The 115,343-nt window shown below is 55.7% G+C and carries 104 protein-coding genes, 1 rRNA gene and 2 pseudogenes (1 of these 107 running past the window's edge); 40 read left to right on the plus strand and 67 right to left on the minus strand.

Annotated features, from left to right (window positions below):
• A 5S ribosomal RNA gene (gene rrf, locus ABIE02_RS20950) occupies positions 1-84 on the plus strand; the annotation flags it as partial.
• 133 nt (positions 85-217) lie between these two features.
• Here rrf and mobB read toward each other — a convergent pair.
• Together mobB and mobA are read right to left on the minus strand one after the other, a co-directional pair.
• Positions 218-721: a molybdopterin-guanine dinucleotide biosynthesis protein MobB gene (gene mobB, locus ABIE02_RS20955; protein WP_117386821.1), complete on the minus strand. Its 504-nt coding sequence runs from the start codon at positions 719-721 to the stop codon at positions 218-220.
• Positions 718-1,302 carry a molybdenum cofactor guanylyltransferase MobA gene (gene mobA, locus ABIE02_RS20960; protein ID WP_230431085.1) on the minus strand — a complete coding sequence of 195 codons (585 nt, stop codon included), beginning with the start codon at positions 1,300-1,302 and terminating at the stop codon, positions 718-720. Before mobA ends, mobB begins: the two co-directional genes overlap by 4 nt.
• Before the next feature lie 68 nt (positions 1,303-1,370).
• Between mobA and ABIE02_RS20965 the strand changes: the two genes are divergently transcribed.
• The 3 genes from ABIE02_RS20965 to dsbA all read left to right on the plus strand — a co-directional run bounded on the left by ABIE02_RS20965 (position 1,371) and on the right by dsbA (position 3,353).
• Entirely contained in the window at positions 1,371-1,640 is a 270-nt protein-coding gene (locus tag ABIE02_RS20965) for a YihD family protein (RefSeq protein ID WP_032615442.1), read from the plus strand.
• Positions 1,641-1,715: 75 nt separating this feature from the next.
• The gene (locus tag ABIE02_RS20970) at positions 1,716-2,702 is read left to right on the plus strand and encodes a serine/threonine protein kinase (RefSeq protein WP_336995121.1); all 987 of its coding nucleotides are present in this window, start codon (positions 1,716-1,718) and stop codon (positions 2,700-2,702) included.
• 27 nt (positions 2,703-2,729) lie between these two features.
• The gene (gene dsbA, locus ABIE02_RS20975) at positions 2,730-3,353 is read left to right on the plus strand and encodes a thiol:disulfide interchange protein DsbA (RefSeq protein ID WP_032615438.1); all 624 of its coding nucleotides are present in this window, start codon (positions 2,730-2,732) and stop codon (positions 3,351-3,353) included.
• A 15-nt stretch (positions 3,354-3,368) separates the two neighbouring features.
• Here the strand turns inward: dsbA and ABIE02_RS20980 are convergent, their stop codons facing one another.
• Positions 3,369-4,277, minus strand: a complete 909-nt coding sequence (locus tag ABIE02_RS20980) for an acyltransferase (protein ID WP_336995122.1) — start codon at positions 4,275-4,277, stop codon at positions 3,369-3,371.
• A 435-nt stretch (positions 4,278-4,712) separates the two neighbouring features.
• Between ABIE02_RS20980 and polA the strand changes: the two genes are divergently transcribed.
• The gene (gene polA, locus ABIE02_RS20985; protein ID WP_165718480.1) at positions 4,713-7,505 is read left to right on the plus strand and encodes a DNA polymerase I; all 2,793 of its coding nucleotides are present in this window, start codon (positions 4,713-4,715) and stop codon (positions 7,503-7,505) included.
• Positions 7,506-7,819: 314 nt separating this feature from the next.
• Here polA and yihA read toward each other — a convergent pair whose 3' ends face one another.
• The gene (gene yihA / locus ABIE02_RS20990; RefSeq protein WP_032615431.1) at positions 7,820-8,446 is read right to left on the minus strand and encodes a ribosome biogenesis GTP-binding protein YihA/YsxC; all 627 of its coding nucleotides are present in this window, start codon (positions 8,444-8,446) and stop codon (positions 7,820-7,822) included.
• Between the two features lie 581 nt (positions 8,447-9,027).
• Between yihA and yihI the strand changes: the two genes are divergently transcribed.
• Together yihI and hemN are read left to right on the plus strand one after the other, a co-directional pair.
• The gene (yihI, locus tag ABIE02_RS20995) at positions 9,028-9,543 is read left to right on the plus strand and encodes a Der GTPase-activating protein YihI (RefSeq protein ID WP_032615429.1); all 516 of its coding nucleotides are present in this window, start codon (positions 9,028-9,030) and stop codon (positions 9,541-9,543) included.
• Positions 9,544-9,731: 188 nt separating this feature from the next.
• On the plus strand, positions 9,732-11,105 hold the full coding sequence (gene hemN, locus ABIE02_RS21000; RefSeq protein WP_032615427.1) for an oxygen-independent coproporphyrinogen III oxidase: 1,374 nt from the start codon (positions 9,732-9,734) through the stop codon (positions 11,103-11,105).
• A gap of 84 nt (positions 11,106-11,189) precedes the next feature.
• Here the strand turns inward: hemN and ABIE02_RS21005 are convergent, their stop codons facing one another.
• The 4 genes from ABIE02_RS21005 to glnA all read right to left on the minus strand — a co-directional run bounded on the left by ABIE02_RS21005 (position 11,190) and on the right by glnA (position 15,493).
• Entirely contained in the window at positions 11,190-11,312 is a 123-nt protein-coding gene (locus tag ABIE02_RS21005; RefSeq protein ID WP_141242341.1) for a YshB family small membrane protein, read from the minus strand.
• A gap of 110 nt (positions 11,313-11,422) precedes the next feature.
• Positions 11,423-12,835, minus strand: a complete 1,413-nt coding sequence (gene glnG, locus ABIE02_RS21010) for a nitrogen regulation protein NR(I) (protein WP_032615423.1) — start codon at positions 12,833-12,835, stop codon at positions 11,423-11,425.
• 11 nt (positions 12,836-12,846) lie between these two features.
• Positions 12,847-13,896, minus strand: coding sequence for a nitrogen regulation protein NR(II) (glnL, locus tag ABIE02_RS21015; protein WP_032615421.1), 1,050 nt, complete (start codon positions 13,894-13,896; stop codon positions 12,847-12,849).
• Between the two features lie 187 nt (positions 13,897-14,083).
• Positions 14,084-15,493, minus strand: coding sequence for a glutamate--ammonia ligase (gene glnA / locus ABIE02_RS21020; RefSeq protein WP_032615419.1), 1,410 nt, complete (start codon positions 15,491-15,493; stop codon positions 14,084-14,086).
• 389 nt (positions 15,494-15,882) lie between these two features.
• On the opposite strand from glnA, the gene typA reads away from it, so the two are divergent.
• The gene (gene typA, locus ABIE02_RS21025) at positions 15,883-17,706 is read left to right on the plus strand and encodes a ribosome-dependent GTPase TypA (protein ID WP_032615418.1); all 1,824 of its coding nucleotides are present in this window, start codon (positions 15,883-15,885) and stop codon (positions 17,704-17,706) included.
• 79 nt (positions 17,707-17,785) lie between these two features.
• On the opposite strand, the gene ompL is transcribed toward typA, so the two are convergent.
• The 7 genes from ompL to yihU all read right to left on the minus strand — a co-directional run bounded on the left by ompL (position 17,786) and on the right by yihU (position 26,522).
• Positions 17,786-18,472 carry a porin OmpL gene (ompL, locus tag ABIE02_RS21030; RefSeq protein WP_336995123.1) on the minus strand — a complete coding sequence of 229 codons (687 nt, stop codon included), beginning with the start codon at positions 18,470-18,472 and terminating at the stop codon, positions 17,786-17,788.
• 74 nt (positions 18,473-18,546) lie between these two features.
• A complete protein-coding gene (locus ABIE02_RS21035; protein WP_336995124.1) occupies positions 18,547-19,971 on the minus strand; it encodes an MFS transporter in 1,425 nt (474 codons plus the stop codon).
• A 43-nt stretch (positions 19,972-20,014) separates the two neighbouring features.
• Positions 20,015-21,397: an MFS transporter gene (locus tag ABIE02_RS21040; RefSeq protein ID WP_336995125.1), complete on the minus strand. Its 1,383-nt coding sequence runs from the start codon at positions 21,395-21,397 to the stop codon at positions 20,015-20,017.
• Positions 21,398-21,442: 45 nt separating this feature from the next.
• Complete coding sequence (locus ABIE02_RS21045; RefSeq protein ID WP_336995126.1) at positions 21,443-23,467, minus strand: alpha-glucosidase; 2,025 nt, start codon at positions 23,465-23,467, stop codon at positions 21,443-21,445.
• 16 nt (positions 23,468-23,483) lie between these two features.
• Complete coding sequence (gene yihS, locus ABIE02_RS21050) at positions 23,484-24,725, minus strand: sulfoquinovose isomerase (RefSeq protein ID WP_336995127.1); 1,242 nt, start codon at positions 24,723-24,725, stop codon at positions 23,484-23,486.
• Positions 24,726-24,739: 14 nt separating this feature from the next.
• Complete coding sequence (gene yihT / locus ABIE02_RS21055) at positions 24,740-25,615, minus strand: sulfofructosephosphate aldolase (RefSeq protein WP_032615405.1); 876 nt, start codon at positions 25,613-25,615, stop codon at positions 24,740-24,742.
• Between the two features lie 10 nt (positions 25,616-25,625).
• Complete coding sequence (gene yihU / locus ABIE02_RS21060; protein WP_144884466.1) at positions 25,626-26,522, minus strand: sulfolactaldehyde 3-reductase; 897 nt, start codon at positions 26,520-26,522, stop codon at positions 25,626-25,628.
• Positions 26,523-26,676: 154 nt separating this feature from the next.
• Here yihU and ABIE02_RS21065 point away from each other — a divergent pair, with 154 nt between their 5' ends.
• The 6 genes from ABIE02_RS21065 (at position 26,677) to fabY (ending at position 31,433) form a co-directional block, all read left to right on the plus strand.
• Complete coding sequence (locus ABIE02_RS21065) at positions 26,677-27,573, plus strand: sugar kinase (protein ID WP_077226887.1); 897 nt, start codon at positions 26,677-26,679, stop codon at positions 27,571-27,573.
• A 34-nt stretch (positions 27,574-27,607) separates the two neighbouring features.
• Complete coding sequence (locus ABIE02_RS21070; RefSeq protein WP_059306932.1) at positions 27,608-28,396, plus strand: DeoR/GlpR family DNA-binding transcription regulator; 789 nt, start codon at positions 27,608-27,610, stop codon at positions 28,394-28,396.
• A gap of 142 nt (positions 28,397-28,538) precedes the next feature.
• Positions 28,539-29,138: a glucose-1-phosphatase gene (gene yihX / locus ABIE02_RS21075; RefSeq protein WP_032615395.1), complete on the plus strand. Its 600-nt coding sequence runs from the start codon at positions 28,539-28,541 to the stop codon at positions 29,136-29,138.
• Positions 29,132-30,013: a virulence factor BrkB family protein gene (locus tag ABIE02_RS21080; protein WP_032615393.1), complete on the plus strand. Its 882-nt coding sequence runs from the start codon at positions 29,132-29,134 to the stop codon at positions 30,011-30,013. Before yihX ends, ABIE02_RS21080 begins: the two co-directional genes overlap by 7 nt.
• Positions 30,010-30,447 (plus strand): D-aminoacyl-tRNA deacylase, encoded by a 438-nt coding sequence (gene dtd / locus ABIE02_RS21085; protein WP_103793395.1) that lies wholly within the window; start codon positions 30,010-30,012, stop codon positions 30,445-30,447. Before ABIE02_RS21080 ends, dtd begins: the two co-directional genes overlap by 4 nt.
• A gap of 44 nt (positions 30,448-30,491) precedes the next feature.
• Positions 30,492-31,433 (plus strand): fatty acid biosynthesis protein FabY, encoded by a 942-nt coding sequence (gene fabY / locus ABIE02_RS21090; protein WP_032615389.1) that lies wholly within the window; start codon positions 30,492-30,494, stop codon positions 31,431-31,433.
• Between the two features lie 48 nt (positions 31,434-31,481).
• On the opposite strand, the gene ABIE02_RS21095 is transcribed toward fabY, so the two are convergent.
• The 22 genes and pseudogenes from ABIE02_RS21095 to fdnG form a co-directional block, all read right to left on the minus strand.
• Positions 31,482-32,042, minus strand: a complete 561-nt coding sequence (locus ABIE02_RS21095) for an Ail/Lom family outer membrane beta-barrel protein (RefSeq protein ID WP_336995128.1) — start codon at positions 32,040-32,042, stop codon at positions 31,482-31,484.
• A gap of 333 nt (positions 32,043-32,375) precedes the next feature.
• Positions 32,376-32,813: a hypothetical protein gene (locus ABIE02_RS21100; protein ID WP_336995129.1), complete on the minus strand. Its 438-nt coding sequence runs from the start codon at positions 32,811-32,813 to the stop codon at positions 32,376-32,378.
• A gap of 29 nt (positions 32,814-32,842) precedes the next feature.
• Entirely contained in the window at positions 32,843-33,067 is a 225-nt protein-coding gene (locus ABIE02_RS21105) for a hypothetical protein (protein ID WP_032615383.1), read from the minus strand.
• A gap of 44 nt (positions 33,068-33,111) precedes the next feature.
• Positions 33,112-33,357 carry a hypothetical protein gene (locus ABIE02_RS21110; protein ID WP_032615381.1) on the minus strand — a complete coding sequence of 82 codons (246 nt, stop codon included), beginning with the start codon at positions 33,355-33,357 and terminating at the stop codon, positions 33,112-33,114.
• Entirely contained in the window at positions 33,354-33,995 is a 642-nt protein-coding gene (locus ABIE02_RS21115; RefSeq protein WP_230431080.1) for a hypothetical protein, read from the minus strand. Before ABIE02_RS21115 ends, ABIE02_RS21110 begins: the two co-directional genes overlap by 4 nt.
• A 295-nt stretch (positions 33,996-34,290) precedes the next feature.
• Positions 34,291-35,223, minus strand: a pseudogene (locus ABIE02_RS21120) (VENN motif pre-toxin domain-containing protein); the annotation flags it as partial.
• A 6-nt stretch (positions 35,224-35,229) separates the two neighbouring features.
• Complete coding sequence (locus ABIE02_RS21125; RefSeq protein ID WP_336995131.1) at positions 35,230-35,472, minus strand: hypothetical protein; 243 nt, start codon at positions 35,470-35,472, stop codon at positions 35,230-35,232.
• On the minus strand, positions 35,469-35,624 hold the full coding sequence (locus ABIE02_RS21130) for a hypothetical protein (RefSeq protein ID WP_156107304.1): 156 nt from the start codon (positions 35,622-35,624) through the stop codon (positions 35,469-35,471). The genes ABIE02_RS21125 and ABIE02_RS21130 overlap by 4 nt, the downstream gene beginning before the upstream one ends.
• A gap of 171 nt (positions 35,625-35,795) precedes the next feature.
• Positions 35,796-36,041 (minus strand): glycohydrolase toxin TNT-related protein, encoded by a 246-nt coding sequence (locus ABIE02_RS21135; protein WP_071886405.1) that lies wholly within the window; start codon positions 36,039-36,041, stop codon positions 35,796-35,798.
• A gap of 127 nt (positions 36,042-36,168) precedes the next feature.
• Positions 36,169-36,429 (minus strand): hypothetical protein, encoded by a 261-nt coding sequence (locus ABIE02_RS21140; RefSeq protein WP_059306936.1) that lies wholly within the window; start codon positions 36,427-36,429, stop codon positions 36,169-36,171.
• Complete coding sequence (locus ABIE02_RS21145; RefSeq protein ID WP_336995132.1) at positions 36,426-37,403, minus strand: VENN motif pre-toxin domain-containing protein; 978 nt, start codon at positions 37,401-37,403, stop codon at positions 36,426-36,428. The genes ABIE02_RS21140 and ABIE02_RS21145 overlap by 4 nt, the downstream gene beginning before the upstream one ends.
• A gap of 106 nt (positions 37,404-37,509) precedes the next feature.
• On the minus strand, positions 37,510-37,851 hold the full coding sequence (locus tag ABIE02_RS21150) for a zinc ABC transporter substrate-binding protein (RefSeq protein ID WP_072250874.1): 342 nt from the start codon (positions 37,849-37,851) through the stop codon (positions 37,510-37,512).
• A gap of 10 nt (positions 37,852-37,861) precedes the next feature.
• A pseudogene (locus ABIE02_RS21155) lies at positions 37,862-38,965 on the minus strand (VENN motif pre-toxin domain-containing protein); the annotation flags it as partial.
• Between the two features lie 103 nt (positions 38,966-39,068).
• Entirely contained in the window at positions 39,069-39,512 is a 444-nt protein-coding gene (locus ABIE02_RS21160) for a hypothetical protein (RefSeq protein WP_336995133.1), read from the minus strand.
• Entirely contained in the window at positions 39,509-40,507 is a 999-nt protein-coding gene (locus ABIE02_RS21165; RefSeq protein WP_336995134.1) for a polymorphic toxin type 25 domain-containing protein, read from the minus strand. The genes ABIE02_RS21160 and ABIE02_RS21165 overlap by 4 nt, the downstream gene beginning before the upstream one ends.
• A 62-nt stretch (positions 40,508-40,569) precedes the next feature.
• Positions 40,570-48,162 carry a hemagglutinin repeat-containing protein gene (locus ABIE02_RS21170; RefSeq protein WP_336995135.1) on the minus strand — a complete coding sequence of 2,531 codons (7,593 nt, stop codon included), beginning with the start codon at positions 48,160-48,162 and terminating at the stop codon, positions 40,570-40,572.
• Positions 48,163-48,180: 18 nt separating this feature from the next.
• Positions 48,181-48,693: a toxin-activating lysine-acyltransferase gene (locus tag ABIE02_RS21175; RefSeq protein WP_117386831.1), complete on the minus strand. Its 513-nt coding sequence runs from the start codon at positions 48,691-48,693 to the stop codon at positions 48,181-48,183.
• Between the two features lie 2 nt (positions 48,694-48,695).
• Entirely contained in the window at positions 48,696-50,387 is a 1,692-nt protein-coding gene (locus tag ABIE02_RS21180) for a ShlB/FhaC/HecB family hemolysin secretion/activation protein (RefSeq protein WP_336995151.1), read from the minus strand.
• A 199-nt stretch (positions 50,388-50,586) separates the two neighbouring features.
• Positions 50,587-51,516: a formate dehydrogenase accessory protein FdhE gene (gene fdhE, locus ABIE02_RS21185; protein ID WP_059306941.1), complete on the minus strand. Its 930-nt coding sequence runs from the start codon at positions 51,514-51,516 to the stop codon at positions 50,587-50,589.
• Entirely contained in the window at positions 51,513-52,148 is a 636-nt protein-coding gene (fdoI, locus tag ABIE02_RS21190) for a formate dehydrogenase cytochrome b556 subunit (protein WP_032615363.1), read from the minus strand. The genes fdhE and fdoI overlap by 4 nt, the downstream gene beginning before the upstream one ends.
• Positions 52,145-53,047 carry a formate dehydrogenase subunit beta gene (fdxH, locus tag ABIE02_RS21195; protein ID WP_077226895.1) on the minus strand — a complete coding sequence of 301 codons (903 nt, stop codon included), beginning with the start codon at positions 53,045-53,047 and terminating at the stop codon, positions 52,145-52,147. Before fdxH ends, fdoI begins: the two co-directional genes overlap by 4 nt.
• Before the next feature lie 12 nt (positions 53,048-53,059).
• Complete coding sequence (gene fdnG, locus ABIE02_RS21200; protein ID WP_114144803.1) at positions 53,060-56,110, minus strand: formate dehydrogenase-N subunit alpha; 3,051 nt, start codon at positions 56,108-56,110, stop codon at positions 53,060-53,062.
• A 484-nt stretch (positions 56,111-56,594) separates the two neighbouring features.
• Here fdnG and fdhD point away from each other — a divergent pair, with 484 nt between their 5' ends.
• Both fdhD and ABIE02_RS21210 read left to right on the plus strand, forming a co-directional pair.
• Positions 56,595-57,380 carry a formate dehydrogenase accessory sulfurtransferase FdhD gene (gene fdhD, locus ABIE02_RS21205; protein WP_262658166.1) on the plus strand — a complete coding sequence of 262 codons (786 nt, stop codon included), beginning with the start codon at positions 56,595-56,597 and terminating at the stop codon, positions 57,378-57,380.
• Between the two features lie 114 nt (positions 57,381-57,494).
• The gene (locus ABIE02_RS21210) at positions 57,495-57,707 is read left to right on the plus strand and encodes a DUF1471 domain-containing protein (RefSeq protein WP_032615353.1); all 213 of its coding nucleotides are present in this window, start codon (positions 57,495-57,497) and stop codon (positions 57,705-57,707) included.
• Positions 57,708-57,748: 41 nt separating this feature from the next.
• Here the strand turns inward: ABIE02_RS21210 and ABIE02_RS21215 are convergent, their stop codons facing one another.
• The gene (locus ABIE02_RS21215) at positions 57,749-58,072 is read right to left on the minus strand and encodes an AzlD domain-containing protein (RefSeq protein WP_059306944.1); all 324 of its coding nucleotides are present in this window, start codon (positions 58,070-58,072) and stop codon (positions 57,749-57,751) included.
• Positions 58,072-58,731 (minus strand): AzlC family ABC transporter permease, encoded by a 660-nt coding sequence (locus ABIE02_RS21220; protein WP_223610555.1) that lies wholly within the window; start codon positions 58,729-58,731, stop codon positions 58,072-58,074. The genes ABIE02_RS21215 and ABIE02_RS21220 overlap by 1 nt, the downstream gene beginning before the upstream one ends.
• A 101-nt stretch (positions 58,732-58,832) precedes the next feature.
• On the opposite strand from ABIE02_RS21220, the gene ABIE02_RS21225 reads away from it, so the two are divergent.
• The 4 genes from ABIE02_RS21225 (at position 58,833) to ABIE02_RS21240 (ending at position 63,945) form a co-directional block, all read left to right on the plus strand.
• Complete coding sequence (locus ABIE02_RS21225) at positions 58,833-59,381, plus strand: helix-turn-helix domain-containing protein (RefSeq protein WP_032615348.1); 549 nt, start codon at positions 58,833-58,835, stop codon at positions 59,379-59,381.
• A 21-nt stretch (positions 59,382-59,402) separates the two neighbouring features.
• Complete coding sequence (locus ABIE02_RS21230; RefSeq protein ID WP_032615346.1) at positions 59,403-60,398, plus strand: substrate-binding domain-containing protein; 996 nt, start codon at positions 59,403-59,405, stop codon at positions 60,396-60,398.
• A gap of 104 nt (positions 60,399-60,502) precedes the next feature.
• Positions 60,503-62,626, plus strand: coding sequence for an alpha-galactosidase (locus ABIE02_RS21235; RefSeq protein WP_032615344.1), 2,124 nt, complete (start codon positions 60,503-60,505; stop codon positions 62,624-62,626).
• 44 nt (positions 62,627-62,670) lie between these two features.
• Positions 62,671-63,945 carry an MFS transporter gene (locus tag ABIE02_RS21240; protein ID WP_032615342.1) on the plus strand — a complete coding sequence of 425 codons (1,275 nt, stop codon included), beginning with the start codon at positions 62,671-62,673 and terminating at the stop codon, positions 63,943-63,945.
• Here the strand turns inward: ABIE02_RS21240 and rhaM are convergent.
• From rhaM to rhaB, 9 genes are all read right to left on the minus strand, one after another.
• Entirely contained in the window at positions 63,933-64,247 is a 315-nt protein-coding gene (gene rhaM / locus ABIE02_RS21245) for an L-rhamnose mutarotase (RefSeq protein ID WP_150872741.1), read from the minus strand. The genes ABIE02_RS21240 and rhaM overlap by 13 nt on opposite strands.
• The gene (gene fucO, locus ABIE02_RS21250; RefSeq protein WP_150872738.1) at positions 64,244-65,392 is read right to left on the minus strand and encodes a lactaldehyde reductase; all 1,149 of its coding nucleotides are present in this window, start codon (positions 65,390-65,392) and stop codon (positions 64,244-64,246) included. Before fucO ends, rhaM begins: the two co-directional genes overlap by 4 nt.
• An 849-nt stretch (positions 65,393-66,241) precedes the next feature.
• Positions 66,242-67,246 carry an ABC transporter permease gene (locus ABIE02_RS21255; RefSeq protein WP_150872880.1) on the minus strand — a complete coding sequence of 335 codons (1,005 nt, stop codon included), beginning with the start codon at positions 67,244-67,246 and terminating at the stop codon, positions 66,242-66,244.
• Entirely contained in the window at positions 67,246-68,247 is a 1,002-nt protein-coding gene (locus tag ABIE02_RS21260; protein WP_059306946.1) for an ABC transporter permease, read from the minus strand. Before ABIE02_RS21260 ends, ABIE02_RS21255 begins: the two co-directional genes overlap by 1 nt.
• Positions 68,247-69,749: a sugar ABC transporter ATP-binding protein gene (locus ABIE02_RS21265; RefSeq protein ID WP_059306947.1), complete on the minus strand. Its 1,503-nt coding sequence runs from the start codon at positions 69,747-69,749 to the stop codon at positions 68,247-68,249. The genes ABIE02_RS21260 and ABIE02_RS21265 overlap by 1 nt, the downstream gene beginning before the upstream one ends.
• A gap of 48 nt (positions 69,750-69,797) precedes the next feature.
• Positions 69,798-70,784, minus strand: a complete 987-nt coding sequence (rhaS, locus tag ABIE02_RS21270) for a rhamnose ABC transporter substrate-binding protein (protein WP_032615332.1) — start codon at positions 70,782-70,784, stop codon at positions 69,798-69,800.
• Between the two features lie 85 nt (positions 70,785-70,869).
• Positions 70,870-71,700, minus strand: a complete 831-nt coding sequence (gene rhaD / locus ABIE02_RS21275) for a rhamnulose-1-phosphate aldolase (RefSeq protein ID WP_059306948.1) — start codon at positions 71,698-71,700, stop codon at positions 70,870-70,872.
• 120 nt (positions 71,701-71,820) lie between these two features.
• Positions 71,821-73,080, minus strand: a complete 1,260-nt coding sequence (rhaA, locus tag ABIE02_RS21280; RefSeq protein ID WP_032615326.1) for an L-rhamnose isomerase — start codon at positions 73,078-73,080, stop codon at positions 71,821-71,823.
• A complete protein-coding gene (gene rhaB, locus ABIE02_RS21285) occupies positions 73,077-74,546 on the minus strand; it encodes a rhamnulokinase (RefSeq protein ID WP_150872736.1) in 1,470 nt (489 codons plus the stop codon). Before rhaB ends, rhaA begins: the two co-directional genes overlap by 4 nt.
• A 300-nt stretch (positions 74,547-74,846) precedes the next feature.
• On the opposite strand from rhaB, the gene rhaS (ABIE02_RS21290) reads away from it, so the two are divergent.
• From rhaS (ABIE02_RS21290) to yiiM, 4 genes are all read left to right on the plus strand, one after another.
• Positions 74,847-75,683, plus strand: a complete 837-nt coding sequence (gene rhaS, locus ABIE02_RS21290) for an HTH-type transcriptional activator RhaS (protein WP_032615322.1) — start codon at positions 74,847-74,849, stop codon at positions 75,681-75,683.
• 73 nt (positions 75,684-75,756) lie between these two features.
• Positions 75,757-76,605: an HTH-type transcriptional activator RhaR gene (gene rhaR / locus ABIE02_RS21295; RefSeq protein WP_032615321.1), complete on the plus strand. Its 849-nt coding sequence runs from the start codon at positions 75,757-75,759 to the stop codon at positions 76,603-76,605.
• Between the two features lie 185 nt (positions 76,606-76,790).
• Positions 76,791-77,411, plus strand: coding sequence for a superoxide dismutase [Mn] (gene sodA, locus ABIE02_RS21300; RefSeq protein WP_164541155.1), 621 nt, complete (start codon positions 76,791-76,793; stop codon positions 77,409-77,411).
• A gap of 76 nt (positions 77,412-77,487) precedes the next feature.
• Positions 77,488-78,162 carry a 6-hydroxyaminopurine reductase gene (gene yiiM, locus ABIE02_RS21305; protein ID WP_059306950.1) on the plus strand — a complete coding sequence of 225 codons (675 nt, stop codon included), beginning with the start codon at positions 77,488-77,490 and terminating at the stop codon, positions 78,160-78,162.
• A gap of 101 nt (positions 78,163-78,263) precedes the next feature.
• Here the strand turns inward: yiiM and cpxA are convergent, their stop codons facing one another.
• Together cpxA and cpxR are read right to left on the minus strand one after the other, a co-directional pair.
• The gene (gene cpxA / locus ABIE02_RS21310; RefSeq protein ID WP_032615315.1) at positions 78,264-79,637 is read right to left on the minus strand and encodes an envelope stress sensor histidine kinase CpxA; all 1,374 of its coding nucleotides are present in this window, start codon (positions 79,635-79,637) and stop codon (positions 78,264-78,266) included.
• Positions 79,634-80,332, minus strand: coding sequence for an envelope stress response regulator transcription factor CpxR (cpxR, locus tag ABIE02_RS21315; RefSeq protein ID WP_032615313.1), 699 nt, complete (start codon positions 80,330-80,332; stop codon positions 79,634-79,636). The genes cpxA and cpxR overlap by 4 nt, the downstream gene beginning before the upstream one ends.
• A 150-nt stretch (positions 80,333-80,482) precedes the next feature.
• On the opposite strand from cpxR, the gene cpxP reads away from it, so the two are divergent.
• The 6 genes from cpxP to ABIE02_RS21345 all read left to right on the plus strand — a co-directional run bounded on the left by cpxP (position 80,483) and on the right by ABIE02_RS21345 (position 86,602).
• Entirely contained in the window at positions 80,483-80,983 is a 501-nt protein-coding gene (gene cpxP, locus ABIE02_RS21320; protein WP_032615311.1) for a cell-envelope stress modulator CpxP, read from the plus strand.
• A 152-nt stretch (positions 80,984-81,135) separates the two neighbouring features.
• On the plus strand, positions 81,136-82,050 hold the full coding sequence (gene fieF, locus ABIE02_RS21325) for a CDF family cation-efflux transporter FieF (RefSeq protein ID WP_032615309.1): 915 nt from the start codon (positions 81,136-81,138) through the stop codon (positions 82,048-82,050).
• 164 nt (positions 82,051-82,214) lie between these two features.
• Complete coding sequence (pfkA, locus tag ABIE02_RS21330; RefSeq protein ID WP_032615307.1) at positions 82,215-83,177, plus strand: 6-phosphofructokinase; 963 nt, start codon at positions 82,215-82,217, stop codon at positions 83,175-83,177.
• Between the two features lie 202 nt (positions 83,178-83,379).
• On the plus strand, positions 83,380-84,369 hold the full coding sequence (locus ABIE02_RS21335) for a sulfate ABC transporter substrate-binding protein (RefSeq protein ID WP_032615306.1): 990 nt from the start codon (positions 83,380-83,382) through the stop codon (positions 84,367-84,369).
• Positions 84,370-84,474: 105 nt separating this feature from the next.
• Positions 84,475-85,239: a CDP-diacylglycerol diphosphatase gene (locus tag ABIE02_RS21340; protein WP_336995136.1), complete on the plus strand. Its 765-nt coding sequence runs from the start codon at positions 84,475-84,477 to the stop codon at positions 85,237-85,239.
• A 58-nt stretch (positions 85,240-85,297) separates the two neighbouring features.
• Entirely contained in the window at positions 85,298-86,602 is a 1,305-nt protein-coding gene (locus ABIE02_RS21345; RefSeq protein WP_336995137.1) for an SLC13 family permease, read from the plus strand.
• A gap of 34 nt (positions 86,603-86,636) precedes the next feature.
• On the opposite strand, the gene tpiA is transcribed toward ABIE02_RS21345, so the two are convergent.
• Both tpiA and ABIE02_RS21355 read right to left on the minus strand, forming a co-directional pair.
• A complete protein-coding gene (gene tpiA, locus ABIE02_RS21350; RefSeq protein ID WP_336995138.1) occupies positions 86,637-87,404 on the minus strand; it encodes a triose-phosphate isomerase in 768 nt (255 codons plus the stop codon).
• A 110-nt stretch (positions 87,405-87,514) separates the two neighbouring features.
• Positions 87,515-88,075, minus strand: a complete 561-nt coding sequence (locus ABIE02_RS21355) for a DUF1454 family protein (protein ID WP_103793415.1) — start codon at positions 88,073-88,075, stop codon at positions 87,515-87,517.
• A 149-nt stretch (positions 88,076-88,224) separates the two neighbouring features.
• Here ABIE02_RS21355 and ABIE02_RS21360 point away from each other — a divergent pair, with 149 nt between their 5' ends.
• Complete coding sequence (locus ABIE02_RS21360; protein ID WP_059306952.1) at positions 88,225-88,644, plus strand: DUF805 domain-containing protein; 420 nt, start codon at positions 88,225-88,227, stop codon at positions 88,642-88,644.
• Here ABIE02_RS21360 and fpr read toward each other — a convergent pair whose 3' ends face one another.
• The 4 genes from fpr to ABIE02_RS21380 form a co-directional block, all read right to left on the minus strand.
• Complete coding sequence (gene fpr / locus ABIE02_RS21365) at positions 88,645-89,391, minus strand: ferredoxin--NADP(+) reductase (protein ID WP_032615296.1); 747 nt, start codon at positions 89,389-89,391, stop codon at positions 88,645-88,647.
• 96 nt (positions 89,392-89,487) lie between these two features.
• A complete protein-coding gene (gene glpX / locus ABIE02_RS21370) occupies positions 89,488-90,498 on the minus strand; it encodes a class II fructose-bisphosphatase (protein ID WP_032615294.1) in 1,011 nt (336 codons plus the stop codon).
• A 170-nt stretch (positions 90,499-90,668) separates the two neighbouring features.
• Complete coding sequence (glpK, locus tag ABIE02_RS21375; protein ID WP_032615293.1) at positions 90,669-92,177, minus strand: glycerol kinase GlpK; 1,509 nt, start codon at positions 92,175-92,177, stop codon at positions 90,669-90,671.
• A 21-nt stretch (positions 92,178-92,198) separates the two neighbouring features.
• Positions 92,199-93,044 carry an MIP/aquaporin family protein gene (locus ABIE02_RS21380; protein ID WP_032615292.1) on the minus strand — a complete coding sequence of 282 codons (846 nt, stop codon included), beginning with the start codon at positions 93,042-93,044 and terminating at the stop codon, positions 92,199-92,201.
• A 403-nt stretch (positions 93,045-93,447) separates the two neighbouring features.
• Here ABIE02_RS21380 and zapB point away from each other — a divergent pair, with 403 nt between their 5' ends.
• The 3 genes from zapB to ABIE02_RS21395 all read left to right on the plus strand — a co-directional run bounded on the left by zapB (position 93,448) and on the right by ABIE02_RS21395 (position 94,498).
• Positions 93,448-93,687: a septal ring assembly protein ZapB gene (gene zapB / locus ABIE02_RS21385; protein ID WP_032615290.1), complete on the plus strand. Its 240-nt coding sequence runs from the start codon at positions 93,448-93,450 to the stop codon at positions 93,685-93,687.
• Positions 93,688-93,779: 92 nt separating this feature from the next.
• Complete coding sequence (locus ABIE02_RS21390) at positions 93,780-94,106, plus strand: hypothetical protein (protein ID WP_336995139.1); 327 nt, start codon at positions 93,780-93,782, stop codon at positions 94,104-94,106.
• Positions 94,103-94,498 carry a hypothetical protein gene (locus tag ABIE02_RS21395; protein WP_336995140.1) on the plus strand — a complete coding sequence of 132 codons (396 nt, stop codon included), beginning with the start codon at positions 94,103-94,105 and terminating at the stop codon, positions 94,496-94,498. The genes ABIE02_RS21390 and ABIE02_RS21395 overlap by 4 nt, the downstream gene beginning before the upstream one ends.
• 35 nt (positions 94,499-94,533) lie before the next feature.
• On the opposite strand, the gene rraA is transcribed toward ABIE02_RS21395, so the two are convergent.
• The 7 genes from rraA to priA form a co-directional block, all read right to left on the minus strand.
• Entirely contained in the window at positions 94,534-95,019 is a 486-nt protein-coding gene (gene rraA, locus ABIE02_RS21400; protein WP_032615286.1) for a ribonuclease E activity regulator RraA, read from the minus strand.
• 91 nt (positions 95,020-95,110) lie between these two features.
• Complete coding sequence (menA, locus tag ABIE02_RS21405; RefSeq protein ID WP_336995141.1) at positions 95,111-96,031, minus strand: 1,4-dihydroxy-2-naphthoate polyprenyltransferase; 921 nt, start codon at positions 96,029-96,031, stop codon at positions 95,111-95,113.
• Between the two features lie 69 nt (positions 96,032-96,100).
• Positions 96,101-97,432 carry an HslU--HslV peptidase ATPase subunit gene (gene hslU, locus ABIE02_RS21410; protein WP_032615283.1) on the minus strand — a complete coding sequence of 444 codons (1,332 nt, stop codon included), beginning with the start codon at positions 97,430-97,432 and terminating at the stop codon, positions 96,101-96,103.
• A 9-nt stretch (positions 97,433-97,441) separates the two neighbouring features.
• The gene (gene hslV / locus ABIE02_RS21415; protein ID WP_032615282.1) at positions 97,442-97,972 is read right to left on the minus strand and encodes an ATP-dependent protease subunit HslV; all 531 of its coding nucleotides are present in this window, start codon (positions 97,970-97,972) and stop codon (positions 97,442-97,444) included.
• A 92-nt stretch (positions 97,973-98,064) separates the two neighbouring features.
• Entirely contained in the window at positions 98,065-99,048 is a 984-nt protein-coding gene (gene ftsN, locus ABIE02_RS21420) for a cell division protein FtsN (RefSeq protein ID WP_336995142.1), read from the minus strand.
• A gap of 93 nt (positions 99,049-99,141) precedes the next feature.
• Positions 99,142-100,167, minus strand: a complete 1,026-nt coding sequence (cytR, locus tag ABIE02_RS21425) for a DNA-binding transcriptional regulator CytR (RefSeq protein ID WP_336995143.1) — start codon at positions 100,165-100,167, stop codon at positions 99,142-99,144.
• 134 nt (positions 100,168-100,301) lie between these two features.
• On the minus strand, positions 100,302-102,497 hold the full coding sequence (gene priA / locus ABIE02_RS21430) for a primosomal protein N' (protein WP_336995144.1): 2,196 nt from the start codon (positions 102,495-102,497) through the stop codon (positions 100,302-100,304).
• A gap of 202 nt (positions 102,498-102,699) precedes the next feature.
• Here priA and rpmE point away from each other — a divergent pair, with 202 nt between their 5' ends.
• Both rpmE and ABIE02_RS21440 read left to right on the plus strand, forming a co-directional pair.
• Positions 102,700-102,912: a 50S ribosomal protein L31 gene (gene rpmE / locus ABIE02_RS21435; protein ID WP_032615278.1), complete on the plus strand. Its 213-nt coding sequence runs from the start codon at positions 102,700-102,702 to the stop codon at positions 102,910-102,912.
• Positions 102,913-103,232: 320 nt separating this feature from the next.
• Positions 103,233-103,913: an oligogalacturonate-specific porin KdgM family protein gene (locus ABIE02_RS21440; RefSeq protein WP_336995145.1), complete on the plus strand. Its 681-nt coding sequence runs from the start codon at positions 103,233-103,235 to the stop codon at positions 103,911-103,913.
• A gap of 44 nt (positions 103,914-103,957) precedes the next feature.
• Here the strand turns inward: ABIE02_RS21440 and metJ are convergent, their stop codons facing one another.
• Positions 103,958-104,275 carry a met regulon transcriptional regulator MetJ gene (gene metJ / locus ABIE02_RS21445; RefSeq protein WP_003862042.1) on the minus strand — a complete coding sequence of 106 codons (318 nt, stop codon included), beginning with the start codon at positions 104,273-104,275 and terminating at the stop codon, positions 103,958-103,960.
• Positions 104,276-104,553: 278 nt separating this feature from the next.
• Here metJ and metB point away from each other — a divergent pair, with 278 nt between their 5' ends.
• The 4 genes from metB (at position 104,554) to katG (ending at position 111,815) form a co-directional block, all read left to right on the plus strand.
• Positions 104,554-105,714, plus strand: a complete 1,161-nt coding sequence (gene metB, locus ABIE02_RS21450) for a cystathionine gamma-synthase (RefSeq protein WP_032615276.1) — start codon at positions 104,554-104,556, stop codon at positions 105,712-105,714.
• 2 nt (positions 105,715-105,716) lie between these two features.
• Positions 105,717-108,149: a bifunctional aspartate kinase/homoserine dehydrogenase II gene (locus ABIE02_RS21455; protein WP_032615275.1), complete on the plus strand. Its 2,433-nt coding sequence runs from the start codon at positions 105,717-105,719 to the stop codon at positions 108,147-108,149.
• Positions 108,150-108,609: 460 nt separating this feature from the next.
• Positions 108,610-109,500, plus strand: coding sequence for a methylenetetrahydrofolate reductase (gene metF / locus ABIE02_RS21460; RefSeq protein ID WP_032615268.1), 891 nt, complete (start codon positions 108,610-108,612; stop codon positions 109,498-109,500).
• Between the two features lie 143 nt (positions 109,501-109,643).
• Positions 109,644-111,815: a catalase/peroxidase HPI gene (gene katG, locus ABIE02_RS21465; protein ID WP_032615266.1), complete on the plus strand. Its 2,172-nt coding sequence runs from the start codon at positions 109,644-109,646 to the stop codon at positions 111,813-111,815.
• 104 nt (positions 111,816-111,919) lie between these two features.
• Here katG and gldA read toward each other — a convergent pair whose 3' ends face one another.
• The 3 genes in view from gldA to ptsP are tightly spaced (at most 12 nt apart) and all read right to left on the minus strand, a layout consistent with a single transcriptional unit that may run on beyond the window.
• Positions 111,920-113,023: a bifunctional L-1,2-propanediol dehydrogenase/glycerol dehydrogenase gene (gene gldA / locus ABIE02_RS21470; protein ID WP_032615264.1), complete on the minus strand. Its 1,104-nt coding sequence runs from the start codon at positions 113,021-113,023 to the stop codon at positions 111,920-111,922.
• Between the two features lie 12 nt (positions 113,024-113,035).
• Entirely contained in the window at positions 113,036-113,698 is a 663-nt protein-coding gene (gene fsa / locus ABIE02_RS21475) for a fructose-6-phosphate aldolase (protein ID WP_032615262.1), read from the minus strand.
• A gap of 11 nt (positions 113,699-113,709) precedes the next feature.
• Positions 113,710-115,343: the 3' portion of a phosphoenolpyruvate--protein phosphotransferase gene (gene ptsP, locus ABIE02_RS21480; RefSeq protein ID WP_336995146.1), read on the minus strand. 868 nt of this gene lie beyond the right edge of the window; only the last 1,634 of its 2,502 coding nucleotides appear in the window; its start codon lies beyond the right edge, outside the window; it ends in the stop codon at positions 113,710-113,712.

Below are 115,343 nucleotides of genomic sequence, written 5' to 3' on the forward strand. Positions count from 1 at the left end.
CCCCATGCCGAACTCAGAAGTGAAACGCCGTAGCGCCGATGGTAGTGTGGGGTCTCCCCATGCGAGAGTAGGGAACTGCCAGGCATCAAATCAGGTAAAAAGCCCATCCTCACGGATGGGCTTTTTGCGTTGCGGCGCCGGACAGCCGGACGCCACCGCGTCTGCCCCGCCTGTAAAACCTTAAAGCCGGGTAAGGCGAAGCCGAAATCCCAATAGATCAGGCCGTGCTCCACCTCATAATAAACTCCGAAATCCCATCCACATCATTCAAATCCAGCACTGGTACCTGCAGCGGCAATGCAACATCACTGGCTACCGCAATCACATGCTCATCCAGCGTTAACTCGCAAACATCATGTCCTGCATCGCTTCGAAACAACAGGATCTTTGCAACAGCCTCATGCTTAAACCCCTCAACCAGCACCAGATCCAGCGTTGAGTGATCCATTCGACTGACCAGATAAGCAAGATCCAATGGCGTTTCATCCGGGGTTTCGGTCATCAGCGCCCAACGCTGATTGCTCGCCACCATCGTTTGTGCCGCACCCGCTTTACGCAGCTCATAACTGTCTTTGCCCGGCTTATCGACATCCATATTATGATGAGTGTGCTTAATCAATCCGGGACGAATACCTTTGGCGCAAAGCGCAGGTATCAGTCTCTTCAGCAGAGTGGTCTTCCCGGTACCGCTCCAGGCGGAAATCGCTAAAACGGGTATCATCTCTTCTCCTGCATGGTCTGCAAATCTTCAGTGGTATTCACGTTCACGAAAGAAGATTTCAGATCGCTAAAATCAACCGGATGACCGCCAGACTGGCGCATAAACAACATTACTCGCCGCTCTCCTGCGGCCAGGTAGTCCTGTAAATCAGGTACTAACGATCGGTTAATTAACGCGATAGTAGGGTGATCGCGCTCGCCGTCATGCGCCCAGATTACAGGGGCATCACCGCGCTGCTGCACCAAACGTTCAACCAGGCAAGAGGGGATAAAAGGTGTATCACACGAACAAAAGAGAAACCACTCTGCCGGGGATTGCTGCATCACGGAGAGCATACCGGCCAACGGGCCAGGATAATCAGCAAGGTTATCCTGATAAACGGGATATCCACTTTGCTGATAAATATCGATATGACGATTCGCGCTGATGGCGAGTGCAGATACCTGGCCGGCAAGCCTGTCAGCGACATGACGCCATAGGGGTCTATTGTTCAGTTGTTGAAGCCCCTTATCTTTGCCACCCATACGCGTCGCTCTGCCACCCGCCAGAACAACCCCAATAATCTCCCGGCACTGATTCACTAATATCGCCTCTTTTATTGTGGGATTGACCCTGCTAACGTGTCTCTCTTAATGAAAGGAGTATTCCCATGAAATGTAAACGTCTGAACGAAGTTATCGAACTCCTCCAGCCAGCCTGGCAGAAAGAGCCAGAACTTAACCTGATGCAATTCTTACAGAAACTGGCGCAGGAGTCAGGTTATGACGGTGAGCTGGCTGACCTTTCTGATGACATCCTGATCTATCACCTGAAAATGCGTGATTCCGGCAAAGATGCGGTGATCCCGGGCATCCAGAAAGATTATGAAGAAGATTTTAAAACCGCCTTGCTGCGCGCACGTGGCGTAATTAAAGAGTAAAAGCTTGTAAGAGGCGCCACCGTAAACGCTGTTAAATGATATCCTCAATCATTCGTATAATTTCCGGATGATCGGATGAACGACCAGGCTTTTACTTTCCAGACCTTACACCCGGATACCATTATGGATGCGCTGTTTGAACAGGGCATCCGGGTAGACTCAGGCCTGACACCCTTAAACAGCTATGAGAACCGCGTCTACCAGTTTCAGGATGAGGATCGCCAGCGCTTTGTGGTGAAATTTTATCGCCCGCAGCGCTGGTCAGCTGAACAAATTCAGGAAGAGCATCAGTTTGCACTCGACCTGATGGCCGATGATGTTCCTGTCGCCGCCCCCCTTAAATTCAATAATCAGACGCTGCTGTCGCACCAGGGCTTTTATTTTGCTGTGTTTCCAAGTCTTGGTGGCAGGCAATTTGAAGCCGACAACATTGATCAGATGGAGTGGGTTGCCCGTTATTTAGGGCGCATTCATCAGACAGGACAGAAAAGCGTGTTTACCGCGCGCCCGACTATCGGCATTCAGGAATACTTGCTTGAACCGCGTCAGGTATTTGAAACATCCACGCTCATTCCTTCAGGGCTGAAAGCGCAATTCCTTGCCGCAACGGATGGCTTAATTAACGCCGTCATTTCGCGCTGGGATAACAACGTCACCACGCTGCGTCTGCACGGCGATTGCCATGCCGGAAATATCCTCTGGCGTGATGGGCCGTTATTTGTCGATCTTGATGATGCGCGAATGGGACCTGCTATTCAGGATCTCTGGATGCTACTGAATGGCGATAAAGCTGAGCAGCGAATGCAGTTTGAGACGATTATTGAAGCCTATGAAGAGTTCTCGTCCTTTGATTCAGACGAAATTGCATTAATTGAACCTTTACGTGCCATGCGTTTTGTCTATTATCTTTCCTGGTTAATCAGGCGTTGGGATGACCCCGCTTTCCCCAGAAACTTCCCGTGGCTTACCGGGGAAGATTACTGGCGTAACCAGATATCGACATTTACTGAACAGGTAAAGGTTCTGCAGGAACCCCCTTTGCAATTAACGCCAATGTATTAATCGAACACACCCAGGAGAAATTTGATCATGAAAAAAATATGGCTGGCGCTGGCAGGTATGATTCTGGCTTTTAGCGCATCGGCTGCACAGTTCAGCGATGGCAAGCAGTATATTACCCTCGACAAACCGGTTGCCGGGGAGCCTCAGGTCCTTGAGTTCTTCTCCTTCTACTGCCCGCACTGCTATGAGTTCGAGCAGGTTCTGCACGTTTCCGATAACGTGAAGAAGAAGCTGCCAGAAGGCACCAAAATGACCAAGTATCATGTTGAGTTTCTTGGCCCGTTGGGCAAAGACCTGACTCAGGCATGGGCCGTTGCGATGGCGCTGGGTGTGGAAGACAAAATTACTGCGCCAATGTTTGAAGCAGTTCAGAAAACACAGGCCGTACAAACCACAGCTGATATCCGCAAAGTCTTTGTTGATGCCGGTATTAAAGGAGAAGAATACGATGCAGCCTGGAATAGCTTCGTTGTGAAATCTCTGGTAGCTCAGCAGGAAAAAGCTGCTGCTGACCTGCAGTTGCGCGGCGTGCCAGCCATGTATGTTAACGGCAAATATCAGCTGAATATGCAGGGTATGGATACCAGCAGCATGGACATCTTCGTCCAGCAATATGCTGATACCGTTAAGTATCTGGTTGAGAAGAAGTAATAAAGAAAACGCCGGTCAATGACCGGCGTTTTTGTATTCCGCTTTAATTGTGTTTATGAGCGCGTCTTTCTCACTCCACAACGTATTCAGCCAGAGCTGAAAACGTCGCTTAAAGTTCTTATCGCTGACGTAGTCCCCGTGTAATTCCTCCACCACAGGCACCAGATTAATACGCACCACGATCCGGGTTAACTTGCCGCTGAGCATATCCTGAAATGGCGTCTTATCGTTTTCTGGATAACAGAGCGTGACGTTCAGTAATTTGTCGAACTGTTTGCCTAGCACGTTAAGCGCCATGGCGATCCCGGCCGCTTTTGGTGGCAGCAGGTTGGCATACGGCGAGCGCGTTTGCTGCTGCTTCTCTTCGGTAAAGCGAGAGCCTTCGACGAAATTAACGATTGTGGTGGGGTGTGAGCGAAACTTCTCACAGGATCGGCGAGTGGTTTCAACATCTTTTCCGCGGCGCTCAGGATGACGAATCAGATAGCTACGCGAATAGCGTTTCATAAAGGGCATATCCAGCGCCCAGCAGGCCAGGCCAATAAAAGGCACCCAGGCGAGCTGCTGCTTAAGAAAGTATTTGTTCATGGGGATATGTTTGCGGAACAGCACGCATAGCACCACTATATCGGCCCAGCTATGGTGGTTACAGATGAGCAAATACCAGTTTTTCTTGTTAAGCCCTTCCAGACCCTGAACATCCCATTTCAGATGCGGATTAAGACGCAAAAGTACTGCCAGGCCTTCACACCAGCAGTACATCATGAAATTACAAAAACCTGATACGGCACGCCAGACGACGGGGATCGGTAGTAGCAGTTTAATTATTCCGGCGATGATAATCGGCACAGAACAGGCGATGGTGACCAGAATAGTTAATGCGATACTTATCAGAAGCGTGATCGCAGCCAGCAGTCTAGACATGATGAGTGTTTTCAGGTGGTTAGATATAATATGCGCCTGATAAACAGACACCGGGCGCTGATTTTACCAGAAAACGCTAAAAGGATGGGGCTTTAACCTGGTATGAACAGCGTTTTACCTGTCAGCGGAGAAAAATTCTATGGCACAGATCCGGCGTGGCTTATATCCACATGGAGTAAATTGTCATCAATCAGAGATATGAGATCGCGATCAAACAATAATATATTGATTATTAAGATTAATTATTAGCATAGCGATCAACAGATAGCACATTTAGTCCAGGTCGCAGAAACTATTCACAAACTTATCCACAGATTTAATTTGCGACCGATCCTCAGGATCGCAAAATCTTTGGCTGTATTGACCGCGAAAAACTGATGTTTTCATCCTTCTGTGGCATCCTTTAACCATAAATTACTTAAAGGCACGGACATTATGGTTCAGATCCCCGAAAATCCGCTTATTCTCGTCGACGGTTCGTCTTATCTTTATCGGGCGTATCATGCGTTTCCTCCGCTGACTAATAGCGCCGGAGAGCCTACTGGCGCAATGTATGGCGTGCTGAACATGCTGCGTAGTTTGATTTTGCAGTATCAGCCGAGCCATGCCGCCGTCGTATTCGATGCGAAAGGCAAAACTTTCCGGGATGAGCTGTTTGAACACTATAAATCCCATCGCCCGCCAATGCCGGACGATCTGCGCGCGCAGATTGAGCCTCTGCATAAGATGGTAAAAGCGATGGGTCTGCCTTTAATGGCCGTCTCTGGCGTGGAAGCAGACGATGTAATCGGTACGCTGGCACGAGAAGCCGAGAAAATGGGCCGCCCGGTATTGATCAGTACCGGCGATAAAGACATGGCGCAGCTGGTCACGCCAGGGATCACCCTGATTAACACCATGACCAATACCATCCTTGGCCCTGAAGAGGTGGTGACCAAATATGGCGTGCCGCCGGAGCTGATCATCGACTTCCTCGCGCTGATGGGCGACTCCTCCGATAACATTCCGGGCGTGCCGGGTGTGGGCGAGAAGACGGCCCAGGCGCTGCTGCAAGGTCTGGGTGGGCTGGATACGCTGTACAGCGAGCAGGATAAAATTGCTGGGTTAACCTTCCGCGGCGCCAAAACCATGGCCGCTAAGCTTGAGCAAAACAAAGAGGTCGCGTACCTCTCCTATCAGCTGGCGACCATTAAAACCGACGTTGAACTGGATCTGACCTGCGAACAACTGGAAGTGCAGCAACCTGCCGTAGAGGAGCTGTTGAGCCTGTTTAAACAGTATGAATTCAAACGCTGGATAACCGATCTCGACGCAGGAAAATGGCTGCAGGCGAAAGGGGCAAAACCGGCGGCTAAGCCAAAACAGACGCTGGTGATTGATGCTGAAGTAGAGCCGGAAGAAGAAGCCACGGTCCTCTCTTCTGAACATTACGAAACCATTCTTGATGAAGCCCAGCTGCAGGTCTGGATTGAAAAATTAAAGCAGGTACCGGTGTTCGCTTTTGATACCGAAACCGACAGCCTCGATAATGTCTCGGCCAATATGGTCGGCCTCTCCTTTGCCACTGAGCCTGGCGTTGCCGCCTATGTGCCGGTCGCCCACGACTACCTGGATGCGCCTGAACAGATCAGCCGTGAGCGGGTGCTCGAACTGCTCAAGCCGATCCTTGAAGACGAAAAAGCACTCAAGGTGGGGCAAAACCTGAAGTTTGACCGCGGTATCCTGCAAAACTACGGCATTGAACTGCGGGGTATCGCGTTCGATACCATGCTGGAATCCTATATCCTCGACAGCGTTGCCGGTCGTCACGATATGGATTCACTCTCCGATCGCTGGCTGAAGCACAAAACCGTCACCTTCGAAGAGATCGCGGGAAAGGGCAAAAATCAGCTGACGTTTAACCAGATTGCTCTGGAAGAGGCGGGACACTATGCGGCAGAAGATGCTGACGTCACGCTGCAACTGCATTTAAAGATGTGGCCAAAGCTGCAAAAACACGCCGGGCCGCTGAACGTGTTCCAGAATATCGAGATGCCGCTGGTGCCGGTTCTGTCCCGCATTGAGCGCAACGGCGTTAAGATCGATCCGGCAGTACTGCATAAGCACTCAGAAGAGATCACTTTGCGCCTGAACGAGCTTGAGCAAAAAGCGCATGAGATCGCCGGCGAGCCGTTTAACCTCTCGTCCACCAAACAGCTGCAGACCATCCTGTTTGAAAAGCAGGGCATTAAGCCGCTGAAGAAAACGCCTGGTGGTGCACCGTCAACCTCTGAAGAGGTGCTGGAAGAGCTGGCGCTGGACTATCCGCTGCCGAAAGTGATCCTGCAATACCGTGGGCTGGCAAAGCTGAAATCGACCTATACCGATAAGCTGCCGTTGATGATCAACCCGAAAACGGGTCGCGTGCATACCTCTTATCATCAGGCGGTGGCAGCCACCGGGCGTCTGTCCTCGACCGATCCGAACCTGCAAAACATTCCGGTGCGTAATGAAGAGGGGCGTCGTATCCGTCAGGCGTTTATTGCGCCGCAGGACTACGTGATTGTCTCCGCTGACTATTCGCAGATTGAGCTGCGTATTATGGCGCACCTGTCCCGGGATAAAGGCCTGTTGACCGCCTTTGCTGAAGGGCAGGATATCCACCGGGCGACGGCGGCCGAAGTCTTTGGGATGTCACTGGAGAGTGTAACCGGGGAACAGCGCCGCAGCGCAAAAGCGATCAACTTTGGTCTGATCTACGGTATGAGCGCCTTTGGCCTCTCCCGTCAGCTCAATATTCCACGTAAAGAGTCGCAGAAGTACATGGATCTCTATTTCGAGCGCTATCCGGGTGTGCTGCAATATATGGAGAGCACCCGTGCCAAGGCGAAAGAAAAAGGCTATGTCGAAACGCTGGACGGACGTCGTCTCTATCTGCCGGATATCAACTCAAGCAATGCAGCGCGCCGTGCCGGTGCCGAGCGTGCCGCGATCAACGCCCCGATGCAGGGGACAGCAGCAGATATCATTAAACGTGCGATGATCGCCGTTGATGCCTGGCTGGAGAAAGACCAGCCGCGGGTTCGTATGATCATGCAGGTACACGATGAACTGGTGTTCGAAGTGCACAAAGACGATCTGGAGTCCGTCTCGAAAAAGATCCATGAACTGATGGAAAACAGCATGAAACTGGATGTGCCGTTGCTGGTGGAAGTGGGTAGCGGAGAAAACTGGGATCAGGCTCACTAACTCTTTCTGGAATATGAATACTTTTTGTAAGTAAGCAACATATCCATGAACGTTTTGTGATGATCATTAGAATTACCTATGTAAAGAATGAAAAAAAACTACAAAAAGTGCTTTGTCTATAGTCTAAAAAAGGGTAGAGTTATTCGCGTAGGGTACAGAGGTAAGATGTTCTATCTTTCAGACCTTTTACTTCACGTAATCGGATTTGGCTGAATATTTTAGCCGCCCCAGTCAGTAATGACTGGGGCGTTTTTTATTGCGGCAAAGAAAAGTTTCAGCGCATAAAAAAAGCGCGGACATCGCCGCGCTTATTATCACTCTTCCGCTTCTGTCGCGGGTTCCAACTCACTGTACCAGCGATCCAGTTTTTCACGCAGTTTATCCACGCCAAGTTTCTTCAGTGAAGAAAAAGCCTCAACCTGGATGTCGCCGTTAAACGCCAGAACCGCTTCACGCACCATATTCACCTGCGCTTTACGCGCGCCGCTTGCCAGCTTGTCGGCTTTGGTCAACAGCACCAGCACCTCGATCCCGCTTTCGACGGCCCAGTGGATCATCTGCTGATCAAGATCTTTGAGCGGATGACGAATATCCATCAGCACGACCAGACCTTTCAGGCACAGGCGTTTTTCCAGGTATTCACCCAGGGCGCGCTGCCATTTGATTTTCATCTCTTCCGGGACTTCGGCGTAGCCATAGCCCGGTAAGTCGACCAGGCGTTTGCCCGGCGCAACTTCAAACAGGTTAATCAGCTGGGTACGGCCAGGCGTTTTAGAGATACGGGCGAGGCTTTTCTGATTGGTCAGGGTATTCAGAGCGCTGGATTTCCCCGCGTTGGACCGGCCAGCAAATGCCACTTCAAGACCCGCATCGGCGGGTAAATGGCGAATATCAGGCGCACTAAGAACAAAATGCGTCTGGTGATAATTCAGGTTGGTCACGTGGTTGTCTCCAGAAATTCGTAACGTTGGGGGGATTATACCTGAACAGAGAGAAAAGGCTTTTCCCATCGGCAGTCTGGCTGTAAGTAAAAACCATGAGCTTTGTAAGAGATCTGCCCTTTAAATTATGGGAGATTTAAGAAAAATCGCAGAGCCTTTAAAAATCATAATCATTAAAATCAAACTATTAACGCTTAGTCCTAATCTGAAAAGCGCGCGTAAATCGCCTTTGTGGGTTGTAGGTTTAACCGGACCGCGTAAAGTAGCGCTCAACGGCGAGGATGCCAACAGGAAGCGGACTTAAGGATGAGGGTCAGGAGCGCCAGGAGGCGAAGACAAAGGACAGTCAGGAAGACGTACGCCTGGAGGCGTTTGAAAAAGGAAAAGGACCTGTCACGGACGGTAGCTGCTCACGGAAAAACAGGGTGAGTTGTCAGCAAACAGGGATTGTCAGACCCATAACGCGTTATGAGTCAGGAAAAAAGGCGACAGATTGCTCTGTCGCCTTTTTTCTTTGCTTGCTTTCTGCTAGATTTCGCCGCAATTCTATACTGAATAAAACGACGTAAAGACAAAACAACATGAAAAAACCGACCTCCGCTGCAGGCGCTAAACGTCCAGCAAAAGCACGCCGTAAAACGCGCGAAGAACTGAATCAGGAAGCGCGCGATCGCAAACGCGATAAAAAGCATCGTGGCCATGCTGCGGGCAGTCGCACAAGCGGCAGCGGTGAATCGGGCGCGTCTGCGAAAAGTAAGCAGCAGAAAGACCCGCGTATCGGCAGTAAAACACCTGTTCCATTAGGCGTGACCAATGCCCCGGTCACCAGGCAGCACAAACCCAAGAGCGAGAAACCTATGCTTTCACCGCAGGCTGAGCTGGATTTGCTGGAGAATGATGAGCGCCTGGATGCGCTGCTGGAACGTCTTGAAGAGGGTGAAACCCTGAATGCTGAAGAGCAATCCTGGGTTGATGCCAAACTGGATCGCATCGATGAACTGATGCAGAAGCTTGGTCTCTCTTACGACGACGAAGAGGAAGAGGAAGAAGAAGAGAAGCAGGAAGACATGATGCGCCTGCTGAAAGGTGGAAACTAACATTTGCACCCGGCAGGCTTTATCGTCCTGCTTATAACCCTTCCGGTTATATGTTATCTGGTGTGGTTATTCGTTAAACTACGGCGGTTGTCGCGGCGACAAAAGTGGCTGCGCACCCGATTCATGGCCCGCACAGGGGCCAGAACGGGCCGCCGTAAACGAACGCGGCACCATCGGAAGGAGTGAACATGTCTGTACCAACCATCGACTGGGATCTGGCCCTGATCCAAAAATATAACTATTCCGGGCCGCGTTATACCTCGTATCCAACCGCGCTGGAATTTTCCGACGCCTTCGGTGATAGCCATTTTCAGCAGGCGGTTGCGCGTTACCCCGATCGCCCGCTTTCTCTGTATGTTCATATCCCGTTCTGCCACAAGCTCTGCTATTTCTGCGGCTGCAATAAAATTGTTACCCGCCAGCAGCACAAAGCAGATCAGTATCTGGACGCGCTTGAGCAGGAGATCCTCCATCGCGCGCCGCAGTTTGCCGGACGCCATGTCAGCCAGCTCCACTGGGGTGGCGGTACGCCGACCTACCTGAATAAAGCGCAAATCAGCCGCCTGATGAATTTGCTGCGGAATAACTTCCGTTTCGATGCCGATGCGGAAATCTCCATCGAAGTGGATCCGCGCGAAATCGAGTTGGATGTGCTCGATCACCTGCGTAGCGAAGGCTTTAACCGCCTGAGTATGGGCGTGCAGGATTTCAATAAAGAGGTCCAGCGCCTGGTCAACCGCGAGCAGGATGAAGCGTTCATCTTCGCGCTGTTAAATCACGCGCGGGAGATTGGCTTTACGTCCACCAATATCGACCTGATTTATGGTCTGCCAAAACAGACACCAGAAAGCTTTGCCTACACGCTGAAGCGCGTGGCGGAGCTTAACCCGGATCGCCTGAGCGTCTTTAACTATGCGCATCTGCCGACGCTGTTTGCCGCGCAACGCAAAATCAAAGATGCGGACCTGCCTTCTGCCCAGCAAAAGCTGGATATCCTGCAGGAAACCATCACCTCTCTGACCGAGACCGGCTACCAGTTTATCGGCATGGATCACTTTGCCCGCCCGGACGATGAGCTGGCGATCGCCCAGCGCGAAGGTGTGCTGCATCGTAATTTCCAGGGTTACACCACCCAGGGCGATACGGATCTGCTGGGCATGGGCGTTTCGGCCATCAGCATGATTGGCGACTGCTACGCGCAGAACCAGAAAGAGCTGAAGCACTATTATCAACAGGTAGATGCAACCGGAAACGCCCTGTGGCGCGGCATCGCCTTAACCCGCGACGACTGTATTCGCCGGGACGTGATTAAAGCGCTGATCTGTAATTTCCGCCTCGACTTCAGTGATGTCGAAGCGCAGTGGGATCTGCAATTTAATGATTACTTCGCTGAAGACCTGAAATTGCTGGCGCCGTTGGCGAAAGATGGGCTGGTGGATGTCACGGAGAGTGCGATTGAGGTCACGCCGAAAGGGCGTCTGTTGATTCGTAATATCTGTATGTGCTTTGACGCCTATCTGCGTCAGAAAGCGCGCTTACAGCAGTTCTCGCGCGTCATTTAACGGTATTGCCCGGTGGCGCTAACGCCTACCGGGCCTACAGAATCGAACCGTAGGCCGGTTAAGCGTTCGCGCCACCCGACTTTTCTAGCTAAACAGCCCAACCAGCGCCGCACACAGCACTGCCGCAATGGCCGCTTGTGGCGTATGCCCCACTGCTGCGCTGGCTTCGACGCCGCCAGACAACACCGTCACGATTGATTCCAGCATGATGCTCCCCCCATTTTCCCGGCAAGATCATACTTAACTCATCGGAACAGTAAAGCGCAAAATAGCGGCAGTTTGCGCTTAATTAATGCACTTTACACAGCGGGTAAAAATCACTCCATTCCCAGCTCTTTTAACTTCCGCGTCAGGGTATTGCGACCCCAGCCAAGCAGGCGTGCCGCCTCCTGCTTATGGCCCTGGGTATGACGCAGCGCAGTGGTAAGCAGCGTGCGTTCCATCTCGGGTTGCGCCTCGGAGAGCAGATTTTGATGACCGGAACGCAGGGCGCGATCGGCCCATTGCGCCAGCAGTGTGGCCCAGCTGTCGGGCAGGCTCTGACCTGTGCTGCTTTCCGGCACGTGGGTTTCGAAAAGCTCAGGCGGCAAATCCTGGATCAACACCTCCTGGCCTGCGGCCATCACCGTTAACCAGCGGCAGGTATTTTCCAGCTGACGCACGTTGCCCGGCCAGGCCAGACGCGTTAACGCGGCTTCGGTTTCCGGGTGCAGCAGTTTAGCTTCTACCCCCAGCTCACGGGCGGCATCCTGCAGGAAATGACGTGCCAGACGCGGGATATCCTCCCGGCGCTCGCGCAGCGGCGGCAGGTGGACGCGAATAACGTTCAGGCGGTGGAATAAGTCCTCACGGAATTTCCCCTCCTGGACGCGCAGCTCAAGGTTCTGGTGGGTGGCGGCAATGATACGTACATCGACCTTAACCGGCGCATAGCCGCCCACGCGGTAAAACTGACCGTCCGCCAGCACGCGCAGCAGTCGCGTCTGGACGTCGAGCGGCATATCCCCAATCTCATCCAGAAACAGCGTCCCGCCGTCGGCCTGTTCAAAGCGGCCCTGACGAATGGTGTTGGCGCCGGTAAAGGCGCCTTTTTCGTGACCAAACAGCTCGGACTCAATCAAATCCTTGGGGATCGCGGCCATATTCAGGGCGATAAACGGCGCTTTGGCTCGCGGGCTGTGGCGATGCAGGGCATGCGCGACCAGTTCTTTCCCGGTGCCTGATTCGCCGTTAATCAGCACGCTGATGGAGGAGCGTGACAGGCGGCCAATAATGCGAAATACATCCTGCATCGCGGGCGCTTCGCCAATGATATCGGTAGTCGGGCCAAATACCGGGGCATTACGCGGCTGCTGCTGCTCCTGATAGTGGCTGATGGCACGTTCAACCAGCGCCACCGCCTCATCAATATCGAACGGTTTTGGCAGGTAATCGAACGCACCCTGCTGGTAGGCGCTGACGGCCGCATCCAGATCGGAGTGCGCGGTCATTATGATGACCGGCAGCATCGGGTGCCGCTGCTTGATCTGTTTTAACAGCGCCAGCCCATCCATCCCCGGCATACGGATATCGGACAACAGCACGTCCGGGGTTTTGGTGGTGAGTGCATCAAGCACATCGGCGCCACTTTCAAAAGCGGTGCAGCTTAATCCTGCTCCGGTAAGCGCCCGTTCAAGCACCCAGCGGATGGAGCTATCGTCATCAACTACCCAGACTATCCCTCGTTGCATAACCTAACCCTCTATTTCCTGATTGGCAGGTAAACCGAAAACTCGGTATGACCCGGCCAACTGGTAAATTCAATTTTGCCGGAGTGCTGATCTATCAAATTACGGGCAATCGATAAGCCAAGCCCGGTCCCGCCTTCACGGCCGCTGACCATCGGGTAAAACAGCGTGTCCTGTAAATGGGAAGGGATGCCCGGGCCGTTATCTTCCACGTCGATGCGGGCCGCCAGACGGTAGCGCGTGCCATGCAGGGTGAGCTGGAATGCCGTACGGGTACGCAGCACAATCTGGCCGCCTTCCGGGCCTAAGGCCTGCAGAGCATTACGCACGATGTTCAGCAAGACCTGTTCAATCTGGTCGGGGTCGTGGGGCAGTTCCGGCAGGCTGGGATCGTAATCCCGAATCAGCCTGACGTTATCCGGCAACTCCATCGACACCAGTTTGACGACGCGCTCGGCCACTTTGTGAATGCTTTCGGTGACGTGCATCCCGGGTTGCTGCGGGCCTAACAGGCGATCCACCAGATTACGCAGGCGATCGGCCTGTTCAATGATGACGTTGGTGTATTCCGCCAGCGCCGGATCGGGCAGGGCTTTGGTTAAGAGTTGCGCCGCGCCGCGCAGGCCACCGAGCGGATTTTTAATTTCATGGGCGAGGCCGCGCACCAGGTCCCGGGCCGCAATCTGCTGGGCATGTTGCAGCTGCTCCTGGCTCAGGCGACGCTGATTATCCATCGGCGCCATCTCCAGCAGGATCAGGCCTTCCGGCAGCCGTTGCGCGGTCAGGGACAGAATATGCGAGCGCCCGTCGATCACCAGTGTGACTTCGTTATCGGTAAAGCCTTGTCCCGCCTGCAGGCTCTCCTGCATCAGGCCGATGTTCAGGGAAAAATAACTCAACAGCTCGGGTAGCGGCGCACCAAACAGTTTGCGTGAACTTTGGGCAAGCAACTGCTGGGCCGCAGGATTGGCGTAATGCACCGCCAGATCGTCGTCGACCAGTAAAATGCTGTTGATAAGAGAATTGAGGATCTGCCCAGCATCGGGCAGCGTGCCAGTTGCCATTCAGCAGTCTCCTGGAGTTGGTTGCACCATTTTAGTGCAGTATAGCGTTTTTGCGGTAAAAAGCGCGTAAGATCAGCTTGTTGGTGGAGAAAAAAGCCCATCCGAAGATGGGCTGAAAAGTTTCCACGGCAACAAAAAAACGACTATCAATCTCGCGCGGAAAAATCCGCGCGACAGGGATTGAAGATTAAACGCTGTAGTACAGTTCGAACTCAACCGGGTGTGGCGTCATGCGAACACGGTCGTTCTCTTCCATACGCAGCGCGATGTAAGCATCGATCGCTTCGTCAGTGAACACGCCGCCAGCCGTCAGGAACTCACGGTCTGCATCCAGCGCGTTCAGTGCTTCTTCCAGAGAACCGGCAACCTGTGGGATCTCTTTCGCTTCTTCTGGCGGCAGGTCGTACAGGTTTTTGTCCATGGCTTCGCCCGGATGGATCTTGTTCTTAATACCGTCAAGACCCGCCATCAGCAGTGCTGCGAAGCACAGGTATGGGTTAGCCGCTGGGTCCGGGAAGCGCACTTCGATACGACGTGCTTTCGGAGAAGCAACAACCGGAATACGGATAGAAGCAGAACGGTTACGGGCAGAGTACGCCAGCATGACCGGAGCTTCGTAGCCTGGGACCAGACGCTTGTAGGAGTTGGTGGTTGGGTTCGCCAGGGCGTTGATCGCTTTAGCGTGTTTGATGACGCCACCGATATAGTGCAGTGCCTGCTCGGACAGACCGGCATATTTGTCGCCAGAGAACAGGTTAGTACCGTTCTTGGACAGGGACATGTGGCAGTGCATACCGGAACCGTTGTCACCAAACATTGGTTTTGGCATGAAGGTCGCGGTTTTACCGAAACGGTGTGCAACGTTGTGAACAACGTATTTGTAGATCTGAATTTCGTCCGCTTTCTTGGTCATGGTGTTGAAACGGGTGGCGATTTCGTTCTGGCCAGCAGTTGCAACTTCATGGTGGTGTGCTTCAACAACCAGGCCCATCTCTTCCATGATCAGACACATGGTAGAACGGATGTCCTGTGAAGAATCGACCGGAGGAACCGGGAAGTAACCGCCTTTAACAGCAGGACGGTGACCTTTGTTGCCGCCTTCGTATTTGGTGGAGGAGTTCCATGCGCCTTCGATATCATCGATAGCAACGTGAGAACCGGAAGTGGTCGCACCAAAACGGATGTCGTCGAACAGGAAGAACTCTGGCTCTGGCCCGAACAGAACGGTGTCTGCGATGCCGGTGGAGCGCAGGTACTCTTCAGCGCGTTTAGCGATAGAGCGTGGGTCGCGGTCGTAGCCCTGCAGAGTGCCTGGCTCGAGGATATCGCAACGGATGATCAGGGTAGATTCTTCGAAGAACGGGTCAATGAGCGCAGTCGATGCGTCAGGCATCAGAACCATGTCAGATTCGTTAATACCTTTCCAGCCACCAATCGAGGAGCCGTCAAACATTTTGCCTTCTTCAAAGAATTCGGCATTCACCTGATGAGCAGGAATAGTGACGTGCTGTTCTTTGCCTTTAGTATCGGTGAAGCGCAGATCAACAAACTTCACTTCATGTTCGTTCAGCATCGTCAAAACGTGTTCAGCGGACATACTTAACTCTCCAGATTGGTCATTGTCGTCGTGGTAACGAGGTCTTCAAATTCTGTATAAGGCAGGCAATGTTGCCTCGGGTTGCCGTATTTTTTATAAAGCGAAATCTGTGCCAACTTTTAAAACACCCCAAAAAGGCGTTATCATGCGCACCATAGTGCAAAAGGGCTGCACCATGATGGTTTTGTTGCACCAGTATAGTGCTTCAATGTGAACATTGAGCACCATATTGGTGCAATTTACGTTAAAGTGCCCTTTTACCGCTCCGTGAAAGCGATCACAAAGCATCTCTGCGATACTTGTTTGCGGGGGATGTTTGTGATCCTGTTTTGTAGTGCGATTAATCCGTGTACAATAACGCGCTATTTCTAAATGCCTGAGGCAAAGTTGTGATCGAAAATCTGCGTAATATCGCCATCATCGCGCACGTTGACCATGGTAAAACTACCCTGGTTGATAAGCTGCTGCAGCAATCTGGTACGTTCGACTCTCGTGCCGAAACTCAAGAACGCGTGATGGACTCCAACGATTTGGAGAAAGAGCGTGGGATTACCATCCTCGCTAAAAACACCGCTATCAAATGGAATGACTACCGTATCAACATCGTTGATACCCCGGGGCACGCCGACTTCGGTGGTGAAGTTGAACGTGTAATGTCCATGGTCGATTCCGTGCTGCTGGTCGTTGACGCAATGGATGGCCCAATGCCGCAGACGCGCTTCGTAACCAAGAAGGCATTTGCCCATGGTCTGAAGCCAATCGTGGTTATCAACAAAGTTGACCGCCCTGGCGCGCGTCCTGACTGGGTTGTGGATCAGGTCTTCGACCTGTTCGTAAACCTCGACGCCACTGACGAGCAGCTGGACTTCCCTATCGTTTACGCGTCTGCGCTGAACGGTATCGCAGGTCTGGACCACGAAGACATGGCTGAAGACATGACCCCGCTGTACCAGGCGATTGTTGACCGTGTTCCTGCGCCAAACGTTGATATTGACGGCACCCTGCAGATGCAGATCTCTCAGCTCGACTACAACAACTACGTTGGTGTAATCGGCATTGGTCGTATCAAGCGCGGTAAAGTTAAGCCTAACCAGCAAGTTACTATCATCGATAGCGAAGGCAAAACCCGTAACGGTAAAGTTGGTAAAGTACTGACTCACCTGGGTCTGGAGCGTATCGAGAGCGACATCGCTGAAGCTGGCGACATCATCGCGATCACCGGTCTGGGCGAGCTGAACATCTCTGACACCATTTGCGACACGCAAGCGGTAGAAGCGCTGCCAGCCCTGTCTGTTGATGAACCAACTGTATCTATGTTCTTCAACGTCAACACCTCTCCGTTCTGTGGTAAAGAAGGTAAGTTCGTTACCTCTCGTCAGATCCTTGACCGCCTGAACAAAGAGCTGGTGCACAACGTTGCGCTGCGTGTTGAAGAAACGCCAGACGCTGATGCATTCCGTGTTTCCGGTCGTGGTGAGCTGCACCTGTCAGTTCTGATCGAAAACATGCGTCGTGAAGGTTTCGAGATGGCGGTTTCCCGTCCGAAAGTTATCTTCCGCGAAATCGATGGCCGTAAACAAGAGCCATTCGAAAACGTAACGCTGGACGTTGAAGAGCAGCACCAGGGTTCTGTGATGCAGGCACTGGGTGAGCGTAAAGGCGACCTGAAAAACATGAATCCAGATGGCAAAGGCCGCGTACGTCTCGACTACGTGATCCCAAGCCGTGGTCTGATCGGCTTCCGTTCAGAGTTCATGACCATGACCTCCGGTACGGGTCTGCTGTACTCCACCTTCAGCCACTACGACGACGTGCGTCCAGGCGATGTTGGCCAGCGTAACAACGGCGTTCTGATCTCCAACGGTCAGGGTAAAGCAGTTGCGTTCGCCCTGTTCAGCCTGCAGGACCGCGGTAAGCTGTTCCTGGGTCACGGTGCAGAAGTTTACGAAGGCCAGATCATCGGTATTCACAGCCGTTCTAACGACCTGACTGTAAACTGCCTGACCGGTAAGAAACTGACCAACATGCGTGCGTCCGGTACTGACGAAGCAACGGTTCTGGTTCCACCGGTTAAGATGACTCTGGAGCAGGCTCTGGAATTCATCGATGACGACGAACTGGTAGAAGTAACCCCAACTTCTATCCGTATCCGTAAACGTCACCTGACTGAGAACGATCGTAAACGCGCAATGCGCGGCCCGAAAGAAGACTAATTCGGTGATGCCGTAGGCCGGGCAAGCGCGAGCGCCGCCCGGTAACTAAAAAGCCGCTGATTCCTCAGCGGCTTTTTTATTAGAACGAATAGCGCAATCCCAACCGAACCCGGTACTGCTCGCGGTTGTAATCATTCCATCTGTCCAGCCACTGCAGTTCAAGGTACGGCAGCCAGTTTTTGTCGATCTTATAGCTGAATTTATTGGTAATTTCCCAGTGGTGATCTTTGCCATTTTTGCTGCGGTAATCATTCACCCGCTGAAAAAAGTGCGGCTCAAAGGTATAGAAAAACGCATCCGTCACTTTGAAATTCCAGTAATTCGCCAGCTCGTGCGTATCGTTCTTATCCATCAGCCCGTTATAGTCCGGCGTATCGTAATTGTTGTGGTTGTAGCGATAGCGGAACGTCAGGTTGAACCAGTCAACGAATTTATAGTTGGTGTCCAGATAGACGGCACCGCCCGAACCCGCGCTGCTGTCGTTAATCAATCCGCCGGGTTGGAAAGTGAGTTTGTCGGTGGGTTTAAAGAGTGGATACCATCCTTCTATTTCGTTATAGCTGTGCTTCAGCTCATCCCATTTTCCCAGGTTATAAGCATTGGTGAACATCAGTCCCGCGCCCATATCGAAGTTATAGCCCGCACGCAGGATCACCTCGTGCATCTCCGAGGCCGTATTGTAGGCTTCGCGGGTTTCGACGTAGGCACCGGCAAATACCGGGTAGGACACAGACGACACGATCAGTACAGTGATGATTCTTTTCATAATTTGTCCATGTATCAGGTACAGAAAGGCCTCCCTCCTGATTAACAGGAAGGAAACAATGGCCGGATTTATTGTTATAAAGTGACTGCTGACGCTTTATGGTTGGCGATTATCTCAGGCGTATCCGCTAATTCTTTTTTCCGTTTCCCTATCTCCTCGATAATAAAAGCGAAGCGCGCTTCGTTGAGTTTATAAAACAGTCCCATAGTGATGGCGGCGATAATCGCCAGGCCGCACGGCCAGAGAAAAATAAGCTGACGCAGCCCCAGCAGGGTGCCCGCGCTTTGCACGGCATGCGGAATATAACCAATCTGGGTCAACATAATACCCGGCAGGAATCCGGCGAGGGCCGCGGAGATTTTGCGTGAGAAGGTGTAACCGGTATAAACCGACCCCTCGGCGCGGATGCCGGTTTTCCACTCCCCATAATCGACGGTATCCGGCACCAGCGCCCAGTTGAGGCTATTCACAAATGCGGTACCAAAAAAGGCCATGCAGGAAAACAGCACGAACAGCAGGGAGCTGGTCCCCCAGAAGAAGTTCAGCACGTCGCCCACCGCCCACAGCGCCAGCCCGCCCAGATAGACCGGCTTCTTGCCGAAACGCTTAACCGCGCCCGGTACCAGAAACACGCCTACCAGAATGCAGCCCATACTGAAAAAGCCCATCCACGACAGCAGATGGAGATCGTTCAGCACGTACTGGGTGTAGTAAACCTGAATGGCCAGCTTGATGTTAAACGCCGCGAGGGTACAAAGGTTGGCGATGCACAACACCAGCAGCGGTGGATTGCGGAAGATGGCGCAGAAGGATTTCAGGATGCCCGGCTTATGATGATCGGGCGTGATCTCCACGTAGCGCTCTTTCACCCCGCAGTAGCACCACCACATACAGACCAGACCCCCGGTGACAAACACCAGTGCGGCAACCAGATAGCCGAGTGACGGCTGGCTAACAAACAGCGCCTGAATGGGCATAAAGCCGACAGTGCAGAGCAGCAGACCCACCGTTGCGCCGCCCTGACGCCAGGCCGCAAGCTGCGCGCGCTCATTCGGGTTTTTGGTGATCGCTGGCACCATCGCGCCGTAAGAGCAGTTCATCAGGCTATAGCACAGGCCGAACATCATAAACAGCACCGTGGCGATGGCTGTTTTCACCGTCAGGCTAAAATCATTCGCCATAAACTGGGCCGTGGCGACCAGTGCCACCGGAACGGAAGCATAAAGAATAAACGGCCTGAATTTCCCTCTGGCACCGATGTTACGCCGGGAGTCCAGCAGCACGCCGGTGAGCATGTCGGTAAAGGCGGTGAAGAACTTCGCTACCAGGAAGATAATGCCGCCATAGAACGCGGGCATGCCCAGCTCGTCTGTGTAAAACTTCAGCAGATACAGCGTGCCGATACAGAGCATCAAATTAGAGCCAAAATCGCCCATCCCATAGGCGCACTTCTCGCGCAGGCTCAACTTCAGGGTTAAGGGATCAGTATTGTGTGTCATGGTCGATCCTCATAGCGCCCCGCAGGGCGCTCGATCAGGTCATTCAGGCCGTACGTTTGCGCAGTTCAATCTCTTCTACAATGCGCACATACATTTTCTCGTTGAGGTTGTAGAAGCAGCCCATCGCCACGATGGTGATGACCGCCAGCAGGCTTGGGTAGATAAAGATCAGCTGACGCAACCCTTCAACCGTTTCGGCGGATTGCACCACGTTGGGTACGTAGCCGATTTGCGTGAGCATGATCCCCGGGAAGAAGCCCGCCAGCGCCTGCGACACCTTACGGAAGAAGGTAAACCCGGTATAGACCGTTCCTTCGGATCGTACCCCGGTGCGCCACTCGCCATACTCTACGGTGTCGGACACCAGCGCCCAGTTCAGGCTATTCACAAAGGCGGAACCAAAGAACGCCAGGCAGGAGAACGCCACAAAGCTCACCGACCCGCCGCCGAAGAAGTAGTTGAGCAGGTCGCCTGCCACCCAAATCATCAGCCCGCTGATATAGACCTTTTTCTTACCGAAGCGACGCACCGCGCCGGGCATCATAAAGACGCCGATAAAAATACAGCCCATGCTGAAGAAGCCCATATACGACAGCAGAATAGGGTCGTTCAGCACGTACTGCGTGTAGTAAACCTGAATGGCAAGTTTGACGTTAAAGGCACCCAGCGTACACAGGTTGGCGATGCAGAGAATAAACAGCGGGCGGTTACCGGCAATGGCGCGAAACGACTGCAGCAGCCCGGGTTTATGTGTCGCACTGGCGGGCTGCATCTCAACGTAACGCTCGGTCACGCCTTTGTAGCACCACCACATAAAGAACAGCCCGAACAGCGAGAAAAGGGTCGCGGCAAAGATGTAGCCAAGCTGGTCATTGCCCTCAATCAGGTTCATCACCGGTACAAAACCGACGGTACACAGCAGCAGACCCAGCGTGGCGCCGCCCTGACGCCAGGCGGCCAGTGAGGCGCGCTCGTCCGGGTTTTTAGTAATGGCAGGTACCATTGCGCCGTAAGAGCAGTTCATCATGCTGAAGAACAGGCCGTAGAGCATAAACAGCACCGTTGCCATCACCGTTTTGCCGGTCACCTCAAACGGCGTGCCGACGAAGTTGGCAATGGCCAGCAGGGTCACCGGGAACGCCGCGTAGAGCACGAACGGGCGGAATTTCCCTTTTGGGCCGATCTTGCGCCGGGAGTCGAGCATGATCCCGGTGCCCATATCGGTGAAGGCAGTAAAGAATTTGGCAATCAGGAAGATGATCCCGCCGTAGGTACCCGGCAGGCCCAGCACGTCGGTGTAAAACTTCAGCAGATACAGCGTGCCGATGTCCAACAGGATGTTAGAGCCGAGATCGCCCATCCCGTAGGCGAGTTTTTCTTTAAACGGCAGGCGCAGGGTTGCCGGATCAGAAGTATGTTGACTCATTATTGTTCTCCGTCTGCCCGCAGGTTTCCCTGCGGGCGAGCCTTATCAGATATGACGCAGAGTGCTAAACAGATCTGCCCATTCGCTTTGCTGGCGATAGAAGACCGGTGGCTTGCCGAGCGGAGCATCAACGGTGACATCACCGCCATGGCAAACTTCCCCCGTCCACGCATTTACCCAGTTGTCTTCTGGTAAATAGAGCGACCAGTCATGACGCCCCTCTTCATGCACAGGGGCCACCAGCAGATCGCGGCCAAACAGATACTGGTATTTCAGCGTGTAGACGTGCGCGTCATCCTCGTAGTGCAGGAATAACGGCCGCATTACCGGCAGGCCGCTTTTCGCATTCTGCGCCACGGCATCTTTGATATAGGGTTTCAGAGTGGTAAAGACGGTGGTCATGCGCGCAAAGTGCGCAATGGTTTCGGCATCACCATCAAACTGCCAGTTATCGCCAGGACGGTTCCCTTCGTGGGTACGCATCATCGGCGTAAAAGCACTGAAATCGCACCAGCGCAGCAGCAGCTCTTTGCTGCGCTTCATCTCGAACAGGGTGGTATACCCGCCGATATCGCTGTGGTGCAGGCCATGCCCGGTCATCGCCAGAGAGAGCGCTGCCGGCACCACTGACGCCAGACCGTCGTCGAGGCTCCAGTCGACGTTCTGATCTCCCGCCCACATCATCACCGAGTGCTTCTGGCTACCGGTGTAACCCGCACGCATGAAGAACAGGATCTCGCCGAGCTTGCCCGTCTCTTCCAGCGCTTCGTAGTTACATTTCGCCCACAGCGCAGGCCAGGCGTTATGCATAATCTCCGCAGTGACGCCGTTATGCAGGAAAGTATCGGTCGGCAGATATTCACCGAAATCGGCCATCCAGCCGCTGCAACCCAGTTCAATCAGGTTCTTTTTAATGACCTCTTTGTACCAGTCGTAGGCCTCAGGATTAGTCAGGTCGATAACGCCTGCGTAGAACTCGCCAAACTCGACGTGGTAGTCCTTGCCGTCGGCATCTTTGGTCAGATAGCCGCGCTTCGCCGCCTCTTCGCACAGGTCTTTATCGCTGGCCACGTACGGGTTGATATAGGAGAGGAACTGCACGCCTTCCTGCTTCCACTGCTGAATACGCTCATCAAGCTGCGGATACAGCTCGCTGTTCCACTTCCAGTTCCACATCACGCGTTTGCCGAAGGAGGTCATGCGAATGCCGGACCAGTCCTGCGCCCAGATGCCGTTGACCTTCACGCCGCCTTTGCGCAGGGTATCCAGCTTCTGCTGACACACCTCGGTGCCGCCCTGAATACCCAGCGTCACGCCATCGTAAACCCAGTCTGGCAGCTCAGGCTGACGACCCAGCAGGCCGGTCAGTTTTTCCAGCAGATCGACGTAGGTTTCCGCACAGTCGAAGCGCAGCGTGGCGTTATCTTCCCAGAAGGCCAGCTCGTGGAAGTCCGGCGCGCTGAAATCGAAGTTCATGTAGCAGCTGTTATCCACGTGGCAGAAATACTTCTGGGTGCTCACGAAGGTGGGCTGCGGGAAGAAGGTCCAGTAGTAATCGCCGCCTGCATTCTCTTTGCAGTCGGCCTGCCAGGTCACATAGGTTTGTTTGTTACGCCCAACGCCCTGTTCACTGGTCCACAGCGGGAACGGCTTGCCGCGCAGGTCGAAGTACGAGAACTGCTCTCCGCAGCCGTAAATGTGATCGTCGGGCTGAGCCGCCAGGCGCAACCAGATACGGTTATGGTGGGGGGCATCGTTTTTGAGCTTCAGCGCCAGACGGCCTGCTTCATCGACGCCCACCAGCAGCGTCGCGCTCACCGCGTCGCCACGGGTAAAGCGAATGGCCCAGCCCGCGTTTTGCTGTGTGACGGTCGCGTCCGTCAGGGCAATCTTTTCGTTGAGCTTGTCCTTGATACTGAAATTGCCACGAAACATGTCGATATCGGCAACGCCAGCGCCGATCCACAGGCAGGGGGCATCCGCGGTGTGGGACAAAATCAGTCGGTTTTCCCAGTGCAGGGTGAAACCACTTTCGTTATTTTTCAGGTCAATATTGTGTAGGGTACGCATAAAAACTCCGTCTTTATTATTTGGCCTGGCTATCCAGTAATCCGGCGGCGACCGCAGGGGCTAATCCTGGTGCCAGCGGCAAGCGTGGGATCACCAGGCAGTGCAGCAGATGGTAAATATCCTGTTTTCCATCCCAGACTTTGGTGGTCACTTCGTTATTGGTATCCAGCTCCTGCCACCAGGAGCCGTTCTCGTAATCCATCAGGTACTTAATGCAGTATTCCCACCACGTCTGATACCAGGCTTCGTACTGCGCCTCGCCGGTGACGGTATAGAGCGCATAGGCTGTTCCCATCGCTTCGACGATTGGCCAACGTACGCGTTCGCGCACGATAGGTTTGCCATCCCAGCCCACGGAGTAGACAAAGCCATCTGCCCCGTCGGGTGCCCAGGCGTCGCGTATAGTGGCGTGGAACAGCCCTTTCGCATCTTCCAGCAGCCACTCTGGCGGCGTTTCAAAGCGGGCTTCCAGGGCGGCGCGCAGGTGTAACATCAGGCGTCCCCACTCGATCCAGTGCCCCGGCGTGCCGCCATAGGCGCGGAAACGGTGGGCTGGATTGTCGATGTTGTAATCGCGGATTGGATTCCAGTTCGTGTCGAAGTGCTCGTTAACGCGATACTCCCCTTTGCGCGCCACGTCGTGAATAATCACCGAGGCGATGCGCAGGGCGCGGTCAAGCCACTTGCGGTCGTGCGTCACGTCGTAAACGATCAGGAAGGCTTCCACGGCGTGCATGTTGGCATTGCCGCCGCGGTAATCTTCGGTTTTGCTGAATGCCTCGTCCCAGGATTCGAGGCACATTTGTTCGTCCTCGCTCCAGAAATAGCGCTCGATCACCTCAATCGCCTCGTCCAGCAGCTTGCGCGCCTGTGGATGACCCGTGGTGACGGCGCTCGCCGCACCCAGCAGCACGAAGAAGTGCTGATAGCCCTGCTTGGAGGCGTCGATCACGCCCTCGTCGTTGACGCAGGCGTACCAGCCGCCGTGCTGTTTGTCGCGCAGCGGGCCGTTGAGGGCGTTAATGCCATGCTCAATCAGAGCGTAAGCGCCGGGGCGGCCCATGTTCGCGGCCACCGCGTAAACGTGCAGCATACGGGCGGTGATCCACAGATGGGTGCCCATGTCGCTGCGGATCTGACCGTTATTGCCCAGCCAGCCAAAGCCAGTGGGTACGGCGGCGTTTTTGCCGAAATCGAGAATGCGGTCGGTCTCTTGTTCGAGCCAGCGGTTATGGCTCAGGGTGTTAAACCATTTCATGTTCGTATCCTTTCTTAACGGCGAGCCATCATTTCGTCGACGATTTCGCCCAGACGCTGCAGTTTCGGTACAGAGACGTCGCGCAGCATCATTTCAGTATCCGGCAGCCCCACCACGGACGACCATACGGCGCGACCGGCTAAAAAGCCTGAAGCCCCCGCCTGCATGGCAACCTGCACCGCGCGCGGGAAGAGCTTGTCATCCACGCCGGAAGAGAGGATCACCCACGGCATGTTGATCTGTTCATTCAGTTTCTGCGAGGCGGCCAACAGTTCCTGCTGCGTACCTTTACCGAACAACGGCATCTCGACTTTGTAGAGATCGGCGCCGCTGTCGCCCAGCTCTTTTGCCGCATCGATAATGGCCTGTTCGCGGTTAAACACAGCGCTGCGACGCGGGGGACGAACCACCGGCTCAATAATGCTAAGTAGCCCGTTGTCATGGCACAGCTTATTAAACGCCGACACCATCTCCAGACGTTGCTGCGGATCTTCGTCGCTACGCCACAGCACCAGCAGCTTCAGCGCTTTGCCGCCATCGCGCCTGACCGCCTGCGCATCAATATTTTTATCAATCACCACGCTGTCGACCGGAATGCCATTCCCCGGAATAAACTCGTCAGCCGCCACAATCATCGCGCAGCTGTTGGCAACCGCCTGTTGTTCCACGATCTGGCGATAGCAGAACTGCTGGTCGACAAGAATAGCGGAGGCGTACGGCGACAGAATTTTCGCCGCATTGACCTTGAAGTCAGTCAGATGCTGATCGGTGACCGGCACAGGCGCACCCGCTGCGGCAAACATCAGACGCATCGCTTCGCGCTGATCCACGGCCAGCATGGCAAAACCGCCGGAAGGTCGGGTGATATCTTTCAGGGTGTACATCGTCATTCCTCAGTCCTTACTTATCAGTGTGATTATTCAGTCCGGCGGATGCGCGAACCTGTTCAAGAATGGCCGTCCAGTCTTCACGTCCGCGTCCGGCGGCGCGTGCCTGGTTGTAGACTTCGCGGGAGGCGGCACCCAGCGGCATCGGGACGTGCAGTTGGTTGGCTACGTCCAGGGCGATCCCCAGATCTTTATGTGCAAGGTCGATCATAAAGGCGGGTGAAAGATCCCCTTTCAGCACCTTGTTTGGCCACGAGGTGGTGAAGTGCCCTTTACCCGCAGGGGTGCCGCTCATGACTTTCAGGGCCACATCAAAGGAGAGGCCGAGCGCTTCGCACAGCACCGCCGCCTCAGCGGAAAGCGCGTTCAGGGCGATGCTCATGTAGTTATTGATAAGCTTCACGCGAATGCCCATCCCAGGCCCGCCTGCGTTAATCAGTTCATTGCCCATCGCCATCAACACCGGCGTGGCGCGTTCAACCTGTTCGGCCGTGCCGCCCGCCAGCAGGAGCAACGTTCCGGCGATAGCATGATCCGACGTGCGCCCGACAGGCACATCCATCAGGCTGAAACCCTGTTTAGCCATGTCGCGGATCAGCGCGTCGGTCTGCAGCGGATGAATGGTGGACATATCAATCACCAGCGCGTCGCGGGACAGCCCGTCGCAAACGCCGTGCTCACCAAACAAAACGGTGCGCACCAGGTCGCCGTTTGGCAGCATGGTGATGACAAATTCGGCATCGGTTGCCGCCTGTGCAGGGGTTGTCGCTGCTTGTGCGCCGCTCTCTACCAGAGCCTGAATCGCCTGGGGGTTTACATCAAAGACGCGAAGCTGGTGGCCCTGCTGTAAAAGATTCTTCGCCATGGGCGCGCCCATCTGTCCTAAACCGATAAAGGCAATTGCTGACATGCTTCTCTCCTGTCACATCGTGTCAATTATTGAGCGTTTATGTTGTCTGTTTTTGATCGTATTTGTAATTTATAGTCAAAAAATTGACACGGGTCACTTTTTAAACATTTTGTGAAATTAAAATGAGAGCATCAGAAACGCAGAAGGAATCACCATGACTCGCATTGTTTGTGTTGGCATTACCGTGCTGGATCGCATCTGGTATCTCGATGATTTACCGAAAGAAGGTGGGAAATATGTCGCAAAAGACTATACGGAAGTGGGCGGTGGCCCGGCGGCAACTGCGGCGGTGGCGGCGGCAAAACTGGGGGCAGAAGTGGATTTTATTGGCCGGGTGGGGGATGACGACACCGGCAGAAGATTACTCGCGGAGCTGGAGTCCCTGGGGGTAAATACGCGGTACACCCGCGTTGTTAAAGGTGCCCGCTCGTCACAGTCGGCCGTGCTGGTGGATGCGAGCGGTGAGCGTGTTATTGCTAACTATCCCAGCGCCGATCTTCCCATGACAGCAGACTGGCTGAAGGAGATCGATTTTTCGCAGTGGGACAGTGTCTTGGCCGATGTGCGCTGGCATGAGGGCGCAAAGCAAGCCTTTACCCTTGCCCGTCAGCAGGGCGTGCCTACGGTGCTTGATGCGGATGTCACTCCGCAGGATATCGCTGAACTCGTTGCGCTGAGCGACCATGCGGCCTTTTCCGCGCCGGGTCTGAAACGTTTAACGCGCATAGATAATCCACTCGATGCCTTAAAAAAAGCACAAACGCTCACAAATGGACACGTGTATGTCACGCAGGGCCGTGAGGGGTGTTACTGGCTGGAGAAGGGCGAACTTTGCCATCAGCCGGGGTATGCCGTTGAGGTGGTTGATACGACAGGTGCGGGGGATGTTTTTCATGGCGCGCTGGCGCTCAGTCTGGCGCAACAGATGCCGTCATCAGAGGCAGTTCGTTTTGCCAGTGCCGTCGCGGCATTGAAATGCACCAAACCGGGTGGGCGCGCAGGTATACCTGACTGTGATCAAACCCGCTCTTTTTTGTCACTTTTTGTATAAAATGCGGGGCGTGATGGTTTTCAGAGGACAGCCCATGAGCCTTACCGAACTGACCGGCAACCCGCGCCACGATCAGCTGCTAACGCTAATTGCCGATCGTGGTTATATGAACATTGATGAACTGGCGAACCTGCTGGATGTCTCCACGCAAACGGTGCGCCGGGATATCCGCAAACTGAGCGACCAGGGGCTGATAACACGTCATCATGGTGGTGCGGGTAGGGCATCCAGCGTGGTCAACACGGCTTTTGAGCAGCGCGAAGTCTCTCTGACCGAAGAGAAGCGAGCGATAGCCGAGGCCATTGCGGACTACATTCCCGATGGCTCAACCCTGTTTATCACCATTGGTACGACCGTGGAGCATGTGGCCCGTGCCCTGCTTAACCATAATCATCTGCGTATTATCACCAACAGCCTGCGGGTGGCGCATATTCTCTACAAAAACCCGCGCTTTGAGGTGATGGTCCCCGGCGGTACGCTGCGTCCGCACAACGGGGGCATCATCGGCCCGGCGGCCACGGCGTTTGTGTCGGGTTTCCGTGCTGATTACCTGGTGACCAGCGTCGGGGCGATTGAATCCGACGGTGCGCTGATGGAATTTGATGTTAACGAAGCCAGCGTGGCGAAGACCATGATGGCGCACTCCCGGCACATTTTACTGGCGGCCGATCATACGAAATACCACGCTTCCGCCGCGATCGAAGTCGGTAACGTGGCGCAGGCTACGGCGCTCTTCACCGATAAACTCCCCGGCTCTGCCCTGCAAGGTCATCTGAAATCCGGCAAGGTTGAGGTTGTTGAAGTCAATCCGGGCGACGAATAACAGACCGCTTCGCGGTTTTTGCTCTCACGGCCTGGCAGGTACCCTGCGGGCCGTTCCTTCCTTTCTGTAAGCTGGCGCTGGCGCATAGCCAAACATCTTCTTTCCCGCTAAAGTTAATTTTCACGGCGAAAAGGAGAAGCAGATGCTCTATATCTTTGATTTAGGAAACGTAATCGTCGATATCGACTTTAATCGTGTGCTGGGGTCATGGAGTGATTTCAGCCGCGTTCCGCTGGCAACGCTTAAGCAGAGTTTTACGATGGGCGATACCTTCCATCAGCATGAGCGCGGTGAGATTTCGGATGAAGAATTTGCCGAAAAGCTCTGCCAGGAGATGGAACTAGCCCTCAGTTACGAACAGTTTTCCCACGGCTGGCAGGCGATCTTTGTCGGTATTCGTCCCGAGGTGATTGCCATCATGCACAAGCTGCGTGAGCAAGGGCATCGGGTAGTGGTGCTGTCCAATACCAACCGTCTGCATACCACTTTCTGGCCGGATGAATATCCCGAAGTGAAAGCGGCGGCAGACAAAATCTACCTGTCCCAGGAGATGGGGATGCGCAAACCGGAAGCGCGGATCTACCAGGCCGTTTTGCAGGCCGAAGGATTCTCTGCCGCCGACGCCATCTTTTTTGACGATAACGTCGATAATATAGAGGGAGCTAACCAGTTGGGTATCACGTCAATTCTGGTGACCGGAAAACAGACAATACCTGACTATTTTGCGAAGCAGTTATGCTAAAAATCGTTCATCAAAAAGCCAGCCACCACACCCGACCGTTTCGTGCGTGGCTAAAACTCCTCTGGCATCGCATCGATGAGGACAACATGACCACGCTGGCAGGCAACCTTGCCTACGTGTCGTTGTTGTCTCTGGTGCCGCTAGTGGCCGTTATTTTTGCCCTTTTTGCCGCTTTTCCGATGTTTTCGGATGTCAGCCTGCAGCTCCGCCATTTTGTTTTTGCGAACTTCATGCCTGCCACCGGGGATGTCATTCAGAATTACATTGAGCAGTTTGTCGCGAACTCCAGCAAGATGACGGCGGTAGGGGCGTGCGGACTTATTGTCACCGCGCTGCTGCTGATGTATGCCATCGATAGCGCGCTCAATACCATCTGGCGCAGCACCCGGGCGCGTCCTAAGGTTTACTCGTTTGCAGTCTACTGGATGATCCTGACGCTGGGGCCGTTGCTGGCCGGTGCCAGTCTGGCGATCAGCTCATATCTGCTCTCGTTACGCTGGGCCAGCGAACTCGACAGCGTGATTGACGACGTGCTGCGCATCTTCCCGTTGCTCTTGTCCTGGCTCGCTTTCTGGTTGCTCTACAGCATTGTGCCTACCATGCGGGTGCCTAACCGCGATGCGATGCTGGGCGCGCTGGTGGCCGCTCTGCTTTTCGAGTTGGGCAAGAAAGGCTTTGCGCTCTACATCACCATGTTCCCCTCCTATCAGCTGATTTATGGCGTACTGGCGGTGATCCCCATTTTGTTCCTCTGGGTTTACTGGACGTGGTGCATCGTCTTGCTTGGCGCTGAAATTACTGTCACTCTCGGGGTATATCGCGAGCTAAAAAAAGCGGCCGAAGCCGAAAAACGACGAGAAGCAGACCAACCATGATTGCATTAATCCAGCGCGTAACCCGTGCCAGCGTCACCGTGGAGGGAGAGGTGACGGGTGAAATTGGCCCGGGACTTTTAGTCTTGTTAGGTGTCGAAAGGGATGACGACGAGCAGAAAGCCAACCGCTTATGCGAGCGCGTGTTGGGTTATCGCATCTTCAGCGATGCAGAAGGCAAAATGAACCTCAACGTCCAGCAGGCGGGTGGCAGCGTGCTGGTCGTATCGCAGTTTACGCTGGCAGCCGATACCGAGCGCGGCATGCGCCCGGGCTTCTCTAAAGGGGCGGCGCCAGAACGGGCAGAAGCGTTATATGAATACTTTGTTGACCGTTGCCGTCAGCAAGAGATGCATACACAGACCGGACGTTTCGCTGCAGATATGCAGGTCTCGCTGGTAAATGATGGCCCCGTCACGTTCTGGCTCCAGGTATGAGTGAGCTGACGGCATGGCCGCGGGTAACAAGAGAGACTACAGCTATGTATCACCTTCGAGTACCGCAAACGGAAGAAGAGTTGGCGCTTTATTATCAGTTCCGCTGGGAGATGCTGCGTAAGCCATTGCATCAGCCGAAAGGGTCGGAGCGCGACGCCTGGGATGCCATGGCGCATCACCAGATGGTCATGGATGAAGAGGGCAACCTTGTCGCCGTCGGGCGGCTGTATATCAACGCTGATAATGAAGCCTCCATTCGCTTTATGGCGGTGCACCCCAGCGTACAGGATAAAGGTCTCGGTACGCTGATGGCGATGACGCTGGAGTCTGTTGCCCGTCAGGAGGGCGTGAAGCGCGTCACCTGTAGCGCGCGTGAAGATGCGGTCGAGTTCTTTGCCAAGCTGGGTTTTATAAACCAGGGCGAAATCACCACGCCGCAAACCACCCCGATTCGCCACTTTTTGATGATCAAACCCATCGCTTCGCTGGATGATATTTTGCATCGTGCCGACTGGTGCGGTCAGCTGCAGCAGGCCTGGTATCAGCACATCCCGCTGAGCGAAAAGATGGGGGTGCGCATTCAGCAGTACACCGGGCAAAAATTTATCACCACCATGCCGGAGATCGGCAATCAGAACCCGCACCATACGCTGTTTGCCGGCAGCCTGTTTTCTCTGGCCACGCTCACCGGCTGGGGGCTTATCTGGCTGATGCTGCGCGAGCGCCATCTTGGCGGCACGATTATTCTTGCCGATGCCCATATTCGTTACAGCGCCCCGATCAGCGGTAAGCCAAGCGCGGTAGCTGACCTCGGCGCACTGGGCGGCGATCTCGACCGTCTGGCACGTGGCCGCAAGGCGCGCGTACAAATGCAGGTTGAACTGTTCGGCGATGAAACGCCGGGCGCGGTCTTTGAAGGCACCTATATTGTTCTGCCTGCGAAGCCCTATGGCGCGTATGAGGAAGGGGGGAATGAAGAGGAGTAGGGATATTTAAAGAGAGTTATCTTTTCAGAAGATAACTCTCACGTGATATCAGAAGCGGTAGCCAATACCCAAAATAAACCCATTGATGGCGTAATTACCATTCAGATCGGCTTCTGTTCCTTCATAGCCGAGCGTCATCGAGACATTTTCGACTGGATTAATCATCAGACCTGCGCCATAGGCAAAAGAGGTCGATTTTTCAGAAAGACTGTCATGACCGGTATAGTCCAGCGTAGCATTAATCCACTTTGTCGTTCCCGATGCTTTGACATAAGCGATACCGCCCAGGGCATACAGGGAAATATAATCATTAATACGGTATGACGGACCAGCCAGTACGGAATAATATTTCACATCAACATCGTTTTTTACGAAGTCATTAGCCACATAATATTGAGTGGACCCATCGCCCTGCATGTAGGTGAAAGAGCCGATGATGCTTAACGGTGAGTTCAATTCGTAGCGATATTGCAGGTTTACGCCGCTCAGACTGTTAAAGTTTTGCACATCGGCGTGTGCATAGCCAAGAGATAACGTTTGTTCAGTAGCGAAGGTTGCACCACTTGCCATGGTGAATGCCAGAAATATCGCCAAAGATATTTTATTCATTTATATATTCCCTTAGTGTTTTTGACGAGGGGATTTTAAAGGGGTAGTAAAAGTAAAAATAGAGGGTTTAGCCCTGGCGATATATTTTTAGGAAGATATTTATAGCTTGGTTATGAATGTTTTTTTATTTGCTGAGTATGGAGAGGGGGCGGTGAATATTTATTGGCTGTGAAATGGTCTGGAAAGTCTAAGTATCACCTGTATAAATAAATTGGAAGTGCATAAGGGGTTGGGGAAGTTCCTGGGGCGGTGTGTGACGCGGGAGATTAACCGGTGAAAATGTGCCGGAAGTAGTGATTCAAGGCGAATCCCGGCGAGGTGGCCAGATGATTTTTAATCGTTAAGACTATTGATAAAATCCAAAACACTTTTTAGATCGGTACACCATTCAGATATTTTCATACCATCTTCATTATGAGTAACGCGTGGTTCCATAAAATCATTGATTTTATCCACTGTAAAATCAGGATGTTCATCGAGGAATAATATTTCGTTTTGCACGAAAACTCTATTTCCATGGAAATATAAAACCCAAGTGAATATAAAATTCGTGTGGTCAGGTTCATACATTGTGACAACTAAAGTAGCATGCTTCTTACTTGCCAAACCACTTTCAAGTGAGCTTAACCATGATTTTTTATAGTCATTTATATTCCAGTAAGATAAAGGGATATTGATTATTTCTGAAAAATCATCAATAACTATTGATGCAGGTAAGACAAGCTCACCCTCAACATCCACTGGTTTATCCTCTGGGAAAATTCCAAACATATTAGTCCTTAATCCTATTCAGATTGCTGTCATAAGTTCCCAATCTTTCGACCGATTTCCGCGATAAGCTGCGCCTCCTCCATCCGGCGCATCTCTTTCTCCTTATCGAAGATGGCGTCGATGCTGCCGTTGGCATTTTCCGTGTCGCGGGAGAGGGTGGCGATATCCTGCGTCTGGTTTGCGGTGTCAAGAACCACCACCGTGCCGTTTTCAATGGCCGCGTGCGTGGTGCCTTCAGTTGTCCGCCTCGACAAATAGGTGATTCTTCACCATAACTCATTCTGATATCGGAATTCTGTTATTTCCTACTTTGCTGATAGTAGATATACCAGCAACCTATGGCACCAATAACCCCTCCCGCAACACTCCCTTTGAAAATTTTCGCAAAATCAATTGATCCTAAATCGAAATTTAACCCGCTAGTGAATAAATAAAATAGCTTTATTAAAACTTGCATAGCCACAGCAGCAACAAATATTCCAAAAGGCAAAGAAATGAGTAAGTAGAGTAAGACTAAAAGCAATTTTGATACACAATTTTTCATTTGTTACCCTCCGTAGCTTTTCCTGCTCGGTCATTCGCATATTCTGTTGTTACTGTACCTGTTATGTTGCCAGCAATACCCGGCGTTTGATTGATCGATAGCGGTTTGGATATCCCTTTTCCAATATCAGTCCAGATCCAGTCTTTCCATGGTTTCATTGGGTTAAAGGCTTTATCAAGCGGCATCTCAATCAATTTTCCAGCATTATAACCCAGACCAGAAGCAATTCCGCTGATCGCTCCACCTTTCAGAGGATCATCACCTTTAAGATAATTTGATGTTGCTCCACTACCAGCATTTACGACCATCGTACCCCACAATCCGGTCCCTGCCGTTAGTGCCCCAGTCCAGTAACCCAGAATGACATCATTTGGATTTATTTCATGGTTAATCAGTAATCCAACGCCTGCATTTGCCCCAGCACCTATCAAACTGGTCGTTGCTGCTGCACCCGGCAACAGCGGCCATGCCATAGCACTTCCCATCGCGGCTATCGCTGTTTCACACGATATCGGTGTTTCACCACTACAGGCCTCCTTAATCGCCGCCTGTTGTTCTTCCTGCCATTTCTCTGCTGTCCCCGGTTTGTTCGCTTCTGCTGCTGCCAGTACATGGGCCAGCGAGTTATTCTCAACCACCGTCTTTCCTGACTGCGCCCCCGTAACGCCGCCAGCACATTATTTTCAACAACGACTTAGAATCCCTTTATTTTTAATGACCGGGCTATCCACATTACACTCCCGACAAAGCTTCCCACACTGAGACTAATCTTGCAGAGCAGGAATATATTTCCCATAGTAAAATTTATTGGTATACCTTTAAAAAATAAAAACAACACCTCCCCTCCTGCATATAAAGTCATTGATGTCAAAAAAATAGATACAACACTTAATGTGATAAAAAGGGCCAAGTGTAGAAACGTATTTTGCTTTCTCATTTTTTACGATCCTTATGAGAGGTTTTCTGATCTATATACTTCCCGCTGAGCTCAGAGCCCAAGCTACCGCCAATATCGCCAAACATGCCTGGAAAATAACTAGGTGTCATTTCTTTTGAAAGCCCAAGTTCTCCCTTCACTTCAGTAAACCGTCTCAGATCAGCATTAAACTTTGGATCCCAGCCGCCCTTCCACCAGTTTGCCCCGGTATTGACCCCCCATGAAAGTCCTTTACCAATGCCATAACCAATACCCGAACCGGCACCAGTGATAAGAGCACCCGACAGCGGGTCTTTGTTATCAATCCAGTTACCAAACGCACCCCCTGCCGCATTCCAGCCAACAGTACCTACAATTCCGTTCCCCATACTGAATACGTTTACCCAACCAGCGATAGCGGCATTCGCCGGGTCAATGGCGTCATCTGCCCAGTAATTGACCCCGGCATTAGCGGCAGCACCAAGCCCCCACATCACCTGAGCACCACCGGGTAACAACGCCACGCCACCGCTTGCCAGTGCCAGTCCGACGGCATCCCGTTCATTCATTGCTTTCTGGCAGCTTGCTGAAGATGGTTCATCTGCGCAGCTCGCCATATCAGTTCTGTGCTGTTGTAACCACGCAACCTGTACATCCTCACTCCCTGCCATCAGGTTATTCTCAACCACCGTCTTCCCGGCCTGGGCCCCCGCAATGGCGCTGGCCGTGCCGTCTCCCGCAACGCCGCCCGCTATCCCTGCGGCAAGGGTTGCCAGGGCGCTGATGGTCTGCTTTTCCGTCTCATCCAGCTTGTTGAAATCCTTCCCGTACATCTCCAGCGCAATTGCCCCTGCCAGCTCTCCGGCCAGCGCACCCGCGGCACCCGCGAGCGCGTCTTCCCCCTGCATCGCGGCCAGCACGGCGTTCGCCACTGCGTGGGCGGCGGCTTTCCTCCCTTAAAACCCCCTTAATTTTAATAGATTAGCAATAACAAAAATCGCGCCAGTAAAAGAGCCAATAGCACAGCCAATTTTAATGATTTTTAATATCTCTATTTTTGTTAAATCAAAAGAGCCAGTCAGTATCCAAACTAAAATGTCCACCGACAGTGCTATACATAACAATGTAATTGTAATTCCCATTACACATACGATAAATAACATCAGAAGATTTAATGCTTTTTCATTGATGTATTTCATTTCAGCGAATCCTTAATAACTGGTTCAATTTTTTTTCCGCCATATTCAGAGGGGAAAGAGGCTCTAATGTCACCGAAATCACAAAGAATATTGCTTGGTTTCATTTTCTTTGAAAGGCCATAATCCTGATCTATAAGTTCGTGAACCTTCATTTATTCACTCACTTCATTTAATCGTTATCCAAAAAATATTCAATTGATTGAAGTAGTTCATATTGAGTACCAGTACTTTTGTCCGAACCATGGCAAGCTCTTTGATTTTGGGATATCTGGTATTAACATAATACTTTCGTACTGAAAGTACGGTTTCGTCGTTTCATAAGATTAAGGTAATTCTCGATTTTCAAAAGGTACACCAACAGGTGACATAAAACTGCCGCCTGGGTATCCATATCGATCAATAGTTGCACCCGTCGGTAGCGTGACTTTATTTACAGGGCCATAAGCACCGCAGTTAGGGGGCCAAATACCCAGTGACTCCTGAATGGCCCCCTCAGCTTTACTGAACTGGTTGAAATTAGAAGATTCACGAGCTTTTGCGCTAAGAGTGACATTATCCTTCATATTCATCGAATGAATTAATTGCTTTCGTTGTTTGTTGTGTTTTGGCTCCTAATGATGACTGCTTGATACGCTGTGAAGACGAATAAAAAGCAAAAATTCCCGCTTTGGAAGGCGGGGGTTTTAGTCGCCTGGATCACTTGTCAGGGCCTGTGGGCGGCTTTTTACGAGCATTGTACTCGTCTATTTTGTAGAAGATGAAGGAAACCAATGTTCCTAAAGCCCCTGCTACAAAACTCATTTTTGCCGATTTAACTAATTCTTCCTGAAGTAGATATATCTCACCGGAAGCAATAAACCCAGTTACAATTCTTGCTGCAATACCTAACAGAAAAAATGCAGTAAAAAGATAAAAAAATAAGAAGATAGATATTCTCAAAGTCATTTTTCTTTTCATTGTTTTTTCTCTTTCTCATTGACAATATTTTTCGTTCTGTCATTTATCGACTCGAATATCAGTGCCGCGCCTATATCACCTAAAACACCAGAAGCGCTACCAGCATATGGCGAAAGTAAGTCCGGCGCATATTTTCCGAAAGTTCCCCCAGCCAGTGAACCTGCAATAGCGCCTCCCTGACCAGACAAGCTCGGTCCATCAGTCATAAAGGCTCCGCCCATATTAATCAGAGTGTTCCCGCCAATATTATATCCCGGAGCCAGATAACCTGCCCCTGCTGCAACAGTTGCGCTATAATAACTAAACTCACCGTCAGGTGCCATATTCATATACTGGAAAGCCGAGTTTGCCCCACCTCCAATTACCGCTCCGATAATACCTTTGGCTATCGCTATTTGAGGCGCAAGATAGAATGCATCGGCGATAAATACACCGTCCTGATAACCTTCAACAATGGCTTTGCTGATATTAGCGCCTTCCGGTAAATCACCTTTTGCCAGCTTATTCAGCCCTGCCTGCGTTTGTTCTGGCGTCAGATTGTTATCTACTGCGTACTGGTTCCATGAAGCAGCGGCCTGTCCGTAATTCATCATACCCGACGGTATACTCAGCGTATTATTCTCAACCACCGTCTTCCCGGCCTCGGCCCCAGCAATGGCACTGGCCGTGCCGTCTCCCGCAACGCCGCCCGCTATCCCTGCGGCAAGGGTTGCCAGCGCGCTGATGGTCTGCTTTTCATTTTCACTCAGCGCGGCAACATCCTTCCCGTACATCTCCAGCGCAATCGTTCCTGCCAGCTCACCGGCCAGCGCACCCGCGGCACCCGCGAGCGCGTCTTCCCCCTGCATTGCCGCCAGCACGGCATTCGCCACTGCGTGGGCGGCGGCTTTTTCCATCGTGTCGTCCAGCCCGGAACGGTGCCCGATAACCTCTGCCACGTACGGAGCGGCGGCTCCGGCCAGCGCGGCGGTCATGAAGATAGCGCTGTGGCTATGAGTGCTTCCGGGAGTACTGAACGACACCGGCGATCTGCCGGTGTACAGGCGCGGGAACGGGCATTTTGGGCAAGGATTTACTTAATCATGGACCTCTCCATACTAATTTAGGTCTTAGATTTTCAGGAACTATTTTGAATAATTCCTTAATATATTCAATATGTTGAATATAGTTCGGTGATATATCATCACTACAGTTTTCGAAATAGTCTCTCGCTTGGTTATTTAAAAACCATAGATCATGTTCTGAAAACTCAGGTGTAAGCAAAGTATGAGTAAGATTATGAACTAGTTCCGCCTCAAAATAGCATGATACATCTCGACCCTTTTCCTTCGGATCCATCATTTGGATATTTCGAATGTAGGGTAAAGTAAGAGACAACATTCTTATGTATATTTCATTTTTTTTCATAGAGATAACTTCAATCATAAAACACTCATTTTCTTATCGGCATTGGTTTTGCCCCAGCAGGAGCATTCTTTGTTTGAGTCCAGGAGCCATTTTGCAGAAGTTTTTCTACATAAGAATTATCGCCTGTTTTTTTGTATATTTCTTGAGCGGCCACCATACGATGGTTTCCTTCAGAAATATAGTAATTACCTTTGCTATCTATATAACCAGCTATACGACCTTCTGGTGCAGTAAATCTGTAACTACCCGAAATCATATCATTTTTTATTTGATCTACTTGTTGAGGGTTTCTCAGTCCTACTTGCATACTTTTTATACCTGTAGATGCGCCCCCCTGAACAAGATTCGATATGGTCGTCTTCGCAAGATATACAAGATCTTTACCCAACATCCCAAGCGAAGCCACTGCCATCTGATTTTCGGGGTCTGATGCAAACGCTGCGAATTTAGTCCATTCTGGACTGTTCACATCAATATTTTGCAGATCTTGATTATTCCACTGCTGGACATAAGCTTTCGCTTCATCACTGGTCATTACATCCGCGCCAAGATTACTCAACCAGTTAGGACGTTCGCTCATACTATAACCACCGTCAGCTATTTCTTTTTCGATCACCTGAGCTTCTAGTGGGTTATCCTTTAGTATCTCATCAAGTTTTCCGCTCTGTTCATCACTGACTTTCTTCCATTTATCAATAATATTCTGACAGTCTCCCCCGGATTTCCGGCATTCCGATAGCTCGGTGTCAAAAGTCAGCGACTGGTCTGCACTAAGGTAATTATTCTCAACCACCGTCTTCCCGGCCTGCGCTCCGGCAATGGCACTGGCCGTGCCGTCTCCCGCAACGCCGCCCGCTATCCCTGCTGCAAGTGTCGCCAGGGCGCTGATGGTCTGCTTCTCCGTCTCATCCAGCTTGTCCAAATCCTTGTCATACAGCTGCAGAGCAATACTGCCCGCCAGCTCCCCGGCCAGCGCACCCGCGGCACCCGCGAGCGCGTCTTCTCCCTGCATCGCGGCCAGTACGGCGTTCGCCACTGCGTGGGCGGCGGCTTTTTCCATCGTGTCGTCCAGCCCGGAACGGTGCCCGATAATCTCCGCCACATACGGTGCCGCGACTCTGGCCAGCGCTGTGCAGGTGATGTTCGAAATTTACGCCTTGATTTGCATGATTAAATCCTCTTATAGCGTAAGCATTCGAGCAAGTCATTTATTCATAATATTAATAATGATTTTATCTGACTAATATTACGTATATTATTGATGCGATATATGAAATACGGAGAAGCCATAATAAAAAGCTAGCTGGCCCATATGTTTTTCCTTTGAGGAGTATACTGAAAAATCCACCTTGCTCTCCTGGCACTTCATTTAATCGGTTAGCATATTTATAGAAGTATAATGCTATAAGCCATGTTGTTATAATTAACGGGAAGTAAACCACTCCCTCACCATTCTCGATATATTTCAGGAAATACGAGAGAGGAAATCCAATAAGTACTGCAGTTCGACCGAAAAACAAATGGATTGAGCATTCTCTAAGGAAAAACATACCGCTGAAATATTCATTCATGGTTTTTGGCGAGCTAATAGGCATATCGATACTTTTTATATAGTTATAATAAGAAATAAAGAAAATTGCCATTGATAAAATTATTGTGATAGTGTCAGGGTTCACTTTGTTTTTTCCTGGCCGAAGTTGTAGTTATAGAATTCAGTTCCAGAGGAACCATTTATATCTATCTTTTCATTGGCAATATTAGTTGAGATACCACTCCAACCCCATGCTGGACCTACTCCAATACTAAACCCAACGCCATCTTTTCCATATAATATTCCACCAGAAATGAGTCCAAACCCTAACCCTATGGAATTATTTCTTTCAGAAGTAATTATCCCTGGCAAGTATGGCCCAAACTGAATACCCATCTGCCCGGAGATGCGGCCACCCACAGCTAATGTTTCTCCGCGATTAGCTGAAATTTGGTTTGGATCAATGCTCGCATCAAAGTAATAACCTGCACCTGCTCCTCCAGCTACCTCACCTTTTACATATGGTTTAACTTTGTATTCAGCCCCCCAAGACGGTTTTTCACCGTTTACCAGTTTATCCATTCCGGCCATTTTTTCCTCAATAGATAATCCGTTTTCTTCTGCAAACTTGTTCCAGGACTGGGCGGCAAGACCGTAACCCATCATACCCTGTCCGAAACTACTTGGGTTGAGGTAGTTATTCTCAACCACCGTCTTCCCGGCCTCGGCCCCCGCAATGGCACTGGCCGTGCCGTCTCCCGCAACGCTGCCCGCTATCCCTGCGGCAAGCGTTGCCAGGGCGCTGATGGTCTGCTTTTCACTTTCACTCAGCGCAGCAACATCCTTCCCGTACATCTCCAGCGCAATCGTCCCTGCCAGCTCCCCGGCCAGCGCACCCGCGGCACCCGCGAGCGCGTCTTTGCCCTGCATTGCGGCCAGCACGGCATTCGCCACTGCGTGGGCGGCGGCTTTTGCCATCGTGTCGTCCAGCCCGGAACGGTGCCCGATAACCTCCGCCACATACGGAGCGGCAGCCCCGGCCAGCGCGGCGGTCATGTCGCCGCCAGCCAGCCCCTGAACGGCTGCGGTGGCCGCCTGGATGGCGCGATGCATGTCGCTGCCCGTGCCGTACTGCTCCATCGCCGTGCGCCCGGCCTGGTCGGCTATCTCCTGCGGGGTCGGGTTGCTCTTGCCCTCGGCCCTCAGCTTCTCCTCTGCGGCGCTGAGGGCCGAGGGTCCTTCATGGCCTCCTGCTTCGCGATTTCACCCTGGGTACGGGCGATATCCGCCACCTGCATGCCGATTTCCGCGATAAGCTGCGCCTCCTCCATCCGGCGCATCTCTTTCTCCTTCTCGAAGATGGCGTCGATGCTGCCGTTGGCATTTTCCGTGTCGCGGGAGAGGGTGGTGATATCCTGCGTCTGGTTTGCGCCATCACGAACGGTAATGGTTCCTTCCCCGACAGCCGCGTGCGTCGTCCCCTCCGCACTGCCGCTGCTGTCCGCCCCGGCCAGCAGGTTGCTTGCCATGTTCCCGGCGAACTGCCCGGCGATGCTGCCGCCGGTACTGATGCCCACGCTCTGATGCTCTACCTCGTATTCAGCGGTGTTGTGAATATCGCGCCAGCCGAGCGTGCCGGTGTCGAGACGGTTCCTGTCCGCCTCGGCGGTGGAGGCGATAACCGCGCCATCGAGCTGCGTGTGGTCGCCCACGGTGATGTCGAACCCGCCGGAGCCTGCAAAGATGCCGGTCTGCTCCTTCACGGAGGCATAGTCGCTGGTCATTTTATCGCGGCTGTAGTTAACGCTGGCGGAGCCGCTCATCGAGCCGAAGGTGAAGCTGCCGCCCGCGCTGGCGTTCTGCTGTTTGCTGTCGTAGCTGTCGGTGTCCTGTTCGCTGACGAGGGTCAGGTTACGCTCGATATCCATCACGACGGTTTTCCCGCTGGCCTGCGCCCCGGCGAGGGTGACGTCGCGCCCGCTGACGATGCTGAGTGTCTCCCCGGCGTTCACCATGGTCTCGGTGTGGGTGGTGCCGTTGCCGCGCTCTGTCCCCCTGCCGCCGTTGACGCTGGCGGAGACATTGATGCCCAGGCCGCCGGAGCCATAGCCGATACCCACGCCCGCGCTGCTGCCGTGGCTTTCGTTTTTGCCGTCGAGCGTGGAGGTGTTCAGGGCAGATATCAGGTTCACGTCCTGGCTCGCCTGTAACCACAGGTCATTGCTGGCATCAAGCTGGCTGCCGTGAACCAGCAGGTCGCCGTCCGTTGCCACCACGGTGAGGTTATTCCCGGCGGTGAGGCTGCTGCCTTTTGCGGTAGTCTGCGTGCTGGTCTGGGTGGATGTTGACGACTGGCTGCCGTAAGAGAGGCTGACGCCGATGGTGTTGTCATTGCCCTTCTGGTCGCCGGTGGCCTGGTCGAGCACGACGGCCTGTGCACCCTGTCCGAGGGTCAGGGCGCCTTTCACCGCCTGCAGGGCGGCGAGGCGGTCGTTGTCTGTCTCACCGGCCTGCTTCAGGGTGCGGACGCTGCTGTCGAGGGCACCACCCGCCGCGCCGGAGAGCGCAAGGGTCAGGCCGGAGGTTTTCTGCTCAACGGTGTGGGTCTGGGTGCCGCTGTCGCTGGCGGCGGTGATGCTGACGTTTTTCCCGGCCAGCGTCATGTCCTGCCCGGCAATCAGCTCCGAGCCGTGGACGTTCAGGTCGCTGCCCGCGCTCAGGGTGACGTTGCCGTTAATGGAGCCGATGGTGCTGCCGCGATGCGTGGTGTCCTGCGCGGTGTCAGTGACCTTCAGGCTCTGCTTGCCGTAGCTGAAACCAATGCCGCCCGTGCCGGAGAAGCCCGATTTTTTCTCCTGTCGCTGATGGCTCTCCTGGTTGTGCTCTTCCGCCGTGGTCAGGGTCAGGTTGTTGCCTGCCGCCAGGTGGACATCGTTATCGCCAACGATATTACTGCCCTGAACAAGCAGATTATTGTCTGCCTGCAGTATCACGGTGTCGCCGCTGAACAGGGTACCTTGTGCGGTCTCACGGTTGACCACATCGTGGGTGGTCACGGTCTTTTTCGACAGCGCGCCGCTGCTGCCGGTGGATTTATGGTGCGACTCAAACTCGCTGCGTTCAGTGGCGGCCGTGATGGAAATATCACGGCCCGCACCCACGCCGAGTTGGTTACCCGCCTCGACGTAGGCTGCCTGCGCGTTCACGTCGCGTCCGGCTATCATCGTAACGTCGCCAGCCCCGGAGATTTGGCTTCCCATCTGTTGCGTGACGGACTGCTTCAGCCAGTTGTCTTTATCCCACGTCAGGTTATCGCTGGTCGAGGTGGTAACGGTCGACAGGTTCAGATCCCGCCCGGCGTTAAGCACCGTCTGGCTGTCGCTGCCGCTGTTCACCACCTGCGCCCCGGTCAGGCTGAGATCGCGCCCGGCGTTCAGCACCAGCTTACCGTCATCGCCCTGGACGTAGATCCCCGCCACACGTTCAATGGCGGTGCGTTCAAAGCTGTTTTTCCCGGCGGTGCTCTGTGCGCTGCGGGTCGTGGTGGTGATATTAATGTCCCGTCCGGCAGAGGCCAGTACGGAATGGTTGCCGGAAATTGTGCCGCCGATGTTATTGATGTCCGTACGGGCGAGCAGGCTGACGTCTGCCCCCTGAATCGTCCCCGCCCTGTTAGTGATGTTGTCGGCGCTAAGCTGGACCACTTCACGGCCATGAATTGTGCCGCTGTTGACCAGGTCACGGTTCAGGTTCATCACGACGTTCTGGCCCCCCATCAGCGCGCCGGAACCGTCAATGTCGCCAGGCTGTACGCGAACATACACCTGGGGCACCATCACCGTTTGCCAGCTACCGTTTGCAAGCTGCACTCGTGTATTGACCAGCCAGACCATGTCCTCCGTCAGCAGGCTCATCTGTTCGGCGGTGAGCGCCACGCCCGGGATAAGCTGATGCTCTTTTCCGAAAGCAATACCCGCATCCATAAGTGCTTTGAACTGGGTTTCGTCATCGCGGTAGTCGCCCAGATAGCGCCCGCCGGTGAGGGCGATGATCTGCTCGCGCACCAGTCGCTGCTCGTAATAGCCGTCACCAAGTCGCTTATGCACATTGTTCGGATCTGTCGCGAACGCATTCTGCATGTAGTCGCTGCCGAGCCACGTTTTGTTGTTGGTAAAGCGTGGATCGGTTTCAACCAGATACGCCGCCGACGGATCGGGTAGGGTATTAAACAGGCTGCTGTCTGGCAGTCGGGTGTCTGGCCCTGCCGCACGGATCACCACGCTCTGCGCATCGCTGGCAGGCGTTTCGATCCATTTCGCTGGGGTATGTCCGGCAGGCAGTTCAGGGGAAAACGCCCCCTGCCCGGGTACGGTGGTTTCAACGCCAACCGTCAGGCTGCCCACTTCCTGGAGCGTGGCGTCCGTTCCGTGCGCGGTCGCAGGGTAGAGGGAAATGTCGCTGCCTTCAGCCTGGCTGTTGCCCTCCATGCCTCCGGGGTTGAGGGTGATGGACTGGATCACCACTGGCGGCGTGTAGTCTGAGGTGCTCTTACCCTGAGAGTCACCGCCTTTTTTGGATTTACGGCTGTAGTGCGTCACCGAGCCTGCATCGGTGATCCAGCGGCTGCCTTCTGGCATCACGTTGTCTACTGAATCGGCGAAGATGCCGAGCGTTCCTCCTGCCACAATCTGGCTTTTATCGTTCAGCACCTGGTGTGCAGCGATCAGCATATTTCCACCGGAGAGGATTTTGCCCGGGTCACTCTCGGTAATGACCTCTTCTTCGATGGTGCGGGTGTAGCTGTATTCGTAGAAGTTATCATTATTGGCCCCGGTATCGTCCGGGGTGTTGAGATTCAGCAAGCGGTCGGCAGAGTTACGGTCGACAAAAACCCCTGCGGTATTCGCGTCCCAGCGGTCAGGCGATCCCCTGTGCTGATACTCATGCATCTCCTCCGTGGAGATCAGCGCCACGTCGGTGCTGAAACGATCGTTGACGTTATTAATCAGGCCGATGGACAGCGCCATATCACCCGCAGATTCAATCGTTGCGCTATGGTTGTTCAGCGTCTTCGCCTGACCGGTGGCAAAACCACGGGCATCGATCTGTCCGCCGATAGCCAGCGCACCGTCGCTGTAGATCAGCGCATGATCGCGGTTGTTTATGGTGTCTGCGCCAATATCCACACGCTGACGCCCGGCGAGGGTCGCCGCTTTTCCGCCCTGAGCCAGGTTATTCAGCGTGGTAGCCTGCAGCGAGAGATGGTCGCCATAGATACGGCCGGTGCCCGCGTTCGTTAAGGTCCCGGCACGCAGCCACGTCTGGCTACCATCAATAAGGCCATAGTTGTCGAGCGAACCGGCAACCGATAGCCAGGTTGCCCCTGCGGCTATTTCACCGGAAGCTGCGTTGAAGAGGCTGGTGGCAGTGAGGTCAAGCGTTGTACCGGCCAGCAGATTACCGGCGTTAGTCACGCGGCCTGGCGTGGTAAACGTGACGCTGCCGTTGGCGATAATATCACCCGTGTTGTTAAAGGCCTGGCGTGTGCGAAGCGCCATGTCGCCCAGCGACAGCAACTGACCATCACCCGTGACATCGCTCGCGTCAATGTTCACGCGCTCGCCACTGATGACCACACCATCGGTGTTGAGGAGCCGCATGGCTGCTCCACTTAGCGACAGCTTGCCAGCGGCGGACAGCTCGCCCTGCGTGTTATCGAGGGTTCCGGCATTGGTGATGGAGAGTGTCTTGCCTGCCAGCACCGTTCCCTGGGCATTCTCGAGCTGCTGGCTGTGGATTGTCACATCCAGCCCTTCAATGCCCTTTTCTTCGGCCTGAGTATTGCGGTTGAGCAGTGAGGCTGCGTTGAGCGTCACCGTTGCGCCACTGCGGATCAGGCCCAGCGTGTTGTCGATTGCGCCTGATACGGCGTTTACCACCAGCTTACCCAGAGACTGGATCTGCCCGTCCTGGTTATCAAGACGGTCGAGGGTGAGGGCCATTGCCTGCTCGCCAACCAGACGCCCGCCGGAACGGTTATCCAGCGAGGTTGCCAGCAGTGAAAAATCACCCTTTGCGCCCAGGGTACCGTTCTGGTTGTTCAGCCCGGCGGTAGCAAGTTGCATGGCCGCCAGGCTGTAGAGCGTCCCCTCGCGGTTATCCAGCTGATAGCCGTGGGTATCAAGAACGATCCCGCTTCCCTGAATGATCCCCTGACGGTTGTCGCTATCACTGTGTGTGGCCAGCGCCAGCGTATCCAGGGCAAACAGCGTTCCGGCAATATTGCTAAAGCGTGTGGCGTCCAGCGTGGCCTGTTTTTCGGTGAGGATGACGCCCGCATCATTTTGCAGATCGGTCGTTTTGATCGACAGGTTGCCCTGGCTCACGATGCCGCCCATATCGCCACTGTTGCGGTTGTTGATATGTTCAACGGCCAGGGTGAGATCGCTCCCGCTCTGTACCAGCCCGCTGCTGTCGTTGTTCAGACGTTGCCCGGTGATTGCAAGATCGCTCTGGGCGGCAATCATCCCTCTCTGGTTAGTTATCCGGGACGTGTCTATTCGCGCATCCTCACCGGATACCAGCGTACCTTGCGTATTATCCAGCGCCCCGGCATGAATACTCAGCGAGCCAGCCGCGCTGAGGGTGCCGTTGCGGTTGTCCAGGTTATCAGCCAGCGCCAGCGACAGGTCGTTCCCGGTGCTGAGCGTACCGCGCTGGTTGTCAACGGCATGCGCATTCAGTTGCAGGGTAGACTCCGAGGCCAGCGTGCCGTCGCGGTTATCTACGTTTTTGGCCCAAACTTCAGTCTCTTTCACCCCGGCAAGCATGCCGTGCTGGTTGTTAATACTGCCAGCGTTAACGTGCAGTGTGCCAAAGCTGACGATGCCGCCCGTCGTCTGGTTATCTCTGTTTGAAATGCTGTTGCCGTGGGTATCGACGATCGTGTCCGCACCAGACTGAATCAAACCTTCATCGTTATTCAACCCGGCGCTGTCGAGCGTCAGGGTATCGCGGGCGGCAATCGTCCCGCCGGCATTCATCAGCGCTTTGCTGCTGGTCAGCCCGACACGGCCTTGTTCAGCGCCGATAAAGCCTCCACTGTTGTCCAGCCTGTTGGCGGTCACGCTGAGGCTGTCTGCCGCCGCCAGTTCGCCCTCTCGGTTGTCCGTCAGGCCAGCCGTTTTTATGGTCAGGGTACCGGTATCGGCGGCGACAACCTGGCCCTTGCGGTTATCCAGCGACGCGGCGTTAACGTTGACCGTGGCGTTGGCGGCAATCACGCCCTCGCGATTATCAATGCCGTCCTGATGGTTCAGCGTCAGCGCCCGTGTACCGCTCTGGCTTATCTGACCTTTCTGGTTTTGCAGGCGTTTTGCCGAGAGCGTGAGCTGGTCGGCGGCGAGCAGGCCACCGTTATTGTCGAGTGTGCCTGAGGTGGCCGCGCTAAGCGTGTCCCGGGCAACGATCTGCGCGTTTTCAGTGCTGAGACTGCCTTGTCCGGCGTCAAGCGTAATGGCGTTACCCTGCGTCACGCTGCCTGATGCATCCAGCCCCTGACCCACGGCTTTGATATTTCCGCCTGCCGCATTCAGGCCGTGCATATTGAGCGTGCCACTGGCGTTCAGCGTGAGATTGCCATCGTTGCCGATGCTGCCATCGGGCAGCACGCCAGCAGCCAGCGTGCCGGTGCTGGCGATCTCCGTGCCGGTCAGGCTGACGTTATGCTCAGCGGCAATCGAACCGCTGTTTTGCACGGAGGCCGTGCTGGAGAGGGTCGCGTCCGCTGAAGACCAGAGTGCGCCGCTGTTCTCAATACGTCCGTCGGCAGAGAGGGTGACCGTCCCGGCTTCCGCGCCGATATTGCCCGCGTTGCGCACCCCGACGCCTTTTTCCGTTCCGAGCAGGCGGATTTTCCCGGCGTACATGCCGCCGACCTGCGCGACATCCAGCGCCAGCGCGGGTTTTGCCGCACCCTTATCCGCAAGGGCGGAAACCTTTTCATGAGCCGCATCCACCGCGTTGCGCCCGGTGGTGACGCGTAAATCCTGCGCGTGAATGGCGGCGTTCACCTGAACCGCCCGGGCGATGATGTCGGTGTGCTCCTGGCGGGTAGAGTCCAGCCCGCTGCCGTTCACGGTAATGTCACCGCGCTCCACCTGATACCCGGTTATCCGGCCATCCTGCATCTGGGCGGTACCGGTCGTCAGCGTGGCGCGCCCGGCGTTAATAAAGCCGCAGCCGTCGCAGGTGATGCCCGACGGGCTGGCGATGACTACGTCGGCTTTTTGTCCGGCCACCTCGATGTAACCGTTGAGCTGGCTTGGGTTGTGCGCGTTCACCTCGTTGAGGATGACCTTCGCCTCGCCTTTTGCCAGCCACGGGTTGGCGGTCACCATCCCGCCAATCTGGGTTGAAGTATTTTTATGGGAGTTATTCAGGATGACCCCGTCCCGGCCAACGTCGAACTGGCTGTAGGTGTTGCGGGACACGCCGCCTGCCGACGGGGTCTGGATATTCACCTGCGTCGTACCGTTGGCGGTGCTGATGACGGTGGGCTGCTGCTTGCCGGGCGCTGAGGCGTCCGCCACGATGCCCGCGGCCTGTATCGTTACCGCACCGGAGGCCAGCCACAGGGCAAAGCTGAGCGCCCCGACGCGGCAGACAAGGCGCTGAAGGCTGCGTCCGATGCCGGAAGAAGGCGAGGTGCCCGCGCAACCGCGGGCAAGCTCGGAGACGACCATCAGCATGCCGCGGGCTTTATTAAAGACGATGCGATACAGGCGTTTATTCATGGTGAAATCCTTTTATTTTTATCCGTGCAGCGGGTGCTTTTTCTTCCAGTTCAGCAGCGCATCGCGCGTGACCTGCTTGCCATAAAATGTGTTGATGCGACGGCCTTTCTCATTGCCGCGATGCCAGAGCGAGCGCGCAATGTGGTGCGGGAAAATCTCCTTGCGCAGAAGGCGGAACAGGGTTTCCGCGTGGCCAAATGGCGCGATAAAGTCTCGAAACCACAAGCGGTCGCCGCTACACCAGTCTTCCTCCGGGAGGACAACCGTTGCTTCGGTGAGGTAGCGGCGTTCGGCTTCTTCGCTCATCCATGCCCAGCTCAGGAAAAAGATCGGGCGTCCTTTCTCCTCTACCAGCACGTACTGCTGGCGTTTAATGATGGGCAGTAACACCACTGGGAGGGCGTGCAGCGGCGCGTCACGGTGATTGAGTGAATGCATCCAGAGCCACACCGACGCACCAAGCACTTCGGCTTCATTCAGCGTGACGGTGTGGAGGAGCGGACAATGAACCGTCAATTCGCCATAACGCATACTCAGAAATCCATATTCAGGTTGAAGCCGAAGGTCGCCGGGCTGGTTTTGAAGCCGTCGGGGCGGGAGAAGGGCACGCCCGCGAAGGCGTCGTATCCCACTTTCCAGAGGGCGCCGCGCAGGCCCGCGGCACCACCGGCCAAATGGTTGCCCGTCAGGTATTCCGTCCCCTTGCCGGCAACCTCGCCGTAGTCGGCGGCCAGATAGAACTCGGTGCCGGCAAGCGGGGTCTGCCAGGAGAGATCGTTGCGCACCAGCCAGCCGCGATCGGCGCTAAGCGTACGTTCGCCGTCAAAGCCGCGTACCGTCCAGCGCCCGCCGATGGAAAACTGATCCTGCGAGGTGAGCGGCGTGTTGCTGGTCTGACGCTGCCATGCCACGTCGTAGCGCAAGCGCTGCGTGCCCAGTTCAAACGGCAGGCTCAGGCGTGCATGGGTGCGAAGAATGCGGCCTAACGCGGTGGCTTCATCGAACGTCTCTTCAGGGGCAGGCTGCGCGCCAAACCAACGCGTGCCGCGCTGATAGCTGATGCCCGCATCGAGCGTGGCGGGGCCGATATAGTGGCGATGCTGAAGCCCGGCCTTCCAGGAGGAGACGTGGCGGCGCTGCACCTCCACTTCGGTGTCGTTGATGTAGTTTTTCGTTGTCCGGCTTTCGACGTCCCAGGTGAACGTGGTTTTCTGCGCGCTGCTGCGGTGCAGCACCCGGCTGGCCTGCGCCACCAGGCTCTGGCTTTTCCCGCTGTAGCGAATGTCGCCGTTTAGCCCGGCGACGGACTGGTGATAGTGATAGTCGCTGCCGGTGACGGAAAATGCCCACCAGCCCACAGGAACGGACCAGTGGGCGCTGAGGTTCTGATTGCCTTTTTCCGGCCCGGTCTGGAGGTCGTGGTTAATGGAGAACCAGAAGAGATCGCTCAGCGCCAGGGGGTTATCCAGCGAAAGCGTCATCCCGCCCTGATAGCGGCCCGTGGATGAGGTGCCTGAATCATCAAGCGACAGGCCAAGCCGCCAGAACTTGCTCTGCTGGCGAGTAATCACGATATCGCTTTCGCCCGGCTGTTCGGCCGGAATGATGTCCATCTTGACCTGAGCGGTAGGCAGGCGCTGAAGGTTCTCCAGACCCTGCTCGATGTCCCGCAGGTCCAGCAGGTTGCCGTCGTGCGCCGGGAAGGCGCTGTACAGCCATAGCCAGCGGCTACTGTCGTCGGTTAACGAGACCTGGCGGATCTTCCCCGGAATAACCGCCAGCGCTAAATGCCCGCTTTTTAAATCCTGCGCAGGAGCCAGCACGCGTGCCGTCGTCCAGCCGTGGGAGATAAGGCGGTTTTGCAGCAGGCTCATGACGCGGTTGATGCCTTTAGCACCCAGGCATTTACCCACAACCTGATTCGCCATGCGCTGCAGCGGCACCCAGTGGGGGAACGCATCCTGTCCAGACAGCGTGACGTCATGAATCGTGAAGCAGGGCGTTTCGGCTGCGAATTCACCGCTATCTTCACTATTAGCGGGAGAGGGCAGACGAACGTCGGGCGTTTGAGGCGTTAGCTGGGCTTCCAGCGCCTGCTGGCGTTGCTGCTGAAGGATAAATTGCGCATCGGCCGGTGCCGCGACAGCCGTTGATGAAAGACTGAGAAGCACGCAGATGAAAAAGACGGTTCTCTTAATCCGTAATCGTAATAGCCGGAATTCCATTTCCAACACTTTCCCTTACATAATGTAATGTTTTGTTGCAGGGATAGTGACGTACTAAAAGAGGGTTTTCTACGTTTAGCGGCTAAATGAATTCTGAAAAAAATAGCGCTATGTCAAGCGGTTGTGATGTCCAGAAACGGAGGGGGTTTGGGATTGACAAGCCGGGCAAGCTCACGCCGCCCGGCATTATCACAGGGAATTACTCCCCTTCACCCGGGAACAGGAACGGGTTAATAGAGCTACGGGCAAAGCCCTCCTGCTCCATTTTTGCATCCAGAATCAGGGTAGCGAGATCGTCAGCGACGGCCTCCACTTTCGGGTCTTTTTCCTGGTACAGGATCTTCAGGTAGGTGCCGCAGTCGCCGCAGCTTTCGGCTTTCACCGCAGACTGCTCGTTCTCCAGCGACCAGTAGTGCAGATCGCGGGTCTGCTCGCAGTTGCTGCATTTGATGCGCACTACGTGCCACTCGGTTTCGCACAGGTTGCAGTGCAGATAGCGCAGCCCCTGGGTTGTCCCGATTTGCACCATGCTGGAGACCGGCATCGAACCGCACACCGGGCAGAACTGGCGTGCTTCGCCGTATTCTGCGCGGGCTTTGCCTGGGATCAGGCTGGCCATTTGCGCCCAGTAGAGCGACAGGGCGGCCCAGATAAAGGGCGCTTTATCGCTGCTGACTGACGCAAAATCGGACGCAAAGAGCGCGCTCGCCATCTGCTCCAGCTCCTGCTCAGAGGCTTTCTCGAGATTCTCGATCACCGCCAGGGCAGGGCCGCTCATCTCGGGCTTTAGCTCGGCAATCAGCGAATTCAGCAGCTTGTGCCAGTGCTTATCCCGCGGCAGGACGTGGATATCCAGCGGTGGTTTGCCCTGAGCGTTCGCTTCTTTGATGCGCGCGGTCAGGTCCATCTGCAACGGATGGTCGTACAGCACCACTTCCTGGGCATGGGCGATCAGCCCGGCAAAGCGCAGATAATCGCCAAGCGGGTTGTTCTCAGCCAGCTCGCGCAGGCGTTCAGCGCGGCGGTTGTAGAGGTTTTTCAGTCTGGGGAACAGTAGCGGCGGAATCACTTCCGCCGTGCGTTTCTCGCTCGAACCCAGCTCATCTTGCGGGATTATGCGAATACTCATTCAGATGACTTTTCCTGTTTCTGGCGGACTTCACGGTACCAGCGCGGGTGATGTTTCTTCGCCCACGTCTTAGTAACCCAGCCTTCCACCATCGCGGTAATGGTGCCTTTCACCCAGAGGGCGGCGTAGATATGCACCATGATAACCACAATTAACGCCACTGCGGCAAATGAATGCAGCATTAACGCAAATCGGATCACCGGGATTGAGAAAGCAGGCGCAAAGTACGGACGCCAGATGATCACACCACTGACCAGCAACAGCACCAGGAAGATAATCGCCGCCCAGAATACGCATTTCTGGCCGAAGTTATAGCGTCCGGTATCACCTACTTCCTCGTTGACGACGATCTTACGAATATTCTTCGCCCAAAAGATATCATCCCGATTGATTAGGTTGTGGTGCCAGTAACGGAAAAACATGATGATGAACGAGGCGAACATCACCACCCCAACGAACGGGTGGAGGATGCGCGCCAGCTGCGGCGTACCGAGGATCTGCATCAGCCAGTTGAAGGAGGGGAAGAAGAACCCCAGCCCGCTTATCGCCGCCAGCATGAAGCAGAAGGCGGTGACCCAGTGGTTGATACGTTCCGGCGCCGTGTAGCGCACGATGGTGTCACGTCTTTTCATTTGCGCACCTCGTCTTTCTCTTCATGCAGGTTGTCGTCTTCCTCTTCCGCGCGGTTTGGACCAACGCCGACGTAGTGGAAGATACTTGCAGCGAACGTCGCGGCAAAACCGACGGCGGCCAGCGGCTTCCAGATGCCTTTCCAGAACTTAACCGTGGCGCTGATTTCCGGGTTCTCCGGCAGGCCGTGATACAGATTCGGCTTGTCGGCGTGGTGCAGCACGTACATCACGTGCGTACCGCCAACCCCGGCCGGATCGTACAGGCCAGCGTTGTCGTAACCGCGGGTTTTCAGCTCAGCGACGCGTTCGCCCGCCAGCGTTTTCATGTCCTCTTTGGAGCCAAAATGAATGGCGCCGGTTGGACAGGTCTTCACGCAGGCTGGCTCCTGGCCGACATTCACACGGTCGACGCACAGCGTACATTTGTAGACGCGGTTGTCTTCCGGGTTCAGGCGCGGCACGTCGAATGGACAGCCCGCAATGCAGTAGCCGCAGCCGATGCACTGCTCAGACTGGAAGTCGACAATGCCGTTAGCGTACTGAATGATTGCCCCTTCAGACGGGCAGGCCTTCAGGCAGCCCGGGTCCGCACAGTGCATACAGCCATCTTTGCGGATCAGCCACTCCAGCTTGTCGTTCTGTTCCACTTCCGAGAAGCGCATCACCGTCCAGGACTTAGCGGTCAGATCGGCAGGGTTATCGTACACCCCGACGTTGTGACCCACTTCGTCACGAATGTCGTTCCACTCCGAACAGGCCACCTGACAGGCTTTACAGCCGATACAGGTGGTCACGTCGATAAGCTTCGCCACTTCCTGCTGGTGGTCCCGCGCCTGAGGCGCGGGGGTGAAACTGTTAGTCGCGGAACGACGAATAATGTCTTGCGATTGATAAGCCATAAGTCGTCTCCGTTACACCTTTTCCACGTTCACGAGGAAGGCCTTAAACTCCGGCGTCTGCGTGTTCGCATCACCAACGAATGGCGTCAGGGTGTTCGCAATGAACCCTTTCTTCGCCACGCCCTCGTAACCCCAGTGAATCGGGATGCCGATGGTATCTACCTGCTGACCGTTTACGTTCAGCGTGCGAATACGCTTGGTCACTACCGCCTTGGCTTTGATGTAGCCGCGGTTGGAAGAGACCTTCACGGTATCGCCATGGGCAATGCCGAGCTTGTTCGCCAGCTTCTCGCCGATCTCCACGAACTGTTCCGGCTGCGCGATGGCGTTAAGCAGCGCGTGCTTGGTCCAGTAGTGGAAGTGCTCGGTCAGACGGTAGGTGGTGCCGACATACGGGAACTTGTCCTTTTTACCCAGCGCTTCAAAGTCGCCTTTAAAGATACGGGCAGCCGGGTTAGAGACCACGTTCGGGTGCAGCGGGTTGGTGCCCAGCGGCGTTTCAAACGGCTCGTAGTGTTCCGGGAACGGCCCTTCCGCCATCTTGTCGATAGCAAACAGACGTCCCATCCCTTCAGGCTGCATGATAAACGGCCCGACATCGCTGCCCGGAGGCGCGGTGCTGTAGTCAGGAATATCCACGCCACCCCATTTCGCGCCGTCCCACTTCAGCAGCTGACGCTTCGGATCCCACGGGTTGCCCTGCGGGTCAGCAGACGCACGGTTATAAAGAATGCGGCGGTTCAGCGGCCAGGACCATGCCCAGCCCAGCGTATTGCCCAGCCCTGACGGGTCGGCATTATCGCGGTTGGCCATCTGGTTGCCTTTCGGCGTCCAGCTTCCGGCAAAGATCCAGCAGCCGCTGGAGGTGGTACCGTCATCACGCAGGTGCGCGAAGGTGCTGAGCTGATCGCCTTTCTTCGCCAGAACAACACCGGTAGCCGGGTCGATAACATCCGCCAGCGCCTTACCGTTGCTCTCCATCGCCACTTCTTCCGGGGATGGGTTCTCCGGCGTCGAGTAGTTCCAGGTCATGTTCAGCACCGGTTCCGGGTTCGCGCCGCCTTGAGAGGCGTACATCTTACGCAGGCGTAAGAAGATTCCGGCCAGGATCTCGCCGTCGTTCATGGCGATGCCCGGGGCGTCCGCGCCCTTCCAGTGCCACTGCAGCCAGCGGCCAGAGTTGACGATAGAACCGTTTTCTTCCGCGAAGCAGGTGGACGGCAGACGGAACACTTCGGTCTGAATCTTCGACGGATCGACGTCGTTCGACTCACCGTGGTTCTGCCAGAAGGTCGAGGTCTCGGTATTGAGCGGGTCAATGGTGACCAGGAACTTCAGTTTCGACAGAGAGGCGACAACCTTGTTCTTGTTCGGGAATGACGCCACCGGGTTAAAGCCCTGGCAGATATAGCCGTTAACCTGGCCCTGGTGCATCATCTCGAAATACTGCAGAACGTCGTAGCCCTTGTCCCACTTCGGCAGCCAGTCAAAGCCCCAGCTGTTTTCCGCCGTCGCTTTGTCACCGAAGAAGGCCTTCATCATTGAGACGAAGAACTTCGGATAGTTGCCCCAGTAGTTCACCTGGCCTTCGAGCAGCGGTTTTGGCGTGCTGGCCGTCAGGTAGGTTTGCAGGTCGGTCTGTTTTTCGCTTGGCAGGTTCATATAACCGGTCAGGCTTTGCGACAGCAGGCCGAGATCGGTCAGACCCTGGATGTTGGAGTGACCGCGCAGGGCGTTCACGCCGCCGCCCGCCATCCCCATGTTGCCGAGCAACAGCTGAACCATCGCCATGGTACGGATGTTCTGCGCGCCGATAGAGTGCTGCGTCCAGCCGAGGGCATACAGGAACGACGCGGTTTTATCGTGAACGCTGGTTTCAGCGATCATCTCGCACACCTTCAGGAAGTCGGCTTTCGGCGTCCCACAGATGTTTTCCACCACCTCCGGCGTATAGCGGGAAACGTGCTCTTTCAGCAGGTTCCACACGCAGCGCGGGTGTTGCAGAGTGGTGTCGCGTTTCGCAAAGCCTTTCTCATCCAGCTCGTAGTTCCAGCTGGTTTTGTCGTATTTGCGTTTTTCGGCGTCGTAACCGCTGAACAGGCCATCTTCGAAGTGGTAATCCTCACGCACGATCAGGCTGGCGTTGGTATAGGCTTCGGTGTATTCGCGGTTGTATTTTTCGTTGGTCATCAGGTACAGCAGTACGCCTGACAGGAAAGTGATGTCAGTACCTGAACGAATAGGGGTGTAGAAATCCGCCACTGACGCAGTACGCGTAAAGCGGGGATCGATCACAATCAGTTTCGCACCGTTGTGGATTTTGGCTTCCATCGCCCAGCGGAACCCGACAGGGTGCGCTTCAGCGGCGTTACCGCCCATCACCACAATGAGGTTGGCGTTTTTGATGTCGACCCAGTGGTTGGTCATCGCACCGCGACCAAATGTTGGAGCAAGACTTGCTACCGTTGGTCCGTGTCAGACACGCGCCTGGTTGTCGACCGCGAGCATACCGAGTGCGCGCGTAAACTTCTGGGTTAAATAGCCGGTTTCGTTACTGGAAGCAGAGGCACACAGCATACCGGTGGAGAGCCAGCGGTTAACGGTGGTGCCTTCTGCGTTCTGCGCCATAAAGTTGGCATCGCGGTCTTCTTTCATCAGTTTAGCGATGCGATCGAACGCCTCTTCCCAACTGATTTGTTGCCATTTGTCAGAGCCTGGCGCGCGATATTCCGGGAATTTCAGGCGGCTTTCCGAGTGAATGAAGTCCACCAGACCTGCCCCTTTCGGACAAAGCGCCCCGCGGTTAACCGGATGATCCGGGTCACCTTCGATATGGAAGATAGATGCTTTGGCGTTTTTTGCACCGTCGCCGAGGCTATACATCAACAGCCCACAGCCGACAGAGCAGTACGTACAGGTGTTACGGGTTTCGCGGGTGCGCAGCAGTTTGTACTGCCGAGTTTCCGCCAGCGCTACGCCGGGCGCAAAGCCCAGTGCCGCCGCCGTGGTGCCTGCCATACCGCCAGCGCAGATCTTAAAGAACTGCCTTCTGCTGACCTGCATGGTCACTCCTTGTTTCGACATTGCTACCTTAATAAGGCGAGCCGCAGGCGCGTTTTGCTGCTTGCCTGCAACACGTGTTATTTGGGTATTTAGAGTTTTACTTTACGGTTACAAAATAACCGCAAAGGGTTGGAATTTTGTATTCCCACAATTCCTTGAGGGATAGGGCACAGAATACCACATTGTCGGTAGGCTTGTTTGAATGTAGTTAAAACAAAGTGAACGAATTCTAAGCTTGCTAATTTAGAAATGTGAACTAAATCACGTTATTGATTTTGTGTGTTACAAGACTGTATCAACTCATTCGATCTCCTCCTCCCCAGGAGGTAAAACCGGTCTACGGACGCCCGGACGAAAAATTGATCCATCTCTGGGGCGAACCGCTGCTATTTATGCTGCAATAGCCCCCTTAATTGCGAAGTTGCCCAGGAACGAAGTCGTGCCAAAACAAATCCGAGATACCTCCTCCCAGCCCGTCGGCGTCGTGGCGTGCGAGGTACGCAGACCCCCTCAACTCAACCAACCCATCCCGGACTGGATTGCGCAAGAGGTGCCCGTGGCGCTGGTCTACAACGGTATCTCGCACGTCGTAATGATGGCGTCGCCAAAAGATCTGACGCTCTTTGCCATCGGTTTTTCACTCTCTGAGGGCATTATCGACCACCCGCAGGAGATTTACGGGATGGATGTGGTGCAGGTCTGCAACGGCATGGAGGTGCAAATTGAACTCTCCAGCCGTCGCTTTATGGCCCTTAAAGAGCGCCGCCGCGCGCTGGCCGGACGCACCGGCTGCGGTGTGTGCGGTGTGGAGCAGTTGAACGACATTGGCAAACCCATCACCCCGTTGCCTTTTAGCCAGACCTTCAGCCTGGCGAACCTTGATATGGCGCTGAACAACCTTCACGCGGTACAGCCGGTCGGCAATCTGAGCGGCTGCACCCACGCCGCCGCCTGGGTATTACCGTCGGGCGAGATCGCAGGCGGGCATGAAGATGTCGGACGCCATGTGGCGCTGGATAAACTGCTGGGCCGCCGCGCGGGAGAGAGTGCCGTCTGGCAGCAGGGGGCTGCGCTGGTCTCCAGCCGGGCCAGCTACGAGATGGTGCAAAAGGCGGCCATGTGCGGGGTCGAGATCCTGTTTGCGGTATCTGCCGCCACCACGCTGGCAGTGGAAGTGGCCGAGCGTTGCAACCTGACGCTGGTGGGATTCTGCAAGCCGGGAAAAGCCACGATCTATACCCACCCACAGCGGTTGAATATTGTTCAATAAATTTGAATTCTTTTAGCAAATCCTTCCGCTTTCAGTTGTCGGTGATGAGGCCTATTATTTATCACATCAAGGCACGGCGCCTTACACCAACAACTAATCGCAAGGGTCTCTATCATGAAAAGCATCAAAACTTTTGTAGCAGTAATCGCTCTGGCAACGTCTTTCGGTTCTTTCGCAGCGCAGTCTGTTACCGCATCCGCCAGCACCATTGATGGCGCAGAAGCCAAAATCGCCGCTCAGGCTGAACAGGCAGGCGCGTCTTCTTACACTATTACTCAGGCTTTCGCCGGTAACCGTGTACACATGACCGCTGAACTGAACAAATAAAAGCAACGTTTTTGTCGAAAGAGCGCCCCCGGGGCGCTTTTTTAATTTATACCTGCCAGACGCAGCAAGGCCGTCACCACGGCTGCCGCGACGATCACCCCAATCAACGGCACCTTGCGCCAGGCCAGAAACACCGCAAAGGCCACACCCAGCACACGCGCCATCCCGGCAAAATGTTCCCCTTCATAGAAGGTGGTCGCCAGCGCCACTGAAAACAGCAGCACCGTTGCTGCATCCGACAGCAGGGCCTGGGCGCGTTCAGACAACGCTAACCGGCTGCCCAGTTTGGCTCCGCCGAGACGCATCAGGTAGGTGCCCGCCGACAGCAGGGCGATGCCGAGAATAAAAACGGTCATGTTTTCCATTATTTTTTCCTCGCCGCGAGGCCAAGCAGAGAGAGCAGCACCGGCAGCCCCACTGGTGCAAAGGGCACGGCGGCCAGCGACAGCGCAGCACCGCTACAGGCGCGGATAAGCGTTGTGCGGTTCTTAAAGGCGGGGACGACTAAGGCCAGTAAAATGGCCGGGAACACCGCATCCAGCCCGATGGTTTCCGGCTCCGGCAGCAGTTTGCCGACCATCGCCCCCAGTAGTGTGCCCAGCGGCCAGATGATGGCGACTCCCAGACCGCAGAGCCAGTAGGCTGCTGTACGCTGTTCCGGCGTTTTTTGCGACAGGCCAAACACCACGCTTTCGTCATTCATGATGTGGCAGCCCAGCAAGCTGGCGCCGCGTTTACCCACCAGATCGCGCACCGTTACGCCAAACGGCACATGGCGGGCGTTAACCAGCAGCCCGGCCGCCGCTGCGGCAAGGGGATTGCCCCCGCTGGCGACGATGCCGATAAACATAAATTCCGATGCACCTGCCAGCACCGAAATGGAGAGCACAAAGGGCACCCACAGCGGGAAGCCATACGCCATCGCCAGCGAGCCGTAGGACATCCCCACAACGCCCACCGCCAGACACACGAGAATAATCGCCTTGATGGTGTCGCCGTTAAGACAAGAGAAAGTCTGTTTCATACATATTTAGCCATATCGAACGAGTATCCATTATAATGAACGCATCACATTCGTTTATCAAGATGAACGATTCGTTCGTTTTATAGAACACGAGACTCATTATGACGCAGCCAATCAGCGTAATCGCTAAAAGTCTGGTGCGGGAGCGCATGCGGACCGGGCTTTCACTGGCGGAAATCGCTCGCCGTGCCGGGATCGCCAAATCCACCCTTTCCCAGCTGGAGTCCGGGAATGGTAATCCTAGCCTCGAAACCTTATGGTCGCTGTGCGTGGCGCTGGATATCCCTTTTGCCCGTTTGCTCGAACCGCAACAGCCCACTACCCAGGTGATCCGCCTTGGCGAAGGGACGAAAGTCATTGCTGAACAGGCCAACTATGAGGCCATTTTACTGGCGGCCTGTCCGCCGGGTGCGCGACGCGATATCTATATCCTGATGGCGCAGCCCGGGGCTGACCGTATTTCCCATCCGCACCCGCCGGGTTCGGTTGAGCATATTGTCATCATGAAGGGAAAGGCGCTGGTTGGTCTCACCGACGCACCGGAAGCGCTCGGGATTGGAGACTATATTTGCTATCCTGCCGACCAGCCGCATCTCTTCAAAGCGCTTGAGCCAGATACCCTGGCGCTTATGGTGGCGGAACAAAACTGACACACGAAGACACGGATAATCATGTCGCTTAAAGCCATTGCTAAAGAACTGGGACTGTCGGTAACGACGGTGAGCCGCGCCCTCAACGGCTATTTTGACGTTTCCAGCGAGACGCGCGCCCGCGTGGAAGCCGAAGCGCAGCGCCGCGGCTATCGCCCGAACACCTTTGCCCGCCGTTTGAAGATGGGCAAAATCGACGCCGTGGGACTGGTCTTTCCGGTGCATCCCGTTCCGCTCAATAACAGCGTCTTTATGGACATGGTCGGCGAAATTAGCCACGAACTGGCGCAACATGAGATCGATCTGCTGTTGATTGCCGATGACGATCTGGCCGACAAACACAGCTACATGCGCATGGTGCAAAGCCGCCGTGTGGATGCGCTGATCGTGGCCCATACCCTGGATAACGATCCGCGCCTCGAGCAACTGCAGGCCGCCGGATTCCCCTTCCTGGCACTGGGCCGCAGCCATCTGCCAAAGCCCTACGCCTGGTTCGATTTCGACAACTATGCGGGCACCTTCAACGCAACCCGGCGCTTAATCGAGGGCGGGCATCAGCGTATTGCGCTGCTGGGTGAGAGCAACAATCAGGCGTTTATTACCCAGCGCCGTCAGGGCTACCTCGACGCCCTGAAAGAAGCGGGCCTTTCCAGCGAATGGCTGCGCACCATGCCTCCTTCACGCCGGGCGGGTTACACCACCACGCAGGAACTGCTGGCGCTGGATGTCGCCCCCACGGCGATCGTCACTGATTGCAACACCCATGGCGACGGCGCCGCAATGGCGCTGGCGCAGATGGGGCGCTTAACAGGCGAGGATGCCGTTGCGCTGGTAGTTTACGATGGCCTGCCGCAGGACAGCATTGTCGATATCGACGTGGCGGCGGTGATCCAGTCCACCCGCCAGGGGGTGGGCAAGCAGATCGCCGATATGGTCCTTCAGCTGATTAACGGCGAAGAAATCAGCCAGCTTCAGGTGCTGTGGCAGCCAGAATTCTCGCCGGGCCAGACGGCATAAATTTCCCCAATATCTAAACCCGATCACAAATCCGAAACGTTTTGGTTTGTATCCGAAACGTTTCGGATCAACACTCAGGATATCCCGATGACAGGAGATGTCCGATGCAAGAGGCAGTATTACGACTCGCGAGCGAAACGGTTGATGTGGTGATCAAAACCCATCCGTTCGCCGAAATTCTTTACTGGGGGCCGCACCTTCGCCACTTTTCGCCGCAGGATGCGGAAACGCTTTCCCGCCCGATTGCCAACGGCAGACTGGATGTTGATTCGCCGGTCACGCTTATGGCTGAACTCAGTCACGGTCTGTTCGGCGCGCCGGGCATTGAAGGCCACCGCCAGGGACGGGATGGCTCGCCGCAGTTCCGTACCGTCGCGGTATCGCAGCAGGGACAAACCCTGACCCTCACCGCCGAAGATGACCAGGCTGGCCTGCGTCTGACCAGTGAGATCGCCCTCGATGACAGCGGCGTACTGGCGATTCGCCACGGCCTGACCAATCTCAAAAGCCAGCCGTGGCAGGTTGACCGCCTGGCCGTCACCCTGCCACTGGCGGAACGTGCCCGCGAAGTTATGGCGTTTCATGGCCGCTGGATCCGCGAATTCCAGCCGCATCGCCTGCTGCTGGAGCACGATAGCTTTGTGATTGAAAACCGCCGCGGCCGCAGCTCCCATGAGCATTTCCCGGCGCTGATCAGCGGCACGCCGGGCTTTAGCGAAATGCACGGTGACGTCTGGGGCGTCCATCTGGGCTGGAGCGGCAACCATCGTCTGCGCGCGGAGGCCAAAACCGATGGCCGTCGTTATTTGCAGGCCGAAGCGCTCTATCTGCCGGGTGAAATGGCGGTGGAGGAGGGCGAAACGCTGTGGACGCCACGCCTTTACGCCAGCTACTCCGCCCAGGGGCTGAACGGCATGAGCCAGCAGTTCCACCGCTATCTGCGTGACAACATCATTCGCTTCCCGGAGAACAAACCGCGCCCGGTACACCTCAATACCTGGGAGGGGATCTACTTTAACCACGATCCTGAGTACATCATGCGGATGGCAGACGAAGCGGCCTCGCTGGGCGTGGAGCGCTTTATCATCGATGATGGCTGGTTTAAAGGGCGCAATGACGACCATGCGGCGCTGGGCGACTGGTATCTCGACGAGCAGAAATACCCCAACGGCTTAACGCCGGTGATTAATCACGTCAAAAGCCTCGGTATGGAGTTTGGCATCTGGGTCGAGCCGGAGATGATTAATCCCAACTCCGATCTGTACCGCGCTCACCCGGACTGGGTGCTGGCCTTACCGGGTTATGAGCAGGCCACTGGCCGCCACCAGTGGGTGCTGAACCTCAACATTCCTGCTGCCTTCAATTATCTGCTGGAGCGCATGAGCTGGCTGCTGGGTGAGCACGCGGTGGACTATGTGAAGTGGGACATGAATCGTGAGCTGGTGCAGCCGGGCCATAACGGCAAAGCCGCTGCCGATGCCCAGACCCGACAGTTCTACCGCCTGCTGGATACCCTGGGCGAACGCTTCCCCCATGTGGAATTTGAATCCTGCTCTTCCGGCGGCGGGCGTATCGATTATGAAGTCCTGACCCGCTGCCATCGCTTCTGGGCATCGGATAACAATGACGCGCTGGAACGCAACACTATCCAGCGTGGCATGAGCTACTTCTTCCCGCCGGAGGTGATGGGCGCACATATCGGTCATCATAAATGCCATGCCACCTTCCGCCAGCACAGTATCGCCTTCCGTGGCCTGACGGCGCTGTTTGGCCATATGGGGCTGGAGCTGGATCCTCTCGCCGTGGATGAGCAGGAGCGCGAAGGCTACCGGCACTATGCGGCCCTGCATAAGCAGTGGCGCGAGGTGATCCACCACGGCACCCAGTGGCGGGTGGATATGCCCGACAGCACCACGCTGGCGCAGGGGATAGTGAGTCAGGACCAGCGTCAGGGGCTGTTCATTGTCAGCCAGTTGGCAATGCCTGATTACACTCTGATGATGCCGCTGCGTATGCCGGGGCTGACAGCCAGCGCGCAGTACCGCATCACGCTGCTCGATCACCCCAATATTCGCCTGACCGGTGAGGGGGGGCACACCATGCGCAAACTGCCGGCGTGGATGGAATCCCCGCAGACGGTGAGCGGCGAATGGCTGATGCAGGCGGGGCTTGCCCTGCCGGTTCTGGACCCGGAAACTGCCATCCTGATTGGCGTTGAACGCGTATAAGGGTAATGGGCCGGGCAACCGGCCCTGTGTTGAGGATAAAAATAATGAATACGACCACCTGTACCCACAAAGACAACCCGAACTTCTGGATCTTCGGATCGTTCTTCTTTCTCTACTTCTTCATCATGGCCACCTGCTTTCCGTTCCTGCCGATCTGGCTGTCGGACATCATCGGCCTGAATAAAACCCATACCGGGATCGTTTTCTCATGCATCTCGCTGTTTGCCATCTCGTTCCAGCCCGTGCTGGGGGTGGTGTCGGACAAGCTGGGGCTGAAAAAACACCTGCTGTGGATCATCGCGGTACTGCTGTTTCTGTTCGCGCCGTTCTTCCTCTACGTCTTTGCTCCGCTGCTGAAGACCAATATCTGGCTCGGGGCGCTGAGCGGTGGGATCTATATCGGCTTCGTCTTCTCGGCAGGGTCGGGCGCGATTGAGGCCTACATTGAGCGCGTGAGCCGCAACAGCTTCTTTGAATATGGCAAGGCGCGAATGTTTGGCTGTCTCGGCTGGGGGCTGTGCGCCTCAACGGGCGGGATCCTGTTCGGGATTGATCCCTCCTATGTGTTCTGGATGGGTTCCGCGGCGGCGCTGGTGTTGATGGTGCTGTTGGTGGTGGCAAAACCGAAGCCTAACCAGACCGCCCAGGTGATGAACGCCCTCGGTGCAAACCAGCCGCAGATCACCGCCAGAACCGTGTTTAACCTGTTCCGCCAGCGCAAAATGTGGATGTTCATTTTGTACGTGATTGGCGTGGCCTGTGTGTACGACGTCTTCGATCAGCAGTTCGCCACGTTCTTTAAAACCTTCTTCGCCACGCCGGAGGAAGGCACGCGGGCATTCGGCTTTGCGACCACCGCCGGGGAGATCTGCAACGCCATCATCATGTTCTGCTCGCCGTGGATCATTAACCGCATTGGCGCAAAAAATACGTTGCTGATTGCCGGGGTGATCATGGCGACGCGTATCATTGGTTCGTCATTTGCGACCACTGCCGTCGAAGTGGTGGCCCTGAAGATGCTGCACGCGCTGGAAGTGCCATTCCTGCTGGTGGGGGCGTTCAAATACATTACCGGCGTGTTCGATACTCGCCTGTCTGCGACCATCTACCTGATTGGTTTCAACTTTGCCAAACAGCTGGCGGCGATTTTCCTCTCCGCGTTTGCCGGGAATATGTATGACCGGATCGGCTTCCAGGATACCTATCTGATGCTGGGCTGTTTTGTACTGGCGGTGACGGTGTTGTCAGCCTTTACGTTGAGCAATAAGCGGGATATCGCTGCCGCGAGCGCGGCAGCGTTAACACATCAGGCCAGGTAAAACACCTCTTGCAGCCCGGTACTCACCGGGCTGTTGTCCGGGTTAGACGGCATCACCTCCCCCATATATTTCCACCAGCGCTGGCAAACGTCGGTATTCGCTACCGCGTTCCAGCGCTCTTCCGATTCGATCTCCACCGTGGCGAACAGCAGGTTGCGGGATTTATCCAGATAAATGGCGTAGTTGTGCGCGCCGTGGTCTTTCAGCAACGCTTCCAGCTCGGGCCAGATCGGGTTGTGGCGACGTTCATACTCCTCGTGTGCGTCAGGGTTTACCTGCATCACAAAGGCTTTGCGGATCATAATGCCTCCAGATAGAGTTCGCGCACCTCGTCACGGCTGGCGCTGCGCGGGTTGCAGGGGGCGCACGGGTCGGCGAGGGCTTTGTCGAGCCAGCCTTCGATGTCGGCTTTGGTGACGCCAAGCTTGCCGAAACCAGAAGGAATACCGACGCGGGCGCTCAGGTCACGAATCGCCTGAATGGCCGACATGCTTGCGGCTTCATCACTCATGCCGCGGGTATCGACGCCCATCGCCTGCGCCACGCGGGCAAACCGTGCCACGGCGTTCGGACGGTTAAAGTTTTCGATAATCGGCAGCAGGATGGCATTGCACACGCCGTGCGGCAGGTTGTGCGTTGCCCCCGGCTGGTGGGCGAGGGCGTGCACCAGCCCAAGCCCGGCGCTGTTAAAGGCCATACCCGCCAGATACTGGCCGAAGGCCATCTGCTCGCGCGCCTCCAGGTTATGCCCGTTGTCTACCGCTTCCGGCAGCCAGTGGGCGATCAGGCGAATGGACTCCAGGGCGTTGGCGTCAGTCAGCGGGTGCGCACCAACGGAGACATAGGCTTCGATGGCGTGGGTCAGGGCGTCCATCCCGGTGGCAGCCGTCACGGCAGCCGGAATGTCGAGCATTACGCTGGCGTCATCCACGGCGATATCCGGGATGATGTTCGGGTCGATAATCACCTCTTTGACCTGCCGTTCGGCGTCGATAATGACCGCGTTGCTGGTCATCTCTGCCGCCGTGCCTGCGGTGGTGTTGATCGCCACCAGCGGCACGCCCGCGTTGATCACTTTGCCGACGCCGGAGTAAGCGGTAGAGGGGCCTGGGTTGGCGGTGAGAATTTTAATCGCTTTGGCGGTATCGATCGGGCTGCCGCCGCCGAAGGCAATAATGTAATCACACTGCGCATCCTGATACGCGGCATAACCCTGCTGCACCAGCGCTTCGGTCGGGTTGGGGAAAACCGCGTCGAACAGGTGATACGACATCTGCTGCGCGTCGAGGGCGGTAAACAGGCTGTCGAGCAGGCCCATTTTTACCAGCTGACCGTCGGTGACAATCAACGCCGTGCCCCACTGTTTGTTTGCCACCAGCTTAACCATATCGCCGATTGCGCCTGCGCCGTGCAGGCTGATTTTAGGCAGCGCCAACATAAAGCTCATGATAATTCTCCTTAATGGTGATTTTGCAAATCTGGGCCCCTCACCCTAACCCTCTCCCCAAAGGGGCGAGGGGACTGTTCCGTGCGGCCTTTCTCCCTCTGCCCAAAGGGGCGGGGGCACTGCACCGTGCGGCCTTTCTCTCTCTGCCCAAAGGGGCGAGGGCGCTGCACCGTGCGGCCTTTCTCTCTGCCCAAAGGGGCGAGGGCACTGCACCGTGCGGCCTTTCTCCCTCTGCCTAAAGGGGGCGAGGGCGCTGCTCCGTGCGGCCTTTCTCTCTGCCCAAAGGGGCGGGGGCGCTGCACCGTGCGGCCTTTCTCTCTCTGCCCAAAGGGGGCGAGGGCGCTGCTCCGTGCGGCCTTTCTCCCTCTGCCCAAAAGGGCGGGGCACTGCACCGTGCGGCCTTTCTCTCTCTGCCCAAAGGGGGCGAGGGCGCTGCTCCGTGCGGCCTTTCTCCCTCTGCCCAAAGGGGGGAGGGGACTGTTCCGTGCGGCCTTTCTCCCTCTGCCCAAAGGAGCGGGGGCACTGCACCGTGCGGCCTTTCTCCCTCTGCCTAAAGGGGCGAAGGCACTGCACCGTGCGGCCTTTCTCCCTCAGCCCAAAGGGGCGGGGGCGCTGCACCGTGCGGCCTTTCTCTCTCTGCCCAAAGGGGCGAGGGCGCTGCACCGTGCGGCCTTTCTCCCTCAGCCCAAAGGGGCGAGGGCGCTGCACCGTGCGGCCTTTCTCTCTCTGCCCGAAGTGGCGAGTGCACTACACCGTGCGGCCTTTCTCTCTCTGCCCAAAGGGGCGAGGGCGCTGCACCGTGCGGCTTTTCTCCCTCTCCCCTTTGGGGAGAGGGCAGGGGTGAGGGAATTACATCCGTCTTCGCTGCATAATCCGGCGGGTGATAATCGGCAGGGAGATCACCACAATCAGCATGGCGCCGATGATCACTGACATCACAATGCCCGGCACGTTGAGCAGGCTCAGGCCAAAGGTGACCAATCCCATCAGGAAGGCGGCGATAATCACGCCCACCATGCTGCCGGAACCGCCGAGAATATTGACGCCGCCCAGCACCGCCATGGTCACCACCGCCAGCTCCCAGCCCATCGCAATGGTCGGGCGGGTACTGCCCAGACGCGAGGTAAGCAGCACCGAGGCCAGCCCGGCCATCAGCCCCACCAGGGCAAAGAGGATCAGGTTGTGACGCTTCACGTTGATGCCGGAATACCAGGCCCCGGTCGGGTTATTGCCGATGGCGTAGGTGCGACGCCCGAAGTTGGTCTTGTGCAGCAAGAAGGCAAACAGGATGGCCAGCACGATAAAGAGCGCGAACTCAAACGACAGCGCGCCCCAGACATACCCCTGACCAAACCAGGCGAAGCTCTCCGGCCAGGTGTTCAGCGCCTGGTCGCCCAGCAGAATGTAGGTGATGCCGCGATAGAGGCTCATGGTGCCGATGGTGATCACAATCGAGGACAAGTTAAAGCGGGTCACCAGCAGGCCGTTGAACAGCCCGCACAGCAGCCCAACGCCTAAGCCCACGCAGACCAGCAGCGGTGTATCCAGCCCGGCCGCCGCGCAAAAGCCCATCACCGTGGAGCTGAGGGCGATAGTGGAGGCCACCGACAGATCAATTTCCCGGGCGATAATCAGCATTGCCATCGGCAATACGATGATCGCTTTTTCGGTAAAGTTGAACGTTGCATCCGACAGGTTCCAGATATCGAGGAAGTAAGGAGAGGCGAGGGCGTTACCCACGAATACCGCCAGCGTTACCGCCAGCAGAAAACCTTCCCAGCACAGCAGGCGCTGGAAGATGCCCGCCGGGGCGGGGGCATGTTTAATCTCTTCAGACGTCATTATTTTACTCATCATCTCACCGCCTGTTTCTGACGAGCCAGCGCCGCATCGCGCAGGATCAGCCGTCCTTTGCGTTTGTTGCCACGTTCATTGAGCAGCACCGCAATCACGATCACCGTCCCGGAGATGGCCATCTGCCAGAACGGCGACACGCCAATCACCGGCAGGGCGTTGTTGATCACCCCGAGGAACAGCGCCCCGCACAGGCACCCCAACACCCGGCCCGTACCGCCCATGGTGCTGATGCCGCCGATGACGCAGGCCGCTACCACCTGCAGCTCAAAGCCGTTTGCCACATCGACATAGGCCACCGCAAAGCGCGAGATCCACAGATAGCCGCAGAACCCGGCCAGGGCCCCGGAGAGGCAGAAGCTGACGAACTGCATTTTTCCGGCGTTGATCCCGGTGTAATAAGCCGCCGTGGCGTTACCGCCTGCGGTGTACAGTGCGCGCCCGGTACGGCTGTAGCGCAGGAAATAGCCCACCAGCAGCAACGCGGCAATGGCGCACCAGCTCAGCACCGGCAAGCCCAGCACCGATGCCCGTGGCAGGCCGAGGAAATCGGCACCCATCTGGTTGGAGTTCACCCAGCCGCCGCCGGAGAGCAGAAAGATAATCCCGCGGTAGATGCTCATGGTGCCCAGCGTCACCACAATCGCCGGAATGCCCATTTTCCATACCAGAAGGCCGTTGATGATACCCATCAGCAGGCCCAGCGCGGTCGCCAGGATCAGCAGCGCCCAGACCGGCACATCGGGGTAATGGAAGTTAATCAGGGCGACAATCATCCCGGTCAGCGCCAGGTTTGCCGCCATCGACAGGTCAATGCCTTTGGTGAGCAGCACCATCATCTGCCCGAGGGCGAGAATGATCAGAATGGAGGTGTCGTTAAATATCTCCACCAGGTTGCCCGGAGCGATAAACGACGGGGCACGCGTGCCGATGGCGATAACCATCAGCACAATCACCGCCGCCAGTAATGCCTCGCGGTGTTTAAGCAGCTGTTGCACCATTATGCGGCCTCCTGTCTGGCACCGCTGGCGGCGCTGACGATGGTTTCAGCCGTTGCGCCCCCCGCCTGATATTCCGCCACCATTAACCCTTCATGCATGACGATGATCCTGTCAGCCATGCCCATCACTTCCGGCAGTTCGGAGGAGACCATGATCACCGCCAGCCCCTGGCCGACCAGCTCGGACATAAACTGATGCACCGCCGCTTTGGAGCCGATATCGATCCCTTTGGTCGGTTCATCGAGGATGATTACGTCCGGGTGGGTTGCCAGCCACTTGCCGATCACCACTTTCTGCTGGTTGCCGCCAGAGAGAGTTTCGACCGCCTGTTTCCAGCTAAAGGCTTTTACTTGCAGCCGCTTCGCATATTCGTCTGCCAGTTGCCACTCGCGATCGTCATTCAGCACGCCGTTGGCGTTGAGTTTGTTGAGCTGTGGCAGGCTGATGTTCTGCGCAATCGACAGTTCGATAATCGCCCCCTGCTTCTGGCGCTCTTCAGGCACGCAGACGATCCCGGCTTTGATGGCATCCGCTGGCTGGCGGAAATGCTGTTCTTTACCGTTCAGCACAATGCTGCCGGAAGAAGGGCGCGAGACGCCGGAGAGCGCCTGCATCAGCTCGGTACGCCCGGCGCCCACCAGCCCGTAGAAGCCGAGGATCTCACCTTTGCGCAGGGTAAAGGTGATGTTCGCGAACTCGGTCGGGTGGCAGAGATCCTGCACCTCGAGCACGATATCGCCTTTTTCGCATTCCACCTTCGGGAAGGTCTGGGTAATGGCGCGGCCTACCATCATCGCCACCATCCGCTCTTCGGTGATGTCATTGATGGCCCCCGCGCCGACAAACACGCCGTCGCGCAGAATGGTGTAGTGATCGGCCAGTTCAAAAATCTCGTCGAATTTATGCGAGATAAACAGGATCGCTTTCCCTTCCTGCTTTAAACGTTCCACGATCTGATAGAACTCAAGGATTTCGTGCTGGGACAGGGCCGCCGTCGGTTCGTCGAGAATAACGACCTGCGCGTCAAACGACAGCGCCCGGGCAATTGCGACCATATGGCGCTGGGCGATGCTCAGGGTTTTCAGCGTCGCGCGGGGGTCAATCTGCACCTCCAGACGGGTGAGGATCGCCTGCGCCCGGCGGTGCATTTCCGGCCAGTCGAGCTTTTTGAAAATGCCTTTATACAGATACTGACCGACAAAAATGTTTTCGGTGACCGACAGCTCATCGAACAGGACGGTCTCCTGGTGAATCGCGGTGATGCCCACCTTATGCGCCGAGTCGGGGGTCGGCAGCTGTATAGGAATGGCTTTGTAGAGGATCTCGCCCTCGTCGGGCTGGTAGATGCCGGTCATCACTTTGACCAGCGTCGATTTGCCCGCGCCGTTTTCACCGATCAGAGCGGTGACTTTGCCGGGCCAAAGTTCAAGCTGCACGTTCTCAAGCGCGCGTACACCAGGGAAAACCTTGGTGATGCCATTGAGCGCCAGTAATGGGGTCATGATAGTTCTCCACTTGTATCCCTCTCCCACAGGGAGAGGGAAAAGGAATCAGAAGATTTTTGAGAACTTATCAATGTTGCTGGCATCGTAAACAAATGGCTCAGCCATTGCGCCGCTGCCGTCGGCATCCAGCTTCACTTTGCCCAGTTTGCCCATGCTGGCTTCTTCTTTGGTCGCCGTGCCTTTCACCAGATCATCCGCTAAGTAAGTCGCGGCATAACCGAGGTCGATCGGGTTCCAGATGGCGAAGCTCTTGCTGGCACCGGATTTCACCGCGCCCGCCATTTCAGATGGCAGGCCGAGGCCGGTCACGTACACTTTGCCGATCTTGCCCTGATCTTTCACCGCCTGCGCTGCCGCCACGATGCCGACCGACGACGGAGAGACGATCACTTTCAGGTCCGGGTAGGTTTTCAGCAGGCCGACCGCTTCGCGGTAGCTCTTATCCGACAGATCGTCGCCATAGGCCACGGTCACCAGATTGACGGACGGGTACTGTGGCAGCACCTTTTTCATCTCGGCAATCCAGGTGTTCTGGTTGGTGGAGGTCGGCGTGGCACTCAATACCGCCACATCGCCTTTTTCCACGTTCAGCGCTTTCAGCGCTTCGGCCGCCAGCTTGACGTTAGTCTCGCCAATCAGCGCGTTATTGGAAGGGTTAAGGTGGATCTGGCGCCCGGCTTTCGCCACGCCGGAGTCCCACGACACCACTTTGATCCCGCGCTGCATCGCTTTTTTCAGCACCGGCACCACGGCATCAGGATCGTTGGCGGAGATGGCGATCGCATCCACCCCCTGCGCGATCAACCCGTTCAGCACTTCGATCTGGGCTTCGGCGGTGGTGGTGGTTGGGCCGGTATAGATCACTTTAACATCACCTAACTCTTTGGCTGCCTCCTGGGCACCCACGTTTGCCGCTTCGAAGAAGCCATTACCTAACGATTTCGCCACCAGGGCGATTTTAACTTCAGCTAAAGCAGAACCGGACAACGCCAGGGCGGCAACGGTGAGGATCAAGCTTGTCTTTATTTTCATTGCTTTTACTCCACTTAATGAGGTGATTTGTGTAGGGATTGCAGGTGTAGCTTCGCCCCGTCTCAATGAGCGGGGCGCGATGTTCTTATTTGTACAGATCTAACGCGGACTGCATCGGGTTGACGCCAAAGCGTTTGCCCAGCGCAATCAGTTCTTCCCGGGTGATGGTCTGCTTCATGCCACCCATCGAATAGACTTTTACCAGCACTTCGGCAGACTTCTCGGCGGTGTCGATCAGACCAAAGGTTTCATCAAGCGTCGGGCCGCTGCCGAACACGCCGTGGAACGGCCACAGCACCAGCGAGTGTTTTTGCATCTGAATCGCCGTGGCTTCGCCGATTTCATCCGTACCGGGTACCATCCACGGCAGAATGCCCACGCCATCCGGGAACACCACCAGACACTCGGTGCTGCCTTCCCACAACTGACGGGTGATAACGTCGGTGTTGTTCTCCAGCACGAAGGTCAGGGCAATCAGGTTGGTGGCGTGGCAGTGCATAATCACGCGATCTTTCCCGCCGGTGACTTTGATACGCTCACAGTGGGAGAGGAAGTGGGACGGCAACTCAGAGGTTGGCACCGCTTCGTCAGTCAGCCCCCAAAGAATGTGGTAGCCCGCGCCGTCGCTGTCCACTTTTACCACCCCTAAATTCGCGGTGGGATCAAGCTGGACGTTGCGGAAGAACTTGCCGGAACCGGTAACGATAAACGGCGTATTGGCGAGCAGCGGCATCGGCTGGCTCAGGGCGATATAGCGCGGTTTGGCGTGGAAGTCGGCTTCATACGGGGCGATATCCGCCTCGTCCAGGCGCAGCGTCAGGTTGCCGCCGTTGCGCTCGTCCCAGCCTTTCAGCCAGGCGTCGGAGGTGGCTTTAATCATGCCCTGGACGAACCAGGCGTCGATAATGGTCTGCATAGTCTTTCATTTCCTGTTAAATCGGGGTGGGGTTTCCCCTCACCCTGACCCTCTCCCCAAAGGGGCGAGGGAATGGTGTGATCCCGCTCTGTCAGGGAGAGGGCAGGGACGAGGGTTGTCTTACCCGCGTTGGCTCAAAATCTCTTTCTCATACGCCCGGACGTTATCCAGCCACTGGCTGCCTGCCGGGGCGTCGTTGCGCTGGCAGTACATCTCCCATACCGCCTGCCATGGCAGTGATTTTTGCTCCTCCAGCAGCGCCAGACGCGCGGTGTAATCGCCCGCGGCTTCCAGCGCACGCAGTTCGGCGGTTGGCTCCAGCAGGGCGCGCAGCAGGGCTTTCTTCATGTTGCGGGTACCAATAACCCAGGCCGCGATGCGGTTGATGGAGGCATCAAAGAAGTCGAGGCCGATGTGCACCCGGTCGAACAGGTCATGGCGAATAATCTCGCTGGCGATGGCCTGGGTTTCGTCATCCAGCAGCACCACGTGGTCGCTGTCCCAACGTACCGGACGGCTAACGTGCAGCAGCAGGTGCGGCACATAGAGCATGGCGGCTGAAATTTTGTCGGAGATCACTTCTGTCGGATGGAAGTGGCCGGCGTCCAGGCACAGCGCGGTCTGACGGCTGGTGGCGTAACCCATGTAGAATTCGTTAGAGCCGACGGTGTAGCTCTCGGCACCAATGCCGAACAGCTTGCTCTCCACGGCGTCGATGTGGTGCGCCGGGTTCAGCTTTTCGCTAATCACTTCATCCAGCGCCGCCAGCAGACGCTGACGCGGGGCGAGGCGGTCCACGGTGATGTCTTTCATCCCGTCCGGGATCCAGATGTTCATCACCGATGGCGTGCCCAGCTGCTCGCCAAAGTACGCCGACACGCGGCGGCTGGCCTTCACGTGGTCGATCCAGAACTGACGAATTTCGTCATCGGCGTGGGCGAGGGTAAAGCCGTCGGCGCTCAACGGATGCGAGAAGCAGGAGGGGTTAAAATCCAGCCCCAGCTTGTTGGTTTTCGCCCACTCGACCCAGTTCTTAAAGTGTTCCGGCTTGATGGCGTTGCGATCGACCGGCGTGTCGGACTCCAGATAGATAGCGTGCAGATTCAGGCGTTTTGGCCCCGGGATCAGGCTCAGGGCCAGCTCCAGATCGGCCCGCAGCTCGGCGGCGTTACGCGCCTTGCCCGGATAGTTACCTGTGGCCTGGATGCCGCCGGTCAGCGCACCGCCTGGGTTCTCAAACCCGGCGACATCATCGCCCTGCCAGCAGTGCATAGAGACGGGCAGACGGTCGAGCTGACGCAGAGCCTCCTCGACATCCACGCCCACGGCGGCGAAACGCTGTTTAGCCAGTTCCCAGGCTTGTTCAAGTTGAGTGGTCATGCGCAAAGCTCCTTAGTCGGTCGTTGTTGCTGAAACTGCGTGCGGTAGCGGGCAATCTCATGATCGGGATGAGGGATAAAAGTGGTCAGGCCGTAATTGCCGGTCACCACCTGTCGGAACTGGTCCACGTCGGCCAGCTCGTCGAGGGTCACCAGCTGGATGCCAATATTGCCGAGGGTGGAGGCCTCAACCGGCCCGGCTAACACCGTGATGCCGCAGGCGTTGGCGCACAGCTGGTTGAGCAGATGGTTCTGGCAACCGCCGCCAACAATGTGCAACTGGCTGAACGGCTTGCCGCGCAGGGTCGCCAGCTCGTGCAGCACCTCGGCATACAGCAGGGCGAGGCTGTCGAAGATGCAGCGCGCCAGGTCGGCGGCGCTCTCCGGTACGGGCTGGGCGGTCTCGCGGCAGGCGGCCTGGATCTCGGTGCTCATATTGGCCGGGTTGATAAAGCGATCGTCATTGGGGTTGATCAGGAAACGGCACGCCGGAAGGGTTTCCGCCTCACCGATCAGGGCGGTCAGGTCGCTGATGCGTTGCTCTTTCAGCACCCGCTGCAGCAGCCATAAGCCCATTATGTTTTTCAGCACCCGGTAGCGGCCTTCGGCGCCGCCTTCGTTGGTAATATTCGCTGCCAGCGCGGTATCGCTGGTGTAGGGCGTTTTGCTCTCAAAGCCCATCAGCGACCAGGTGCCGGAGGAGAGATAGGCCGCATCCTGAGAGGCCAGCGGGGCGGCGATAACCGCGCTGGCGGTGTCGTGGCTGGCGACGGCCACCACCGGGATAGCGTTCTCCTGCGGGCATGTCCAGTGACCGATCACGTTGCCCGGATGGGTCGGGGTGCCAAACCAGTCGCGCGACGCACCCGTCCAGTTGAGCAGGTTCTCGTCCCAGGAATCGGAATTGATGTTTACCAGCTGGGTGGTGGTGGCGTTGGTATATTCCCAGTTCATCTGGCCGGTGAGACGGTAGCTGAAGTAGTCGGGGATCAGCAGGGCATGGGCGACGTTCGCCACCAGCTCCGGCTGCTGTTCCACCAGGGCGCGCAGCTGATACAGGGTATTAAACGGCAGAAACTGAATGCCGCTGCGGCCATAGATTTCGGCTTTCCCGAGCTGCGCCAGCGCATGCGCCATCACCCCGTCGGTGCGGCTATCGCGATACGAGACCGGCAGGCCGACGCGGTTACCGTTGCCGTCCAGCAGGACGTAATCCACGCCCCAGGTGTCGATCCCGATGCTGTCGATGTGAATGCCTTCTTCACATACCTTATTTAGCCCGGTACGGATCTCCGCTTCCAGAGTGTCGATATCCCAGCAGTCAAAACCGTCCTGTTTTTGCAGGCAGTTCACGAAACGGTGGATTTCGCGCAGCTGAAGGGTGCGCTGCTCGCGATGGTAGCTCGCCAGCATTACGCGGCCGCTGGATGCGCCTAGATCGACAGCCACACAATGGCGAAAAGTCATGGTCCGGTCCTTCCTTTAGTCATTACCGGACAGTGTAAAAAAGGGAAGCGTCGGCGACCTTCTTACCACTGACAGCGCATTTCAGGCGCTGGCAAGAAAGCAAAGATGAACGTGAGGAAGTTCACATTTTCCGCTAATAGCGCGGCTCTCAGGGGATGTGACGGTGGGCGCATTTCCAGATCTTTCCCGCCTTTTCTTGAAAAAGCGACAGGCTTTGCGCCATTTGCTGTCGAAAATTTAAGGTCAGCCGGGAAACCCTAAATTACTATTTTGAGAACTTTTATCATCTGGTGACCCGTTATGACCGTACTGCACAGCGTGGATTTTTTCCCTTCAGGCCACTCGCCTGTGGCGATTGAGCCGCGGCTGCCCCAGGCTGCGTTTCCAGAGCATCATCATGATTTTCATGAGATTGTGATCGTGGAGCACGGTACGGGTATCCATGTTTTCAACGGGCAGCCTTATACCATCAGCGGCGGCACGGTGTGCTTTGTGCGCGACCATGATCGGCATATGTATGAACACACCGATAACCTGTGCCTGACCAACGTGCTGTATCGCTCCCCGGAAGCGTTCCAGTTTTTGTCGGGGCTGAACCAACTGCTGCCTCAGGAGCAGGACGGCCACTATCCGTCGCACTGGCGGGTAAACCAGGCCACGCTACAGCAGGTGCGCCAGCTGGTCAGCCAGATGGAGCAGTCCGAAGAGGGGCAGACTACCCACGCCCTCGCCAGCCGCGAGATCCTGTTTATGCAGCTGCTGGTGTTGCTGCGTCGTGGCAGTCTGGTGGACGGGGCGGCGGATAACGACGCGCGGCTCAACCAGTTGATGGCGTGGCTGGAAGATCACTTCGCCGAAGATGTCTGCTGGGAGACGCTGGCAGATAACTTTTCCCTGTCGCTGCGCACGCTGCATCGCCAGCTGAAGCAGCATACCGGGCTGACGCCCCAGCGTTATCTCAACCGGCTGCGCTTAATCAAAGCGCGCCATCTGCTGCGCCATACCGACGAGAGCGTTACCGATATCGCCTATCGCTGCGGTTTTGGCGACAGTAACCACTTTTCGACCCTGTTTCGCCGGGAATTTGACTGGTCCCCGCGCGACATTCGCCAGGGCCGGGATGCGATGCTTCAGTAACGCGAGGAAAATCACCGTTTTACTGCCGCAAAGCGGGTAATAATGTCAGGTTATTCACCGTTGAGGTTGTGATGTGGCCGGACAGTTGATTCTTCGCAGAGCTGATTTTTTTGCCTCCACCGCGCAGGCCGTCGCGGTGGCGGACCGCTATCCGCAAAATGTCTTTGCCGAACATACTCACGATTTTGGCGAACTGGTGCTGGTGTGGCGCGGTAATGGCCTGCATGTCCTCAACGATCGCCCTTACCGCATCACCCGGGGCGACCTGTTTTACATCCGTGCGGAAGACAAACACTCCTACGCCTCGGTCAACGACCTGGTACTTCAGAACATCATCTACTGCCCCGACCGACTGAAGCTCAACGTCGACTGGGCGGCCAACATCCCTGGTTTCCTCAAAGCGGGCAACACCCCGCACTGGCGGCTGGGCAGCAACGGCATGACGCAGGTGCGCCCGGTGATTACGCAACTGGAGCAGGAGAGCCTGAAGACCGATCCCCACGCATTCGATATGGCCGAGCTGCTGTTTGCACAGCTGACGATCATGCTCAAACGCTACCGTTACGCCCCGGATAACCCGGCCGCCAGCGAGCCGGAAGCACTGCTGGATAAGCTGATCACCGCCCTGGCGGGCAGCCTGAACCGCAGCTTTGTGCTGGAAAAGTTTTGCGAGCAGGAGCAGTGCAGCGAGCGTGCCCTGCGCCAGCAGTTCCGCACCCAGACCGGCATGACGGTAAACCACTACCTGCGCCAACTGCGAATCTGCCATGCGCAGTATTTGCTGCAACATACCGAGCTGCTGGTCAGCGAAGTCGCCATGCAGTGCGGCTTTGAGGACAGTAACTATTTTTCGGTGGTGTTTAACCGTGAAGTGGGGATGACCCCGGTTCAGTGGCGACACCGCAGCCATAACGCCGCGTAATAGATTGTTTGCTCCCCCCTGCGCATCACCGCACGCCCCGCCAGATCAGTCACATAACGAAAAGTTATAACCTTATTAAAACTACGGCATTGATAAACATTTTCAATATCATTTAATTAACTATAATGAACCAACTGCTTACGCGGCATTAACACGTTTGCCGCCCGACAATAATGGAGATGATTATGAGCTATACCCTGCCATCCCTGCCGTACGCTTACGACGCCCTTGAGCCGCATTTCGACAAGCAGACGATGGAGATCCATCACACCAAACACCACCAGACTTACGTTAACAACGCCAATGCGGCGCTGGAAAGCCTGCCAGAATTCGCTAGCCTGCCTGCTGAAGAGCTGATCACCAAACTGGATCAACTGCCAGCTGACAAGAAAACCGTTCTGCGTAACAACGCTGGCGGCCACGCTAACCACAGCTTCTTCTGGAAAGGCCTGAAAACCGGCACCACCCTGCAGGGCGACCTGAAAGCCGCTATCGAGCGCGACTTCGGCTCCGTTGATACCTTCAAAGCTGAGTTTGAAAAAGCCGCTGCTACCCGTTTCGGCTCTGGCTGGGCGTGGCTGGTACTGAAAGGCGACAAACTGGCTGTGGTTTCCACTGCTAACCAGGACTCCCCGCTGATGGGTGAAGCTATCTCTGGCGCATCCGGTTTCCCAATCGTGGGTCTGGACGTGTGGGAACACGCTTACTACCTGAAATTCCAGAACCGTCGCCCGGACTACATCAAAGCCTTCTGGGACGTGGTGAACTGGGACGAAGCAGCAGCACGTTTCGCCGCTAAAAAATAAGGTTGCAAAGCCGTCTGTGAGAAGCGAGTCTGATGACTCGCTTTTTTTATACCCACAATCTGCGTAAGGAGCCGCGATGAATCATCCCGTTAACGTATTTATCGGAAAAATAAAGGATTACGAAGGCAGCCGCCCGAGCGCGATTGCCAAACTGCAGGTTGACGGCGAACTCTCCCTCACCGAAAAAGGGCTGGTGGGCGATGAGCAGGCGGAGAAGAAAATCCACGGCGGGCCGGATCGGGCGCTGTGCCACTATCCACGCGAGCACTATGCATTCTGGGCCAGCGAATACCCTGACCAGGCCGGGCTTTTTGTCGCCCCGGCATTTGGCGAAAACCTGTCAACCGAAGGACTGACCGAGAAGAACGTCTTTATCGGGGATATCTTTCGCTGGGGCGAGGCCTTGATCCAGGTCACCCAGCCGCGGTCTCCCTGCTTCAAGCTCAACTTCCACTTCGGTATCAGCGATATCGCTACGCAGATGCAAAATGCCGGGAAAACCGGCTGGCTGTATCGGGTGATTTTAGCAGGGAAGGTCGAAACGGATGCGCCGCTGACGCTGGTCTCTCGCCTGAGCGATGTGTCGGTGTATGACGCCTGTGCTATCGCCTGGCATATGCCGTTTGATGATGAGCAATATCACCGTCTGCTGTCGGCGGCGGGGCTATCCACCAGCTGGACCAGAACTATGCAGAAGCGGCGACTTAGCAACAAGATCGAAGATAATTCACGGAGATTGTGGGGGAAGTAAGCTGGGTAAAACGGAGTCTCCACCCGGCTTTTTGCCTCTGCGCCTGTTACTGCCCGGTAGCGCTGCGCTTACCGGGCTTGCAACATAGAGTCAGCGTAAAACTAAGAACGCTTGTGCAACGGTAGCCAGAGCGTTAACCGCAAGCCGCCCAGCGGACTGTCATCGGCTTTCACCCAGCCACGGTGCTGCTGCATCGCGGTTTCGACAATCGCCAGACCCAGCCCGGTGCCGCCGGACTCACGGTCACGCGCCTCGTCGGTACGGTAGAACGGACGGAAAATCTGCTCGCGATCTTCCGGGCTGACGCCAGGGCCATCGTCATCAACGTTGATGGTGATGCCGTCTTTGTCCACCGAGAACGCCACCTCGATTTTGGTATGCGAATAGCGCAGGGCGTTACGTACAATATTCTCCAGCGCGCTTTCCAGCGTGTTGGGGTTACCGTACAGCGGCCATGGGCCTGGCGGGAAGTTGACGGTAAAGGATTTTCCCATCTGCTCCGCTTCGAATGCCGCGTTATCCAGCACCTCGTGCCACAGGTGGTTGGCTTTCACCGTCTCGCTGACCAGCGCGTTTTTCTGCTGATTGCGGGACATGACCAACAGGTCATTGATCATGCTGTCCAGACGATGCGCTTCGGTTTCGATACGCTCCAGCTCTTTGCTCTCTCCGCTACGGCGGCGCAGCAGGGCGGTGCCCAGTTGCAGACGCGTCAGCGGGGTGCGCAGCTCATGAGAAATATCAGAGAGCAGACGCTGCTGGGTGGTCATCATCCGCTCGAGCGCCGCCACCATCTGGTTGAAGCTGGCCCCTGCCGCCAGGAACTCCTGTGGCCCGGCTTCCAGCTCCGGGTGCTGTCGCAGGTTGCCCTGCGCCACTTCATCCGCGGCGTTTTTTAACTTACGTGCGGGTTTCGCCAGGCTCCACGCCAGCCACAGCAGCAGCGGTGAACTCACCAGCATGGTAACAATCAGCAGCAGCAGCGGGCGGTCAAATAGCAGGTTGATAAAATCGGACTGGGAGTTGCTCGCCGGGCGAATCAGGTAGAGCTGATAGTTATCTTCCCCGTCATTGACGGAGAATGGCCCTACCATCTCTACCCGACCATATTTTTTCTTTTGCGGATGATCGGCGTTATCCGCCTGGCCAATGAAGTTGCGGATAATTTGCATTTCATTGCGGTCTGCCCCGATTACGCGGCCTTCGCTGGTCACCAGCAGCAAGCGTTGTCCCGGCGGCGCCCATTTTTCGATAGCGCGAAACAGTCTGCGCCACCACATCAAATCATTGGGCGGATCGATGGCCAGCTCTGCTTCTACGTGCTGCTCGATCATCACACCCTGACGTTGCTCGCTATCAAGAAGCTCCGTCATCTGGCGTGAGTCGAGTTTGGGTAACATCAAAACCAGCATTAAAACCAGTGCCAGCGTCAGCCAGAAGATGGCGAAGATGCGGGCGGTTAAGCTGCCTATCATGAAGCGGACACCATCAGATAGCCGCGTCCACGCAGGGTTTTAAACCACGGATGACCATCCTTGCGCTCCGGTAATTTGCGGCGCAGGTTGGAGATGTGCATATCAATTGCCCGGTCGAACGGCGTCAGGCGTTTACCCAGCACTTCCTGGCTCAGATGCTCACGCGATACCACCTGGCCCAGATGCTGCGCCAGCAGATAAAGCAGCGTGAATTCGGTGCCGGTGAGTTCCAGCGCCTGGCCGTCGAAGCTGGCTTCCTGGCGGCCTGGATTCAGGCTCAGGGAGTCGACTTCAAGGGTTGGCGAACCGCTGTCGGTGTTTTGCTGCTGCTCGCTCCAGTGGGAACGGCGCAGGATCGCCCGAATACGTGCCACCAGCTCACGGTCGTTAAACGGTTTAGGCAGATAGTCATCGGCCCCCAGCTCAAGGCCAAGTACACGATCGAGTTCGCTACCGCGCGCGGTCAGCATAATTACTGGGGTCTGGTGCGTCTGGCGCAGCTCTTTAAGGGTGTCGATACCGTTCTTCTTCGGCATCATGACGTCGAGCAAAAGCAAGTCGATGCTATCGTCGAGTTGACTCAGCGCCTGCTCCCCGTCGTGGGCTACCGACACGTCAAAGCCTTCCATGTCGAGCAACTCCTTTAAAAGGGATGTCAGCTCTCGGTCATCATCAACTAACAGGATTTTATTCATTGTTTAAATACCTCCGAGGCAGAAATTACGTCATCAAGGCTATCTAATCCATGACTTTACGTTGTTTTACACCCCCTGACGCATGTTTGCAGCCTGAATCGTAGACTGTCTCTCGTTGAATCGCGACACGAAAGATTTTGGGAGTAAGTGATGCGCAAAGTTACCGCTGCTGTCATGGCCTCAACGCTGGCGTTTAGTGCATTTAGCCAGGCTGCTGGAGTCATCACCGGCGATAACCGTCTCTCAGTGGAGGGCATCGCGCAGCAGAGTGCCCAGGGCCATATGTTCGACGGCATAAGTTTAACCGAACATCAGCGTCAGCAGATGCGAGATCTCATGCAGCGGGCTCGTCATGATCAGCCCCCTGTTAATGTTAGCGAAATGGAGACAATGCATCGCCTTGTCACCGCAGAAAATTTTGATGAAAACGCTGTGCGCGCTCAGGCCAACAAAATGGCGCAGGAACAGGTTGCCCGACAGGTCGAAATGGCTAAGGTCCGCAACCAGATGTTTCACCTGCTAACGCCCGAGCAGCAAGCGGTTTTGAACCAGAAACACCAGCAACGTATGGATCAGTTGCGCGAGGTTGCACGGATGCAGAAGAACGCTGAATCGACGCTTTTTAGTAGCAATACCCGTAGTAACCAGTAACCCTGTTTTCCTTGCCATAGACACCATCCCTGTCTTCCCCCACATGATGTGGGGGTTTTTTTTGCCCGTCATTAAATTTCGTTAACCGTTTATTCATCTTATTGACGCCCCTGCATCCGTTATACTAGCGGCATAGCGTGACAGGAGTGTTTATGAATCAATCCTATGGACGGCTGGTAAGCCGGGCCGCACTTGCTGCGACGATCATGGCGTCGTGCCTGTTAATCATTAAAATTTTCGCGTGGTGGTACACCGGTTCCGTCAGTATTCTGGCAGCGCTAGTCGATTCGCTGGTCGATATTGCCGCCTCGCTCACTAACCTGTTGGTCGTGCGTTACTCGCTGCAGCCAGCGGATGAAGAGCATACCTTTGGCCACGGCAAAGCGGAGTCGCTGGCGGCGCTGGCGCAAAGCATGTTTATTTCCGGTTCGGCGCTGTTTCTCTTTTTGACCGGCATTCAGCACCTGTTTACCCCGACGCCAATGAAAGATCCCGGCGTGGGCGTGGTGGTGACGGTAATAGCGCTTATAAGCACATTGGTTCTTGTAACGTTCCAGCGCTGGGTTGTGCGTAAAACGCAAAGTCAGGCGATACGGGCCGATATGCTTCATTATCAGTCTGATGTTATGATGAACGGCGCGATCCTGATCGCGCTCGGTCTGGCCTGGTATGGCTGGCACCGGGCCGATGCGCTATTTGCGTTAGGGATTGGCTTTTATATTTTATACAGTGCGTTGCGCATGGGGTACGATGCGGTGCAATCACTGCTCGATCGCGCATTGCCAGACGCAGAACGGCATGAAATCTTCGAAATTGTGACCTCCTGGCCAGGCGTCAGTGGCGCTCACGATCTTCGCACGCGGCAGTCAGGGCCGACCCGCTTTATTCAGATTCATTTAGAAATGGAAGATAACCTGCCGCTGGTTCAGGCACATCTGGTGGCTGAGCAGGTTGAGCAGGCGATTTTGCAGCGTTTCCCGGGGTCAGATGTCATTATTCACCAGGATCCCTGCTCAGTCGTACCTAAGCCAGGCAATGGACATTTGAGCTTTCGTAATTCGTTGTAAAAAAGTGAACCAGGCTAGCATTTTGTGGAAAAATAACCGCCATATGGCCTGACCTGAATCAATTCAGCTGGAAGTGATTGATATACTATTTGCAGTATTCGTTGGTCGTCAGAAGTCTTCCGGCAACAGATTTCATTTTTGCATTCCTAAGTTCAGAGGTAGTCATGATTAAGAAAATCGGTGTGTTGACAAGCGGCGGTGATGCGCCCGGCATGAACGCAGCAATTCGCGGTGTAGTTCGTGCTGCGTTGACGGAAGGTCTGGAAGTTTTTGGTATCTATGACGGTTATCTGGGCCTGTATGAAGATCGCATGGTGCAGCTCGATCGCTACAGTGTTTCCGACATGATTAACCGCGGCGGTACCTTCCTGGGTTCCGCACGTTTCCCGGAATTCCGTGACGAACGCATCCGTGAAGTGGCTATCGAGAACATGAAAAAACGCGGCCTCGACGCGCTGGTGGTTATCGGTGGTGACGGTTCCTATATGGGTGCAAAACGCCTGACCGAAATGGGCTTCCCGTGCATTGGCCTGCCAGGCACCATCGACAACGACATCAAAGGTACTGACTACACCATCGGTTACTTCACTGCTCTGGGCACCGTGGTTGAAGCCATTGACCGCCTGCGCGACACCTCTTCTTCTCACCAGCGTATTTCCATCGTTGAAGTGATGGGCCGCTACTGTGGCGACCTGACTCTGGCGGCGGCGATTGCGGGCGGCTGTGAGTTCGTGGTGGTTCCAGAAGTGGAATTCAGCCGTGAAGATTTGGTTAACGAAATCAAAGCCGGTATCGCGAAAGGTAAGAAACACGCCATCGTGGCAATCACCGAGCACATCTGTGACGTTGACGAGCTGGCGAAATACATCGAAACCGAGACCAAACGCGAAACCCGCGCGACCGTTCTCGGCCACATCCAGCGCGGCGGCTCCCCGGGTCCTTACGACCGTATTCTGGCCTCCCGTATGGGTGCGTACGCGATTGAACTGCTGCAGCAGGGCTTTGGCGGCCGTTGCGTCGGCATTCAGAACGAAAAACTGGTTCACCACGACATCATTGACGCTATCGAAAACATGAAGCGTCCGTTTAAAGGTGACTGGATGGATTGCGCGAAAAAGCTGTATTAATCAGCCGATCGTTGCCGGGTTGAGGACATCAGCCCACACCGTGACTCCAGGCCGGGTAGGTTTAGCCACCACCCGGCTTTTTAACGTCTATTGCCTGATTTTTATTCCTCTACGTTATAGCCAATCTTTTTTTATTCTTTAATCATTGGTCAGCTTTCTGGCACGCTGCAACCATTAAACACAACTTCAAGAGAGTGGGACAATGAACAAATGGGGCGTGGGGTTAACTTTATTGCTGGCTTCGACCAGCGTTCTGGCAAAGGATATCCAGCTGCTGAACGTGTCTTACGATCCGACGCGTGAACTGTACGAGCAGTACAACAAAGCGTTTGCCGCACACTGGAAGCAGGAAACCGGCGACAACGTGGTGATCCGTCAGTCGCACGGCGGCTCCGGTAAGCAGGCGACCTCGGTCATTAACGGTATCGAAGCCGATGTGGTGACGCTGGCCCTGGCCTATGACGTGGACGCTATCGCGGAACGCGGTCGTATCGATAAAAACTGGATCAAACGTCTGCCGGACAACTCTGCGCCATACACCTCCACCATCGTTTTCCTCGTACGTAAGGGCAACCCGAAACAGATCCACGACTGGAACGACCTGGTTAAGCCGGGCGTGTCGGTGATCACCCCGAACCCGAAAAGTTCTGGCGGCGCTCGCTGGAACTATCTGGCAGCCTGGGGCTACGCCCTGCACCACAATAATGGCGACCAGGCTAAAGCCCAGGATTTCGTGAAGTCGCTGTTTAAAAACGTTGAAGTGCTGGACTCCGGCGCGCGCGGTTCAACCAATACTTTCGTTGAACGTGGCATTGGCGATGTGCTGATTGCGTGGGAAAACGAAGCGCTGCTGGCAACTAACGAGCTGGGTAAAGACAAGTTTGAAATCGTCACCCCAAGCGAATCGATTCTGGCTGAGCCAACCGTCTCTGTAGTCGATAAAGTGACGAATAAGAAAGGCACCCAGGCCGTGGCGGAAGCCTACCTGAAGTACCTTTACACCCCGGAAGGCCAGGAGATTGCCGCGAAGAATTTCTACCGTCCACGTGATGAAGCGGTGGCGAAGAAATATGAGAAGGAGTTCCCGAAACTGAAGCTGTTCACCATCGATGAAGTATTCGGCGGCTGGACCAAAGCGCAAAAAGATCACTTCGCTAATGGCGGGACTTTCGATCAGATCAGCAAGCGTTAATTAGCCATAGTGTTTGCAAGCCCGACAGCATCATACTGTCGGGCTTTTTTGTTTGTCATCAAAGTGCGTTACGCTTCTGATTGAATCGAATACAGGGAACGCATCATGAAAAAAGCGGCTTTACTCCTCCTGGCGCTGGTGGTGGTGACGATGGTCATCGTCGTTGTCTGGCTAAAGTCTGTCGGTCATCCTGATGCGTTACGCCATATTGTTCTTGATCAGTGTCTGCCCGGACAGCTGCAACACCGCAATCCCGCTCCCTGTGTCCAGGTGAAGCCCGATGCAGGCTACGTGGTCTTCAAGGATCGCAACGGCCCGCTGCAATATTTGCTGATGCCAACGTACCGGATCAATGGCAGCGAAAGCCCGCTGCTGACGAAGGCGCATACCCCCAACTTCTTCTGGCTGGCATGGCAGGCGCGCGGGTTTATGCGCATGAAGCATGGCGCGGAAATCCCCAATAGCGCCGTGTCGCTGACCATTAATTCGCGGCTCGGACGCACGCAAAATCATCTGCATATCCATATCTCCTGCCTGCGCCCGGACGTGCGCGAAAAACTGAATGCGCACCAGGCTCAGGTGGGCACCCAGTGGCGACCGTTTCCGGGCGGGCTGGAAGGGCACGAGTATCTGGCGCGTCGGGTAACGGAAGCGGAGCTGGTGAAGCGCAGCCCGTTCATGATGCTGGCTGAAGAGGTTCCCGATGCGCGCAAGCATATGGGACGATACGGGATGGCGATGGCCCAGCAGTCAGACGGCTCGTTTGTCCTGCTGGCGACCGAGCGCAATCTTTTGGCGCTTAACCTCGCGTCCGCTGAGGAATTGCAGGATCATCAATGCGATATCCTGCATGATCCCTACCATAAATAGCGTTTACTCGCGCTGCCTGCCGCCTTAGACTTGCTGAAAAATTCTACAGGAGACAGGCATGTCGATCTGGTTCACTCACCCACTGTTTCTGCCCTCGCTGATTATCGTCGTCACCATCATCCTCTGGGCGACCTCGCTGCTGCCGGAGTTCCTGACCGCGCTGCTGTTTTTTACCGCCGCGATGATCGCCAAAATTGCGCCGCCGGAGGTCATTTTCGGCGGCTTTGCCTCCTCCGCCTTCTGGCTGGTGTTCAGCGGGTTTGTGCTGGGCGTCGCGATCCGCAAAACCGGGCTGGCAGACAGGGCGGCGCGGGCGCTTTCCGCCAGGCTGACCGACTCCTGGCCGCTGATGGTAGCCAGCGTGGTGCTGCTTACCTATGCGCTGGCGTTTGTGATGCCTTCTAATATGGGGCGCATCGCGCTACTGATGCCGATTGTGGCGGCGATGGCGAAGCGGGCCGGCATTGCCGACGGCTCCCGGGCATGGTTTGGGCTGGCGCTGGCGGTGGGATTTGGCACCTTCCAGCTGTCCGCCACCATCCTCCCGGCCAATGTGCCTAATCTGGTGATGAGCGGTGCGGCGGAAGGCTCGTACGGTATTCATCTTAACTATGTCCTTTACCTGCTGCTGCATACGCCGGTACTGGGCATTCTCAAGGGGTTGATTCTGATCGGCCTGATCTGCTGGCTGTTCCCCGGTGCGCCGAAACCACCCCGCGATCTTACGCCACCGGCACCGATGGACCGCGATGAAAAGCGCCTCGCCTGGCTGCTGGCGGTCGTGCTGGTGATGTGGGTGACGGAGAGCTGGCACGGCATTGGTCCAGCGTGGACCGGGCTTGCGGCGTCAATTGTGGTGATGCTGCCGCGGATCGGTTTTATCACCGGCGATGAGTTCTCCGCTGGCGTGAACATGCGCACCTGTATTTACGTGGCAGGTATTCTCGGGCTGGCGATCACCGTGACCCAGACCGGGATCGGGAATGCGATGGGTGAGGCACTGATGCAGGTGATGCCGCTGGATGCCGATGCGCCGTTCACCAGTTTCCTGGCGCTGACCGGAATCACTACCGCGCTGAACTTCATCATGACCGCCAACGGTGTTCCGGCGCTGTACACCACCCTGGCGCAAAGCTTCTCGGACGCCACCGGCTTTCCGCTGTTGTCGGTGATTATGATTCAGGTGCTGGGGTACTCCACGCCGCTGCTGCCGTATCAGGCGTCGCCAATTGTGGTGGCGATGGGGCTGGGGAGGGTGCCTGCGCGGGCGGGAATGTTGCTCTGTCTGGCGCTGGCGGTGGCAACGTATCTGGTGCTGCTGCCGCTGGATTATCTGTGGTTTAGCGTGCTGGGGAAATTATAATTTCCCTCTCCCCGGGGGGAGAGGGAGAAGGGTTTTACGCCTTTTTAGCTGCTTCTGCCGCTTTGACGATCACCGCGAAAGCGTCTGCTTTCAGGGATGCGCCGCCAACCAGCGCGCCATCGATGTCCGGCTGGGTGAACAGCTCAGCTGCGTTCGCTGCGTTTACGGAACCGCCGTACTGGATGATCACTTGCTCAGCCACTTTCGCGTCTGCTTTCGCAATGTGGTCACGGATGAATTTGTGAACCGCCTGAGCCTGCGCAGGGGTTGCAGATTTGCCGGTACCGATCGCCCATACTGGCTCGTAAGCGATAACCGCGCCTTCGAACGCTGCTGCGCCCTGAGTGGTCAGCACGGCGTCGATCTGACGTGCGCACACTTCTTCCGTTTTGCCCGCTTCGTTTTCGGCTTCGGTTTCACCGATGCACAGCACTGGGATCAGACCCTGCTCTTTCAGCACAGCGAATTTCTTAGCGATGAACTCGTCGGACTCTTTGTGGTAGGTACGACGCTCAGAGTGGCCAATGATGATGTATTTCGCGCCGATATCTTTCAGCATTTCAGCGGAGGTTTCACCGGTGAACGCGCCAGACAGGTTAACGTCAACGTTCTGTGCACCCAGAACGATGTGGCTGCCGTCAGCGGCGTGTTTAGCCATATCCAGGTACATGTCCGGCGGAGCGATCGCAACAGCACAGCCAGTCACACCAGACAGCTCTTTACGCAGGTTAGCTACCAGCTCGTTTACCATGTGGCGGCTGCCGTTCAGTTTCCAGTTACCCATCACTAAAGGATGTCGCATTTCAATTCTCCACGCTCAAGAGCGAATTAAGGAATATGGCCACCCGGCTGGGCAGCATGGTCTGTGAATCAGTATAGAGATTTTCCCTCGAAAGGCTTTGCTTTTTGTCATTAATTCGCCCCGCCGAGGGTCTCAGATAACGCCAGCTTAATCGGTTCAACAGCGAAGGTCAGCCCCTTTTCGCCGTTATCTGCCACTACGTAACGAACCGCACCTTCCGTTTCGGCGTAATAGCGTTTGTTTTTACCGGCAGTCAGCAGCTTTTGCAGCTTTTGCTGGCTTTGTGCTTTGGTCAACGCCGGGGTAAACGCCCGTAAAATGGCGCTCATGTACTCCAGCGCTTTGGCTTTAGCGGCTTTTTGCTCCGGCCCCTGGATCGGCAGCCAGGTGATCTGCATGCTCTTGATTTTGAGCGTTCCGCGTTCCAGCGCCGTTGAAGCGTATAAGTTCTCATTAATTTTACTGGCGGCGCGGGTCAGGGTGGGGGTATCCCGGGCACCTTCTATGGCGCGAAATTCATTGAGTGGCAGGGTGGGGTTAGCACTGTTAAAGCTTTCGCGGAACAGACTAATGGATTGATCAAATGACGGTGCGCCAGGCATCACGTAGGGCGCAGTCGCAGGTGCGGATGTCTCGGCAGCACGCAGAGAAATGCTCGCACAGGACAGCATTAAACCCAGCCAAATAAGGGAAAACCGCATCTTCATCAATAAAGTCTCTCACTGTTACTGCCCACGATTAAAACCATATCCGGCTGGCTTGTCAAAAGGATGCGACTCCAGGGTAAACTACGCTCCGCGATGATAATAAGGAACCTGGCATGACCATACAGCAGTGGTTGTTTTCATTCAGAGGGCGTATTGGGCGCCGTGATTTCTGGATCTGGATTGGCGTATGGATTATCGCCATGCTGGGTCTGTTTATTTCTGCCAATAATGCGTGGCTGAACACTCAGACGGCGGCTTTCGCGCTGGTTTCGCTGTTATGGCCAACGGCGGCGGTGTTAGTGAAACGTCTGCACGATCGGGGGCGTTCGGGGCTGTGGGCACTGCTGGTGGTGCTGGCGTGGATGCTGCTGGCAGGTAACTGGTCGATGCTGCCGTCCATGCTGCCATGGGTGGTTGGCAGGCTGATCCCCACCGTTATTTTTGTGATGCTTATTGTCGACCTGGGCGCTTTCGTGGGCACCCAGGGCGAGAATAAATACGGCAAAGATACGATCGACGTAAAGTACCGTTAATTACCAGTAGTGCTCTGCAGTCATATGGCCCGGCCGACGGCGTAAATGCTTGGTCATCTGCCGGGTCTCTTTCAGCAGTTGTTGGGTGTCACGTACCATCTGCGGGTTGCCGCACAACATGACATGGCTGGTCTCGGCGGTCATCGGCAGGCCAACGGCAGCTTCCAGTTCTCCGCTTTCAATCAGCGCCGGTACACGTCCGGTCAGCGAACCCGCTACCGTCTCGCGACTCACCACCGTCTGAACTTTCACTTTCCCTTCATAGCGTTTCTGTAGCTCCAGCATCTGCGGCAGGTAGCTCAGGTCAGCAGCGTAGCGCGCGGCATGCACCAGGACGATATTTTTAAAACGCTCCAGGTCTTTCCCGTATTGCAGGATCGAAAGGTACGGGCCGATGGCAGTACCGGTCGCCAGCATCCACAGGGTGTCGCAGTCCGGCACTTCCTCAAGCACGAAGAAGCCTGCCGCTTCGCTGACTATTTGGATCTCATCGTCGGGTTTGAGTGCCGCCAGCCGCGGGCTGAGTTTGCCATCGGGAACGGTGACAAGATAGAACTCGAGATCCGGGTTATCCGGCGCGTTGACATAGGAGTAGGCGCGCTGCACGCGTTCGCCGTCGATTTCCAGTCCCAGCTTGGCGAATTGCCCGGCCGTAAAAGGCTGGATGGGCGCATGGACGGTCAGACTAAATAGCGCATCGGTCCAGAACTCTACCTTTTTGACTTTACCTGTTACCCAGTCTGCCATGATGTTCTCCTGTGCTGATCTCGGGTTATATCTTCCTTACCTGAGAGGGAGATTTCCAGCCCGCGGGGGCCGGAAAGCTCAATTGATCAAACGGTTTTACAGAATGTGGGTCTGCACGTCGGGATCTTTGCGGTCGAGATAGTGAATCGACTGGATGCGGCGAATGGTGCGGGATTTACCGCGGATCAGCAGCGTTTCGGTGGTGGCCATATTGCCTTTGCGGCTGATGCCGTCCAACAGATCGCCTTTGGTGATGCCGGTAGCAGAGAAGATAACGTTGTCGCTGCGCGCCATATCATCCAGACGCAGCACGGTATTGGCCTTAATACCCATAGCGGCACAGCGGGCCAGCTCTTGCTCACCGATACGGCGGTTTTCTTCGCTGTCGCCTTTCACCTCGTGACGGGCCAGCAGACGGCCCTGCATATCACCGTCGAGGGCGCGGATCACCGCAGCGGATACCACCCCTTCCGGTGCGCCACCGATGCCGTAAAGCACGTCGACTTCGCTGTCCGGCATACAGGTAAGGATAGAGGCCGCCACGTCGCCATCAGGGATCGCAAAGACGCGCACACCCAGCTGCTGCATATGGGCGATGACTGCATCATGACGCGGTTTTGCCAGGATGGTGACCGTCAGTTCGCTCAGCGGTTTCCCGAGCGCGGCAGCAATGTTACGCAGGTTATCTGCCAGCGGCAGATTAAGATCGATAATCCCTTTTGCGCCAGGCCCGACAATCAGCTTTTCCATATACATATCAGGCGCGTTGAGGAAGGTGCCTTTATCGCCTACGGCCAGCACGGCCAGCGCGTTAGCCTGACCCATAGCGGTCATGCGGGTGCCTTCAATCGGATCCACGGCGATATCCACCGCATCGCCATTGCCGGTTCCCACTTTTTCACCGATAAACAGCATCGGCGCTTCGTCGATTTCGCCTTCGCCAATCACGATAGTGCCGTCGATGTTGACCTGGTTAAGCATAATGCGCATGGCATGGACGGCTGCGCCGTCGGCGGTATTTTTATCGCCACGGCCAAGCCATTTATAGCCTGCCAGAGCGGCAGCTTCGGTCACGCGGGAAAATTCGATAGCAAGTTCACGTTTCATTGGATACTCGTGCGGTCAAAAGGAATTGCACGAAGTTTATCACAGAGTGGGGAAGGGGGAGGGGGGCGCGGTCTGAACCCCTCTCCCTAACCCTCTCCCCAAAGGGGCGAGGGGACTTAAAACACCCTCTCCCCTTTGGGGAGAGGGCCGGGGTGAGGGGGATGTTTGTCTTACTCGTCGTGCTCTTCCCACGCCAGGGCGCGTTTCACCGCTTTCTTCCAGCCACTGTAGCGGTAGTTGCGCTCGGTGGTTTCGATGCCCGGACGGAATTCACGCTCGATGACCGCTTTCTCCTGCAACTCGTCCAGGTTCTGCCAGAAGCCGACCGCCAGGCCAGCAAGATAAGCCGCCCCCAGTGCCGTCACTTCACGCACTTCCGGGCGCTCCACACGGGTGCCCAGAATATCGGACTGGAACTGCATCAGGAAGTTGTTAGCCACCGCGCCGCCGTCCACGCGCAGGGCATGCAGACGAATACCGGAGTCGGCCTGCATCGCTTCCAGCACATCACGGGTCTGATAGGCAATCGACTCAAGCGTAGCGCGAATAATATGGTTGGAGTTCACCCCACGCGTCAGGCCGAAAATCGCCCCGCGTGCATACGGGTCCCAGTACGGCGCGCCCAGGCCGGTAAAGGCCGGAACCACATACACCCCGTTGGTATCTTTCACCTTGGTGGCGAAATACTCCGAGTCAAAGGCATCGCTGATAAGCTTCATCTCGTCGCGCAGCCACTGAATGGAGGCCCCGGCCATAAACACCGCGCCTTCCAGGGCGTAGTTTACTTCGCCGCGCGGGCCGCAAGCGATGGTGGTCAGCAGGCCATGCTCTGATTTCACCGCTTTTTCGCCGGTATTCATCAGCATAAAGCAGCCGGTGCCGTAGGTATTTTTCGCCATCCCTTCTTTTACGCACAGCTGGCCAAACAGCGCCGCCTGCTGGTCGCCAGCGATCCCGGCAATCGGAATACGGGTGCCGCCTTTACCGCCGATATTGGTCTGGCCGTACACTTCAGACGACTTACGTACCTGCGGCAGCATGGCGCGCGGGATGTCCAGCGCGTCCAGCATTTTTTCATCCCAGTCCAGCTCGTGGATGTTGAACAGCATGGTGCGCGAGGCGTTGGTGTAATCGGTCACGTGTACGCGTCCCTGGGTCATCTTCCAGATAAGCCAGGTATCGACGGTGCCGAACAGCAGTTCGCCGCGTTTGGCACGCTCGCGGGAGCCTTCAACGTGGTCGAGGATCCATTTCACTTTCGTGCCGGAGAAGTACGGGTCCACCACCAGGCCTGTGGCGCTGCGCACGTACTCTTCCATACCGTCGCGCTTGAGCTTTTCGCAGATATCCGCAGTGCGACGGCACTGCCAGACGATGGCGTTGTAAATAGGCTTACCGGTTTCGCGTTCCCAGACAATGGCCGTTTCACGCTGGTTGGTAATGCCGATGGCCGCAATCTCATCGGAGCTGATATCGGCTTTCGCCAGCACTTCAACCAGCGTCGAGCTTTGCGATGCCCAGATTTCCATTGGATCGTGTTCTACCCAGCCTGGACGAGGATAGATTTGCTCGAATTCGCGCTGTGACACGCTGACGATGTTCGCGTCATGATCCATAACGACAGCGCGGGAGCTGGTCGTGCCCTGGTCGAGCGCAACGATATATTTTTTGTCGGTCATATTATGTGTCCCGTAGTCAGATTACAGCGAAGCTTTTGATTCAGTTGTGGAGAGGCTTTTCTTCTCCTCAACCACACAGGTGTCGCACGGCAGATGGCGGCCAATTAACTTACGATAGCCAAATGCGCCAAGTGATGCCCCAACGATAGGCCCGAACAGCGGCACCAGGAAGTAAGGAATATCTTTCGCACCGGTAAAGGCTACCTCGCCCCAGCCCGCAAAGAAGGCAAAAGTCTTGGGTCCCAAATCGCGCGCCGGGTTCATGGCGAAGCCCGTCAGCGGTCCCATAGATGCACCGATCACCGCAATCAGTAAACCAATCAGCAGCGGTGCCAGCGGGCCGCGCGGAATGCCGTTACCGTCATCACCCAGCGCCATAATAACGCCCATCAGGATAGCGGTAATCACCATCTCTACTGCGAAGGCCTGCACAAAATTAATGTGCGGATTCGGATAGGTGGAGAAGATACCCGCCAGCTCGAGGCTTTCGGTGCTGCCACGCACCATATGGTGCGTCTGTTCGAAGTCGATAAACAGGTTGTAATAAAGCCCGTAAACTAACGCCGCTGCACAAAAGGCACCGGCAAACTGCGCCACGATAAAAGGAACAACCTTGCGTTTGTCAAAGCAGGCAAACAGCCACAACGCGATGGTCACCGCAGGGTTAAGATGGGCACCTGAAACCCCCGCCGTCAGGTAGATGGCCATCGCCACGCCCAGACCCCAGATCACGCTGATTTCCCACTGACCGAAGCTGGCGCCCGCCACTTTCAGCGCCGCCACACAACCTACGCCAAAGAAAATCAACAACCCAGTACCCAGGAACTCTGCGATGCACTGGCCTTTTAAGGTTGATGTTTCACTCATAATCGGATCCTGAAAGAAAAATAATGGTTATTGTTATCGCGCCGAACGTCACCATCGCCACGATGTCCTGTAGACACAGTGTTAATTTATCGTTAACGAGCAAAAACGAGAAATATCGAAATTAAAATGTGTGTACCGCGTCAAGAAAATGAGCGATATCGCGCCATGAAGTGTGCATTAGCGTTTATACGCCAGGGCGGGCATAAGCATTCTATTAACGGAAGTGTTAACAATTTAGGGGTATATGATGCGAACGCACCAGGAGGAGACTGAAAAGTGTTGCAAACCGCAATCTGCGCGGTCTGCCGCTGGACAGGGAGGGCGGCGCTCCATACAATCGACACCAGGTGTTGTGCGCGTTTACGTCAAAGCGTCGCCTTGCAAATTCAGGAGAGGTAGGATTATGTCTTTAGAAGTGTTTGAGAAACTGGAATCCAAAGTACAGCAGGCGATTGATACCATCACCCTGCTGCAGATGGAAATCGAAGAGCTGAAAGAAAAAAACAACGCACTGTCGCAGGAAATTCAGACTGCTCAGCACGGTCGCGAAGAGCTGGAGCGTGAAAACCAACATCTGCGCGAACAGCAGAACGGCTGGCAGGATCGTCTGCATGCCCTGCTGGGACGTATGGAAGAGGTTTAATTCCGAATTTTTGAAAAAGGCATCTGTAATGGATGCCTTTTTTATTTGGAGAGAATACGATCGCTCATTACGTTACTCACAAGGAATGCGAGATGACTAAACGAAGCGATATTATCGATAATTCTGACCGATATATTGCCCGTAATACCCCCACAGGCCTTATTTATACAGAAAATCTGGGATGGATCGATCCTGGGCATGCCAATCCAACTGGTGCTGTAAGGTTATGGCAGCAAATGGTTATGCCTCGTGGTGGCCCTGTTAGTGAATATAAAAATAAAAGTGTGTTGCCTCTTCTATTTCCTGACCCGCTTGAAAAAACATGCAAACTTGAACCGCACTTGGGAATATTACCCGCTTTCATGAGTACAATTACGCCTGTGGCAAAGCCAGAGTATGTTCGTGAGCTTAGCTTATGAAAAATTCTAAGTTGATAGTTTTTACTATTTTTATTGTTGCCATGGGGGTTGGGTACATGTCCCTGGCGGCAAGGGTTTTTGTGCCAGTCTGTTACACACAAGACGACTTTTTTCTCTACCACATGGTAACTCCAGAAGCGCTTAAACGGACCCCAAGGATATCAAGCCACTGGTATTTTGTTGGTCAAACAGATGAGGGAAGCGGGTTGAAATGGAATGAGATCGTTTTTACCAACATCAATAAAAATGAGGTTGGTACACTTGTGGAGCAACTTGATACCTGGATAAATGATTATCCACAACGTCGCGAGATAATGAGTGTTTCGGCAGATGAATCAAATGGACTGCCAGAGATACGATTAATCCATTATGAGATGGATAGAAATAAATAAAGAAGGCCATCTAGATACCAGATGGCCTTCATTCACTACTCAATATCCAGCGGATCTTCAGACAGGATAATGCCAGTGTTGTCGGCATACAGATGGTCGCCGGAGAAGAACGTCACGCCGCCGAAATTGACGCGTATGTCGCTTTCGCCAATGCCTTCGCCTGCGGCACCTACCGGAATAGCAGCAATCGCCTGAATGCCAATATCCAGTTCTTCGAGGTCATCGACCTGACGCACCGCGCCATACACCACAATGCCTTCCCACTCGTTTTGCGTGGCGAGACGGGCAAGTTCTGCATCGATCAAGGCCCGGCGCACGGAGCCGCCGCCGTCAATCAACAGAATGCGACCACGGCCGTTCTGTTCGAGCAGATCGTACAGCAACCCGTTATCCTCAAAACATTTCACCGTAATGATTTGTCCGCCAAACGACGACCGTCCTCCAAAGTTGGAAAACAGCGGTTCTACGACGTTAACATCTTCCTGGTAGATGTCACAAAGCTCGGAGGTATCGTATTTCATAGGCTTAAGTTCAGTTGCTGCGAGTGATTTCAGTATATCGCGCGAAATGCATTGTTGGCAAAATCATCAATTGTTAATTGATATTTGTCAGCTAACTTAGCGTCTGGCTAAGGACAATCCCGACTACGAACAACAGGTTAGTCAGCAATGCCCCTTTTACCGTGCGTTCCAGCATTGGCGGCATGGCCGAGGCGCTCTGCTCGCGCATCACATAACGTGCCTGTTTGACCAGCAGCGGCGTGGCGAGTACAAACAACCAGCCCCACAGGCTGTGCAGCGACAGCAGGTTGAACAGGGCCAGACAAAGCAGGGCACCCATCAGCAGGCAGGCATGGTAGCGGCGCGCATTGACCGGACCCAGACGGACCGCCAGCGTGTTCTTACCGTTCAGGCGATCGCTGTCGATATCCCGCAGGTTGTTAATATTGAGCACCGCTGTCGCCAGCATGCCGCAGGCGGTGGCTGGCAGGAACAGCGCCGGAATCAGGGTATGCGCCTGCAGATACCAGCTGCCCATCACGCTCAGCCAGCCGAAAAACACCAGCACCGATATGTCACCCAGCCCAATGTATCCGTAAGGACGGGTGCCGACGGTATAGGTGATCGCCGCGACAATCGCCAATAGGCCGAGTACGAGGAAGCCAACGGCATCCGCCGGGGTTTTACAGGCCACCAGCACCAGGGCAATCCCGGAGAGACAAATCAACACGACGGTGATAATCAGCGCCCGCTTCATCTGCTCCTGGGTGATCACCCCTTTCTGCATCCCGCGCAAAGGCCCGATACGGTCGGGTTTATCGCTGCCTTTGACTGCATCGCCATAGTCGTTAGCGAGATTAGAGAGGATTTGCAGTAGTCCGGCGGTGACGAGCGCCAGCGCAGCGACCAGCGGATCGAAATAGCCCTGCCACCACGCAAGGGCCGTGCCGACGATAATGGCGGCGAAGGCGAGAGGAAGGGTTTTAGGACGCAGGCTTTCCAGCCAGGCACGTGTACGGCTGATTTCAGTCATAAGATTTTTAGCCAATAAAAATGGGGCTTTTCAGCCCCATCATCAGTGATGAAAATGCAATGACCGCGATTATAAGATAAAACGGCTCAGATCTTCATCTGCTACTAAAGCATCAAGATGCTTACTCACATAGTCGGCATCGATGGTAATGCTCTGACCGTTCAGATCGCTCGCATCATAAGAGATGTCTTCCATCAGGCGCTCCAGCACGGTGTGCAGACGACGCGCACCGATGTTTTCGGTGGTTTCGTTAACCTGCCAGGCTGCCTGAGCAATTCGCTTAATACCGTCTTCGGTGAACTCAATGTTCACGCCTTCGGTCGCCATCAGTGCTTTGTACTGTACGGTCACAGAGGCGTTTGGCTCGGTCAGGATACGCTCGAAGTCTTCAGTGGTCAGCGCCTGCAGCTCAACGCGGATCGGCAGACGGCCCTGCAGTTCCGGGATCAGATCAGACGGCTTCGCCACCTGGAATGCACCAGAAGCGATAAACAGAATGTGGTCGGTTTTTACCATGCCGTGCTTGGTGGAGACTGTGCAACCTTCAACCAGCGGCAGCAGGTCGCGCTGTACGCCTTCACGGGAGACATCCGGGCCGGAAGACTCGCCACGCTTACAGATTTTATCGATCTCATCGATAAACACGATGCCGTGCTGTTCAACGGCGTCGATGGCGTCCTGCTTCAGCTCTTCCGGGTTTACCAGTTTGGCTGCTTCTTCTTCAATCAGCAGCTTCATCGCGTCTTTGATTTTCAATTTACGCGGCTTCTGCTTCTGCCCGCCCAGGTTCTGGAACATGGATTGCAGCTGGCTGGTCATCTCTTCCATGCCTGGAGGTGACATGATCTCCACACCCATTGGTGCGGCGGCGAGATCGATCTCAATCTCTTTGTCATCCAGCTGGCCTTCGCGCAGTTTTTTGCGGAACGCCTGGCGTGCAGCTGACGGCTCAGCAGGCTGTTCTGCCTGGCCCCAGTTGTTTTTTGCCGGTGGGATCAGCACATCCAGCACGCGCTCTTCCGCCATTTCTTCGGCGCGATAGCGGTTTTTCTCGATGGACTGGACGCGCACCATTTTAATAGCGGAATCGGTCAGATCGCGGATGATAGAATCCACTTCTTTCCCGACATAGCCCACTTCGGTGAACTTGGTCGCTTCAACTTTGATGAACGGCGCGTTAGCCAGTTTCGCCAGACGACGTGCGATCTCGGTTTTACCGACACCGGTCGGGCCGATCATCAGAATGTTTTTCGGCGTCACTTCATGGCGCAGCATTTCATCCAGCTGCATACGACGCCAGCGGTTACGCAAGGCAATCGCCACGGAACGCTTGGCGTTATCCTGGCCGATAATGTGTTTGTTCAGTTCGCTGACAATTTCGCGTGGGGTCATTTCAGACATGAGAAATCCTTACGCCTTAGACGGCAATTCTTCGATGGTGTGGAAGTGGTTGGTGTAGATGCAGATATCACCTGCAATATCCAACGCTTTCACAGCGATATCGCGCGCGCCAAGGTCGGAGTTCTCCAACAGCGCGCGGGCGGCAGCCTGGGCGTACGGGCCGCCGGAACCGATAGCAATCAGGTCGTTTTCTGGCTGTACCACGTCACCGTTACCGGTGATGATCAGTGAAGCATTTTCATCAGCGACCGCCAGCAGTGCTTCAAGCTTGCGCAGCATGCGATCGGTACGCCAGTCTTTCGCCAGCTCAACAGCGGCTTTCACCAGATGGCCCTGATGCATTTCCAGTTTACGTTCAAACAGTTCAAACAGCGTGAAGGCGTCAGCAGTACCGCCTGCAAAACCGGCGATCACTTTGTCGTTATACAGACGACGCACTTTTTTCACGTTGCCTTTCATGACGGTATTACCCAGTGTGGCCTGGCCATCACCGGCAATTACCACCTGGCCGTTACGGCGTACACTTACTATTGTTGTCACGAGCAGACCCCCTGGTTACAAATTCGGAATAGAAGCCCCGAGGCAGTGCTCAGGGCTGAATAGGAGTATAGATGGGGGGGATTTTGGGGGTTTCAACCCCCGGAAGCGAGTCGAATGCAGTTTGTGTGACCTGCCATCTTCAGACGGGAGATGGTGCCATCGGCATTGTCTTTGCCTTTGACCGGCCCAATCACTACGCGGTTCCAGCCGTTATTGGTGGTGATGCGCGAGTCAAACCCTTCAAAGGCCAGCTGCGCCCGTACGGTTTCTGCCTGCTCTGCCCCTTTAAAGGAGCCGCACTGCACCATCCAGCGGCGATCGTCTTTCTTCTCAGCCGTCTGCTTTGGCGCCTCGGTCTCTTTGGTGATTGGCGCGGCCTGCTGCGTTTTCGGTGCCTGGGCGGTGGTATGCGCCGGAGTCTGCAACAGATCCTGATACGGCTGATTTTGCTTCGACGGCTGCGCTTTAGGCTGCTGAACCGGCTGAGTCTGCGCGGTACGCGGTTGCTGATACGGCTGTTCCGTTACGCGCGGCTGCGCTTTTGGCTGCTGTACCGTCTGGCTCTGCGCCCACTGTTGCTGCTGCTGAGTTTGCTGCTGTGCCTGACGCTGACGTTGCAGCGTTTGCTGGCGCTGAGCCGCCGTCTGTTCATTCCACGGCACTTCGTTAAGCTGGGTAGGCTGCTGGCGCATATCGGCCTGCATCTGTGCCAGTAACTGACGCTGTTCGTTGGTTAACTGAGTGGGATCCACCACCTCGCCACCGGCAGAAGGTTCTGTCGGCGCACGGACGCCCGGCTGGCGGCTCTCCAGCTCTTTAATATAGCGCCAGCGCTCTTCCGGTTTTGGGGGTAAGCCATTGCCGACAACTTTATTGCCCTGCAGCGCTTCTGCTTCTTCTTTTTTATGGTGCGTAATGAACCAGAGGCCGCCGATAAATGCTACCAGTACCGCCGCCGCAATCGCGACCATGGCAGGCGAGACCGCAGGCATGCTGCGTTGCGGTTTCCGTGAGCTACTCTTTTTGCGTCGCGAAGGTGCCGGCTGGCCGCGACGTACATAATCTCGTTGTGCCACTATCGTTTCGCTGTATTTTATCGTTTGTCAGCCCGTCATGTTACTTAAGCGACGGGCCTTTGACCAGATGAGGAAGTCTGAAAGGCGGCGGCTTTACGTTAGCGCCTGGGTTGAACCGCGAAGGATCAATTCACAGTCCAGTAAACGGGAGCCGCTGCTGACCGTTTGACCGTTCAGTTGATCCAGTAACAACAGCATCGCTTCCCGGCCAATATCATAGCGGGGCTGCGCCACGGTCGTGAGCGGCGGATCGCAAAACTCAGACAATGAAATGTTATCGAAGCCAATAATAGAGAGATCTTTCGGCACATTCAGGCCGCGACGCTTGGCATACGATAACGCGCCCAGCGCCATCACGTCGCTGTGGCAGAACACCGCGGTCGGCGGCTGGGGCAGCGACAGTAATTGTTCCAGCGCCAGCCCGCCTGCGGCGTAGGTAAAATCGCCCCGGGCAATATAGTGCGGATCCACCGTCGCCCCGGTGCGGCGCAGCGCCTGCACGTAACCCTGAAGGCGATAATGGCACAGCGGCATCTCTTCCGGCCCGGCGATACAGCCGATACGTTTATGGCCCAGTTCCTGTAGATAGTTCACGGCGTTGAAGGCTGCGGTGAGGTTATCAATGTGAACGGTAGGCAGTTCCAGCTCAGGGGCAAACTCGTTGGCCATGACCATCGGCGGCAGGTTGCGTTGCTCTTCAATGCTGGCATCGAAGGGCAGGCGGGAGCCGAGCAGTAGCATGCCGTCGATCTGCTTGGTAATAATCAGGTCGATGAAGGTTTTTTCCTGCTGGTTCTGGTGCGCGCAGTCGCCAATCAGTACCAGGTAACCCTGGGCCGCAGCGGTCACTTCAATGCCGCGGATAATTTCGCTGAAAAAGGGATCGCAGATGTCGGGCACAATGACCAGGATGGTGCGGGATTCGTTACGTTTAACGTTACGGCCCATCGCATGAGGCAGATAACCCACCTCCAGCGCAGCCTGCTCAACACGATTGCGCGTGCTCTGAGAGACTTTATCGGGATTCATTAAGGCTCGGGATACCGTTGCCGTTGAGACTTTTGCTTTCAGGGCAACATCTTTCATGGTCGCCGAGGCAACCTCTTTCCTGGACTTCAACCTCTTCTCCTCGCAGGCGTATCACCGCTCTTCTGACTGCGTCAGTTTTATCAGATTGCGAATGGAAGCGGTTACAGAATTTTCATAAAAAGTGTGAGGCGAGTTAAATTTTTCGATCTGCCTCCCACCATTTTTTAGCTTTCGATAGGATCAACGTCCAGCACCCACTTCACTTTGCGCGCTTCCGGCAGGGTGTTAATTAACGCTAAGGTTCCGCTGACGATATGTTGCAGGCGGATCCTGGAAGGGTGCTGGAGCAGGATTTGCCAGCGATATCGCCCGCCACGTTTCGGGGCCAGCGCCGGAACCGGGCCTAAAATCCACAGCTGATTGTCCACCAGCGGGCTGGCTTGCAGGAGATTGCGCAGTTGCTGCAGGAACAGCGGGGCCTGCTGGTTGTTGTGATCCTCGGCGCGGATAATCACATGGCTGGTCCACGGGGGTAACTGCAGGGTCTGGCGCTCGGCCAGCGCCTGCTCCGCAAAGGCGTCATAGCCTTTATGCAGCAGGGTTTGCAGCAGCGGGTGCTCAGGATGGTGCGTTTGCAACACCACTTCGCCCTGCTTGCCGGCACGCCCGGCGCGACCGGCCACCTGAGTATAGAGCTGGGCAAAGCGCTCTGCGGAACGGAAGTCTGCCGAGAACAGCGCGCCGTCAACGTCCAGCAGCGCCACCAGGGTGACGTCCGGGAAGTGGTGCCCTTTTGCCAGCATCTGGGTACCAATCAGAATCCGCGCCCCGCCGCGATGTACCTCCGCCAGCTGCTGCTCAAGCGCGCCCTTGCGGCTGGTGGTGTCGCGATCGATGCGCGAGATCGCCACGCCCGGGAAGAAAGGGGCCAGGGCCTGTTCCAGCTGCTCGGTACCCAGCCCGACCGGCACCATGTGTGTCGAGCCGCAGGACGGACACTGACGCGGGATCGGACGTTGGCTGTCGCAGTGGTGGCAGCGTAAATGGTGCTGGGCCTGATGCAGGGTGTAGTAATGATCGCAGCGCGGACATTCGGCTATCCAGCCGCAGTCGTGGCACAGCAGCGCCGGGGCGAAGCCGCGACGGTTGAGAAACAGGATCACCTGGTTGTTGGCTTGTAAATGCTGACGCATGCGGGTGATTAACGCCGGGGCTAATCCCGCCTGCACCTGCTGGCCTTTCAGATCGAGTACATGCTGCACGGCAGGGCGGGCATTCCCCGCCCGGCGCGTCAGGCGCAGCATGTGATATTTACGCTGGCGCACGTTGTGCAGCGTCTCCAGCGCAGGCGTGGCCGAGCCGAGAATAATCGGGATCTGCTCGCTATGCGCGCGGTACACCGCCAGGTCGCGGGCGTGATAGCGCCAGCCCTCCTGCTGTTTATAAGAGCTATCGTGCTCTTCGTCGATCACGATGACGCCCAGATTTTTAAACGGCGTAAACAGCGATGAACGGGTGCCGATCACGATCGCCGCTTCACCATTTCGGGCTTTCAGCCAGGCGCTGAGGCGTTCGCTGTCGTTTAATCCTGAATGCAGCACCTCGACCGGGGCGTTAAAGCGTTCGCGAAAACGGGCGATGGTCTGCGGCGTCAGGCCGATTTCCGGCACCATCACCAGCGCCTGCTTCCCCTGCGCCAGCACGTTTTCCAGCACGCTCAGATAGACTTCGGTCTTACCCGAGCCGGTCACGCCCGCCAGCAGCCAGGCCGAGAAGCGATCGGCGGCGCTGTGGATCGCCCCGACGGCGGTGGCCTGTTCGGTATTTAGACGCAGACGGTCGCCCGGCACGCTAAAACCATCGCGCCAGTCGATCAGCGCGGGCGCTTCGCAGGCCAACTCGCTCAGCCCTTTTTTGCGTAAGCTCTGCAGCGCCGCATCGTTAAAGTCGAGGCTCTCGACCTGATGACGCCAGATCCGGCCCTGGCGTAACGCTGCCAGCGCCTGCTGCTGTTTTGGGGAGCGTTTCAGGCTATTAATGTCCACCGCTTGGCCCTGCTCGGTGGCAAACCAGTACCACATCGGCGCGTGGCTGGCGCTTTTCCCCTGACGCAGCAGAATGGGCAAGGCGTGAAATAGCACGTCGCCGATGGGATGGTGATAATAGTCGGCGGCCCATAACAGCAGTCGCCAGACGCTGGTGGAGAAGACCGGCTCATCGTCCAGCACCTCAACCACGCTTTTCAGTTCACTGAGGGGCAGCTCGCTTTGCTGGCTCACGGAGACCACAATGCCTACCCGCTGTTGTTTGCCAAACGGCACCGTCACGCGACAGCCCGCTTTGGCCTGCATCGTATCTGGCAGCAGGTAATCAAAGGTACGGGGAAGCGGAACGGGCAGGGCAACGTGAGCAACGGGCATCGAATCTTCCTGACTTGAAAAGTGGCGCGTTAGTATACACATTAGTGAAAGGCGGCGTGCGGATCAGTTTGCATACCCTGGTTAAATTCTGTATGATTCGCCGCCTTTGGTGCACTTTGCATCAAAGAACTTACATTCAACATCGCGTGGTGTCTGGCGTTAGGGCTGGAAGAGCGACGCGGCCTTAACTGAGGTTCTCCCCATGAAAAAAGATATCCATCCTAAATACGAAATGATTACTGCAAACTGCTCTTGCGGTAACTCTATCCAGATCCGCTCTACCGTGGGCCACGATCTGAACCTGGACGTGTGCGGCAAATGCCACCCGTTCTACACTGGTAAGCAGCGTGATGTTGCAACCGGTGGCCGTGTTGACCGCTTCAACAAGCGTTTCAACATCCCGGGCGCAAAATAAGCATCCAGAAGAAACCGCCTCAGGGCGGTTTTTTTTTGCCTGAAATATATCTCCTGAATAAATTCTATAGTTATATTCTTCTTTGAAATATATATTTTAAATTTCCTGAAAATAATCCCCGCCACGTCATGTTATTCTATTTGTACGGATAGTGAACTTCATCTTTGTCTTCTTGATATCTTTGCCATTTGGCTACCAGATATGGCAATAAATAAAAGGTTTATCCCTGTTTGTAAAATTACACTGCGCTCGACATAAATTTTTATTTGCCATTTTAGTCGCGATGGCTTTCAGGGTAGATTTACGTTGAGGGAAAAAGGATGAAACTGACGCAACTCTTATTCGCGCTTCCGTTAATATCGTGTGCGGCGCAGGCAGGATACGTTGATTATCGACACGAGTATTACGACGATGGGCGTAACTATGACCGCGTGTACATGTCGCACCGCTTTGGCACGGGCTTTGGTGTAGCCGTTGAGGCCGTCTCGCGCTCTGATGAAAAGCAGTCTAACGATGCACTGAATAATATGGAGAGCAACAGTAGCGAATATACTGCCAGCTATCAGTTCACCTGGCAGGGGTTTGTCTGGCAGCCGGGTATTGCCATTGAAATGGGCGACAATATGTCCATTTATAAACCCTATTTACGCGTGCAGTATAATATTAATGATAACTGGTGGACGGCGTTCCGTTATCGTACCGAATATACCCGGCGTAACGCAGACGGTAAAGATGATCGTATGGTATATCGCCCGGAAATGTGGCTGGGATATAATATCGATAACTGGATGTTCGAACTGAACGGTATTTATAAATTCGCCGACAACGAAGATTTGTATAACAACAAAAAAGAAGATTACGAATATAACTTCCGCGTGGCGTATAAGATTGATTCGTGGGTGCCGTTTGTGGAAGTGGGTAACGTCTCTTCCGGCTATAACACCGCCACCAGCGACGACCGCCAGACGCGTCTGCGCGTAGGCTTAGGCTACAACTTCTGAGAAACCATCCCGCTGAGCACCCTCAGCGGGATCACACCGCAGCGTTAGTATTCCCACGTTTCCGGGTCGATACCCAGTTCACGCATGATCACCTTCGCCTCTTCCGGGATTTCGTCACTGCGCTCTTTGCGCAGATCGTCATCGTTCGGTAACGGTTGGCCGGTAAACGCATGCAGGAACGCCTCGCAAAGCAGTTCGCTGTTAGTTGCGTGACGCAGGTTGTTCACCTGACGACGCGTACGTTCATCGGTGAGGATCTTCAACACCTTCAGAGGAATGGAAACCGTAATTTTTTTTACTTGTTCACTCTTCTTACCGTGCTCAGCGTATGGGCTGATATATTCGCCGCTCCATTCAGCCATGAGATACCTTTAATCCTCTTTGTCATTAATATGAGGCCGACACCGCAGCGGTTCGCAGGGTTTCGCGCCATAATCTTGCGTAGTTTACCGTAGAGACGCCACCGTGACACGGATATTGCCTCTGCGTTATGCGCTAAAGCATGTAATTTTAACGGCTATTTGCGTATTGCTCAATCTATACGCAAAGAAGTTTAGATGTCCAGATGTATTGACGTCCATATAATCAATGTTTACTCTGGTGCCTGACTTTTCATCCATTAAGCCAGGAAGCCTTCACCATGACGCGTAAACAGGCCACCATCGCAGTGCGTAGCGGATTGAATGATGACGAACAGTACGGCTGCGTTGTCCCGCCGATTCATCTCTCCAGTACCTATAACTTCACCGGATTTAATGAACCACGCGCCCATGACTACTCGCGCCGTGGTAACCCGACGCGTGATGTAACCCAGCGTGCGCTGGCGGAACTGGAAGGTGGCGCAGGCGCGGTGATGACCAATACCGGCATGTCGGCTATCCACCTGGTGACCACCGTGTTCCTGAAACCTGGCGATCTGCTGGTGGCTCCGCACGACTGTTATGGCGGCAGCTACCGACTGTTCGACAGCCTGGCGAAGCGCGGTTGCTATCGCGTGCTGTTTGTCGACCAGGGTGATGAGCAGGCGCTGAAACAGGCGCTGGCAGAAAAGCCGAAGCTGGTTTTAGTCGAAAGTCCAAGCAACCCACTGCTGCGCGTCGTGGACATTGCAAAAATTTGTCAGCTTTCAAGGGATGCGGGAGCGATAAGTGTAGTGGATAATACGTTCCTCAGTCCGGCCTTGCAGAACCCGCTGGCACTGGGAGCGGATCTGGTATTGCATTCATGCACCAAATACCTGAACGGCCACTCCGATGTTGTCGCCGGGGTCGTAATTGCCAAAGATCCAGAGCTTGTCACCGAACTGGCATGGTGGGCGAATAACATCGGCGTTACCGGCAGTGCGTTTGACAGCTACCTGTTGCTGCGTGGGCTACGTACCCTGTCGCCGCGTATGGACGTGGCGCAGCGTAATGCCCAGGCGATTGTCGATTTCCTGAAGACCCAGCCGCTGGTGAAAAAGCTTTATCACCCGTCGCTGCCGGAGAACCAGGGACACGAGATTGCGGCGCGTCAACAAAAGGGGTTTGGCGCGATGTTAAGTTTTGAACTGGATGGCGATGAGCAGACGCTGCGTCGCTTCCTGAGCGGGTTGTCACTGTTTACGCTGGCGGAATCTTTAGGGGGAGTCGAAAGCTTAATCTCCCACGCCGCAACAATGACGCACGCAGGCATGGCGCCAGAAGCGCGTGCCGCCGCCGGGATTTCTGAGACGCTGCTGCGAATCTCAACCGGTATTGAAGATTGTGAAGATTTAATTGCCGATCTGGAAAATGGCTTCCGGGTCGCAGCCAAGGGGTAATCATGAGTGTGATAGCGCAGGCAGGGGCGAAGGGTCGCCAGCTGCACAAGTTTGGTGGTAGTAGTCTTGCTGATGTGAAATGTTACCTGCGGGTCGCGGGGATCATGGCAGAGTATTCGATGCCGGGGGACATGATGGTTGTCTCCGCGGCGGGCAGCACCACCAACCAGTTGATTAGCTGGCTGAAGTTAAGCCAGACCGATCGTCTCTCTGCGCATCAGGTTCAACAAGCGTTACGCCGTTACCAGAGTGAGCTGATCGCCGGTTTATTGCCAGCCGACGTGGCAGATGGCCTGATTAGCACCTTTATTCAGGATCTGGAGCGACTGGCCGGTTTACTCGACAGCGGCGTTACTGACGCCGTTTATGCTGAAGTCGTGGGCCACGGCGAAGTCTGGTCTGCCCGCCTGATGGCGGCCGTCCTGCAACAGCAGGGTCTGGAAGCGGCATGGCTGGACGCGCGTGATTTCCTGCGTGCCGAGCGTGGCGCTCAGCCGCAGGTTGATGAAGGCCTCTCTTATCCTCTGCTCCAGCAGCTGCTGGTGCAGCATCCGAACAAACGTATCGTCGTAACCGGCTTTATCAGCCGCAGCAACGCGGGTGAAACCGTGCTGCTGGGACGTAACGGCTCTGACTACTCCGCAACACAGATCGGTGCCCTGGCGGGGGTGTCTCGCGTCACCATCTGGAGCGACGTAGCCGGTGTTTACAGCGCTGACCCGCGTAAGGTTAAAGATGCGTGCCTGCTGCCGCTGCTGCGTCTCGACGAAGCCAGCGAGCTGGCCCGTCTGGCGGCCCCGGTACTGCACGCCCGTACTCTGCAGCCGGTTTCTGGCAGCGATATCGACCTGCAACTGCGCTGCAGCTATACGCCGGATCAAGGCTCAACCCGTATCGAGCGCGTCCTGGCCTCCGGCACAGGGGCGCGTATCGTTACCAGCCATGACGACATCTGCCTGATCGAATTCCTCGTTCCTGCCGGACATGATTTCAAACAGACGCATAAAGAGATTGACCTGATCCTGAAGCGCGCCCAGGTACGCCCGCTCGCCGTGGGTGTGCACACTGACCGGCACCTGCTGCAGTTCTGCTATACCGCAGAAGTGGCCGACAGCGCACTGAAAATTCTTGATGAAGCGGGCCTGCCGGGCGAGCTTCGTCTGCGTCAGGGTCTGGCGCTGATTGCGATGGTAGGGGCGGGCGTCACCCGTAACCCGCTGCACTGCCACCGCTTCTGGCAGCAGTTGAAGGGCCAGCCGGTGGAGTTTACCTGGCAGTCGGAAGAGGGGATCAGCCTGGTGGCGGTCATGCGTACCGGGCCAACCGAAAGCCTGATCCAGGGGCTGCACCAGTCACTGTTCCGTGCTGAAAAACGTATCGGCCTGATGCTGTTTGGGAAAGGCAACATCGGTTCCCGCTGGCTGGAGCTGTTCGCCCGCGAACAGACCACACTTTCGGCGCGTACCGGATTCGAATTTGTGCTGGCGGGCGTGGTGGATAGCCGCCGCAGCCTGCTCAACTATGAAGGGCTGGATGCGAGTCGCGCGCTGGCCTTCTTTAACGACGAAGCCATCGAGCAGGATGAAGAGTCGCTGTTCCTGTGGATGCGCGCCCACCCGTACGACGACCTGGTGGTGCTGGATGTGACCGCCAGCGAGCAACTGGCCGATCAGTATCTTGATTTCGCCAGCCATGGTTTCCATGTCATCAGCGCCAACAAACTGGCGGGAGCCAGCAACACCCGCAACTATCGCCAGATCCACGATGCCTTTGAAAAAACAGGTCGTCACTGGCTGTATAACGCCACCGTCGGGGCGGGTCTCCCGGTAAACCATACCGTGCGCGATCTGATCGAAAGCGGCGACAGCATTCTGGCGATCAGCGGTATCTTCTCCGGTACCCTGTCGTGGCTGTTCCTGCAGTTTGATGGCACCGTGCCTTTCACCGACCTGGTGGATCAGGCGTGGCAGCAGGGGCTGACCGAGCCCGATCCGCGTGTGGACCTCTCCGGTAAAGACGTGATGCGTAAGCTGGTGATCGTGGCACGTGAAGCGGGTTACGACATCGAACCGGGTCAGGTTCGCGTGGAGTCGCTGGTGCCGGCAGACTGTGAAGAGGGTTCTGTCGATCACTTCTTCGAGAATGGTGATGCGCTGAACGAGCAGATGTTACAGCGCCTGGAGGCGGCCCGCGAAATGGGTCTGGTCCTGCGCTACGTGGCGCGTTTTGATGCCAATGGCAAAGCACGCGTTGGCGTGGAAGCCGTTCGCCCAGAACATCCGCTGGCGGCGCTGTTGCCGTGCGATAACGTCTTCGCCATTGAAAGCCGCTGGTATCGTGATAACCCGCTGGTGATCCGTGGGCCGGGTGCAGGCCGCGACGTGACCGCCGGGGCGATCCAGTCGGATATCAACCGTCTGGCGCAGCTGCTGTAGTTTCAAAGATTACCCCTCACCCTAGCCCTCTCCCCACAGGGGAGAGGGGACAGTCCGGCGCTGTTTTTTCTTCCTCGCTCCTCTGGGGAGAGGGGATGGTCCGGTGCTGTTTTTCCTGCCTCGCCTTTCCTGGCAGAGGTTACGGCCCGGCGCTGTTTTCCTTCCTCGCTTCTCTGGGAAGAGTGTGCGGCCCGGTGTTATTTTTCCTCCCTCGCTCCTCTGGAGAGAGAAGACGGCACGGTGCTGTTTTTCTCCCTCGCCCCTTTGGGGAGAGGGCCGGGGTGAGGGGACTTCTCACCCCATCATGAACTCCCCTCAACTCCCCTGAGCATTCCTCACCGTTATTGTTGATTATTTCTGTTGACGGCAGTCGGCTTTTCCGTCATTTTTACATCTGGACGTCTAAACGTATAGAAGTTCGAACACAACAAACAACGACACGCGATTGATGAGGTAAGGTATGAGCTTTTTTCACGCCAACCAGCGGGAAGCCCTGAATCAGAGCCTGGCTGAAGTAAACGGCCAGATTAACGTCTCATTTGAATTTTTCCCGCCGCGCACCAGTGAAATGGAGCAGACCCTGTGGGCCTCTATCGATCGCCTGAGCAGTCTGAAGCCGAAATTTGTCTCGGTGACCTACGGCGCCAACTCTGGCGAGCGTGACCGTACGCACAGCATTATTAAAGGCATTAAGGATCGTACCGGTCTGGAAGCCGCGCCGCATCTGACCTGTATCGATGCCACCCGCGACGAACTGCGTACCATCGCCCAGGATTACTGGAATAACGGTATCCGCCACATCGTGGCTCTGCGTGGAGACCTGCCGCCGGGCAGCGGTAAGCCGGATATGTACGCGACCGATCTGGTGGCGCTGCTGAAAGAGGTGGGCGATTTCGACATCTCCGTGGCGGCGTACCCGGAAGTCCACCCGGAAGCAAAAAGTGCTCAGGCGGATCTGCTCAACCTGAAACGCAAGGTGGATGCCGGGGCCAACCGCGCTATCACCCAGTTTTTCTTTGACGTGGAAAGCTATCTGCGCTTCCGTGACCGCTGCGTCTCCGCCGGTATCGACGTCGAAATTATTCCGGGGATCCTGCCGGTTTCGAACTTCAAACAGGCCAAGAAATTTGCCGACATGACCAACGTTCGCATCCCGCACTGGATGGCGAAAATGTATGAAGGCCTGGACGATGACGCTGAAACCCGCAAGCTGGTGGGTGCCAGTATCGCCATGGACATGGTGAAGATTTTAAGCCGCGAAGGGGTGAAAGATTTCCATTTTTATACCCTCAACCGCGCCGAAATGAGTTACGCGATCTGCCATACCCTGGGGGTTCGTCCGGGTCTGTAAAGGCAAGTCCCTCACGGTTGTGGGGGATTTTTATTTCGGGCTGATATTCACGGTATTAACTATCAAATCTGTGGATGGTTTCAATTATCTCTTGTTGCCAGTGGTGTATATCCTAACGGTAAAACCATAGAGGGAGCAGAGCGATGAGTACGTCCGACGATAACCAGAATTCAGGCAAGTGTCCTTTCCATCAGGGCGGTTATGACAAGAGCGCAGGTGCCGGTACCAACAGCCGCGACTGGTGGCCTAAACAGCTTCGTGTCGATCTTCTCAATCAACACTCCGAACGTTCCAACCCGCTAGGCAAAGACTTCAACTACCGCAAAGAATTCAGCAAACTTGATTACTCTGCTCTGAAAGGCGATCTGAAAGCCCTGCTGACGGACTCCCAGCCGTGGTGGCCTGCAGACTGGGGCAGCTACGCTGGTCTGTTCATCCGTATGGCGTGGCACGGTGCCGGTACCTATCGCTCCGTAGACGGGCGTGGCGGTGCGGGTCGTGGTCAACAGCGTTTCTCTCCGCTCAACTCCTGGCCGGATAACGTCAGCCTCGATAAGGCGCGTCGTCTGCTGTGGCCCATCAAGCAAAAATATGGGCAGAAAATCTCCTGGGCCGACCTGTTTATTCTTGCCGGTAACGTCGCGCTGGAAAATTCCGGCTTCAGAACCTTTGGCTTTGGTGCCGGACGTGAAGACGTGTGGGAACCGGATCTGGACGTTAACTGGGGTGATGAAAAAGCCTGGCTTGAGCATCGCCATCCAGAAAGCCTGGCGAAAAGTGCCGTTGGCGCCACCGAGATGGGGCTGATCTACGTGAACCCGGAAGGGCCAAACGCCAGCGGTGAACCACTGTCTGCGGCGGCGGCGATCCGTGCCACCTTCGGCAACATGGGGATGAACGATGAAGAGACCGTCGCGCTGATCGCCGGGGGGCATACGCTGGGGAAAACCCATGGGGCAGGGGAAACGACCCATGTGGGGGTTGATCCAGAAGGTGGCCTGCTTGAAGCGCAGGGCCTGGGCTGGGCCAGCACGCACGGCAGCGGTTTTGGTGCTGACGCCATTACCTCCGGTCTGGAAGTGATCTGGTCCCAGACGCCGACCCAGTGGAGCAACTACTTCTTTGAGAACCTGTACAAATACGACTGGGTACAAACCCGCAGTCCGGCAGGGGCGATCCAGTTCGAAGCGTCGAATGCGCCGGAGATCATGCCCGATCCCTTCGACCCGTCGAAAAAACGTAAACCGACCATGCTGGTTACTGACCTGACGCTGCGTTTCGATCCTGAGTTCGACAAGATTTCCCGTCGTTTCCTCAACGATCCGCAGGCCTTTAACGAAGCTTTTGCCCGCGCGTGGTTCAAGCTGACCCACCGTGATATGGGGCCAATTTCACGTTATATCGGCCCGGAAGTGCCTAAAGAAGAGCTGATTTGGCAGGACCCACTGCCGCAGCCATTCTTCCACCCGACCGCGGAGGATATTCAGAGCCTGAAAGAGGCTATTGCCAACTCTGGGTTATCGGTGAGCGAGCTGGTGTCGGTGGCATGGGCTTCGGCGTCCACCTTCCGCGGTGGCGATAAGCGTGGCGGCGCCAACGGCGCACGTCTGGCGCTGGCACCGCAGCGCAGCTGGGATGTTAACGCCGTGGCCGCGCGTGTTCTGCCGGTGCTGGAAGGCATCTATAAATCGGCGCATAAAGCGTCACTGGCAGACATCATCGTGCTGGCCGGTGTCGTGGGCGTTGAGCAGGCGGCTAAAGCCGCTGGCGTGAATATCACCGTACCCTTTACGCCGGGTCGTGTTGACGCGCGCCAGGATCAGACCGATATCGGCATGTTTACCCTGCTGCAGCCGGTTGCCGATGGTTTCCGTAACTACCGGGCGGCGATTGACGTTTCGACCACAGAGTCGCTGCTGATTGATAAAGCACAGCAACTAACGCTGACCGCGCCAGAGATGACGGTGCTGCTGGGCGGGCTGCGCGTGTTGGGGGCTAACTTTGATGGCGGTAAGAGCGGCGTCTTTACCGATCGCGTGGGCGTACTCAGCACGGACTTCTTCGTCAATCTGCTGGATATGGGCACGCAGTGGAAAGCCACTGACGAATCCAGCGAGCTGTTTGAAGGCCGCGACCGCGTGAGCGGGGAAGTGAAATATCTGGCGAGCCGTGCAGACCTGGTGTTTGGTTCTAACTCCGTGCTGCGCGCGCTGGCTGAGGTTTATGCCAGCAGCGATGCCCACGAGAAGTTCGTGAAGGATTTCGTCGCGGCATGGGTAAAAGTGATGAACCTCGACCGGTTTGATCTGCTGTAAACAGAAAAATCCCCGCTCCGGCGGGGATTTTTTTATCGGTTAACGGCTTCGGCTTATCCGGCCTACGGAGTGTAGGCCCGTACAAGCGCCGCCGGGCAGGAAGGTTATTCCCACTCCTGCAGGAAGCGCTGACCGTACTGGTCGGCAACCAACAACGCCGCATACACCTGGTCCGGCGTTGCACCACCCGGCATGTTATGGATAGTTTCCCCTTCTGCACATGACGCCTCGGCCACTAAACGCATTTTGGCCGGAATATCCACTTTGATATCCAGCTGCGCCAGGGTGATAGGTAGCCCTACGCTGTGACATAACGCCGCCACGGTTTCGATCTCTTCCACCGGGGCGTTCTCCAGCACCAGCTGGGTTAATGTGCCAAAGGCTACTTTCTCGCCGTGATAGTAATGATGGGCGTCCGGGATGGCAGTTAAACCGTTGTGAATAGCATGCGCCGCCGCCAGGCCGCCGCTTTCAAAACCGACGCCGCTCAGATAGGTGTTGGCTTCAATGACTCGCTCAAGCGCGGGCGTTACCACATGTTGTTCTGCCGCCAGCATCGCTTTTTCACCCTCTTCAACCAGGGTGTTGTAGCACAACTCGGCCAACGCCAGAGCGGCCTGGGTGCATTTGCCCCCCGCCATCGTCGTGGCGCCGCTGCGCGAGCAGGCACGGGCTTCAAACCAGGTTGCCAGCGCATCGCCAATCCCGGCGGCCAGCAGGCGTGCGGGCGCACCCGCTACCACTTTGGTATCCACAATCACGATATTCGGATTGTGCGGCAGCATCAGATAGCGATCAAACTCGCCGCTGTCGGTGTAGATGACGGACAGCGCGCTGCAGGGCGCATCGGTAGAGGCAATGGTAGGGGCGATGGCGACCGGGACATCCATAAAATGCGCCAGCGCTTTTGCAGTATCCAGCGTTTTACCGCCACCGATGCCCAGCACGGCCTGGCAGTTGGCTTCTTTCGCCAGCTGACGCAGTCGGTCAATCTCGTTCTGCGAACATTCGCCGCCAAACGGTACAATTTCGACGTACAACTCTGCCTGTTCAAAACTCTGGCGCAGCGTCTCTTCGGCAAAGCCCAGCACAAATTTATCGCCTACCACCAGCCAGCGTGCCGCCAACGGCTTGAGATAATCACCGAGGCGGGTGAGCACATCGGCCCCCTGAATGTACTTGCCGGGTGATTGAATAATACGGTCCATAACATGTCTCCCTTAGAGGTTGAGGTTACCAAACGCGTTTTTCCAGTCCTGCTCGAACTTCTCTATAGCTGACTCTACTGCCGGGGTGCCGAGCATTTGTTGCGCTACATCTAAAGGAAGTGTGATCGCTTCACATCCAGCCAGCAGACAATCAAGCGCCTGACGCGGCGTTTTAAAGCTGGCGGCCAGCACCATGCTGTCCGGAGCGTGGAGTTCCAGCAGGGATTGCAGCTCCTGCACCGTGCGAATGCCATCACCGCCCTGAGCATCGACGCGATTGACGTATGGCGCGATATACTTCGCCCCTGCCAGCGCCGCCAGCAAACCCTGTGAGGCGCTGTAAACGGCGGTGCCAAGAGTGGTGATTTTCTCTTTTTTCAATTGCTTGATTGCCACCAGACCTTCAGCCGTCACCGGGATCTTTACCACGATCCCCGGCAGGGCGTTGCTCAGGCGTTTTGCTTCAGCCACCATACCTTCAGCATCGCGGCTCATGGTTTGGGCAAACAAAATGCCCTCTTCACCAATGGCTTTCTGCAGGCGAGGCAGCACATCCCAGATGGATTCTTTGCTGGCCGCCACAATGCTCGGGTTGGTGGTAACGCCGGCGATAGGGAAGATGCGGGCCAGGCGTTCGACTTCCGCCACGTTGGCGGTATCCAGATACAGTTCCATTTTGCGTCCTCTTAAAGTTCAAGCTCGTGTTGCAGCAGGCTGGCGATAGCGTCCGCGGATGCGGCATTGACCAGCGCGTTGCGGAAGGCTTCGTGCATAATGCGGCGCGCCAGGCGCGAGAAGATGCGCATATGCTGGTCGCCTGCGGCGTGTTTGTTCAGGGTGAGCATGATGATGAACTGCGCATCTTCGTCACCCCAGCGGACCGGCGCCTTCAGGCGCGCCACACTAATGGTGGACTGCTCAATATGCTCTGATTTGCTGTGCGGAATGGCGAAACTAAAGCCCAGTCCCGTCGAGAAAACTGCTTCACGCGCCCAGAGATCGGCCTCCAGTTTGCGTGGATAGCGACAGCGACTTGCCAGCAATAGGTTGTCGGTCATCCCTTTGAGCACCTCTTCTTTGCTGCGCCAGTCGCTGTCCAGGGTGATGCACTGCGTGGTGATGAGCGGTGCGTCCTGCTGGGTCATGCGGAACTGCGCCAGCAGGTGCTCGACTTCCAGCGAGGTACGGCAGGCCATCGCCTGGTTGAGGAGCTGGCGACAGGCGCGGCTGTCGAGCTGCGCCATCCGGGCCTTGGCGGCCGGTATCGACGGGGCGCTCATGCTGATCTCATCCAGTCCCAGCCCCACCAACAGCGGCAGTACGGAGCCTTTCGCTCCCAGCTCGCCACACAGGCCAATCCATTTACCCTGACGATGCACCGCCTGTACCGCGTAATCCAGTGCGCGGAGAAATGCCGGATTGAGGCTGTTGTAATGGCGGGTAACTTTGGCGTTATCCCGGTCGACCGCCAGCAGGTACTGCGTCAGGTCATTACTCCCAATACTAAAGAAATCAATCTCTTCACAGCACTGATCGATGATGAACATCACCGATGGCACCTCCAGCATGATGCCAAGAGGGATCTTCTCGTCGAAGGGGATCTGCTCGCTGCGCAGCTGCTGTTTTGCTTCCGCAAGTTTCTCTTTCACCCATAAGATCTCCTCCATGGAGGAGATCATCGGGATCATGATCTTGAGATGACCGTGCGCCGACGCGCGCAGAATTGCCCGCAGTTGCGTGGTGAACAGCGCGGCGTACTCCTCATAGATACGCACCGCGCGATAACCCAGGAACGGGTTGGCTTCGGCGGGGATCTTGAGGTAATCCACGGGCTTATCGCCCCCGATATCCATGGTACGTACAATAATGCTGCGCCCCTGCGCGGACTCCAGCGCCTGACAAAAGATGTTGTACAACTCGTTTTCACATGGGGCGCTGGTGCGGTCCATATAGAGCATTTCGGTACGGAACAGTCCAACGGCCTCGGCACCGTTACCAAATGCAGCCTGTGCTTCTACGGAGTGAGCAATATTGGCGGCGACCTCCATACGGATGCCATCGGCGGTGCGCGCTTCCTGCGTCAACCAGATGCGCTGCTGCTCGCGCAGGGCGTCATGCACCCGGGCTTCCTGTTGGTAGTAGCGCGCCACCGCCTCGTCCGGGCTGACAACAACAGCGCCCGCGTTGCCGTCGATAAAGACAGTCTGCTTGAGCCAGGGATTCAGCGCTTCGATCTCCACGCCAATCAGCGTCGGGATATTAAACGAGCGGGCAAGGATCACCGTATGCGACGTGGTGCCGCCGCTTTTCAACAGCAGGC

Source organism: Leclercia sp. 1548 (assembly GCF_050435045.1).
Lineage (GTDB): Bacteria > Pseudomonadota > Gammaproteobacteria > Enterobacterales > Enterobacteriaceae > Enterobacter > Enterobacter adecarboxylatus.

Excerpts from the sequence above, each read along its gene's own strand:
- mobB (WP_117386821.1), bottom strand. The coding sequence starts at position 721 with ATGATACCCGTTTTAGCGATTTCCGCCTGGAGCGGTACCGGGAAGACC.
- ABIE02_RS20965 (WP_032615442.1), top strand. The coding sequence starts at position 1,371 with ATGAAATGTAAACGTCTGAACGAAGTTATCGAACTCCTCCAGCCAGCC.
- ABIE02_RS20970 (WP_336995121.1), top strand. The coding sequence starts at position 1,716 with ATGAACGACCAGGCTTTTACTTTCCAGACCTTACACCCGGATACCATT.
- dsbA (WP_032615438.1), top strand. The coding sequence starts at position 2,730 with ATGAAAAAAATATGGCTGGCGCTGGCAGGTATGATTCTGGCTTTTAGC.
- ABIE02_RS20980 (WP_336995122.1), bottom strand. The coding sequence starts at position 4,277 with ATGTCTAGACTGCTGGCTGCGATCACGCTTCTGATAAGTATCGCATTA.
- polA (WP_165718480.1), top strand. The coding sequence starts at position 4,713 with ATGGTTCAGATCCCCGAAAATCCGCTTATTCTCGTCGACGGTTCGTCT.
- yihI (WP_032615429.1), top strand. The coding sequence starts at position 9,028 with ATGAAAAAACCGACCTCCGCTGCAGGCGCTAAACGTCCAGCAAAAGCA.
- hemN (WP_032615427.1), top strand. The coding sequence starts at position 9,732 with ATGTCTGTACCAACCATCGACTGGGATCTGGCCCTGATCCAAAAATAT.
- ABIE02_RS21005 (WP_141242341.1), bottom strand. The coding sequence starts at position 11,312 with ATGCTGGAATCAATCGTGACGGTGTTGTCTGGCGGCGTCGAAGCCAGC.
- glnG (WP_032615423.1), bottom strand. The coding sequence starts at position 12,835 with ATGCAACGAGGGATAGTCTGGGTAGTTGATGACGATAGCTCCATCCGC.
- glnL (WP_032615421.1), bottom strand. The coding sequence starts at position 13,896 with ATGGCAACTGGCACGCTGCCCGATGCTGGGCAGATCCTCAATTCTCTT.
- glnA (WP_032615419.1), bottom strand. The coding sequence starts at position 15,493 with ATGTCCGCTGAACACGTTTTGACGATGCTGAACGAACATGAAGTGAAG.
- ompL (WP_336995123.1), bottom strand. The coding sequence starts at position 18,472 with ATGAAAAGAATCATCACTGTACTGATCGTGTCGTCTGTGTCCTACCCG.
- ABIE02_RS21035 (WP_336995124.1), bottom strand. The coding sequence starts at position 19,971 with ATGACACACAATACTGATCCCTTAACCCTGAAGTTGAGCCTGCGCGAG.
- ABIE02_RS21040 (WP_336995125.1), bottom strand. The coding sequence starts at position 21,397 with ATGAGTCAACATACTTCTGATCCGGCAACCCTGCGCCTGCCGTTTAAA.
- ABIE02_RS21045 (WP_336995126.1), bottom strand. The coding sequence starts at position 23,467 with ATGCGTACCCTACACAATATTGACCTGAAAAATAACGAAAGTGGTTTC.
- yihS (WP_336995127.1), bottom strand. The coding sequence starts at position 24,725 with ATGAAATGGTTTAACACCCTGAGCCATAACCGCTGGCTCGAACAAGAG.
- yihT (WP_032615405.1), bottom strand. The coding sequence starts at position 25,615 with ATGACGATGTACACCCTGAAAGATATCACCCGACCTTCCGGCGGTTTT.
- yihU (WP_144884466.1), bottom strand. The coding sequence starts at position 26,522 with ATGTCAGCAATTGCCTTTATCGGTTTAGGACAGATGGGCGCGCCCATG.
- ABIE02_RS21065 (WP_077226887.1), top strand. The coding sequence starts at position 26,677 with ATGACTCGCATTGTTTGTGTTGGCATTACCGTGCTGGATCGCATCTGG.
- ABIE02_RS21070 (WP_059306932.1), top strand. The coding sequence starts at position 27,608 with ATGAGCCTTACCGAACTGACCGGCAACCCGCGCCACGATCAGCTGCTA.
- yihX (WP_032615395.1), top strand. The coding sequence starts at position 28,539 with ATGCTCTATATCTTTGATTTAGGAAACGTAATCGTCGATATCGACTTT.
- ABIE02_RS21080 (WP_032615393.1), top strand. The coding sequence starts at position 29,132 with ATGCTAAAAATCGTTCATCAAAAAGCCAGCCACCACACCCGACCGTTT.
- dtd (WP_103793395.1), top strand. The coding sequence starts at position 30,010 with ATGATTGCATTAATCCAGCGCGTAACCCGTGCCAGCGTCACCGTGGAG.
- fabY (WP_032615389.1), top strand. The coding sequence starts at position 30,492 with ATGTATCACCTTCGAGTACCGCAAACGGAAGAAGAGTTGGCGCTTTAT.
- ABIE02_RS21095 (WP_336995128.1), bottom strand. The coding sequence starts at position 32,042 with ATGAATAAAATATCTTTGGCGATATTTCTGGCATTCACCATGGCAAGT.
- ABIE02_RS21100 (WP_336995129.1), bottom strand. The coding sequence starts at position 32,813 with ATGTTTGGAATTTTCCCAGAGGATAAACCAGTGGATGTTGAGGGTGAG.
- ABIE02_RS21110 (WP_032615381.1), bottom strand. The coding sequence starts at position 33,357 with ATGAAAAATTGTGTATCAAAATTGCTTTTAGTCTTACTCTACTTACTC.
- ABIE02_RS21125 (WP_336995131.1), bottom strand. The coding sequence starts at position 35,472 with ATGAAATACATCAATGAAAAAGCATTAAATCTTCTGATGTTATTTATC.
- ABIE02_RS21130 (WP_156107304.1), bottom strand. The coding sequence starts at position 35,624 with ATGAAGGTTCACGAACTTATAGATCAGGATTATGGCCTTTCAAAGAAA.
- ABIE02_RS21135 (WP_071886405.1), bottom strand. The coding sequence starts at position 36,041 with ATGAATATGAAGGATAATGTCACTCTTAGCGCAAAAGCTCGTGAATCT.
- ABIE02_RS21140 (WP_059306936.1), bottom strand. The coding sequence starts at position 36,429 with ATGAAAAGAAAAATGACTTTGAGAATATCTATCTTCTTATTTTTTTAT.
- ABIE02_RS21145 (WP_336995132.1), bottom strand. The coding sequence starts at position 37,403 with ATGACCGCCGCGCTGGCCGGAGCCGCCGCTCCGTACGTGGCAGAGGTT.
- ABIE02_RS21165 (WP_336995134.1), bottom strand. The coding sequence starts at position 40,507 with ATGGAGCAGTACGGCACGGGCAGCGACATGCATCGCGCCATCCAGGCG.
- ABIE02_RS21170 (WP_336995135.1), bottom strand. The coding sequence starts at position 48,162 with ATGAATAAACGCCTGTATCGCATCGTCTTTAATAAAGCCCGCGGCATG.
- ABIE02_RS21175 (WP_117386831.1), bottom strand. The coding sequence starts at position 48,693 with ATGCGTTATGGCGAATTGACGGTTCATTGTCCGCTCCTCCACACCGTC.
- ABIE02_RS21180 (WP_336995151.1), bottom strand. The coding sequence starts at position 50,387 with ATGGAATTCCGGCTATTACGATTACGGATTAAGAGAACCGTCTTTTTC.
- fdhE (WP_059306941.1), bottom strand. The coding sequence starts at position 51,516 with ATGAGTATTCGCATAATCCCGCAAGATGAGCTGGGTTCGAGCGAGAAA.
- fdoI (WP_032615363.1), bottom strand. The coding sequence starts at position 52,148 with ATGAAAAGACGTGACACCATCGTGCGCTACACGGCGCCGGAACGTATC.
- fdxH (WP_077226895.1), bottom strand. The coding sequence starts at position 53,047 with ATGGCTTATCAATCGCAAGACATTATTCGTCGTTCCGCGACTAACAGT.
- ABIE02_RS21210 (WP_032615353.1), top strand. The coding sequence starts at position 57,495 with ATGAAAAGCATCAAAACTTTTGTAGCAGTAATCGCTCTGGCAACGTCT.
- ABIE02_RS21215 (WP_059306944.1), bottom strand. The coding sequence starts at position 58,072 with ATGGAAAACATGACCGTTTTTATTCTCGGCATCGCCCTGCTGTCGGCG.
- ABIE02_RS21220 (WP_223610555.1), bottom strand. The coding sequence starts at position 58,731 with ATGAAACAGACTTTCTCTTGTCTTAACGGCGACACCATCAAGGCGATT.
- ABIE02_RS21225 (WP_032615348.1), top strand. The coding sequence starts at position 58,833 with ATGACGCAGCCAATCAGCGTAATCGCTAAAAGTCTGGTGCGGGAGCGC.
- ABIE02_RS21230 (WP_032615346.1), top strand. The coding sequence starts at position 59,403 with ATGTCGCTTAAAGCCATTGCTAAAGAACTGGGACTGTCGGTAACGACG.
- ABIE02_RS21235 (WP_032615344.1), top strand. The coding sequence starts at position 60,503 with ATGCAAGAGGCAGTATTACGACTCGCGAGCGAAACGGTTGATGTGGTG.
- ABIE02_RS21240 (WP_032615342.1), top strand. The coding sequence starts at position 62,671 with ATGAATACGACCACCTGTACCCACAAAGACAACCCGAACTTCTGGATC.
- rhaM (WP_150872741.1), bottom strand. The coding sequence starts at position 64,247 with ATGATCCGCAAAGCCTTTGTGATGCAGGTAAACCCTGACGCACACGAG.
- fucO (WP_150872738.1), bottom strand. The coding sequence starts at position 65,392 with ATGAGCTTTATGTTGGCGCTGCCTAAAATCAGCCTGCACGGCGCAGGC.
- ABIE02_RS21255 (WP_150872880.1), bottom strand. The coding sequence starts at position 67,246 with ATGAGTAAAATAATGACGTCTGAAGAGATTAAACATGCCCCCGCCCCG.
- ABIE02_RS21260 (WP_059306946.1), bottom strand. The coding sequence starts at position 68,247 with ATGGTGCAACAGCTGCTTAAACACCGCGAGGCATTACTGGCGGCGGTG.
- ABIE02_RS21265 (WP_059306947.1), bottom strand. The coding sequence starts at position 69,749 with ATGACCCCATTACTGGCGCTCAATGGCATCACCAAGGTTTTCCCTGGT.
- rhaS (WP_032615332.1), bottom strand. The coding sequence starts at position 70,784 with ATGAAAATAAAGACAAGCTTGATCCTCACCGTTGCCGCCCTGGCGTTG.
- rhaD (WP_059306948.1), bottom strand. The coding sequence starts at position 71,700 with ATGCAGACCATTATCGACGCCTGGTTCGTCCAGGGCATGATTAAAGCC.
- rhaA (WP_032615326.1), bottom strand. The coding sequence starts at position 73,080 with ATGACCACTCAACTTGAACAAGCCTGGGAACTGGCTAAACAGCGTTTC.
- rhaB (WP_150872736.1), bottom strand. The coding sequence starts at position 74,546 with ATGACTTTTCGCCATTGTGTGGCTGTCGATCTAGGCGCATCCAGCGGC.
- rhaS (WP_032615322.1), top strand. The coding sequence starts at position 74,847 with ATGACCGTACTGCACAGCGTGGATTTTTTCCCTTCAGGCCACTCGCCT.
- sodA (WP_164541155.1), top strand. The coding sequence starts at position 76,791 with ATGAGCTATACCCTGCCATCCCTGCCGTACGCTTACGACGCCCTTGAG.
- yiiM (WP_059306950.1), top strand. The coding sequence starts at position 77,488 with ATGAATCATCCCGTTAACGTATTTATCGGAAAAATAAAGGATTACGAA.
- cpxA (WP_032615315.1), bottom strand. The coding sequence starts at position 79,637 with ATGATAGGCAGCTTAACCGCCCGCATCTTCGCCATCTTCTGGCTGACG.
- cpxR (WP_032615313.1), bottom strand. The coding sequence starts at position 80,332 with ATGAATAAAATCCTGTTAGTTGATGATGACCGAGAGCTGACATCCCTT.
- cpxP (WP_032615311.1), top strand. The coding sequence starts at position 80,483 with ATGCGCAAAGTTACCGCTGCTGTCATGGCCTCAACGCTGGCGTTTAGT.
- fieF (WP_032615309.1), top strand. The coding sequence starts at position 81,136 with ATGAATCAATCCTATGGACGGCTGGTAAGCCGGGCCGCACTTGCTGCG.
- pfkA (WP_032615307.1), top strand. The coding sequence starts at position 82,215 with ATGATTAAGAAAATCGGTGTGTTGACAAGCGGCGGTGATGCGCCCGGC.
- ABIE02_RS21335 (WP_032615306.1), top strand. The coding sequence starts at position 83,380 with ATGAACAAATGGGGCGTGGGGTTAACTTTATTGCTGGCTTCGACCAGC.
- ABIE02_RS21340 (WP_336995136.1), top strand. The coding sequence starts at position 84,475 with ATGAAAAAAGCGGCTTTACTCCTCCTGGCGCTGGTGGTGGTGACGATG.
- ABIE02_RS21345 (WP_336995137.1), top strand. The coding sequence starts at position 85,298 with ATGTCGATCTGGTTCACTCACCCACTGTTTCTGCCCTCGCTGATTATC.
- tpiA (WP_336995138.1), bottom strand. The coding sequence starts at position 87,404 with ATGCGACATCCTTTAGTGATGGGTAACTGGAAACTGAACGGCAGCCGC.
- ABIE02_RS21355 (WP_103793415.1), bottom strand. The coding sequence starts at position 88,075 with ATGCTGTCCTGTGCGAGCATTTCTCTGCGTGCTGCCGAGACATCCGCA.
- ABIE02_RS21360 (WP_059306952.1), top strand. The coding sequence starts at position 88,225 with ATGACCATACAGCAGTGGTTGTTTTCATTCAGAGGGCGTATTGGGCGC.
- fpr (WP_032615296.1), bottom strand. The coding sequence starts at position 89,391 with ATGGCAGACTGGGTAACAGGTAAAGTCAAAAAGGTAGAGTTCTGGACC.
- glpX (WP_032615294.1), bottom strand. The coding sequence starts at position 90,498 with ATGAAACGTGAACTTGCTATCGAATTTTCCCGCGTGACCGAAGCTGCC.
- glpK (WP_032615293.1), bottom strand. The coding sequence starts at position 92,177 with ATGACCGACAAAAAATATATCGTTGCGCTCGACCAGGGCACGACCAGC.
- ABIE02_RS21380 (WP_032615292.1), bottom strand. The coding sequence starts at position 93,044 with ATGAGTGAAACATCAACCTTAAAAGGCCAGTGCATCGCAGAGTTCCTG.
- zapB (WP_032615290.1), top strand. The coding sequence starts at position 93,448 with ATGTCTTTAGAAGTGTTTGAGAAACTGGAATCCAAAGTACAGCAGGCG.
- ABIE02_RS21390 (WP_336995139.1), top strand. The coding sequence starts at position 93,780 with ATGACTAAACGAAGCGATATTATCGATAATTCTGACCGATATATTGCC.
- ABIE02_RS21395 (WP_336995140.1), top strand. The coding sequence starts at position 94,103 with ATGAAAAATTCTAAGTTGATAGTTTTTACTATTTTTATTGTTGCCATG.
- rraA (WP_032615286.1), bottom strand. The coding sequence starts at position 95,019 with ATGAAATACGATACCTCCGAGCTTTGTGACATCTACCAGGAAGATGTT.
- menA (WP_336995141.1), bottom strand. The coding sequence starts at position 96,031 with ATGACTGAAATCAGCCGTACACGTGCCTGGCTGGAAAGCCTGCGTCCT.
- hslU (WP_032615283.1), bottom strand. The coding sequence starts at position 97,432 with ATGTCTGAAATGACCCCACGCGAAATTGTCAGCGAACTGAACAAACAC.
- priA (WP_336995144.1), bottom strand. The coding sequence starts at position 102,497 with ATGCCCGTTGCTCACGTTGCCCTGCCCGTTCCGCTTCCCCGTACCTTT.
- rpmE (WP_032615278.1), top strand. The coding sequence starts at position 102,700 with ATGAAAAAAGATATCCATCCTAAATACGAAATGATTACTGCAAACTGC.
- ABIE02_RS21440 (WP_336995145.1), top strand. The coding sequence starts at position 103,233 with ATGAAACTGACGCAACTCTTATTCGCGCTTCCGTTAATATCGTGTGCG.
- metJ (WP_003862042.1), bottom strand. The coding sequence starts at position 104,275 with ATGGCTGAATGGAGCGGCGAATATATCAGCCCATACGCTGAGCACGGT.
- metB (WP_032615276.1), top strand. The coding sequence starts at position 104,554 with ATGACGCGTAAACAGGCCACCATCGCAGTGCGTAGCGGATTGAATGAT.
- ABIE02_RS21455 (WP_032615275.1), top strand. The coding sequence starts at position 105,717 with ATGAGTGTGATAGCGCAGGCAGGGGCGAAGGGTCGCCAGCTGCACAAG.
- metF (WP_032615268.1), top strand. The coding sequence starts at position 108,610 with ATGAGCTTTTTTCACGCCAACCAGCGGGAAGCCCTGAATCAGAGCCTG.
- katG (WP_032615266.1), top strand. The coding sequence starts at position 109,644 with ATGAGTACGTCCGACGATAACCAGAATTCAGGCAAGTGTCCTTTCCAT.
- gldA (WP_032615264.1), bottom strand. The coding sequence starts at position 113,023 with ATGGACCGTATTATTCAATCACCCGGCAAGTACATTCAGGGGGCCGAT.
- fsa (WP_032615262.1), bottom strand. The coding sequence starts at position 113,698 with ATGGAACTGTATCTGGATACCGCCAACGTGGCGGAAGTCGAACGCCTG.